This window comes from Candidatus Pantoea floridensis, from assembly GCF_900215435.1.
In the GTDB taxonomy this organism is placed as follows: Bacteria; Pseudomonadota; Gammaproteobacteria; order Enterobacterales; family Enterobacteriaceae; genus Pantoea; species Pantoea floridensis.
This window is the reverse complement of sequence record NZ_OCMY01000001.1, coordinates 4,081,961-4,196,619: the sequence shown is the minus strand read 5'-3', so window position 1 is coordinate 4,196,619 and position 114,659 is coordinate 4,081,961. Positions and strand designations below refer to the sequence as shown.

General features: G+C 55.1%; 104 protein-coding genes and 2 pseudogenes (2 of these 106 running past the window's edge). 43 read left to right on the top strand and 63 right to left on the bottom strand.

All coding sequences use genetic code 11. The features are described 5' to 3' along the window. From CRO19_RS19620 to CRO19_RS19585, 8 genes are all read right to left on the bottom strand, one after another. Nucleotides 1-95, bottom strand: the 5' end (the start) of a protein-coding gene (locus tag CRO19_RS19620; RefSeq protein ID WP_097097351.1) for a DHCW motif cupin fold protein. 235 nt of this gene lie to the left of the window's left edge; only the first 95 of its 330 coding nucleotides appear in the window; its start codon is at nucleotides 93-95; its stop codon lies off the left edge, out of view. Nucleotides 96-160: 65 nt separating this feature from the next. Continuing rightward, nucleotides 161-1,645 carry an FGGY-family carbohydrate kinase gene (locus CRO19_RS19615; RefSeq protein WP_097097350.1) on the bottom strand — a complete coding sequence of 495 codons (1,485 nt, stop codon included), beginning with the start codon at nucleotides 1,643-1,645 and terminating at the stop codon, nucleotides 161-163. Nucleotides 1,646-1,705: 60 nt separating this feature from the next. Continuing rightward, nucleotides 1,706-2,545, bottom strand: a complete 840-nt coding sequence (locus tag CRO19_RS19610) for a class I fructose-bisphosphate aldolase (protein WP_097097349.1) — start codon at nucleotides 2,543-2,545, stop codon at nucleotides 1,706-1,708. Beyond that, nucleotides 2,529-4,283, bottom strand: coding sequence for a glycerol-3-phosphate dehydrogenase/oxidase (locus CRO19_RS19605; protein WP_097097348.1), 1,755 nt, complete (start codon nucleotides 4,281-4,283; stop codon nucleotides 2,529-2,531). Before CRO19_RS19605 ends, CRO19_RS19610 begins: the two co-directional genes overlap by 17 nt. After that, entirely contained in the window at nucleotides 4,276-5,265 is a 990-nt protein-coding gene (locus CRO19_RS19600) for a sugar-binding transcriptional regulator (RefSeq protein WP_097097347.1), read from the bottom strand. Before CRO19_RS19600 ends, CRO19_RS19605 begins: the two co-directional genes overlap by 8 nt. Before the next feature lie 13 nt (nucleotides 5,266-5,278). Further along, on the bottom strand, nucleotides 5,279-6,274 hold the full coding sequence (locus CRO19_RS19595; protein WP_097097346.1) for an ABC transporter permease: 996 nt from the start codon (nucleotides 6,272-6,274) through the stop codon (nucleotides 5,279-5,281). Then, entirely contained in the window at nucleotides 6,271-7,779 is a 1,509-nt protein-coding gene (locus tag CRO19_RS19590) for a sugar ABC transporter ATP-binding protein (protein WP_097097345.1), read from the bottom strand. The genes CRO19_RS19595 and CRO19_RS19590 overlap by 4 nt, the downstream gene beginning before the upstream one ends. Before the next feature lie 10 nt (nucleotides 7,780-7,789). Beyond that, complete coding sequence (locus tag CRO19_RS19585; RefSeq protein WP_097097344.1) at nucleotides 7,790-8,818, bottom strand: substrate-binding domain-containing protein; 1,029 nt, start codon at nucleotides 8,816-8,818, stop codon at nucleotides 7,790-7,792. A 391-nt stretch (nucleotides 8,819-9,209) separates the two neighbouring features. Between CRO19_RS19585 and CRO19_RS19580 the strand changes: the two genes are divergently transcribed. Together CRO19_RS19580 and CRO19_RS19575 are read left to right on the top strand one after the other, a co-directional pair. After that, nucleotides 9,210-10,472 carry a DUF1479 domain-containing protein gene (locus tag CRO19_RS19580; protein ID WP_097097343.1) on the top strand — a complete coding sequence of 421 codons (1,263 nt, stop codon included), beginning with the start codon at nucleotides 9,210-9,212 and terminating at the stop codon, nucleotides 10,470-10,472. A gap of 42 nt (nucleotides 10,473-10,514) precedes the next feature. Next, a complete protein-coding gene (locus CRO19_RS19575; protein WP_097097342.1) occupies nucleotides 10,515-11,255 on the top strand; it encodes a DeoR/GlpR family DNA-binding transcription regulator in 741 nt (246 codons plus the stop codon). A 24-nt stretch (nucleotides 11,256-11,279) separates the two neighbouring features. Here the strand turns inward: CRO19_RS19575 and CRO19_RS19570 are convergent, their stop codons facing one another. From CRO19_RS19570 to CRO19_RS19545, 6 genes are all read right to left on the bottom strand, one after another. After that, entirely contained in the window at nucleotides 11,280-12,527 is a 1,248-nt protein-coding gene (locus CRO19_RS19570; protein ID WP_097097341.1) for a type II toxin-antitoxin system HipA family toxin, read from the bottom strand. Then, entirely contained in the window at nucleotides 12,517-12,864 is a 348-nt protein-coding gene (locus tag CRO19_RS19565; protein WP_097097340.1) for a helix-turn-helix domain-containing protein, read from the bottom strand. Before CRO19_RS19565 ends, CRO19_RS19570 begins: the two co-directional genes overlap by 11 nt. A 163-nt stretch (nucleotides 12,865-13,027) precedes the next feature. Then, nucleotides 13,028-13,981, bottom strand: a complete 954-nt coding sequence (locus tag CRO19_RS19560) for a sugar-binding transcriptional regulator (RefSeq protein ID WP_097097339.1) — start codon at nucleotides 13,979-13,981, stop codon at nucleotides 13,028-13,030. Nucleotides 13,982-13,994: 13 nt separating this feature from the next. Further along, complete coding sequence (locus CRO19_RS19555) at nucleotides 13,995-14,933, bottom strand: sugar phosphate isomerase/epimerase family protein (RefSeq protein WP_097097338.1); 939 nt, start codon at nucleotides 14,931-14,933, stop codon at nucleotides 13,995-13,997. A gap of 10 nt (nucleotides 14,934-14,943) precedes the next feature. After that, nucleotides 14,944-16,470, bottom strand: a complete 1,527-nt coding sequence (locus CRO19_RS19550; protein ID WP_097097337.1) for a glycerol-3-phosphate dehydrogenase — start codon at nucleotides 16,468-16,470, stop codon at nucleotides 14,944-14,946. Nucleotides 16,471-16,480: 10 nt separating this feature from the next. Then, nucleotides 16,481-18,028 carry an FGGY-family carbohydrate kinase gene (locus tag CRO19_RS19545; RefSeq protein WP_097097336.1) on the bottom strand — a complete coding sequence of 516 codons (1,548 nt, stop codon included), beginning with the start codon at nucleotides 18,026-18,028 and terminating at the stop codon, nucleotides 16,481-16,483. Between the two features lie 424 nt (nucleotides 18,029-18,452). Here CRO19_RS19545 and CRO19_RS19540 point away from each other — a divergent pair, with 424 nt between their 5' ends. From CRO19_RS19540 to CRO19_RS19510, 7 genes are all read left to right on the top strand, one after another. Next, nucleotides 18,453-19,106 (top strand): DUF2291 domain-containing protein, encoded by a 654-nt coding sequence (locus CRO19_RS19540; RefSeq protein WP_097097335.1) that lies wholly within the window; start codon nucleotides 18,453-18,455, stop codon nucleotides 19,104-19,106. Continuing rightward, on the top strand, nucleotides 19,103-20,641 hold the full coding sequence (locus tag CRO19_RS19535) for a sugar ABC transporter ATP-binding protein (protein ID WP_097097334.1): 1,539 nt from the start codon (nucleotides 19,103-19,105) through the stop codon (nucleotides 20,639-20,641). The genes CRO19_RS19540 and CRO19_RS19535 overlap by 4 nt, the downstream gene beginning before the upstream one ends. A gap of 22 nt (nucleotides 20,642-20,663) precedes the next feature. Continuing rightward, nucleotides 20,664-21,719 carry an ABC transporter permease gene (locus CRO19_RS19530; RefSeq protein ID WP_176519175.1) on the top strand — a complete coding sequence of 352 codons (1,056 nt, stop codon included), beginning with the start codon at nucleotides 20,664-20,666 and terminating at the stop codon, nucleotides 21,717-21,719. Between the two features lie 72 nt (nucleotides 21,720-21,791). After that, a complete protein-coding gene (locus CRO19_RS19525; RefSeq protein ID WP_007888383.1) occupies nucleotides 21,792-22,739 on the top strand; it encodes a D-ribose ABC transporter substrate-binding protein in 948 nt (315 codons plus the stop codon). A 138-nt stretch (nucleotides 22,740-22,877) separates the two neighbouring features. Beyond that, nucleotides 22,878-23,738: a DeoR/GlpR family DNA-binding transcription regulator gene (locus CRO19_RS19520; RefSeq protein WP_097097332.1), complete on the top strand. Its 861-nt coding sequence runs from the start codon at nucleotides 22,878-22,880 to the stop codon at nucleotides 23,736-23,738. A gap of 173 nt (nucleotides 23,739-23,911) precedes the next feature. Then, nucleotides 23,912-24,643: a DUF1275 family protein gene (locus CRO19_RS19515; RefSeq protein ID WP_097097331.1), complete on the top strand. Its 732-nt coding sequence runs from the start codon at nucleotides 23,912-23,914 to the stop codon at nucleotides 24,641-24,643. Between the two features lie 203 nt (nucleotides 24,644-24,846). Then, nucleotides 24,847-25,056 (top strand): YMGG-like glycine zipper-containing protein, encoded by a 210-nt coding sequence (locus tag CRO19_RS19510; RefSeq protein WP_064738688.1) that lies wholly within the window; start codon nucleotides 24,847-24,849, stop codon nucleotides 25,054-25,056. Between the two features lie 80 nt (nucleotides 25,057-25,136). On the opposite strand, the gene CRO19_RS19505 is transcribed toward CRO19_RS19510, so the two are convergent. Beyond that, entirely contained in the window at nucleotides 25,137-26,066 is a 930-nt protein-coding gene (locus tag CRO19_RS19505; protein WP_097097330.1) for an aromatic alcohol reductase, read from the bottom strand. A gap of 83 nt (nucleotides 26,067-26,149) precedes the next feature. Here CRO19_RS19505 and CRO19_RS19500 point away from each other — a divergent pair, with 83 nt between their 5' ends. From CRO19_RS19500 to CRO19_RS19480, 6 genes and pseudogenes are all read left to right on the top strand, one after another. After that, the gene (locus CRO19_RS19500; RefSeq protein ID WP_097097329.1) at nucleotides 26,150-26,572 is read left to right on the top strand and encodes a winged helix-turn-helix transcriptional regulator; all 423 of its coding nucleotides are present in this window, start codon (nucleotides 26,150-26,152) and stop codon (nucleotides 26,570-26,572) included. A 49-nt stretch (nucleotides 26,573-26,621) separates the two neighbouring features. Continuing rightward, nucleotides 26,622-27,047, top strand: a complete 426-nt coding sequence (locus CRO19_RS19495) for a tetratricopeptide repeat protein (RefSeq protein ID WP_097097328.1) — start codon at nucleotides 26,622-26,624, stop codon at nucleotides 27,045-27,047. A gap of 143 nt (nucleotides 27,048-27,190) precedes the next feature. Then, nucleotides 27,191-27,337: pseudogene (locus CRO19_RS26485) on the top strand (ESPR domain-containing protein); the annotation flags it as partial. A gap of 24 nt (nucleotides 27,338-27,361) precedes the next feature. Next, a complete protein-coding gene (locus CRO19_RS19490; RefSeq protein ID WP_320204498.1) occupies nucleotides 27,362-30,253 on the top strand; it encodes an autotransporter outer membrane beta-barrel domain-containing protein in 2,892 nt (963 codons plus the stop codon). A 133-nt stretch (nucleotides 30,254-30,386) separates the two neighbouring features. Next, the gene (locus tag CRO19_RS19485; protein WP_097097326.1) at nucleotides 30,387-31,034 is read left to right on the top strand and encodes a response regulator transcription factor; all 648 of its coding nucleotides are present in this window, start codon (nucleotides 30,387-30,389) and stop codon (nucleotides 31,032-31,034) included. A 9-nt stretch (nucleotides 31,035-31,043) separates the two neighbouring features. Continuing rightward, nucleotides 31,044-34,688: a transporter substrate-binding domain-containing protein gene (locus tag CRO19_RS19480; RefSeq protein WP_097097325.1), complete on the top strand. Its 3,645-nt coding sequence runs from the start codon at nucleotides 31,044-31,046 to the stop codon at nucleotides 34,686-34,688. A gap of 58 nt (nucleotides 34,689-34,746) precedes the next feature. Here the strand turns inward: CRO19_RS19480 and CRO19_RS19475 are convergent, their stop codons facing one another. Both CRO19_RS19475 and CRO19_RS26140 read right to left on the bottom strand, forming a co-directional pair. Then, nucleotides 34,747-35,031: a YmdA family protein gene (locus tag CRO19_RS19475; RefSeq protein WP_097097324.1), complete on the bottom strand. Its 285-nt coding sequence runs from the start codon at nucleotides 35,029-35,031 to the stop codon at nucleotides 34,747-34,749. Between the two features lie 117 nt (nucleotides 35,032-35,148). Next, nucleotides 35,149-36,105 carry a MurR/RpiR family transcriptional regulator gene (locus CRO19_RS26140; RefSeq protein ID WP_097097323.1) on the bottom strand — a complete coding sequence of 319 codons (957 nt, stop codon included), beginning with the start codon at nucleotides 36,103-36,105 and terminating at the stop codon, nucleotides 35,149-35,151. Between the two features lie 288 nt (nucleotides 36,106-36,393). Here CRO19_RS26140 and CRO19_RS19465 point away from each other — a divergent pair, with 288 nt between their 5' ends. Genes CRO19_RS19465 through celB form a run of 4 tightly spaced genes read left to right on the top strand, consistent with a single transcriptional unit; the run spans nucleotide 36,394 to nucleotide 39,793 of the window. After that, nucleotides 36,394-36,702 (top strand): PTS sugar transporter subunit IIB, encoded by a 309-nt coding sequence (locus CRO19_RS19465; RefSeq protein ID WP_097097322.1) that lies wholly within the window; start codon nucleotides 36,394-36,396, stop codon nucleotides 36,700-36,702. Nucleotides 36,703-36,761: 59 nt separating this feature from the next. After that, nucleotides 36,762-37,103, top strand: coding sequence for a PTS lactose/cellobiose transporter subunit IIA (locus CRO19_RS19460; protein WP_097097321.1), 342 nt, complete (start codon nucleotides 36,762-36,764; stop codon nucleotides 37,101-37,103). After that, the gene (locus CRO19_RS19455) at nucleotides 37,096-38,409 is read left to right on the top strand and encodes a 6-phospho-beta-glucosidase (protein WP_097097320.1); all 1,314 of its coding nucleotides are present in this window, start codon (nucleotides 37,096-37,098) and stop codon (nucleotides 38,407-38,409) included. Before CRO19_RS19460 ends, CRO19_RS19455 begins: the two co-directional genes overlap by 8 nt. Before the next feature lie 31 nt (nucleotides 38,410-38,440). Continuing rightward, nucleotides 38,441-39,793, top strand: coding sequence for a PTS cellobiose transporter subunit IIC (celB, locus tag CRO19_RS19450; protein WP_097097319.1), 1,353 nt, complete (start codon nucleotides 38,441-38,443; stop codon nucleotides 39,791-39,793). A 40-nt stretch (nucleotides 39,794-39,833) separates the two neighbouring features. Here celB and CRO19_RS19445 read toward each other — a convergent pair whose 3' ends face one another. The 4 genes from CRO19_RS19445 to CRO19_RS19430 all read right to left on the bottom strand — a co-directional run bounded on the left by CRO19_RS19445 (nucleotide 39,834) and on the right by CRO19_RS19430 (nucleotide 43,356). Further along, nucleotides 39,834-40,403: a YceI family protein gene (locus CRO19_RS19445; RefSeq protein WP_097097318.1), complete on the bottom strand. Its 570-nt coding sequence runs from the start codon at nucleotides 40,401-40,403 to the stop codon at nucleotides 39,834-39,836. Nucleotides 40,404-40,514: 111 nt separating this feature from the next. Beyond that, nucleotides 40,515-41,780, bottom strand: coding sequence for a type II toxin-antitoxin system HipA family toxin (locus tag CRO19_RS19440; protein ID WP_097097317.1), 1,266 nt, complete (start codon nucleotides 41,778-41,780; stop codon nucleotides 40,515-40,517). Further along, the gene (locus CRO19_RS19435; protein WP_097097710.1) at nucleotides 41,770-42,087 is read right to left on the bottom strand and encodes a helix-turn-helix domain-containing protein; all 318 of its coding nucleotides are present in this window, start codon (nucleotides 42,085-42,087) and stop codon (nucleotides 41,770-41,772) included. The genes CRO19_RS19440 and CRO19_RS19435 overlap by 11 nt, the downstream gene beginning before the upstream one ends. A gap of 573 nt (nucleotides 42,088-42,660) precedes the next feature. After that, nucleotides 42,661-43,356 carry a class I SAM-dependent methyltransferase gene (locus tag CRO19_RS19430; RefSeq protein ID WP_320204497.1) on the bottom strand — a complete coding sequence of 232 codons (696 nt, stop codon included), beginning with the start codon at nucleotides 43,354-43,356 and terminating at the stop codon, nucleotides 42,661-42,663. A gap of 251 nt (nucleotides 43,357-43,607) precedes the next feature. Between CRO19_RS19430 and CRO19_RS19425 the strand changes: the two genes are divergently transcribed. Then, nucleotides 43,608-44,267, top strand: a complete 660-nt coding sequence (locus tag CRO19_RS19425; protein ID WP_097097316.1) for a DUF1345 domain-containing protein — start codon at nucleotides 43,608-43,610, stop codon at nucleotides 44,265-44,267. Between the two features lie 19 nt (nucleotides 44,268-44,286). On the opposite strand, the gene CRO19_RS19420 is transcribed toward CRO19_RS19425, so the two are convergent. Next, a complete protein-coding gene (locus CRO19_RS19420) occupies nucleotides 44,287-44,595 on the bottom strand; it encodes a hypothetical protein (protein WP_097097315.1) in 309 nt (102 codons plus the stop codon). A 135-nt stretch (nucleotides 44,596-44,730) separates the two neighbouring features. Here CRO19_RS19420 and CRO19_RS19415 point away from each other — a divergent pair, with 135 nt between their 5' ends. From CRO19_RS19415 to CRO19_RS19405, 3 genes and pseudogenes are all read left to right on the top strand, one after another. Then, on the top strand, nucleotides 44,731-45,012 hold the full coding sequence (locus tag CRO19_RS19415; protein ID WP_097097314.1) for a VF530 family protein: 282 nt from the start codon (nucleotides 44,731-44,733) through the stop codon (nucleotides 45,010-45,012). A gap of 354 nt (nucleotides 45,013-45,366) precedes the next feature. Beyond that, nucleotides 45,367-46,745, top strand: a pseudogene (locus CRO19_RS19410) (purine-cytosine permease family protein). A gap of 117 nt (nucleotides 46,746-46,862) precedes the next feature. Next, nucleotides 46,863-47,270, top strand: coding sequence for a cupin domain-containing protein (locus CRO19_RS19405; protein ID WP_097097313.1), 408 nt, complete (start codon nucleotides 46,863-46,865; stop codon nucleotides 47,268-47,270). Nucleotides 47,271-47,317: 47 nt separating this feature from the next. Here CRO19_RS19405 and CRO19_RS19400 read toward each other — a convergent pair whose 3' ends face one another. Next, nucleotides 47,318-48,436 (bottom strand): lactonase family protein, encoded by a 1,119-nt coding sequence (locus CRO19_RS19400; protein WP_097097312.1) that lies wholly within the window; start codon nucleotides 48,434-48,436, stop codon nucleotides 47,318-47,320. Nucleotides 48,437-48,769: 333 nt separating this feature from the next. Between CRO19_RS19400 and curA the strand changes: the two genes are divergently transcribed. Together curA and CRO19_RS19390 are read left to right on the top strand one after the other, a co-directional pair. Further along, nucleotides 48,770-49,798 (top strand): NADPH-dependent curcumin/dihydrocurcumin reductase, encoded by a 1,029-nt coding sequence (gene curA, locus CRO19_RS19395; RefSeq protein WP_097097311.1) that lies wholly within the window; start codon nucleotides 48,770-48,772, stop codon nucleotides 49,796-49,798. A gap of 110 nt (nucleotides 49,799-49,908) precedes the next feature. Then, entirely contained in the window at nucleotides 49,909-51,162 is a 1,254-nt protein-coding gene (locus CRO19_RS19390) for an SfnB family sulfur acquisition oxidoreductase (RefSeq protein WP_097097310.1), read from the top strand. A gap of 49 nt (nucleotides 51,163-51,211) precedes the next feature. Here CRO19_RS19390 and CRO19_RS19385 read toward each other — a convergent pair whose 3' ends face one another. The 4 genes from CRO19_RS19385 to CRO19_RS19370 are packed head-to-tail and all read right to left on the bottom strand — an operon-like array spanning nucleotide 51,212 to nucleotide 55,691. After that, the gene (locus tag CRO19_RS19385) at nucleotides 51,212-52,198 is read right to left on the bottom strand and encodes an ABC transporter permease (RefSeq protein ID WP_097097309.1); all 987 of its coding nucleotides are present in this window, start codon (nucleotides 52,196-52,198) and stop codon (nucleotides 51,212-51,214) included. Continuing rightward, nucleotides 52,191-53,204 carry an ABC transporter permease gene (locus CRO19_RS19380; RefSeq protein ID WP_097097308.1) on the bottom strand — a complete coding sequence of 338 codons (1,014 nt, stop codon included), beginning with the start codon at nucleotides 53,202-53,204 and terminating at the stop codon, nucleotides 52,191-52,193. The genes CRO19_RS19385 and CRO19_RS19380 overlap by 8 nt, the downstream gene beginning before the upstream one ends. Continuing rightward, nucleotides 53,201-54,724 (bottom strand): sugar ABC transporter ATP-binding protein, encoded by a 1,524-nt coding sequence (locus CRO19_RS19375; RefSeq protein WP_097097307.1) that lies wholly within the window; start codon nucleotides 54,722-54,724, stop codon nucleotides 53,201-53,203. Before CRO19_RS19375 ends, CRO19_RS19380 begins: the two co-directional genes overlap by 4 nt. Next, nucleotides 54,714-55,691, bottom strand: coding sequence for a sugar ABC transporter substrate-binding protein (locus CRO19_RS19370; RefSeq protein ID WP_097097306.1), 978 nt, complete (start codon nucleotides 55,689-55,691; stop codon nucleotides 54,714-54,716). The genes CRO19_RS19375 and CRO19_RS19370 overlap by 11 nt, the downstream gene beginning before the upstream one ends. A 298-nt stretch (nucleotides 55,692-55,989) precedes the next feature. Here CRO19_RS19370 and CRO19_RS19365 point away from each other — a divergent pair, with 298 nt between their 5' ends. Then, the gene (locus CRO19_RS19365) at nucleotides 55,990-56,754 is read left to right on the top strand and encodes a hypothetical protein (protein WP_097097305.1); all 765 of its coding nucleotides are present in this window, start codon (nucleotides 55,990-55,992) and stop codon (nucleotides 56,752-56,754) included. Between the two features lie 62 nt (nucleotides 56,755-56,816). On the opposite strand, the gene rluF is transcribed toward CRO19_RS19365, so the two are convergent. From rluF to CRO19_RS19275, 19 genes are all read right to left on the bottom strand, one after another. Continuing rightward, nucleotides 56,817-57,698 (bottom strand): 23S rRNA pseudouridine(2604) synthase RluF, encoded by an 882-nt coding sequence (gene rluF / locus CRO19_RS19360; RefSeq protein WP_097097304.1) that lies wholly within the window; start codon nucleotides 57,696-57,698, stop codon nucleotides 56,817-56,819. Between the two features lie 96 nt (nucleotides 57,699-57,794). Beyond that, on the bottom strand, nucleotides 57,795-58,715 hold the full coding sequence (locus tag CRO19_RS19355) for a metallophosphoesterase (protein ID WP_097097303.1): 921 nt from the start codon (nucleotides 58,713-58,715) through the stop codon (nucleotides 57,795-57,797). Nucleotides 58,716-58,727: 12 nt separating this feature from the next. Continuing rightward, a complete protein-coding gene (locus CRO19_RS19350) occupies nucleotides 58,728-59,534 on the bottom strand; it encodes a carbohydrate ABC transporter permease (RefSeq protein WP_370659802.1) in 807 nt (268 codons plus the stop codon). A gap of 8 nt (nucleotides 59,535-59,542) precedes the next feature. Further along, entirely contained in the window at nucleotides 59,543-60,454 is a 912-nt protein-coding gene (locus tag CRO19_RS19345; protein ID WP_097097301.1) for a carbohydrate ABC transporter permease, read from the bottom strand. A gap of 2 nt (nucleotides 60,455-60,456) precedes the next feature. Beyond that, the gene (locus tag CRO19_RS19340) at nucleotides 60,457-61,734 is read right to left on the bottom strand and encodes an ABC transporter substrate-binding protein (protein WP_097097300.1); all 1,278 of its coding nucleotides are present in this window, start codon (nucleotides 61,732-61,734) and stop codon (nucleotides 60,457-60,459) included. 27 nt (nucleotides 61,735-61,761) lie between these two features. After that, nucleotides 61,762-62,862, bottom strand: a complete 1,101-nt coding sequence (locus CRO19_RS19335) for an ABC transporter ATP-binding protein (protein WP_097097299.1) — start codon at nucleotides 62,860-62,862, stop codon at nucleotides 61,762-61,764. Between the two features lie 96 nt (nucleotides 62,863-62,958). After that, on the bottom strand, nucleotides 62,959-63,963 hold the full coding sequence (locus CRO19_RS19330) for an ABC transporter permease (protein ID WP_097097298.1): 1,005 nt from the start codon (nucleotides 63,961-63,963) through the stop codon (nucleotides 62,959-62,961). Then, nucleotides 63,956-64,900, bottom strand: a complete 945-nt coding sequence (locus CRO19_RS19325) for an ABC transporter permease (protein WP_097097297.1) — start codon at nucleotides 64,898-64,900, stop codon at nucleotides 63,956-63,958. The genes CRO19_RS19330 and CRO19_RS19325 overlap by 8 nt, the downstream gene beginning before the upstream one ends. A gap of 1 nt (nucleotide 64,901) precedes the next feature. Further along, nucleotides 64,902-66,530: a dipeptide ABC transporter ATP-binding protein gene (locus tag CRO19_RS19320; RefSeq protein ID WP_097097296.1), complete on the bottom strand. Its 1,629-nt coding sequence runs from the start codon at nucleotides 66,528-66,530 to the stop codon at nucleotides 64,902-64,904. A gap of 9 nt (nucleotides 66,531-66,539) precedes the next feature. Next, nucleotides 66,540-67,571, bottom strand: coding sequence for an ABC transporter substrate-binding protein (locus CRO19_RS26275; RefSeq protein ID WP_320204496.1), 1,032 nt, complete (start codon nucleotides 67,569-67,571; stop codon nucleotides 66,540-66,542). Beyond that, nucleotides 67,535-68,290, bottom strand: a complete 756-nt coding sequence (locus tag CRO19_RS26270; RefSeq protein ID WP_320204495.1) for an ABC transporter substrate-binding protein — start codon at nucleotides 68,288-68,290, stop codon at nucleotides 67,535-67,537. The genes CRO19_RS26275 and CRO19_RS26270 overlap by 37 nt, the downstream gene beginning before the upstream one ends. A gap of 20 nt (nucleotides 68,291-68,310) precedes the next feature. Next, nucleotides 68,311-69,519 (bottom strand): GNAT family N-acetyltransferase, encoded by a 1,209-nt coding sequence (locus tag CRO19_RS19310; RefSeq protein WP_097097295.1) that lies wholly within the window; start codon nucleotides 69,517-69,519, stop codon nucleotides 68,311-68,313. A 10-nt stretch (nucleotides 69,520-69,529) separates the two neighbouring features. Further along, nucleotides 69,530-70,753, bottom strand: a complete 1,224-nt coding sequence (locus CRO19_RS19305) for an acyl-CoA dehydrogenase family protein (protein WP_097097294.1) — start codon at nucleotides 70,751-70,753, stop codon at nucleotides 69,530-69,532. An 18-nt stretch (nucleotides 70,754-70,771) separates the two neighbouring features. Next, nucleotides 70,772-71,920 (bottom strand): LLM class flavin-dependent oxidoreductase, encoded by a 1,149-nt coding sequence (locus tag CRO19_RS19300; RefSeq protein ID WP_097097293.1) that lies wholly within the window; start codon nucleotides 71,918-71,920, stop codon nucleotides 70,772-70,774. Then, on the bottom strand, nucleotides 71,917-73,332 hold the full coding sequence (locus CRO19_RS19295; RefSeq protein ID WP_097097292.1) for an LLM class flavin-dependent oxidoreductase: 1,416 nt from the start codon (nucleotides 73,330-73,332) through the stop codon (nucleotides 71,917-71,919). Before CRO19_RS19295 ends, CRO19_RS19300 begins: the two co-directional genes overlap by 4 nt. 18 nt (nucleotides 73,333-73,350) lie before the next feature. Further along, nucleotides 73,351-74,970 (bottom strand): dipeptide ABC transporter ATP-binding protein, encoded by a 1,620-nt coding sequence (locus CRO19_RS19290; protein WP_097097291.1) that lies wholly within the window; start codon nucleotides 74,968-74,970, stop codon nucleotides 73,351-73,353. Further along, a complete protein-coding gene (locus CRO19_RS19285) occupies nucleotides 74,970-75,797 on the bottom strand; it encodes an ABC transporter permease (RefSeq protein WP_097097290.1) in 828 nt (275 codons plus the stop codon). The genes CRO19_RS19290 and CRO19_RS19285 overlap by 1 nt, the downstream gene beginning before the upstream one ends. Beyond that, nucleotides 75,794-76,747 carry an ABC transporter permease gene (locus CRO19_RS19280; protein ID WP_097097289.1) on the bottom strand — a complete coding sequence of 318 codons (954 nt, stop codon included), beginning with the start codon at nucleotides 76,745-76,747 and terminating at the stop codon, nucleotides 75,794-75,796. The genes CRO19_RS19285 and CRO19_RS19280 overlap by 4 nt, the downstream gene beginning before the upstream one ends. Next, nucleotides 76,744-78,363, bottom strand: a complete 1,620-nt coding sequence (locus tag CRO19_RS19275) for an ABC transporter substrate-binding protein (protein ID WP_097097288.1) — start codon at nucleotides 78,361-78,363, stop codon at nucleotides 76,744-76,746. The genes CRO19_RS19280 and CRO19_RS19275 overlap by 4 nt, the downstream gene beginning before the upstream one ends. 250 nt (nucleotides 78,364-78,613) lie before the next feature. Between CRO19_RS19275 and CRO19_RS19270 the strand changes: the two genes are divergently transcribed. After that, nucleotides 78,614-79,990, top strand: coding sequence for an LLM class flavin-dependent oxidoreductase (locus CRO19_RS19270; protein ID WP_097097287.1), 1,377 nt, complete (start codon nucleotides 78,614-78,616; stop codon nucleotides 79,988-79,990). Here the strand turns inward: CRO19_RS19270 and CRO19_RS19265 are convergent. Then, a complete protein-coding gene (locus tag CRO19_RS19265) occupies nucleotides 79,968-80,642 on the bottom strand; it encodes a GntR family transcriptional regulator (protein WP_097097286.1) in 675 nt (224 codons plus the stop codon). The genes CRO19_RS19270 and CRO19_RS19265 overlap by 23 nt on opposite strands. 168 nt (nucleotides 80,643-80,810) lie before the next feature. On the opposite strand from CRO19_RS19265, the gene CRO19_RS19260 reads away from it, so the two are divergent. Genes CRO19_RS19260 through CRO19_RS19230 form a run of 7 tightly spaced genes read left to right on the top strand, consistent with a single transcriptional unit; the run spans nucleotide 80,811 to nucleotide 88,262 of the window. Beyond that, nucleotides 80,811-82,301, top strand: coding sequence for an ABC transporter substrate-binding protein (locus CRO19_RS19260; RefSeq protein WP_097097285.1), 1,491 nt, complete (start codon nucleotides 80,811-80,813; stop codon nucleotides 82,299-82,301). Then, nucleotides 82,298-83,158: an ABC transporter permease gene (locus CRO19_RS19255; protein WP_097097284.1), complete on the top strand. Its 861-nt coding sequence runs from the start codon at nucleotides 82,298-82,300 to the stop codon at nucleotides 83,156-83,158. The genes CRO19_RS19260 and CRO19_RS19255 overlap by 4 nt, the downstream gene beginning before the upstream one ends. Nucleotide 83,159: 1 nt before the next feature. Continuing rightward, a complete protein-coding gene (locus tag CRO19_RS19250) occupies nucleotides 83,160-84,074 on the top strand; it encodes an ABC transporter permease (RefSeq protein ID WP_097097283.1) in 915 nt (304 codons plus the stop codon). Continuing rightward, nucleotides 84,071-85,471 (top strand): M20 family metallopeptidase, encoded by a 1,401-nt coding sequence (locus CRO19_RS19245; protein ID WP_097097282.1) that lies wholly within the window; start codon nucleotides 84,071-84,073, stop codon nucleotides 85,469-85,471. The genes CRO19_RS19250 and CRO19_RS19245 overlap by 4 nt, the downstream gene beginning before the upstream one ends. Nucleotide 85,472: 1 nt before the next feature. After that, nucleotides 85,473-86,471 carry a 1-aminocyclopropane-1-carboxylate deaminase/D-cysteine desulfhydrase gene (locus tag CRO19_RS19240; RefSeq protein WP_097097281.1) on the top strand — a complete coding sequence of 333 codons (999 nt, stop codon included), beginning with the start codon at nucleotides 85,473-85,475 and terminating at the stop codon, nucleotides 86,469-86,471. Continuing rightward, nucleotides 86,471-87,454: an ornithine cyclodeaminase gene (locus CRO19_RS19235; protein ID WP_097097280.1), complete on the top strand. Its 984-nt coding sequence runs from the start codon at nucleotides 86,471-86,473 to the stop codon at nucleotides 87,452-87,454. The genes CRO19_RS19240 and CRO19_RS19235 overlap by 1 nt, the downstream gene beginning before the upstream one ends. Beyond that, complete coding sequence (locus CRO19_RS19230; RefSeq protein ID WP_097097279.1) at nucleotides 87,444-88,262, top strand: rhodanese-like domain-containing protein; 819 nt, start codon at nucleotides 87,444-87,446, stop codon at nucleotides 88,260-88,262. The genes CRO19_RS19235 and CRO19_RS19230 overlap by 11 nt, the downstream gene beginning before the upstream one ends. Here the strand turns inward: CRO19_RS19230 and CRO19_RS19225 are convergent. Beyond that, complete coding sequence (locus CRO19_RS19225; protein WP_097097278.1) at nucleotides 88,248-89,855, bottom strand: dipeptide ABC transporter ATP-binding protein; 1,608 nt, start codon at nucleotides 89,853-89,855, stop codon at nucleotides 88,248-88,250. The genes CRO19_RS19230 and CRO19_RS19225 overlap by 15 nt on opposite strands. Nucleotides 89,856-89,970: 115 nt before the next feature. Next, nucleotides 89,971-90,861, bottom strand: a complete 891-nt coding sequence (locus CRO19_RS19220; protein WP_097097277.1) for a LysR substrate-binding domain-containing protein — start codon at nucleotides 90,859-90,861, stop codon at nucleotides 89,971-89,973. A 108-nt stretch (nucleotides 90,862-90,969) separates the two neighbouring features. On the opposite strand from CRO19_RS19220, the gene CRO19_RS19215 reads away from it, so the two are divergent. Continuing rightward, complete coding sequence (locus tag CRO19_RS19215; protein ID WP_097097276.1) at nucleotides 90,970-91,551, top strand: nuclear transport factor 2 family protein; 582 nt, start codon at nucleotides 90,970-90,972, stop codon at nucleotides 91,549-91,551. 6 nt (nucleotides 91,552-91,557) lie between these two features. On the opposite strand, the gene CRO19_RS19210 is transcribed toward CRO19_RS19215, so the two are convergent. The 6 genes from CRO19_RS19210 to CRO19_RS19185 all read right to left on the bottom strand — a co-directional run bounded on the left by CRO19_RS19210 (nucleotide 91,558) and on the right by CRO19_RS19185 (nucleotide 98,252). Beyond that, entirely contained in the window at nucleotides 91,558-92,526 is a 969-nt protein-coding gene (locus CRO19_RS19210; RefSeq protein WP_097097275.1) for a sugar-binding transcriptional regulator, read from the bottom strand. 196 nt (nucleotides 92,527-92,722) lie between these two features. Continuing rightward, entirely contained in the window at nucleotides 92,723-93,580 is an 858-nt protein-coding gene (locus CRO19_RS19205; RefSeq protein ID WP_097097274.1) for a phosphogluconate dehydrogenase C-terminal domain-containing protein, read from the bottom strand. Between the two features lie 4 nt (nucleotides 93,581-93,584). Continuing rightward, on the bottom strand, nucleotides 93,585-94,394 hold the full coding sequence (locus CRO19_RS19200; RefSeq protein WP_097097273.1) for a sugar phosphate isomerase/epimerase family protein: 810 nt from the start codon (nucleotides 94,392-94,394) through the stop codon (nucleotides 93,585-93,587). Next, nucleotides 94,394-95,167 (bottom strand): triose-phosphate isomerase family protein, encoded by a 774-nt coding sequence (locus CRO19_RS19195; RefSeq protein ID WP_097097272.1) that lies wholly within the window; start codon nucleotides 95,165-95,167, stop codon nucleotides 94,394-94,396. The genes CRO19_RS19200 and CRO19_RS19195 overlap by 1 nt, the downstream gene beginning before the upstream one ends. 3 nt (nucleotides 95,168-95,170) lie before the next feature. Beyond that, complete coding sequence (locus tag CRO19_RS19190) at nucleotides 95,171-96,916, bottom strand: dihydroxyacetone kinase family protein (RefSeq protein ID WP_097097271.1); 1,746 nt, start codon at nucleotides 96,914-96,916, stop codon at nucleotides 95,171-95,173. A gap of 1 nt (nucleotide 96,917) precedes the next feature. Beyond that, complete coding sequence (locus CRO19_RS19185; protein ID WP_097097270.1) at nucleotides 96,918-98,252, bottom strand: MFS transporter; 1,335 nt, start codon at nucleotides 98,250-98,252, stop codon at nucleotides 96,918-96,920. Nucleotides 98,253-98,698: 446 nt separating this feature from the next. On the opposite strand from CRO19_RS19185, the gene CRO19_RS19180 reads away from it, so the two are divergent. After that, entirely contained in the window at nucleotides 98,699-99,157 is a 459-nt protein-coding gene (locus CRO19_RS19180; protein WP_097097269.1) for an RpiB/LacA/LacB family sugar-phosphate isomerase, read from the top strand. Between the two features lie 119 nt (nucleotides 99,158-99,276). Here the strand turns inward: CRO19_RS19180 and CRO19_RS19175 are convergent, their stop codons facing one another. After that, a complete protein-coding gene (locus tag CRO19_RS19175) occupies nucleotides 99,277-99,885 on the bottom strand; it encodes a TetR/AcrR family transcriptional regulator (protein ID WP_097097268.1) in 609 nt (202 codons plus the stop codon). Between the two features lie 87 nt (nucleotides 99,886-99,972). Then, complete coding sequence (locus CRO19_RS19170) at nucleotides 99,973-100,653, bottom strand: type 1 glutamine amidotransferase domain-containing protein (protein ID WP_097097267.1); 681 nt, start codon at nucleotides 100,651-100,653, stop codon at nucleotides 99,973-99,975. Nucleotides 100,654-100,855: 202 nt separating this feature from the next. Here CRO19_RS19170 and lplA point away from each other — a divergent pair, with 202 nt between their 5' ends. Next, nucleotides 100,856-101,872 carry a lipoate--protein ligase gene (lplA, locus tag CRO19_RS19165; protein ID WP_097097266.1) on the top strand — a complete coding sequence of 339 codons (1,017 nt, stop codon included), beginning with the start codon at nucleotides 100,856-100,858 and terminating at the stop codon, nucleotides 101,870-101,872. A gap of 77 nt (nucleotides 101,873-101,949) precedes the next feature. Here lplA and CRO19_RS19160 read toward each other — a convergent pair whose 3' ends face one another. Further along, nucleotides 101,950-103,317: a PTS transporter subunit EIIC gene (locus CRO19_RS19160; protein ID WP_097097265.1), complete on the bottom strand. Its 1,368-nt coding sequence runs from the start codon at nucleotides 103,315-103,317 to the stop codon at nucleotides 101,950-101,952. Nucleotides 103,318-103,619: 302 nt separating this feature from the next. On the opposite strand from CRO19_RS19160, the gene CRO19_RS19155 reads away from it, so the two are divergent. Continuing rightward, entirely contained in the window at nucleotides 103,620-104,819 is a 1,200-nt protein-coding gene (locus CRO19_RS19155; protein WP_097097264.1) for an enolase C-terminal domain-like protein, read from the top strand. Between the two features lies 1 nt (nucleotide 104,820). On the opposite strand, the gene CRO19_RS19150 is transcribed toward CRO19_RS19155, so the two are convergent. Genes CRO19_RS19150 through CRO19_RS19145 form a run of 3 tightly spaced genes read right to left on the bottom strand, consistent with a single transcriptional unit; the run spans nucleotide 104,821 to nucleotide 106,518 of the window. Continuing rightward, a complete protein-coding gene (locus tag CRO19_RS19150; protein ID WP_097097263.1) occupies nucleotides 104,821-105,537 on the bottom strand; it encodes a GntR family transcriptional regulator in 717 nt (238 codons plus the stop codon). Nucleotides 105,538-105,586: 49 nt separating this feature from the next. After that, nucleotides 105,587-105,733: a glucose uptake inhibitor SgrT gene (gene sgrT, locus CRO19_RS26570; RefSeq protein WP_505543739.1), complete on the bottom strand. Its 147-nt coding sequence runs from the start codon at nucleotides 105,731-105,733 to the stop codon at nucleotides 105,587-105,589. 14 nt (nucleotides 105,734-105,747) lie between these two features. Next, complete coding sequence (locus CRO19_RS19145) at nucleotides 105,748-106,518, bottom strand: DeoR/GlpR family DNA-binding transcription regulator (protein WP_097097262.1); 771 nt, start codon at nucleotides 106,516-106,518, stop codon at nucleotides 105,748-105,750. A gap of 140 nt (nucleotides 106,519-106,658) precedes the next feature. Between CRO19_RS19145 and CRO19_RS19140 the strand changes: the two genes are divergently transcribed. Both CRO19_RS19140 and CRO19_RS19135 read left to right on the top strand, forming a co-directional pair. Next, nucleotides 106,659-107,822: an MFS transporter gene (locus CRO19_RS19140; RefSeq protein WP_097097261.1), complete on the top strand. Its 1,164-nt coding sequence runs from the start codon at nucleotides 106,659-106,661 to the stop codon at nucleotides 107,820-107,822. Continuing rightward, the gene (locus CRO19_RS19135) at nucleotides 107,819-108,211 is read left to right on the top strand and encodes a VOC family protein (RefSeq protein WP_097097260.1); all 393 of its coding nucleotides are present in this window, start codon (nucleotides 107,819-107,821) and stop codon (nucleotides 108,209-108,211) included. Before CRO19_RS19140 ends, CRO19_RS19135 begins: the two co-directional genes overlap by 4 nt. 80 nt (nucleotides 108,212-108,291) lie before the next feature. Here CRO19_RS19135 and CRO19_RS19130 read toward each other — a convergent pair whose 3' ends face one another. Then, nucleotides 108,292-110,652, bottom strand: coding sequence for a membrane-bound PQQ-dependent dehydrogenase, glucose/quinate/shikimate family (locus tag CRO19_RS19130; RefSeq protein WP_097097259.1), 2,361 nt, complete (start codon nucleotides 110,650-110,652; stop codon nucleotides 108,292-108,294). 763 nt (nucleotides 110,653-111,415) lie between these two features. On the opposite strand from CRO19_RS19130, the gene CRO19_RS19125 reads away from it, so the two are divergent. Beyond that, nucleotides 111,416-112,384 carry a GT-D fold domain-containing glycosyltransferase gene (locus CRO19_RS19125; RefSeq protein WP_097097258.1) on the top strand — a complete coding sequence of 323 codons (969 nt, stop codon included), beginning with the start codon at nucleotides 111,416-111,418 and terminating at the stop codon, nucleotides 112,382-112,384. 82 nt (nucleotides 112,385-112,466) lie between these two features. Here the strand turns inward: CRO19_RS19125 and CRO19_RS19120 are convergent, their stop codons facing one another. Further along, nucleotides 112,467-113,099 carry a DapH/DapD/GlmU-related protein gene (locus CRO19_RS19120; RefSeq protein ID WP_097097257.1) on the bottom strand — a complete coding sequence of 211 codons (633 nt, stop codon included), beginning with the start codon at nucleotides 113,097-113,099 and terminating at the stop codon, nucleotides 112,467-112,469. 133 nt (nucleotides 113,100-113,232) lie between these two features. Between CRO19_RS19120 and CRO19_RS19115 the strand changes: the two genes are divergently transcribed. After that, nucleotides 113,233-114,135 (top strand): ParB/Srx family N-terminal domain-containing protein, encoded by a 903-nt coding sequence (locus tag CRO19_RS19115; protein WP_097097256.1) that lies wholly within the window; start codon nucleotides 113,233-113,235, stop codon nucleotides 114,133-114,135. 56 nt (nucleotides 114,136-114,191) lie between these two features. Then, a protein-coding gene (locus CRO19_RS19110; RefSeq protein ID WP_097097708.1) for an NUDIX hydrolase crosses the window boundary here: on the top strand, nucleotides 114,192-114,659 show its 5' portion. It continues 78 nt past the right edge of the window; 468 of the gene's 546 nt are visible here — the first part of the coding sequence; it begins with the start codon at nucleotides 114,192-114,194; its stop codon lies off the right edge, out of view.

The window sequence follows — 114,659 nt, the reverse complement described above, 5'->3', positions numbered from 1 at the left end:
GTGCGCCACAGCGCAAAACCCTGTTCGCCGGGATGCGTTTCAGGCGCGATGTGGTCCCATGTAGTGATGCCAAAAGGAAGCTGATTGATTTGCATGCGGATACCCTGATGAGGTTGAGGCATCCATGATTAGCAGCCAGCGGGCCCATTAGCCAGTAAAATCAACTGGCTTCCTGCCACATCTCGCGCATCGCCAGTTCGAGTTTTTTAAACACCCGGTAACGCGAGTCATGGAACGCAAAACGCTCCGCACGCGGCAGCAGTTCGCCTGGATTGATCTGCACCGCCTGCTGCACCGCCTCGGAGAGGTTACGCCACGCGCCAACGCCCACACCGGCACACAATGCCGCGCCTAGCGCACCGGTCTCTTTACACTCGGCCACGCGAATAGGAATGCCTAATACATCAGCAAACATCTGCGGCCAGACGCAGCTGCGCGCTGCGCCGCCGGACAAAATCGCCTGGGTAAAGGGAATACCGGCCGCGCGTAACCGATCGATATGCGCGCGATGCGCAAAGGTCACGCCTTCAAATAGCGCAAACAGCATATCGGCACGCGTGTGCCAGCCGCCAAGACCGTAAAATCCGGCTTTCGCCGGTTCCGATTTGCGCCCGGAGTAGAGATAAGGATGATAGAGCGGCAGCTGTGCATTAGGTTGTACATGGGCTACCGTGTCGCTGCTGCGCGCCGCGCCCTGGCCGCCGCGGCCATCGTCAAATTCGCGCAGGAACCAGTCGAGGTTAGCCGCCGAGGTGGCGCTGGCTTCAATCGCCATATAGCGATCGGTTTCGATGATCGAGTTCATAAACACCGGGCGCAGATAATCAGGTTTATCCACCACCACTTGATTGATGCTCCAGGTCCCCGCGACAATCGAGGCTTCGCCGCTGTTAACCACGCCGGAGCCAATGGCGCTGGCCACCACATCAAAAATCCCGGCAACCACCGGAATGCCCGCAGGTAAGCCGGTGAGCTGAGCCGCTCGTGGGGTAACATGGCCGACCACCTCGCAGGATTCCCGCAGCACGGGTAACAGGGTGAGGGCGTCTTCAATGCCGTACAGCGCCAGTAACTCCTGGCTGTAACCCCGTTGGCGATAATCAATCAGGCCGGCACCGGCGGCATCCGAATAATCTGCGCTGATGGCGCCACTGAGAAAATGGGCGATAACGTCCTTGGCGCAGAGTAAATGTCCCACCTGCGCCCAGCGTTCGGGCTGGTGCTGCTTAATCCAGCTGATTAACACCGGCGTCGCCGCAGGCCAGGGTTTTTGCAGTGAAATTTGGTAAATGCGCCGATCCGCGCCGCTCGCCTCCAGCGCCTGCACCGTTTCACTGGCGCGATGATCGATGGACTGAATGCCAAACAGCGGCTGCTGCTGTTTATCCAGTGCGTACAAGCCGTTGCCGTGGCCGGCCGCGCCCACCGCAATCACATCACTCGCCGGCGTGCCCGCCTGTTGCAAACAGCGGCTTACGGCATCGCTGACGCCGTGCCAGATATCCGCCACCGGCCGTTCGGCGTAACCTTCCTGCGGGCGCTGGGTTTCTCCTGCGCACTCGGCCACCGACAATACGCGACCGCTGAGATCAAACAGCACCGCTTTGATCATGGTGTTTCCGGCATCAATACCCACTATCTTCATATCCGACTCCGTTCTACAAGCGAAGACGGCGCACCGCTTAAGCGCCGGTGCAGGTAAGGCTTAACCCTGCTGATAAATTTCCAATGCGTCGGGGCCGCTGGCGCCCTGATGAATGATCGCCATCAGCGCTTTCACCACGCGCGACGGATTATCGTGCTGGTAAACGTTGCGGCCATACACCATGCCGCTAGCCCCCTGCGCCATTAGCGCGGCGCTTTTTGCCAGCACGCCCGCCAGCTCGCCTTTGCCGCCACCGCGTACCAGCGTGGGGCAGCGCGCCGCTTCGACCACGCGATGAAAATCTTCCACGTGCTCGGTGGGATCGGCTTTGATGATATCTGCACCTAACTCACGCGCCAGCCGCACCAGCGGCACAATCTTCTCCACATCGCCAAGGGATCCATACGCCGCGCCTTGCCCGGCGGGCGCCATCACCAGCGGTTCAATCATCAGCGGCATGCCATAGCGATCGCACGCCTGGCGCAGACGACCAATATTCTCGACACACATGCGGAAAATGCCCGGCTCATCGGGGATCAGATAGAGATTCACCACCACCGCAGCGGCGTCCAGCTGCAGCGCGGCGAGAATCGGTTCATCGGGATTGTGCAGCACCGCCCACATTTCACGATGGCGCGCGGCGTTGTAGGCGTTGCCGACATCGGTGCGCATTACCAGCGCCGGTTTGCGCCCGGCGACGCGCTGTAGCAGATCGGCCTGACCGTAATTCACCTGAATCGCATCCGGCTGCGCGGTAATCAGGTTATCCATTACCGCTGCGATGTTCTCCAGCCCAATGAGAAAATCCGGCTCGTTGGCGATGCCGTGATCGATCGCCACATCCAGACATTTACCGTGCTGGAACAGGCGATGCATGCGCACTTTATTGGTTACTAACATGTCGTGTTTCCTCCTGAAAAACCGTGGGATAAAGACCGGTGAGGCCGTGTAAACGCGCCAGATTGTCACAGCCACGTTGCAGCTGCTGCGCGCGTTCGGTGTCGCTCCAGCCCAGCGTGGTCGCCATGATCTGGGCAATCTCCTGCACCAGCGGCGCGGTCAGTTCACCGCAGATCGCCAGTGAGGTGCGGCGCACCAGCAGATCTTCCAGCTGGCACACCTGTTCATGCTCAATCAGATAGCGCAGTTCGATATCGCTGTACGCCGCGTGATGCTGCAGCGGGTGTTCGCCTTGCTGCTGAATCAGCGCCAGCAGCGGCACGGCGCGGCTGCCGTAACGTTTTGCCAGCTGCATTACGCGCGGCAGCGGCGCAGCATAACGCTGCGCCAGCTGCGCCAGCCACGCGGTTTGCCCTGAAGGCGGAGGGAAATCGCGTCCGCCGCCAATCGGCACATCGCCGCTGGAAAGATGGCGTTTTTCGCCGAGCAGGCGCAGCACGCGATCGGCTGCCTCTTCACCAAACTGACGAAATGTGGTCCATTTGCCGCCGACTAAACACAGTGTGCTCCACGCCCGATTGGCATCGGGTGGCAGCATCACCAATGAGTGGTTACGTGAAATCTGGCCGTTGAGTTTGGCATCGCTGGCCGGCAGCGGACGCACGCCGCAGAAGGTATAGACGATAGCGGCATCGGGCACGTCGATGTGGGGAAAGACGAAGCGCAGGGATTCCAGGATATACACTTTTTCATCCGCTTCGCACACCACCGCATCGGGATCGTCAACGCGAATATCGGTGGAACCCACCAGCACCTTGCCGAACCACGGGAACATGATGCAGACGCGGCCTTCCTGATTTTCGAAGTAGACCATTTCGCCATCCAGCATATGCAGCAGTTCGGGATGATCGAGGATCAGATGCGATCCTTTGGTACCGCCAATCATTTTTGGCAGGTCGTCGCGAGAAGAGATGCGCTGGTTGAGCTGGTCGATCCACGCCCCCCCGGCATTCACCAGCACGTGCGGTTGCAGGCTAAAGCGCTCGCCACTTAACGCATCCTGCAGAATAACGGTTTCGCCCTCGGCGCTCACCAGCTGCAGATAGTTGAGCGCCAGCGCTTCCGGACACGCCTGTTGCGCGTCGTCTATAAGTTCAAACCCCAGCCGTTCCGGCGCGCTGATCCACGCATCATAGTAGCTGGCGCTGTACTTCACCCAGGGCGCAAATCCCGGCCAGCGATCGCGCGTGGCCGCTTCACTGCGCACCTGATGCTTCGGCATTGAGCCATACTGGCGGGTGTAGATATCGTAGAGGCTGAGGCCTGTTTTAATCAGCAGCGCGCCGCGCCGCGTGGGCTTATCGCTCAGGCGTAGAAAGCGCCGCGTCGCATTGACCAGCCCGCCAGCGAGATTGTCGATTGGCACCGTCGTACGTAAGGGGAATACATAATGCGAGGCATTTTTTAACAGGCGATCGCGCTCGGTGACCGACTCTTTCACTAACGTGAACTCACCGGTTTCCAGATATCGCAATCCACCGTGGATCATGCGTGAGAGCGCGCCGCTGGCGGCCTGGCACCAGTCGCCTTTCTCCACCAGAATCGCCGGAATACCTTGCAAGGCCAGTTCACGAAAGGTGCTGATGCCGTTGATGCCACCGCCGACGATCAACACCGGGGTGGACGAGCGCTGGCGTAAGAGGTTCAGGCGCTGCTCGCGCGTTTGAATATTATCCATGAGTGACTCCTCGACTCAGGTCCAGTTCCAGTACGCCTGCCGCAGTGGATTCATCCGTGACCATGCTTTTCAGCCACTGACCATGCAGCGCGCAGCGGATGGGATCCACTTTGTCCCGTCCGGCGACTACCGCCATTGAGAATGGAATACGCTGCAGCTCGGGCAAGGTAAGCGCGACCAGCCGACGGTTGGCGTCAAACGGCGCAGGCTGACCGCGAGCATCCAGCAGCCAGGCTAACAGTTCACTGCGCGCGCCGCTGGTTTCAATACTCGCCGAGGCATGACGCGCCGCCAGGTTGAGGTCATAGTAGCTGGAGCTGTCGCTATGAATCGATCCAAGGCCAACCACGGCCAACGTGGCGTTGCGTGCTTTATCCAGCACATTCTCGACGGCGCTGATGCCCATCAGCATGTCGCGTTCTTCGGCGGAATCGGTAAACAGCGGGGCATGGATCTGCCAGGCGTGTCCGCCGAGGCGCGCCGCCATTTCCGATGCCACGTGATTAACATCGGTGTAATGCTTGCCTTGTACGCAGCCCAGGGCGGGCACCACCTGCACATCGTATTTACGCGTGGGCTGTAAGGCATCAACCAACGCGCTAACGCCTTTCCCGCCGGTAATAGCAATCACATCGCCATCTTTGAGGCGCGAGAGCAGATATTCTGCCGCCGCAGCGCCAACCATTTGCAGACTTTGATCCTCGCTGCGCGCCACATTCGGTGCGACCACCACCTGTTGCAGCTGGCCGAGAGCGGCCAGATCGCTCTCCAGCTGGTGCGCTGACAGCCACGGCGATTTGATGGTGATCTCCACCATGCCGCTCTCTTTACCCTGGCGAATCAGCCGATTGACGCTAGCCACAGACAGGCCAGTCTCAACCGCAATATCCGACTGCTTTTTGCCGTCGAGGTAATACATCACCAGTACCTGGTAAATCTGACGTGCGCTGTGAAACGCGGGATGTTCGCTAGTGAATTCCATGGGCGATAATTCCTTATGCAGCTCGGTATTTATTCAGCAAATGGTCAATAGACACCGCGGCCAGCAGGATCAAGCCTTTAATCAACTCCTGCCAGTAAACGGAGACGTTAATCAAAATCAGCGAGCTGGTAACAATCGACAACAGCGCCACACCGAGCACCGCGCCAAGAATCGAACCGGTGCCGCCTTTCAGACTCGCACCGCCAATCACCGCCGCCGCAATCACATTCAGCTCCATACCCACGCCAAACGTCGGGGTAGCAGAGCCGAGACGCGCCATGTAGATAATGCCCGCCAGCCCAGCCAGCGTTGAGGTCAGCACCGTGACCCACAGTTTGATGCGATTGATGTTAATGCCGGAGTAGGCGGCGGCACGTTCGTTGCTGCCGGTATAAAACACTTTGCGGAACAGGGTTGCTTTACGCAGCAGCACGTCGAACAGCGCCACCAGGACAAAAAACAGCACGATGACAAAGGGAATGCCCCAGATAGCGCCCTGGCCGATAAACTTGAAATTCACCGGCAGAGTAAACAGCGACAGCGGTGTGCCCTGGGTGACGATCATGCACAGGCCGCGCACAATCACCATCGCTGCCAGCGAGGCGATAAAATGGCTGAGGCCGATTTTGGTTACCGTAAGTCCCATGAGTAAGCCCACCAACGCCGCCGCGCCAATGCCTGCCAAACTCGCCAGCCAGGGATCCATGCCGCTCAGGAACAGCTGCCCGGCCACCACCATGGAAAGACAAACCACCGCGCCAACTGAAAGATCGATACCGCCGACAATCAGTAAAATGGTCATGCCGATCACCACGATGCCTTCAATCGAAAACGACAGCAGCATCGCCTTCATGTTGGCCCAGGTGAGGAAGTAGGGCGAGGTAAAGCTCATCACCACGAAGATCAGCGCGATGATCACGATCAGCCCCACTTCGCGCTGCTTGTGTATGCCGCCGAACAGCGACCAGCGCGATTTTTGCAAGGTGGGCAGGGTGGTATTCATGGTCATACGGCCTCCGCTTCAGGATTGATGCCGGCGGCGAGCCGCATCAGATTTTCTTCTGTCATGGCATCACCGGTGACTTCACCGCTAATACGCCCTTCATGAATCACAATGATGCGATCGCACAGGCCAATTAACTCGGGCAACTCCGACGAAATCACCACTAAACCCACGCCGTTTGCCGCCAGTTTGGCGAGAATGCTGTAGATTTCCGCCTTGGCGCTGACGTCCACGCCGCGCGTGGGTTCGTCAAGAAAGACAATTTCCGGCTGTACCGACAGCACGCGGGCTAGCGCGACTTTTTGCTGATTGCCGCCCGACAGCGATGACACCGGATCGCTCAATTTGCCATGCTTCAGTTTCACCTGCTGTGCCAGCGCTTCTGCTTGCTGGCGCTCGCGGCCCGGGCTCAGCAGCAGGCGATGATGACTCACGGCGTGGAGATCCAGTGCCGAAATATTCCAGTCGATTGGCATCGAGAGAAACAACCCGGCGTCTTTGCGATCCTCAGATAAATAAACCATGCGCTGTGCAATGCTGGCCGCGTAATTGCGCAGCGTCACCGCCTCGCCTTTAATGCGGATCGCGCCGCGTTTAATCGGCAATAAACCGCAAATCCCTTGCGCGATTTCACTGCGTCCCGCGCCCATTAAACCGCCGATACCGAGGATTTCACCGGGTCGCAGATCAAAATGAATAGCGTGGAAGTGTTTGCCATCACCGAGATCGCGCACCTGCAACAGCGGCGACACGGCGCTAACCGGGCGTTTATTGGGGTAAAGCTGTGAAAGCTCACGTCCTACCAGGCGCGTAATCACTTCATCGGGCGTCATGCTGCGCAGCGGCGCGCTGTGCACGGTGCGGCCATCACGCAAAATAGTGATGTGCTGACACAGCGCAAAAATTTCCGCCATACGATGGCTGATATACACCACCGCAATCCCTTGCGCCTGTAGCTGACGCACAATGGCAAACAGCGTCTGGGCTTCCGGTTCGGTCAGTGCGGCAGTCGGTTCATCCAGAATCAGCAGGCGACAATCCAGCGTCAGCGCCTTGGCAATCTCCACCAGCTGCTGCTGAGACAGTGAGAGTTCGCCCACCTTGCGGGTCACGGCGATCGGCGCCAAGCGGTTCATCACCGTCTGTGCTTTCTCACGCAGCGCTTTATGTGGCATCAGCACGCCACGCTGGCTGGCGGCGTGCGCCATCCAGATGTTTTCATACACGCTGATATCCGGGCACAGCGCAATTTCCTGATGCACTAAACCTATACCGAGCTGCTGTGCCTCGCGCGGCGAGCGCAGGGTGATAGGCTTGCCATCAAGTAACACCTCACCGCTATCCGGGCGCAGAATGCCATCGATAATATTCATCAACGTCGATTTGCCTGCGCCGTTTTCGCCTGCCAGCGCATGGATTTCACCGGCGCGCAGAGTGAGATCTACGCCCTGTAACGCCCGCACCGCGCCAAAGCTTTTACTGATGCCTCGCAATTCAAGAAGTGCCGTCATGATTGTCACCTTACTCGTTGATGCCTTTGGTACCACGGCGTTTCAGATAGGCATCCCAGCGGAAATCGTCGGCATTGTCTTTTGTCACCACCGCATAGCCGTTATCGAGGATGGGGAAGGCGAAAGGATTGGTGCCGTTGCGTTTGGCATCGTTCATGGGATCGATCAGTTCCGGATGAGCGGCGAGGAATAAGGTCATAAAGCCCATATAACCCTGGATGCCCTGATTCGGATTGATGGCGCCAAACACCTGGCCGCTTTTAATCATATCCAGCACCTTGGCGTTAACATCGACGGTCATCACTTTTACTTTGCCGCCATTTTCCGCCACCGCCTGCGCGGCACCGATCGCCGAGCTGGCTTCCGGCATGAAGATGCCTTTGAGGTTAGGGTTGGCCTGCAGCATTGAGAGCACGGCGTTATACGCCTTTGAAGGATCCTGATTGGTGGCGGCGCGCGCCACCAGTTTGCTATCCGGGAAGGCGGCTTTCATTTCGTTGATAAAAGCGGTGACGCGACGATCGTGATTATCCTGCCCCGGGTTTTCCAGTACGGCAAACTCTGCGCCTTTACCCATCGCTTTGCCAAGCTCATCGGCAGCGGCTTTGCCTTCACGGAAGTTGTCCGAGGTGATGTAAGCGACGCGTTTGCTGTTGGGAGAATCGGCGGCGAAGGTCACTACCGGAATGCCCATTTCAGCGGCGCGATTAATCGGTTCAATAAACGGATCGGGATTCATCGGATGAAGAAAGATACCGGCGGGTTTTTGCGCCAGGATTTGCTCAAAGCTGGAGAGCTGTTGGTTAACATCATAGGCTGGCGTGCCGCCGTAAACGGTTTTGCAGCCCAGCTGGTGCGCCGCCTGTTTGAACATTTCATAGACCGGGAACCAGTATTCCACGCCGGTTACCATCACGTTCATATAATAGGTTTCGCCGGGCTTACAGCGAAATTGCGGCGCGTCATCGGCGGCGCTTACGGTGCTGGTGAAACTGCCCGCCAGCAATAAACTCGCGAGAAGTGCGGTGATTTTTTTCATGTTTTTTCCCCGGAACTGACGCTGAATGTGTATGGCTCAGCCGTGACAACAAAACGCGGAAAAACGAGCCGGCGTTAATCGTGAAAATTATTTCTTATGCATGAAATAATTTTCACAAGGTATAAAAGCTGGCGCGAAAAAGATCAATTTATGGTTAACGAATTGTTTCGTAGTTGTGAGTGCGTTCACTAATTGCACTCTTAGGCTGGGTGCAAGCGGCGTTGATCGTCGTTGGTGTGCCCATGCTTTCATATGAAACCTGTCATCAGCTTTATGCGTGATAAAGATCCCAATTATAAGGTTGCGTGATTGTTAATTGTTCTTTATTGGTTATGAATGAAGTGTAATTTATTTCGAATGAAGATTTTAGGCAATCAAATCGGAGCACCTCATGAACACAACCTTCACGTCTTTACAGCAACCTGATGATTTCAAACAGAACGTCCGCCTGATGAAAAAAGCGCTGAGAGAGCAGATTGGCGATGTCGAAGGGCTGTTTGAACAAGTCAGAAGCAAAATCGTTAACGAAATTGCCGCCGCCCGCGCCGAAGAAGCCCAAAACGGATCGGCATGGCCGCAAGTCACTCAGCAGGACATCGCTGCCGGACGCGTCAGCGAGGCAGTGAAGGATCATATTCGTCGTCGCGGCTGCGTGGTGGTGAAACAAACTTTCGCGCGCGATCAGGCATTGGCGTGGGATGAATCAATGCTCAAGTACCTCGATGACAATGATTTCGATAATGTCTACACAGGGCCAGGCGATAACTTCTTCGGAAATCTTGAGGCCTCACGCCCGGAAATCTATCCGATTTACTGGAGCGATGCGCAAATGTCAGCGCGCCAAAGTGAAGCCATGGCGCAGACGCAGTCCTTCCTCAATCGCCTATGGAAGTTTGAGTCGCGCGGTATGCGCTGGTTTGAGCCGGACGTCAGCATTATCTATCCCGACCGCATTCGCCGCCGTTTACCGGGCACCACCTCAAAAGGGCTCGGCGCGCATACCGATTCCGGCGCGCTGGAGCGGTGGTTGCTGCCGGCTTATCAGCAGGTGTTCAGTAAAATCTTCACCAACCAGTTTGATCAATACGATCCGTGGGATGCGGCGCACCGCACGGAAGTGAATGAATATCAATCTGGCACCACCACCAAGTGCTCGGCATTCCGTACCTTCCAGGGCTGGACGGCGCTATCGGATATGCAACTTGGGCAAGGTTTGCTGCATGTGGTGCCGGTGCCGGAAGCAATGGCCTATTTGCTGTTGCGTCCGCTGCTGAATGATGTACCAGAAGATGAGCTGTGCGGCGTCGCGCCGGGCAAGGTGCTGCCGGTATCTGCGCAGTGGCATCCCGAGCTGATTGAGGGTTTATGTTCGATTCCGGCGCTGCAGGCGGGCGATTCGGTGTGGTGGCACTGTGATGTGATCCATTCGGTTGCTCCGGTTGAAAACCAGCAAGGTTGGGGCAATGTGATGTACATTCCTGCCGCGCCGCTGTGTGAGAAAAATGCGGCTTATGCCAGCAAAGTCGCGCAGGCGCTGGCCAGCGGTGCGTCGCCGGGCGATTTCCCGCCAGAAGATTACGAAACACACTGGCGCAACCGTTTCACGCCTGAGGCGCTGAATGCCAACGGTCGCCGCAGTCTGGGATTGGACTGAATTTCTGGTAAGCTTGGCAAAAATCTTTCGGCAGCGGGTGTTATGAACGCACGTCATCAGCAAATTATTCAATTGGTTAGCGAGCGCGGTAGCGTCAGCGTAACTGAACTGGCGCAAACCACCGGCGTTTCGGAAGTGACCGTGCGTCAGGATCTCAATCTATTGGAGAAAGGCGGCTTTTTGCGCCGCGTGCACGGCTCTGCCGTGGCGCCAGAGAGCGATGACATTGGTGCGCGCATGCAAACCCGCTTTGCCGTGAAAAAACGGCTGGCGGAATATGCGGCGTCGTTGGTGAACAGCGGGGAAACGGTGTTTATCGAAGGGGGTAGCACCAATGCGTTGCTGGCACGCGAACTGAGCGATCGCAGCGATATCACAATCATTACCGTGAGTCATTACATCGCCGGATTGCTGCGCGAAAAGGGCGGCGATGTGATTATCCTCGGCGGTCTTTTTCAAAAAAGCAGCGAATCGGTGGTGGGGCCGCTGACGCGCTTATGCATTCAGCATCTTAATTTTCATAAAGCCTTTATCGGCATTGATGGCTGGGATGCGGTGACCGGTTTTACCAGTCGCGACATGCTGCGCTGTGACGTGGTGAATGCCATTATGGAAAAACCCACCCACACCATCGCGCTGACCGATTCATCGAAGTTTGGCCAGATTCATTCGTTTGCGCTGGCCCCCACACAGCCGTTTCAAACGCTTATCACCGATGACGGACTGGATACCGCCTATCAAAAGACGCTGCGTGCGCAGGGTGTAGCGCTAAATTTGGTTTAACTGACGAACCCATCACTGCGTGTGTCATTCAAGTGAAAATGGATTGATAAATTGCCTGCCCCATAGACTTGCGCGGTCAACCTGGTTCAGTTCTGCTTCATCACATACGTTGCGCCAGTGGCTTTCGATCGACGTTTTCATCATCATGAACTGCTCATGCGCATCAGTGCGACTCAACGCAAAATGATGGGCCGCGTTCAGACAACTGGTCATGCGGCTTAAATTATTATTGCCGCTGATGAGCATAGCCTGAGAAGCTTCATTACCCGCTCGCCCCTGCGGGCAAATGTCATAAGCTGGCGTCAGACTAAAGGTATTACCATCCCAAAATGCGGCGTGATTTCGCGCATGATCATCGGTATTGCCGCAAAGAATATTGAAACAGAGCCGCTTATACAGTTCCAACAATGTCTGATTGGGTGATGCGAAGCGCTGACGAATTATTTCAGCTAACGTCTCATAACTGGCATAGCGTGCGAGCATATCGTCGAGTTCAAACAAAGTCAGAGCGGAGAGCATAACTTTGCGTGTCCATCCATTGGATTGGTATTCACGGTCAAAGCGCTCAATCATGATCACATCGCGCCCTCCAGCCTTAACAAGCTGCACGGGTGCGACATTTAAGCCTGCGAAATATGCAAGCCGCATTGCAAGAAATTCGCCCTTTACCACATTCCATATATCGGCACTGGCTGAAAATTTAGCGATATATTTTTTTCCATCAAATTCGATTAACGCTTTTGGACGTGCGCCGCCAATCGATGTGCCATGAAACAACGCTTGATCCAGTTCTGCTGTCAACGGCACACCTTTTTCAACCCGATCGGCTGACTCGAGTAATTCAGGAAGACTCACATTTTCAGCGGCTCTGGGAATATAGTCCGTTGCGGAATGTTGGAAATCCAAAGCACCAATGCGATCTGAACCGGACTCCATCAGGTAGGTCAGTTCATCAAGCATTCCGGTATCAACATTGGCACCTTTTCGTCCCATACGACGGTTAATGATGACACGACGGCCCCAAGCATCAGGCGCGCTATCTCGAATACAACCCGCAATTTTCAGGCCATTCAAAGGAGGAATAATACCCGTACGCAAAGGAAGTTCGTTCGGATTAAGCGGAATACGATTTTCTCGTTGTAGGTAACTGCGACCATAGTTGAAAAAGAGAGTGTCTCCCTCAGTTTCCAGTCTTCCCGCTACCACCGGGTGAGTTTCACCCGGCAACCATATCCATACGTAAGCTTCTCTAACATGCTGTTCAGAAGTCATCTTTCACCTTCCTGGTGCTCTTTATTTTACTGGTGTGTTTTGGTAATAGCTTTAGCTTTTCCTCCACACGATTACGATGACTGACCAATGATGGCAAACTCACCTCTGTATCAAAAAGAGGAATACCCAAAATGGCCGCAATCTCAAAATAGGTGCCAATCTGGCATTTAACATCGCCTTGCTCAACGCGATATAACGTTCCCCGAGAAATTCCGGCTCTTTCTGCCAATTCTGCGGCGGGGATCTGTTTCTCAATACGTTCAGCACGAATCAGAGAAGCCAATAACGTAATGGCTTCCTGAGCATATCGAGAGGGGGGGGATCCAACAAAAGTCATGATTTGCTCCATACACAATACAAATAGCCGTTATATGTACTACATATAGAACACTATAAACCGAGGAGAAATTCTAATCCATCTTGGGAAAATGAAGGTGGGTGTTCTCTATACAGCACATATAGGCCTTATATGTACTGTACAGAGAACATTGAGGTTGAAATTACGATACCAGCGCCTGCGCCGTTACTTCATCGGTAATCAAACCGGTTACCAGCCCGCTGGCGAGCACCGCGCGGATCGCTTCAACTTTGCTGACGCCGCCTGCCAGCGCCACAATCTCTGCGCGATGCGCCAGATCCAGTTCCACCGACAAGGTGCGCGACGTCAGATTGGTGTTAATCATCTGCCCGTTAGCGTCAAAGAAATGCCCGAGTAATTCACCGACCGCGCCCGATGAGGAGATGTCGTTGATCTCTGCTTCATCAATCATACCGGCCTCAACCAGCTGCGCCGCCGGTTCCACCGTGCCAATCCCCACCAGTTTAATTTCGCTCTGCGCCGCCATGGCAAACACCTCACTCACGCCACGCTGCGCCAGCAGGACGTCACGATCTTCCTGGGTATTAGCAAAAAACGGTACCGGCATCATGTAGGCTTGTGCACCGGTTTTCTCCGCGATGCGATGCATAACATCGTGCGGATTCAGCGCGTAGTTGCGCGTCAAACAGCCAAGCAGCGAGACAAAACGCATGTGCGGCGCATCGATGCGTGGCAGCTGGTGGATGGCAGCGGAAAGGGTGCGACCATGCCCAAGGCCTAGCGTGGTGGAGGGCGATGAAGCCAGGAGATTGCGCAGATAGTCCGCGCCCGCCATACCCAATGCGCGCACCGGCAATCCCTCTTCACCGAGATCGGGCGCGACCTGGCAAAAGTTCAAGCCGAACTTTGCGCGCAGTCGATCTTCTAACGCCACGCAGGCCACGATATCGCCATCAATGGATACCTTTACCGCGCCTTCCGCCACCACGCGCGCAATCATACGGTGCGTTTTAACCGACGGCAGCCCAAGCCGTTTCGCGACTTCGGCCTGCGTCAAGCCGCCAACGTAGTGCAGCCAGGCGGCGCGCAGCGCCAGAGATTCGTCGCGTTCAGTAGAGGTTGGAGCCGGTTTCATGGTTTACGTCCTGTTAGTTAGACAAATGCAGATCCTGCACGCCGGTATCGATATGCCCGGCCCAGAAGGCGACGCTCTCGGCAATCTCATTGACCACGTTGCTATCTGTCGGCTCGCGTTCTTTAAAGCTCAGCTCCAGACAGATCTCATTATCCTGCGCTCCCCCACGCGCCAGCGCGTCCAGCAGTGGCTGGGGCTGAATGCGGCCGCCGGCATTGTACTGCAATGTAAACGGTCTGTGGCCGCCTTTATCCAGCATGCTCTGCTTGATGTGGATAATCGGCGAGTAGCGCGGCACCGCTTCCGCCCACGCGTAAGGATCGAAGTCGCGCGGATCGGCAGAGGTAACATCACCGTGATCGATATCTGCCATCATCCACATCGGTACGGCCATTGCTGCCTGGCTCAGCCGCTGCTGCAGGGCTAAACAGGCCGGGATGGTTTCACCGAATTCGCGGCCCACGCTCATCGGTTCCCAGAACAGGTATGTTAACCCGGCGGATTTTGCGTGTTCGGCCACCTCAGCCCAGCAATCAATGGCAATGTCGATTAACGCGGCGCGGCGCGTCGTATCGTTGAAATCTTGCTGGGTAAAAATGGCAAACTGCGAACCCACTGCAGCACCGCCCAGTTCCGCGGTAATGTCGGCAAAGGTTTTGAACCAGTCTACGTAGTAACGGCGTACCGCAACGTCAGGATGGCCAAAATGGTTGAGGCGGCCATAAGGTCCGGTCATACCCGACGTGATGCGCACGCCCGTTGCGCCCAGCGCCTGCTGCATGCGCCGCGTCATGCGGTTTATGGTGGCAGCGGGCCAGCTGGGATTGATAAATTCGTGGGTCAGCTGCACGTCACGAATGCGAATCTGCTGCGCCACGGTGTGAATCAAATCCTGGGGATCGGCAAAGCGGTTCACCAGCGGGTTGGTATTGAGTGACAGCGTTAACGGCATGGTTCACCTCTTATCCGGCGTGCGCACGCAGCGGTGCGGGGGCAGCATAGGTGGCGTTGAACCACTGCGTGAAAGCCTGCTGCTGCGCCTCATCGAGATGCAGCTTATGCTTGGTGCGGCGCCAGAGCACATCCTCTGCCTGCTGCGCCCATTCGTATTCCACCAGATAGCGCACCTCAGCTTCATACAGCTGCCCACCGAAATGACGTCCCAGATCGCCCAACGCATTGGCGTGATCGATAAGCTTGTCCATACGTGTGCCGTACAGACGCGCGTAGTGTTTCCGCAGCGGCTGAGGCAGCCACGGCCAGCGTGATTTAACCTGCTCTAAAAACGTCTCGAAATCGGCGTGCGGCATATCGCCGCCCGGTAAGGTGGCGGCGCGCGTCCAGTCGGCACCCATGTTCGGGAAGTAGGGCGCCAGTTTTTGCATGGCGTGCTCAGCGAGCTTACGGAAGGTGGTGATTTTACCGCCAAATACGTGCAGCAGCGGGGCGTTTTGCCGATCGTCGAGGTCGAAAACATAGTCTCGCGTGACGGCAGAGGGATTGCCTTTGCCGTCATCAAACAGCGGACGCACGCCGGAAAAGCGCGTTATCACGTCGTTGGCGCGCAGTTTCACCTTAAAATAGCGATTAACCACATCGATCAAGTATTGCTGCTCGCTATCATCGACCGTGACCGCTTCCGCTTTGCCTTCCCACGCAATATCGGTGGTGCCGATCAGCGCGTTATCGCCTTCATACGGGTTAATAAAGATCACGCGCTTATCCGTGTTTTGCACCAGATAAGCCTGCTGACCTTCCCAGAATTTCGGCACAATAATGTGCGAGCCTTTTACCAGGCGCACGTTGCGATTGCTTTTGGTGTGCGTCACCTGATTGACGATATCCAGCACCCACGGGCCTGCCGCATTTACCAGCACTTTGGCAAACACAGTGCGTGACGCACCGCTGGCATCCTGCAAGGTGATTTCCCATTTGCCGCTATGGCGCGTGGCTGCCACGCAGCGGGTGCGCGGCAGAATGGTGGCTCCCCGTTCGGCGGCATCCAGCGCATTCAGCGTCACCAGTCGCGCGTCATCGACCCAGCAATCGGAGTATTCGAATCCTTTGTGATAGCTATCCAGCAGCGCCGCGCCCTCAGGATCGCGGCTTAAATCCAGTGAACGGGTGCCCGGTAATTTTTTGCGGCCCCCAAGGTGGTCATAGAGAAACAGCCCCAATCGCACCAGCCACGCCGGGCGATCGCTCGGGCTGTGGGGCAGAACAAAACGCATCGGCCAGATAATGTGCGGTGCCGCGTTAAGCAACACTTCACGCTCGATAAGCGCTTCACGCACCAGACGAAACTCATAATATTCCAGATAGCGCAAACCGCCGTGCACCAGCTTGCCGGAGCGCGATGACGTGCCCTGGGCGAGGTCATCTTTTTCACACATCATCACCGATAACCCGCGCCCGGCGGCGTCGCGCGCAATGCCTGCGCCGTTAATGCCGCCGCCAATCACAAACAGATCCAGCATGTGTTCACTCATGATTTACTCCTTAAAACTGTTTAAGCGCATGCCAGGCGGCAGGAAGATCGTTACGCATCTGTTGATAGGTGGCGAAAAGCGGGTGATAGCGCTGCATCAGATCGGTAGATGGCGCTTCGGGTGCATCCAGCAGCGGCATGACCCAGGTTTTAACGCAGCTCTCCATTGATGGATAAGCACCAATCGCGACCGCCGCCATCATCGCGGCACCGGCCGCACCGGCTTCATCGCGCTGGCTGATACGCACTGGCGCACCAAGGCAGGCTGAGAGAATCTGGCGTAACGGCTGCGAGCGCACGGCCCCGCCGGTTAAACGAATTTCGCCCGGCAGGCTGCCCATCGCCAGATAGCAATCGCGCGCCGCCATGCCGATGCCTTCGATCACCGCACGCACCAAATCGCCAAAATTGTGGGTGTAGCTCAGGCCGGTAAAGCTGGCGCGCGCCTCGGCATTGACAAACGGCCCGCGTTCACCGGCGATGGAGATGTAAGGGTGATAGAGCAGGGTGCCGGGCTTCGCGTCGTTGAGCCAGCGATCGATATGGCCGACCAAACGGGCATGATCGATTTCACAACCAAAGCTGCTGAGCAGGTCATTGGCGAGGTTTAACAGCCAGTCGAGATTGAGCGTGGATGCCATATTGGTTTGCACCTGCGTGACATAGCCCGGCCACGGCAGCGGAATAACGTAACCGGTTTGCGCCGGATTCAGCCACACCTCATCAATGGTCACGCTGCGCAGGTGCACGCCGGTTGAGCCAACAATCGAGCAGGCGGTATTAGCTTCTCCGGTATGCACGCCAGCACCCAGCGCGGTCATCGCCATATCGACATAGCCGAGGCAGATAGGCGTGCCAGCGCGCAAACCGGTAGCCTGCGCGGCGTCGGCGGTGAGAGGATGAGTCGTTTGCGTACCCTCAATGATCTCGGGCAGCAGATGGCGACGATGCTCAAGGCCCAGTGCGGCAATGACCCGATCGTCGTAGCGCTGATGGCGGAAGTTGCCGAAGGTAAAACTCGCTTCTGAGGGGTCGGTGGCGCGTATGCCGGTGAGGTTCAGGTAGAGCCAATCTTTGCAGTGCAGCGCGACTTCGCTTTGCGCCAGCAGTTCGGGATAGAACTGGTCCATGTGCGCGAGCTGCGCGCCCTGCTGGCAGGTGTTGAGTCCGGTGCCCGTGGCGTTGAAGCGCTGAGCCGCTAAGGGATGCTGATTGAGTTTTTCTACTGTGGGAGCCGCACGGGCATCCAGCCAGATCCACGCATCGCCGACCGGCTGATTATTCGCCCCCACCAGCCAGCTACCGTCTCCCTGGGCAGTGACGGCCACTGCCACTACGCGCGCGGCCAGATTGTCGACGCGCTCGCCTAATTTACGTATCGCCGTCACCGCATCTTGCCAGGTTTGCGTCATCGATTGCTGCGCCGCGCCGCCTTCACTGCGGTAATAACTGTTACGCACTGATGCGCATGCCAGCTGCGTGCCTTCCAGATCAAATGCCACCGCTTTAACCACCGAGGTGCCGGAATCCAGACCCAGAATGATATCGCCACTATCCACGTACACCTCCGAGAGAAGAAGAGTGATCACCCGACGCATTACAGTCGCCCGCTGTGTTAACAGCCTGTGATGATTTTGCTAAATAATGTCTTACACCACTTCTCACTGAGATAACATATCTTCTGTATTATTTTTCTTTAAAACAAATAAATTTCAGTAGGGATAGCGAAGTCGATCACGAAAATGATGCTAAAACCGCTGGCAAAGCGATGAGCAACCTTGGGATAAATGCTTGTATTGCGTTGTTAATGCGGTTTGTGACGCGTCCGACATCAATTAAGCGATCCAGATCGCTCTCCTGAAAAAATTGCGGCGTACCTGTTGACAATTTAGTCACATCAGCTCAATTCTCATCACACAAGTTATCACACTTATAACATTATCGGCGCGATTATCGCAGCTGATAACCGTGAGAGGTCACGTTATGTCCGATGTCTCAATACTTGCGAAACAGATCTCCCGTAAGCGTACCAGGCGCTATGCGGCGATTGCGCTGGTGGTCGTCGCCGTCATCGCCGCGATGGCGCTGGATAATAAAGTGGTCAAAATCGGCTCCGCGGATGATGCGCAGGAACAAGGGTTCGCAGCGGATAGCTACGGCCAGAAAACCTTCCCGACCATCCAGCACGACGTCGAATCTCGTGCGGTTGAGGCCAAAACGCTGGCGGACGCGCTGCAGGTAAATCAGCAGGACGCGGTGCAGAAATATGGCGTGGGCACGCCGCTGCCGGTGTTCGCGGTGAAACTGGAAGGCGTGGTGCAAGCGGGTCAGATGGGCATCTTCCCGCTACAGGTTGCCGGATTGCCGGAAGGAACGCAGGTGCGACTGCAAACCGGCCCGGCGATAACCGGCACCGATCTGCGTGACGCCAACGGCAAAATTCAGTTCGGCGATTTTACCAACCAGATTGAGTACCAAAACGCCGGTTCGGCGATCAATCGCGCGATGAAAACGGCGGTACTCGACAAGCTGGACCGCGATGCGCTACCGGGCAAAACCGTGCAGGTAGTCGGCGTATTCCGCCTGCTGAACGCGAAGAACTGGATGGTGACGCCGGTTAGCATGGAGGTGAAATGAAACCGTTCAACGTTAATCCTGCCTTGCTGAAAGGTGAAGTGATCCTACAGGCGCGCAATATCAGCAAAGTCTACGGATCAACGCACGCGCTGAAGGGCGTCAATTTCGAAATTCGTCGTGGCGAAGTGACCACGCTATTTGGTGAAAACGGCGCGGGTAAATCGACGCTGATGAAAATTTTGTCGGGCGTAGTGACGCCAACTACCGGGGAAATTCTGTTAAACGGCGAGGAGAAAGTATTTCGATCCGCTACGGAAGCGCGAGACTGCGGCATCTCAATTATCCATCAGGAACTGAATCTCGCACCGAATATGAACGTGCGCGACAACATCTTTATGGGGCGCGAAATCATGAAGCCGGGCGGCGTGGATTACGCCGAAGAGGCGCGCGTCACGGCGCACCTGATGGCCGCGCTGGAAGAGGAGATTGATCCCCTGACGCCGGTAGAGAACCTGCGTCTCGGCCAGCAGCAGATCGTCGAAATCGCTCGTGCTCTATCGGTAAATTCACAGATTCTAATCATGGATGAGCCCACCTCAGCGCTCAGCGCGGCAGAAGTCGCCGTGTTATTTCAGGTGATACGCGATTTAACCAGTCAGGGCGTGGCGATTGTTTATATCTCCCATCATCTGGAAGAGGCGCTGGAGATTACCGATCGCGCGGTGGTATTGCGTGACGGCGTAATGACGGCCTACGCCAAACGCGATGAGATCGATCTCGAATGGATCGTGCGCAATATGGTGGGCGATCACTTTGATCTGGGATCGCCGCCCACAGGCTATGAGTTCGGTCTGCCAGCATTAACCGTTAACGATCTCACGCTGAAAAGCAAAACCGGCATTCGGCTGGTGGATAACCTGTCGCTGGCGGTGAAAGCCGGGGAGATCGTCTGTATTTACGGCCTGATGGGCGCCGGACGCACCGAGCTGCTGGAGTGTATCGCCGGGCGACTGCATCAAAACAGCGGCCACATTCTGCTGCAGGACACCGATGTCTCTGCGCTGACCATTTCACAACGCATTCAAATTGGGCTGGCGCTGGTGCCGGAAGACAGGCAGCGCGATGGCCTGGTGCAAACCATGTCGGTGGGCGAAAACCTGTCACTCGCCAGTATCAGTGAGTTTGTACGCGGCCTGATGCTCTCCAGAAGCCGTGAAAAACAGCTGGTTAACGACAGTATTCGTAACGTGACGGTGAAAACATCCGGTGGCGAAGCGGCGATTGGCTCGCTCTCTGGCGGCAATCAACAAAAAGTGGTGATTGGCAAAATGCTCGCCACGCGTCCCAAAGTGATTTTGCTGGATGAACCGAGTCGCGGCATCGATATCGGCGCCAAAGCCGAGGTGTTTCGCCTGCTGGCCGAGAGTGCCAAAAAGGGGCTGGCGGTGGTGTATACCACGTCGGAAGTGGGTGAGTGTTTGAGTATTGCGCATCGGATCGTGGTGATGAGCAAAGGGCGCATTTCCGCCATCTTCGACGCAAACGTGAGCAAAGAACGCATTATGGCCGCTTCAGGCGAGTCTCTGGTGGCATGACATGAAAAACGGAGCAAAACAGATGACTGACAGAACACAAACGCTGGCAACGCCGCCGATCGCCACCAAAAAAAACAGCGATAAACAGCTCCATCTGGCGCGTTTGCTGCTGGAAGGTCGCGCATTCATCGCGCTATTGGTGATTATCGCCACCTTCTCCTTCCTGTCGCCTAACTACTTTACCGGTGCCAATTTTCTCACCATGGCGTCGCATGTGGCGATTTTCGGATTACCGGCGATCGGCATGCTGCTGGTGATCCTCAACGGTGGCATTGATTTGTCGGTGGGCTCAACGCTCGGTCTGGCGGGCGTGATGGCCGGCTTTATGATGCAGGGGATCAATCTAGAAGCGTTCGGCGTGGTGCTGTATCTGCCGGTTTGGGCGGTAGCGATTTTGACGCTGGTGGTCGGCGCGCTGGTGGGCTTAGTCAACGGTATCCTCATCGCCTGGTTCCGCGTACCGGCGTTCGTTGCCACCCTCGGCACGATGTATGTGGCGCGCGGTATTGCGCTGCTGATCACTAACGGTCTGACCTACAACAAGCTCTCGGGTAGCGAAGCGCTGGGCAACAGTGGGTTTGACTGGCTCGGCTTTAATCGCCTCTTCAACATACCGGTTGGCGTGCTGGTGCTTGGCGTTGTGGCGCTGGCCTGTGGTTTTCTGCTTAGCCGCTCGGCCTTTGGTCGCTGGCTTTATGCTTCGGGCGGCAACGAACGCGCGGCCGATCTCTCTGGCGTGCCGGTGAAACGCATCAAAATCAGCGTTTATGTGTTGTCGGGTATCTGCGCCGCGCTGGCGGGGCTGGTGCTCTCTTCACAGCTCACCTCGGCAGGCCCAACGGCGGGTACCACTTATGAGCTGACGGCAATTGCTGCGGTGGTGATTGGTGGCGCGGCCCTGACCGGCGGACGCGGTAACGTGCGCGGTACGCTGCTCGGCGCGTTCGTGATTGGATTTCTCTCTGATGGCCTGGTGATTATCGGCGTCTCTGCTTACTGGCAGACGGTGTTCACTGGTGCCGTGATCGTGTTGGCGGTATTGCTTAACACCCTGCAATACGGGCGGCGCGCTCGCTAACCCGCGCGTGCTGTATGAGCAGCGCGCGGATATCCGTAAAACCTGTACCCCTATAATAACGGAGCACCTACTATGTTCACCAAACGTCTCTTCATCGCGGCCGCGGCCATGGCCATCACCACCTTTGCTGCGCCAACCTGGGCGGATAACGGGCTAATGACCATCATCGTTAACGATCCTTCTAACCCTTACTGGCTGACGGAAGGCCAGGTCGCGCAAAAAGCCGCCGAGAAGCTGGGCTATAGCGCTAAAGTCAGCGCCCACAAAGGCGACACGAATACCGAAAGCCAGCTGATTGATACGGCGATTACCAATAAATCCAAAGCAATCATTCTTGACCCAGCCAATGCCGACGGCTCGGTTGGGTCGGTGAAAAAGGCCATTGCCGCCAATATTCCCGTGTTTATCATCAATGCTGAGCTCAACCAGAGCGGGCTCGCCAAAGCGCAGCTGGTTTCAAACAACGCGCAGGGCGCGGCTGTCGGCGCAATGGAGTGGGTGAAGCAGGTGGGTGATACTGCCAACTATGTTGAGCTGGTTGGCCCGCCGTCCGATAACAACGCCGCAACGCGCGCGAACGGCTTTGATACCGTGCTGACGCAATATCCCACGCTGAAGAAAGTGGGCCAGGAAGTGGCTAACTGGGATCGCACCCAGGGCTTCAATAAGATGCAGTCGCTGCTGCAGGCCAATCCCAACATCAAAGGCGTGATCAGCGGCAACGATGAAATGGCGCTGGGCGCGATTGCGGCGCTGAAAGAGGCGGGCAAACTGAACCAGATTAAAGTGGGCGGTTTTGATGGTTCGCCGGATGCGGTTGACGCGGTAAAAGCCGGTACCCTGGCGTATACCGTGATGCAGCCGGTAGCGCAGTTCGCGCAAAAAGCGGTAGAGCAGGCGGACAGCTTCCTGAAAACCGGTAAAACGGGCGCAGCCTCTGAGAAGCAGCTGTTTGACTGCATTCTGATCACCAAAGAGAACGCCGGCAATTTCGCCTCGCCGTTTGTGTTGAAGCAGTAAGTAAAATCGGGTCGCCATAAATGGCGACCCTACAACTGACCTGTGCGGATTTTGGCGCACCAGGACAATTTGCCAAAACCGTGTTTAAACGCTGTAATGAGTGCCGAACCCGCTTTTGCTTCTTTTCCCGGATGAAATATGGCGCACAACCCGCAGGACTCTTCCCTTGGCGTATTCATGGCCGAAACCTTACCCAGCGATAGCCGCCAGGCACGCCAGCTGGCACGTCGGCAGCTGATTGCCGAAGCCGTGATGGCAGAAGGGGCAATCCGCATTGAAGATATCACCGATCGCTTCGGGATCAGTTTGATGACCGCACACCGTGATATTGATGAGATGGTAGAGCGGGGGTTGCTGCATAAATCGCGCGGTGTGGTCTCAGCTACGCCAACCAGCCTGGTTGAATCCAGCGATATCTACCGCGCCACGCGCCAGCTGGAAGAGAAGCAGGCGATTGCTGACGTCGCCGCCACCTATCTGGAGCCGGGACAGGCCATTTTCCTCGATGACTCCACCACGGTGTTGCAGATGGCGCGGCTATTATCAGCGCGTGCGCCGCTGACGGTGATCACCAATTCACTTACGTTAATGAACGAGCTGCGCAACGGCCGGGATATCACCTTAATGGGGTTAGGCGGCCAGTTTTACCACTGGTGCAATGCCTTTATGGGGCGCATGACGCGCGAAGAGATTGCCAGTCTGCGCGCCGACGTGTTTTTCGTCAGCATGTCGGCGATTATCGACGATGCCGTCTTTCATCAATCGGCCGAAACGGTAGAGACCAAACGCGCGATGTTTGATGCGGCACAGAAACGCATCCTGATGATGGACAACACCAAATTTGAGCGGCGTGCGCTGCACCGTTTTGCCCACCTGCGTGAATTTGATGTGGTGATAGTCAATCAGGGAACACCGATCCCTATTTTACGTCGCATGCAGGATCTGGGCGTGAATGTGGTCGTTGCTCCGATGAAAATATCCAGCAGCGTGTCATCATAAGACGCGCGTTATTGCGTCCAACGCTTTACGTTTATTTAAATATATTGAGACTTCATTGCTTTTTTTAGTTTCTTTAACCCAGGCGTTAATTATTCAGGGATTTCCTGGCAATTAAATGTCCAAATTGCTCTACGTTTACTATTCGGCCAAATTTCAGAATAATGGGGTATCTGATGCTGATTAAACTTAAACGTACGCGTACGCATGATGAGGACAGAAATCTGGCAATGTGGTTAGCCACGGCAGCCGGCGTGCTCAATGCTATTGCCCTGGGCGCATTTGGTTTTTTTCCCTCGCATATGTCAGGTAATACCTCACAATTATCCAGTGAAGTGTCGAACGTTAATTTTCGCGATATCACCTTTCTGGCCACCATTCTCGTTGCATTTGTTTGCGGCGCGGTTACCGCCAGAATGGTGGTGATTGGCGGATTAGCGAATGGCAATCGCATTATCTTTTGCCAAATTCTGTGGGTTGAAGGATTGGCGTTGATAGCGTTATCGCTGTTTGAGTTGTTCTTCTTTTCATCCGCTAATAACCGGGAAGTTATTGTCATTCTGGGCTTTCTGATGGGCGTGCATAATTCCACCTCAACACAGTTATCGAATGGTCGGGTACGTTCCACCCATATCACCGGTACGCTGACGGATGCCGGGATCTCACTGGCGTCGGTGCTGGCGGCACTGTTTCGTCGCGATCCGTCGAAAAATGTTTCGGGGCAAAAGCGGCAGTTGTGGACGCATCTGACCACGATTTTCTCTTTCCTGATCGGCGGGATTGTCGGTTTAATGATGTTTAAACACCTGGGTTTTAAAGCCATGGCAATGGTAGGCGCCATTTTAGTGCTGGTGGCCACGCTGGCGATGGTCAGAACATTAATACGCGCGAAGCGTACGGCGGCATAAACGGAGGTAACGGCTGGCAAAGCGACCACGTTTTAACCGCTTTGCTAGTACCATCCTCAAATAGGAATTTTTACCTTTCACAAAAGCGTAAAACCCCTTAAATTCACGCCGACGAGCAGTGCCAGTCGCAACAGATTGGGTATTTTAACAACAATCAAATAAACACTATTGCATGCCATAAAATAATGGCAGTGAGGCTTTGTATGCTTTTAAAACGCAGCTGTAAGATTGCTATTGTTATGTTGGTTATGTTTTCTGTTACCGCCTGCGGCATGTCGCATCGCGGGAGAAATACCGCCATCGGTGCCGGTGTGGGTGCCGTAGGTGGCGCGGTATTAACCGGCGGTAGTACGTTCGGCACGCTGGGTGGTGCAGCAATTGGCGGCTTGATCGGACACGAAGTGAGCCGTTAATTGTTTGCAATTTGATTCGCTGCCTCGTTCAGCGGCAGCGAATCAGACCAGCAGCAATTAACTCTTTTCTGACATTCCGTTTATTTCATCCTCTCCTGAACTAACCATTGTTTCACACTGGTTAACTCAATACCTTCACGGTAATTATAGGTATTTACCATTGGCCATGAAACGCCATCTTCCCGCGCAAACGCCAAACGATATGCAGCGTACCGATCGTGGGGTGCGTTAATGTTCGCGGCCTTTAGCGCGGCAATACGCTCCACCTGACAGGTAAAATCTGTGGCGAAATGCTGGGCAAGTAATGCCGTGAGCTGCGTATAGGTGAGGGTGTCGCCGGCAATATAAATAACTTCATTACTTATCGCCGGCGTATGGAAAAACAGGCTCGCCGTTAATCGGCCAATATCTTCTGGCGTGGTCAGGGTTAATGCAAATTCAGCATCGCCCAGTGCATGCACCGTGCGTGATGCAAGATTAACCACGCCAAAATCGGCTTCAAACAAAAAGCTGGTAAACATACCCGTCGAAACAATGACCCATTGCGTTTGCTGCTGGGCACGTAATAGCGATCTCACCGCGAGCTGTTCATCCCATACTGGTTGCCCGCTATTTTCGCCAATACGATCGTAATCGACACCAAACTGCCAGGGGAAATAACGTGCCACCTTGGCCAACAGCACTGCCTCGGTTATTTTTATCTGTGTACCCATACCGCCCACGAAGCCGCTGCAGTTAATAATGGCATCATAGGGCGTAAACAGCTGGGCCAATTCCCCGATGGATACTGTATTAAAATCAGCCGTTAGGATGCCAATATCCCACTGAGCGAGTTGTTCTGCGCGTTGTTGGGCGTTTTGTGAGGCACTTTGTGGCCGTAATAATACGGTTAACCGGATTTCAGGATGGGATTCCCGCTGCGCATAAAACCCCTTAATTACCGCCATTCCCAATTCTCCGGCACCGATGATCAATATATTGCGCCAATGATTATTCACGTAATTGTTCATACTTTTCTCCTTAGGTTGCTGCTAAGGTTGCCCAGAAGAACGTGGCGCTGCAATCAGGCACATTAATGATACCGGGGAAGAGCATGAAATTAAGCGATGAGCAAATAACGGTGTTTGCCACCATTTGCGCGGCCCTTAACGATGAGGACGATATGCTTAAACGCGAAATTCTCACGCACGCAGGAAATCGCTGGTCGCTAAATGTTATTTATACGCTGGGCGTAAACGGCACCTTGCGACATGCCGAACTGGCCAAGGCGATGCCCGGCGTTACGCAAAGAATGTTAACGCGCACGCTGCGATCGCTTGAACGAGAGGGATTAATTAGCCGCTACGATCATCAACGTAAACAGCCTCATCCGCGGGTTGATTACAGCCTGACGGAATTAGGTAAGGGGATGTTAACCAACATGTTACCACTGTGGCATTGGGTCATCGATAATGCGGCATTAATACGTGATTCCCGCACCCGATTCGACACTAAGGAGGGTCGCTCTGGCATCTAAGAAATAGCGTAATTTTCATAAGTTAATCAACATGGATAGGAGTCAATATATGGAGTTTCATCATAAAAGTTGGGAAGAAAAAGCATTCGACTTAGCCAATCAAGGTATCTCCCTTGAAAGTGATGACCAAAACATCGCGGCGACATTCTCATGGGCTGCTTCTGCGGAATTAGCAAAGACACATCTGCGGGATAAAGAAATTTATTACTGGATTTTAAGCGGGTATGGTTCTTCATTAGTTAAGTGTCAACGCTATCAGGAGGCCATTGAAGCCGCTAATGAAGCGCTTGAATGGGAAGCAACGAAAGGCCAGGTACTTGCAAGAATGACCCTCGCACGTGCGCTCTATGGAATGGGGGCAATTGACGGCGCGATAGCTTATTTCCAGCAAATATATGCGATGAAAGGCGAAGCTGTTTTTGATGCGTTTCCGGAATTCGATAAAAAAATGCTGGCAGATTTGATGGGTCTATAAAAACGTATTGCAGGCTGCAGAGTGAAAAGAGCCTAAGTTAGGGCTCTTTTCCTACGCCATCGGAAACGTCCTACACGCCTGTGGGAACGGTATGATTTAACCCTGAGACACGCATCCTTACTCTTGCGGCATATAAATCGCATATGTTGCTGAGTGAGAGTCTGATGAATATTGTTTACCGCATTATCTGGAATAAAGTTACCGGGCAGTTTGTTGTTGCCTCTGAATTCGCGAGGGGAAAATGTAAATCAAGCCGTTCCCGCAATAGCGCCTTAATTAACGGCGTTTCGGCGGCCTTATTATTTGCAAGCGGTATGAGCACGGCACATGCCGGTTTGGTGGCGAGTGGCGTAAGCCAGAGCTATTCCGACCAGGATATCGTGACCAGCGCCAGTAATGACTATGGCATTCAGGCTGTTTTAGCCGGCGGTGAGATGAATTTCACCGGCGGTACGATCAACACCAGTGGCATTTCGGGCTACGGTGTGGTTGCTTCGGATCAAGGCATGGTTAATATCAGCGGCACCCAAGTGACCACCACCCGTGCTGACGTTCAGGCCCTGTATGCCACACGCAACGGCACAATAAATGCTGATGGTTTAACCGTGAATAGCAACGGCTATGGTGCGTATGTGACAACCAACAGCGCTATGGATTTCCTTAACGGCAGCATAACCAGCAGCGGCGATGGCGTGTATGTGGTCGGCACCAGCACGGTGAATTTTCTCAATAGCAGTGTCACCAGCAACAACCGTGGGCTGGTAGCGGGTGGACTGTCAACACTGACCGCCAGCGATGCCACGATTAATTCGGTAAATCAGGGCCTGTATGCGAACGGCGCAACCATTAACGGCGAACGTTTAATCGTCAATACCAGCGCTCGTAACGGTTACGGCGTGTTTGCCAATGGCACATCGGGCATTATCAGCCTGAAGAACAGTCGGGTGAATACTTTAGGCGATTATGCCAACGGCTTGTATACGGTCAATGGCACCTTTACTGCAGAACAGAACGATGTAGCGACCTCAGGTATCAATGCTCACGCGGTCTATGCCACTGGCTCAATGGCTAATCTGAATGTCACAGGCGGCTCGCTTAGTACCACCGGTGCAGGCGCTGCTGGCGTTCTTTCGAGCGGCGGTGCGCGTGTTAACGCAGATAATCTCTTCATTAACAGCAGCGGTGTGGCTCTTTCGGCCAGCGGCGCAACGCTGGATGCCAGCAATATTACCCTAAACACCGCAGCAGGATCGTCAGCGATCGCTGCCGCTGCCGGTGCGACAATTACCGGAACCGCCATTCAGGGGCAGGTGGGCGATGCGGGTAATCTGGTCACCTTTGATGGCGCTGTCGGTGCCGCCAACAGCGTTACGCTGACGAATTCTACCCTCAGCGTAACGGGAAATAGCGCAATGGGTATCAACAGCATCAACGGCAACAATCAGCTTGCGCTGACCAATACACAACTGAGCGCGGCTGAGGGGATTGCCATCACACTGCAGAATGGCTCTTCGCTCACTCTCTCGTTGGAGGGATCCACATTAGGCGGAGCAACACTGCTTGATGCATTGGCCAGCGATACCCGCGCGCAGATCACCGCCAGCAATGGCTCGGTGATGGCGGGTAATATCACCGTTGATCCTGCTGCTACCGCTGCGAGCAGCCTGGCGCTGAATGATTCACAGTGGAGCGGCAGTGCGGCGAACCTGCAGGCGCTGACGCTGGAAAACGGCAGCCTGTGGAATATGACCGACAACTCAACTCTGCATACGCTGGCGCTGAATGACAGCACGCTGAATTTCGATCACAGCAATGGACGTTCAACAACCTTGACGGTGAAGGGTGACTTTACCGGCACGGGCGGCACGCTGATCATGAACACGGTGCTGGCTGGCGATGATTCAGACACCGATAAATTGCATGTAACGGGCAACACCAGCGGCACCACGCATGTCGTGATCAATAATGCCGGCGGTAGCGGGGCGCAGACGTTGAACGGGATTGAGTTAATTACCGTAGACGGCACGTCTGCCGGTGAGTTTAGCCAGCAAGGGCGTATTGCAGCAGGTGCTTATGACTATACCTTGTCGCGGGGCGCGGACACTAAAAACTGGTATCTGACCAGCGATGTCAATGCCGTGGACCCTGTTATCGATCCGGTGGTGGATCCGGTCGTTGACCCTGGCGTTGATCCCATCGAAAAGCCAGTGGTGCAGCCGGGTGCCGGCAAGCCTGCGCAGATGATTGTGCGTCCTGAGGTGGGCAACTATAACGCCAATATCGCGGCGGCTAACACCTTATTCACTTTGCGCCTGAGCGATCGTGGCGGCGAAACACACTATGTGGACGTGCTGACCGGCGAAAAGAAAACAACCAGTCTGTGGATGCGCAACCTCGGCGGCCATCAGCAGATGCGTGACAGCAGCGGACAGATCAAGACAGAAACCAATCGCTACGTGCTGCAGTTGGGCGGCGACCTTGCAACCGGGAGTTTCACCGGCAGCGATCGCCTGCATTTCGGTGCGATGGCCGGTTACGGCAACGCTCGCAGTAATAGCGATTCATCGGTTACCGGTTATCGTTCGCAGGGTCATACCAACGGTTATAACGTGGGCGTATACGGCACCTGGTATCAGCAGCCGGAACAGCACACTGGCGCCTATGTGGATAGCTGGTTGCAATATAGCTGGTTTAACAACAGCGTGAATGGCGATCATCTCGCCGCCGAGCGCTATAAATCAAACGGCTTTACTTACTCGCTGGAGAGTGGATACAGCTGGAAAGTGGGCGAAGATCGGGCGAAAAACAGCTACTTCATTGAGCCTAACGCGCAGTTCATCTGGATGGATGTGAAAGCAGACGATCATACCGAAGCCAATGGCACTCGCGTCAGCAGCCAGGGCGATGGCAACCTGCAATCACGTGTCGGTTTGCGTGCTTCACTGAAAACGGCGGGTGAACCGAATCAGGCGGTTTATCAGCCGTTCCTCGAAGCCAACTGGATTAATAACAGTAAGGACTTTGGTAGCACCCTGAACGGTGTCAGCATGACCAGCGAAGGGCAAAAAAACATCGCGGAAGTGCGCGTCGGCGTGGAGAGCAAACTTCCTTCAAGGGTTAACCTGTGGGGCAGCGTCGGTCAGCAAATGGGTAGCAATGATTACCGCGACACCAGCGCAATGATCGGGGTAAAAGTCAGCTTCTGATCACCATTGTCCACGTTTAGCGATGCCGGGCCGTTTAGCCCGGCATTTTTACAGCTCATTGATGGGCATAACAAAATAGCGCTATGCTTAAAAAAATCAGTTATTGATTGCTCATTTCAATCACAGGACGGATATGCACAACTCTTCACCCTACAGCGCAGTTATCGTCGACGATCATCCGGTGGTTCGCATGGCAATTGAAATGCTGCTACTGCGGGAAAACATTGCCGTGACCGGTAAAGCTCACGATGGCGCCGAAGCGCTGCAGTTGGTGAAAAATCTGACGCCGAATTTGATGATTCTGGATATTGCGATTCCGGTGCTTAACGGGCTGGAAGTTATTTCACGCGTTCACGCGATGGGGTATCCCGTAAAAATCCTCGTTTTCACCTCACAAACGGCGGCATCATTTGTTTCACGCTGCCGTCTCGGCGGTGCTTCCGGTTTCGTCGAGAAAACGGAAGAGATGGATGATTTACTGGATGCTATCCGCGCCATCCGGTCAGGCTATACGTTTTTTCCGGCGGAAAAGATGCCTGCGGACTATCCTGCGGGTTCAGCCACGGGTGAAGAGTCGGCCAAACTCGCGCAGCTCTCTGACCGGGAGATGATGGTGCTGATTTATCTTGCTAAGGGCTACAGCAACATCGAAATTGCCGAGGTGCTGACCCTCAGTAACAAAACCATTAGCACCTATAAGACGCGCTTGCTGCAAAAGCTGGGTGTCAAAACGCTGGTGGATTTAATCGGTATTGCCCATCGCAATCATCTTACCGACTAAGGAATATCCGTGAAGTCTCTGCTGTATAAAGTGGCTCTGCCCGTCATGGTATTTCTGGCGCTTTTAATTCTGCATGATGAGGCGATACCTGCTGCTGAACGCCCCATGGATCTGACCTTACTCAGCCGCTCACCTCAGCTGAAGCATCCGCCCACGCAAAGTTTGAACGCCGTACAGCAACAGTGGCTGGCCAGCAAAACGCAGCTGGTAGTAGGCATCGCGTTGCCGCAATATCCGCCATTTACCGTCATTAATAACAAATCTGAATTTGAGGGTATCACCGCTGACTATATTGGTTTGATGGCCACCCTCATCGGTAAGCCGATCAAGGTTAAAGTGTATGCCAATCAAAATGCGGCCTATGAAGCGTTAGAAAACGGTAACGTTGATTTGCTGGGCGGCATGACGCAGTTCGAAAAGCCGAATGAACATCTTACCCTTACGCAGCCTTATGCTACCGAACAGGCGATTATGGCGATGCGCAGTAACGCCAGCCGCACCCTCAGCAGCGATCTGGCCGGGGAAAATATTGCGATGGCGGCAGGCTATCTGCCGTTGGCATGGGTGCAGCAGCAGTTTCCCCATGCCAGCATCCAAACGTATCCCAGCTACCAACAGGCGATTGGCGCCGTGGCCTTCGGTGATGCGGATGTCTTTCTCGGCGATCTTTATCCGATTAGCCGCAATTTCCTCAACAATATCCGCGTCGTGGGTTTAGCCGACTTCCCGGCAAAAACGCTGGCGTTTGCCACACGCCCGGATAATGTGCTGCTCAAACAGATTCTGGATATTGCACTGGCCGAGGTTAGCAATGAAGAGCGCCTCAACATTCTGCAGCGCTGGCATGTTGGCCGAAGCGCTAGCGTGCTTAATCAACAGATTTTCGAACTCACCGAGAGCGAAAGGCAGTGGATCCGGCAGCACCGCAAGGTCAGGGTAGCAGCCATTGACGGCTTTGCCCCGCTGACGTTTACCGATGATGACGGCAATTATCGTGGCATCACCATCGATGTGCTGTCGCAAATTCGCTTGCGCACCGGTCTGGATTTTGAAATCAAAAGCGCGGGCAGCGTGGATGAAATGCAAAGCCTGCTTCAGCAGGGCGATGTTGATATGATTGGCGCGTTAACACCCAGCCCGCAGCGCAAAAACGGTCTTAACTTCAGCCGTGCCTACTTTACCAGCGCCTTTGTAATGGTGGTGCGACAGCAGGCGAATGCACCGCGCAATCTCAGCGATTTGGGGCGAAAAAAACTGGCGGTAATTAACGGAACGCGCATGGCTGATACCCTGCGCAGCCAATATCCCGACATTCAGATCGTCAATGCCAGTAACGCCAACGATGCATTAGCCATGCTGAGTCGTGGTCAGGTAGATGCCGCAATCAATACGCTGGCCAATACCGAATATCAAATAGCCCGTTATTACCGTAATCGCATGCGCATTAGCGCCACGCTCGGTGAATCTCCGGCGTTTATTTCATTTGGTATTCCGCCCCAGTCACATGAGCTGCAGCAGATTATCGACAAGGTCATGCTGAGCATTCCACCCGATGAGATGGATGTAATTGGCAATCTCTGGCGCCCCAACAACATGGTGGCGTCGGAAAATTTCTGGCGCGAGAACCGCGTCGCCATTCTCACCGGCAGTGCATTTGCGGCGGCACTGATCATGGTTTCATTGCTATGGGCCATCTGGCTGCGTCGCCAGATTCGCATCAAATCGCGCATTCAGCGTGAGCTCAACGATCAGCTCGAGTTCATGCATGACATGATCAACGGCACACCGAATGCGACTTACATTCGTGATGCCAGCGGGCGGTTAACCCAGTGTAACGACAGCTTTTTACAGGACCTGGGCGCCACGCGCGAACAGGTGATCAATCAATCGCTGCTGTCGAGCAATCTTTTCGCAGATGAACAGCAAACGCAGCGTTATATCCACGATTTCTACCAGGTGTTGAGTAGCGGACAGCCGCTATTCAAGGACCGCACGTTTCAGCATCTGGGTTCAGGCCAACTGAAAACTATTTTCCACTGGATTCTGCCTTACCGTGATGCGGAAGGCCGGGTAAAGGGCGTGATTGGCGGCTGGCTTGATATCAGCGAACGGCGGCAGTTACTGGAGGCGTTAAATCTGGCGAAAGAGGAAGCCGAAGCCGCCAGTCGTGCCAAAACCCAGTTCCTCTCCACCATGAGCCACGAGATTCGTACGCCTCTCAATGCCGTACTCGGCATGCTGGAGCTGGCGCGCAAATCGGCCGATAAGAATCGTGTCGATCATCAGGCGCTGGACGTTGCCTCGGATGCGGCTAACGAACTGGTGGAGCTGCTGGGGGATATTCTTGATGTGGCACGCATCGAAGCCGGTAAGCTGACGCTTCAGCCCGAGCGCGCCAACCTGCAGCAGCTGTGCAAATCCGTGGTGCGTATTTTCCAGGGAATGGCGGAACAAAAATCCCTGAGCTTAACGCTGGAGATGCAACCCGATTGCGGCGAGGATGTTTTGATTGACCCGCTCCGCTTTAAGCAGATCCTCTCTAATCTGATCGGTAATGCCCTTAAATTTACCGCTCAGGGTGGCGTCAGTGTTGCCGTGCGCATTGAGCAGCAGGCGCGCTGGCACATCGCGCTCAGCGTGAGTGATAGCGGTAAAGGCATTTCACGAGAAGATCAGGCCAGGCTCTTCGCACCGTTTAGCCAGGTGGGATCTCACGGTGAGCAAACGCAGCGTGGCACCGGGCTGGGGTTGATTATCTGTAAAACCTTGTGCGAGAAAATGGACGGTTCTATTTCGCTGGAGAGCCAGCCGGGAATGGGTACGCGTATTGACGTGCAGCTGTTTGCTGACAGGCTGCCACAGGAAGAGCCGCAGCAGGAGCCGGTTTCTGTCGCCAGCGCGCAGCGCCATTCGAGCTTGCGCATTCTTATTGCGGATGATTTCAGGGCTAACCGTTTACTCCTCACGCGACAGCTCCAGTTTCTGGGCCATCAGGTACTTGAAGCCAGCGATGGTCGCCAGGCGCTGCACCTCTGGCGTCAGCAGCCGCTTGATGTGGTCATTACGGATTGCTGTATGCCGGAGATGGATGGCTATGCGCTGGCGCAGGCGATTCGTGCGGAAGAGGCGTTGCGCAACGGTTCTGCCTGTACCATTTTAGGGTTTACTGCGAACGCGTTGCCGGAAGAAATTATCCGTTGTCGCGAGGCGGGCATGGATGGCTGCATGTTCAAGCCGAGTACGCTAGAGGATCTCCAGCGCTGGCTGGATCCGGTGACACGTCAGCCTGTGCCCGAAGCGTTACCGGGAAACGATGACGTTTCGGATGCGATGCGTAAACTCGCGGGGGGCGATGCCACGCTGGTGAGCGAGCTGATGCAGGAGATGTTGGCGAGTTATCAGCAAGATATGCTGGCCTTGACCGCGGCGTTAGCTGACGACGATCGTGACGCATTGCTGGAGCTGGCTCATAAAGTGAAGGGTAGCGCGTGGTTGACGGGTTCCGCTGAGCTGGTTGCACGGTGCGTCGAACTGGAAATTAGCTGTCATGCACCGTCGCCACTGCGCAAAGAGATTGCGGAAGCGGGGCGGGCGTTGCTGGCGGAGATTCGGCGCGCTTTAAACACACTTTCATCAGCACCTCCTTCCAATTGATGAAAGGCCTTAGTCTTGCGACTAAGGCCTTTTGCTCATCAGTAGAGTCAGCAACGGTTTACTTATAAGTCACTTCTACGATTTTCAGATTAGCGTGATTTTTTACTGTTTCAATGCTGACCGTGCCCAGCTGATAGGGCATAGCCTGCTTGTGCTGGGACATAGCAATCGTTTGTACCTGATTGACACCGTTGCGGTAGCAGTTGATTGAAGCCTGCTGCAGCTGTGTGCTGGTGTCGCAAACGGATTCAACCACTGAGCCATTAAAGGTGATGGTGCCATCTGCCGCTATCGCTGTGGGTAGCATAATCAGACCTGACAATAAAACTAATAGGTTGCGCATTCGAAATCCCCTGGGTTGCCTAAGAGAATTATCGGGCACGCAGGGGAAAAACTTAAGCGAATACGGCAGCTAAATTAAGTAAATACTGCAATTAGCCTCAGAAAAGTCTTGGTTGCATCAGGGGTTCGGCTGACACAACAGCGTGGTTTCCAGCTGATCGAGTGCGAATAAAATACCGTAACGCCGCGTATTTTTCGCCACCGGCAGCGGCAGCCAAATATCGGCCTGGCTGGCGAGGTCCAGCGTGCTTGGGCAGAGCGCAATCACCGGGGTTTTTTGGATAGTTGCGTGATGTACGGCGCTGAGGACGTGGCTGTTTACGGCATCCGGCGCGAGAATAAACAACACATCATCTGGCTGCAAACGACTCAGCGTCATGCTTAATAGATTGTCATCCTGAATCCAGGCGATGGCTAATCCGAGACGATGCAAACGCTGGTGGACCTCAGCAACCAGCGGCGTTTGTGGGCCTGATGCGCCAATCAGCAGCACGCTTCTTGCCTTGCGTAACGTCTCTGCTGCTCGCGTCCAGGTTGCGCGTTCTGCCAGCGCGAATTGCTGCGTCAACGCCTGGCTGATTGCCTCTAAGGGCGCAATAGCAGGGGAATGACGTACCTGTGGCGCGCGCGCTAAACGCATGCGCAAATCGCGAATATCTTCGCAGCCCATTGAACGAGCGAAGCGGGTGATGGTCGCCGCACTGACTTCAGCACGTCCGGCAAGTTGCTCGATGGTGGCGGAAGCAGCAAACGTTGTGTCACTCAAAATAGCCTCCGCGACGCGCTTTTCCTGCTGGCTCAGTGATGCCTGCCGCTGGCGGATGACATCGATAAAGGCCACGTCCTGCTGCTGGCCGGCTTTCCGCACCTGATGCAAAAAGTCATCAAGATCGCGGCAACCTGCCGAAGCGGCAAAGCGGCGTAGCACCTCCTGGCTTACGCCCGCCTGCGCGGCCAGTCCTTCCATGGTGGTGTGCACATTGGCGTCCAGGTTCGCCAGAATAAAGCGCGCCAGCCTCGACTCTTGCGCATCTGCGCGCTCACTCTGCTGTCGCAATTGCCAGACAATATCCATTAGCTCATCACATCCTCAATAGCGAAGGTACATCATGCATGAAATTAATTTTCATGTTGAGTTTTTTTTCAGCGTTTTTTATGCGTTTTTTGCGATAAGTGATGATTAAGACAAAATAATTACGCGTAAGATCACACTGATGAAAAATATTTTCATACAAAATATTCACATAATTATCTGATTATTAACAAATAAATAATTATTCATCAGAAAATCGTCTGCCCATAGCCACTTTACAGCTTCCCTGAGACAGGTCTTAAATGCCCAAGTCAAATCACACGAGGAAAAATCATGCGCATCGTACTTTGTTGTGCTGCGGGGATGTCAACCAGCATGCTGGTTGAAAGAATGCAGAGTGCTGCGCTGGGGCGCGGACTGAAGATCGACATCAAAGCGGTTCCGGTGGCGGAGTTCGAACGCATACTGCCGGATGCCGACGTGGTACTGCTTGGACCGCAAGTTCAGTTTGAAGCCGCTCGGCTTACCGCCATTGCCGCTCCGCAGGGCAAAACCGTCGCCGTTATCGACATGATGGATTACGGCATGATGCGTGGCGATCGGGTGCTTGAAAAAGCGATGGCGTTACACACCGCGTAATACTCCGAACACCCTCATTTAACCGACATGACACAGCCCGATGCTGTGGGGGATTCTGCATGCCTGAAAACGTGGTTCTCGAGTTTGAAGAGCAAATTATGCTGCTGCTGGTGCAAGCCGGAGCAGCACGCAGCGCAGCGATCGGTGCGTTACGTCTGGCGCGTGACGGGCAGTTTACCGAAGCGCAGCAGCAGCTGGCCGCGGCTAAAGAGTGCATCAGTGCGGCACATCAGCAGCAAACGGCATTGATCAGCCTCGATGAGGGCAGCGGCAAGCTGCCGGTCACGCTGATCCTGGTGCATGCCCAGGATCACCTGATGAACGCCATGCTGATTCAGGATCTGGCAGGCGAAATTATTGAACTCTATCGCCGCACTGCGGCAGGAGCAACCGATGCTTAAAATGGCGATTATTGGTGGTGGCAGCAGCTATTCACCCGAACTGGTAGAAGGGATCATCAACCGCTATGCACAGCTGCCGGTCACCGAACTGGCGCTGGTAGATGTTGAACAGGGCCGTGAAAAGGTGAATGTTATCGCCGATCTGACCCGGCGTATGCTGCAGCAGAATGGATTAGAGCAGGTCAAAGTGAGCGTACATTTTGCGCTGGATGAGGCGATCAGCGGTGCCCGTTTCGTACTGACGCAGCTACGCGTGGGACAATTAGCCGCGCGAGCGGCAGATGAACGGCTCGGGTTGAAGTATGGACGTCTCGGCCAGGAAACCACCGGCGTCGGCGGGTTCGCCAAAGCGCTGCGCACCATCCCGGTGATGCTGAATATCGCGCGCAAAGTGGAAGAGCTGGCGCCGGACGCCTTCATCATCAATTTCACTAACCCGGCCGGAATTGTCACTGAAGCCGTGTCGCGCTATAGCAAAGCGAAAATCATTGGGCTGTGCAACGTGCCGGTTAACATGCATCACATGATTGCCGGCATGCTTGATGCGCCGTGGGATGATGTGCAGCTGCGCTTCGCCGGGCTGAATCATCTGGTGTGGGTACATCAGGTGACATGTCGCGGCAAAGACGTTACTGAACAGGTGATTGAGCAGCTGTGCGATGGGCAATCACTGACCATGAATAACATCAAGGATATGCCCTGGTCGCCGTCGTTCCTGCGCGCGCTGAAGGCCATTCCATGCCCGTACCACCGTTATTACTGGCAAACGCCACAAATGCTGGCGGAAGAGCAGGAAAAAGCGCAGAGCGGCCATGAAGGGACGCGCGCCGAGCAGGTGATGAAAGTCGAGGCTGAGCTCTTTGCGTTATATGCCGATCCGCATCTGGCACACAAGCCGGAGCAGCTTAGCTTCCGCGGCGGCGCGTACTACTCGGAAGTGGCCGTCGAGCTGATCAGCGCTATCCATAACAATAGCGGCAAAAATTTGGTGGTGAACTGCCGTAATCAAGGCGCAATCCACGGCCTGCCGGATGATGCGGTGGTGGAAGTGAACTGCCTCGTTGACGCGCAAGGCGCGCATCCGCTGGTGTTTGGTGCGTTGCCGCCGCTGATGAATGGGCTGACGCAGCAGATCAAAGCCTTTGAACGCCTGACCATCGAAGCCGCAGTGCATGGCGATCGACAGCAGGCGCTGCTGGCGCTGGTTGGCAATCCGTTGGTTGGTGACGTTACCACTGCTGAAGCGCTGCTTGACGAAGTCCTCACCCTGAATCAGCCGTGGCTGCCGCAGTTTGCCACTCCTTAATCTGTTGCGCCATTGAGCCTGAGGAGGCCCTATGTCCAACCGTACTTTTATTGATCGTTATGTCTTGCCCGCTGCACTGAAAGTCGCCGGTCAGAAGCACGTGCTCTCGGTGCGTGACGGCATCATTCTCAACATGCCGTTTATGCTGATTGGCAGTTTCTTCCTGATCTTTGCCTATCTGCCGATTCCGGCATGGGGCCATTTGATGGCGGATCTGTTTGGCGATACGTGGCGCAACAAATTGCTTTATCCGGTACGCGCTACCTACGACATCATGGCGTTGATCTCCAGTTTCGGCATCGCTTATCGACTGGCGGAGAAGTATCGCACGCTCGATCCGCTGACCAGCGGCGCCATGGCCTTAGTGGCGTTTGTGATGACGATTCCGCAGCAGACGCTATTTGCCCCGGTGGAAGGCGCGCCGACGCAGCTGGTCACTGGCGTACTGCCGATTTCGCTGATCGGGAGCCAGGGATTGTTCGTGGCGATTGTGATTGCGCTGCTCTCAACGGAGATTTACCGCTTTGTTCATAACCGTAATCTGGTGATCAAAATGCCTGAAGGCGTACCGCCGGCGGTGGCAAAGTCCTTCCTCGCGTTGGTGCCGGGCTTTTGCGTGCTGGCGGTGGTCCTGGTCATTCGCCTCGCGGTAGAAGCCTCGCCGTTCGGGGATATAAACAACCTGATCGCCACTGTGATTGGCTTACCGATGCACCACGTCGGCGGCACATTACCCGGCATGATCTTCTCGGTGTTATTGATTGGCATTTTGTGGACGCTCGGGCTGCATGGCGATGCGATTGTGTTGGTGTTTATTCAGCCCGTTTGGCTATCGAACATGAGTGAAAATCTCGAGGCATTCCAGCATAACCAACCCATTCCGCACATCTTCACCCAGCAGTTTTATGATTTGTGGATTGCGCCCGGTGGAACCGGTGCTTTACTGGGGCTGGTGATCTTTATGCTGATTCGTTCGCGCAGCCGTCAGATGAAGCAGCTTGGCAAGATTGCCGCGCCTGCTGCGCTGTTCAATATCAGCGAACCATTAGTGTTTGGTATTCCACTGGTGATGAATCCGTATCTTTTCCTGCCTTTTATCCTGACACCCGTGGTATTGGTGATTGTGTCGTGGGCCGCGATGAGCACCGGTTTAGTGGCGCCACCGGCTGGGATTGCACTGCCGTTCACCACACCGATTTTCGTGAGCGGCTATCTGGCAACGGGCGGGCACATCTCCGGCACCGTGCTGCAAGTGGTTAATTTAACGCTTTCACTGGTTATCTATTATCCATTCTTCCGCGTATGGGATCGGCTCAAATTCCGTGAGGAAGAAGAAAGTAAACAGCAAGCCCAGGTTGCCACGGGCGAGGCGATAACACCGTAGTGACTTTGCGCCTGCCACCTATTAGCGGTGGCAGGCTTGGTTAATTGCGCTGGGCACGAATACTGAGTTCAATATCTACCCGGTCATCAACAATACCTACCAAGCGATCAACGCGAAAAGCGGTGCGGGAGATCGCTGTGGAGGCGTGCAAAGCCATGGTGTTTGAGGTTGGCGCTACTATTTCGCCGTTATCCAGCTTAGCGATGAGAATCACAGGGCGACTAACATCTTTCACAGACAACGTGCCGATAATTTGAAATTTTCCTTCACCCAGTGACGAAACACGACTGCTGCTGAAAGCAATATTGGGGTAGTGCGGGGCGTCAAAAAAAAGATCGCTCTTGAGTTGATAGGTTAATAAGGCATTCGAAGCCACAAGCGTTTTCACGGGAATCTTCACTTCTATATGATCCTGCCACTCTTGGCTGGGATTGAGGGTGATATAACCCGTCACACCATTCAGGTGCGCCTGCGAAAAATTGTGCCCAAAAGCGCGCCAGGAGAGCCCAATGGATGATTGCTGCGTGTTGATGGCATACGTTTTTGTCTCGGCGTGCGCTACCGGAGATATCAGTAATATAACGGCAGCGAGACAGGCGGTGCGAATCATGGGTTTTACTCCAGTGTGGCAGATAGAGAGTAAACACCTTAAGGGGCAGATTTATTCATCGCGTTTTTATTAATGAAGAAAGTAGGGCGGCGATGGTTTATCAGCGGCGGGCTAATAACGTAACCGCTTGATATTGTCATCCATGCGCGTCTGAATGGTACGCAATGTTTCTGCGGTGATTTGCCCAGGGAACATATCGGCAGCCTTAGCCGCAAAGCGAGCCGCCACGTCACAGCACTTCGCGATAACATTATTGGCCTGTTCTGAACTCAGCTCGGCTTCCTGCTCGGCCAACGCGAAAAGATGTTCACGACCAATTTGCAACGCTTCGCCCATCACATCCATTTGATGATAGCCACCGGGTCCTTCGCACCAGGTCACATCGTAGAAAGGAGCCAGCTGCCATTGTCCATTTTGCGTCATGATGTAAGCAAAGTTTTTCGGGTGATCGTCGCGGTTGTTGAACACGACATTGAAAACCACGCGCTCAAACGCCAATGCTTTCTGGCGGACATCATTGGTACAGATCTGCGTTGCGCGCAGGAAACTGGTGTAATCCAGCGCACCCGGTATCTGATAGTTTGCGTCGGTAAAGGCCGCAAGACTCTGCATCGGTATCCGCACTCCGTTGTGACGATCAAACCGCTTAGAGGCGAACGCCGCCTGTCCATTTGGCAGAGAGAAGTAGGCGGTATCGGGCGTTGCGATCTGGCATTCGCGCAGGCACTCTGCATACACCGCTTCAATCGCGCAGACTTCGGGATGTTCCTGGCTGGCGGGGAATTTAATCAGCCACGCATCCATTTCCGCGGCGGCGGCAGTGGTAAAATGACCGCTAAGCGGATCGCGGTACAGCAGCGCTTTTGGCCTTGCTCCCTGAGGTGAGCCGCCCATCTGTAACAGCCGCTGCAGGAATTCACCGCCTTCGCCATCCAGCACTTCCTGAACTTCTGCCGCCAGTTTTGTCAGTGAAATATCTTCCGCCAGCGAAGTCGCTTCAGGCTGGGAGGGTACAAACGACATTGCGCCCATCGCATTGCTGCCGATATAGGTGAGACGTTCTAACGGTCCGATTCGCGCTGCATTCAGACCGCGCTGGCGGAATAGGCGATCCATCAGCAGCATGCCCCAACCATCGGGTAACGCATCGTAAACCGGGCCGGGTAGAGCAAGCTGATGCGCGGGGAAATCCCTGCGCAGCCGCGGTCCTTTTAGCGGCAGGCTAAGCGACGAGAGTTCTAGCCCGCGCCGCGCTGCTTCTGCGCTGTATTCAAACATGATCAGCGGACGACCGGTGAGCGCGGTAGAAGAGACCAGCGTTCCCCAAAGCCATCGTTCACCCCAGCCTTCGTAGTAAACATCGACTTTACTGACCATCGTTAGCACTCCTTTTTACGCGCTGACGATCGGTGTTCTTTTCGTAGCGCAGCAGATCGTCGAGACTGTCGATCTGCGGCATAAACAGCGCCTCCAGTTCTTTACCGCGTCCCAGCACCATCGCCACCCGCACCAGATTTTCAAATCCCACGTTACGTCCGGATTCGAGATTAGAAACGGTATTGACGCCAATTCCCGCCCGCGCGGCGATATCAGCCTGCGTCATCTGCTGCGTCAGGCGCTCTTTACGCAGTCGCTCACACAGTAGCTTGACAATTTCGCTGGGTTTTCTAAGTGTTAAATCCATCATATTGTGTCTTATCATCCAAATATGCGGTTAATACCCAATATTATAGAATTAAAAACAATGCGGGTAAATTTCTTAAATCCATCATTCCAGGTGTTAAGGGAAAAAGTAGGGATAAACCACGAAATTATGGAGTTAATGAGCCTGATGGGTAAGATTTAGGTGCTCAGTCTCAAAGTAACATTTACGCAGGTGCGCATGAATGCGCACTCTACAAAAACGCGGCTATATCGACGTAGGGTCACCATTCATGGTGACCGATTCACTAGCACCGGACTCACGTTAGCGGTTTATCAACCGCGTAGCAGACATATCAATATAATCAGTCCAACAAAATATCCGCATCTCCAAAGCGGACATTACTACTTTGCCTCCTTAATTAAAGTGCACATAATGTATATTATGTTAAATTGAATGGCGCAATCTTTATCTCACACGCCCAGGTGCTGGCCAACAAGCCCTGCACCGCTAAATAAGCTAAGCCATCATTTGGCTTCATATTCTTTCACTGCCCGTTTCGTAGCGACGAAAGTTATCGCGCAATAAAGTGCGTCAAGCTACTCTCACGAGAAACTAGCCGGCTATAGCTACCCAACCGCGAAATGAGAAAGCGGCATAAAAAAGCGATGGTTCGAGAAAACCAGCCTCCCGCAAAAGCGCTTCTTCCTCGGATGCAGATAAAAGCACAAGACGCTCAGCCATCGTTTTAGCTGACGAGGCAGCATTTACCGGGTTGGCAGCAAAGCTGGTAGAACGCGTCAACCATTGGAGCGAGTTGGAGTCAGGTGCCGCATGGTGAGCGATGACGATTTGACTGCCCTGCTTCATGCGGCGACGAATCTGCCTCAGTGTGTGCAGCCGTTCGCTTCTATTAAGAAAATGTAGCGTGAGTAAACATGTCGCGCCGTCAAAAAGAATGTGTGGCGCGTTGTCTACTTTGCCGGTCACGAGCTCAATTCGATCGGCATAAGATGCGGTTGTCTGACGTGCAATATCAAGCATAGCCGGCGACGGATCTACGCCGGTAAACCGCCAGTCGGGCTGTGCCTGTGCCATGGCCAGCAGCTCCAAACCGCCACCGGCACCCACAACAAGGATATGCGCTGCTTCTGTCGCACCTTCACCCAGCAGAATGGTTGTCATCCGATGGAGATCGGACAGTCCGGGTACCTTTTTCGGCGTGTCCTGCACATAAGCCGCAACGGTACTTGATTGCATAAACGGTGTGATATTGGCATTCAGGCCGATGGTTATCTTATCGTCATTCAAGGCGAAACCTCGCTGGATCAGATGTTGGATGTCACGACAGGAATGCTCCCAGGCGATGAGAGATCTTTGATGATATATAACACGCTGCATTTCATGCATCAATAACAGTTACATGAATTGGTTCAATAACGCCCGCTATGAACGGCCTCAAACGGGCGGAATAATTGCTAAGCCTGGCGCTAAAAACAAGACCTTAGCAGCGCCTTCGTCTACATTTAAACCCATCTACCTCACGCAGAACAACTTATCTCATGGGCTCTTCGCTAACGACTCACCTCTTCGCTCGGCTGCGATTACTGATCTCAATTATTGCCGGCTTCATTTGCTATTACGTTCTTCCCGCTCAGCTTGGCACTTTGCAACGCCTGTTGATTGGCTGGAATGTTTTGGCGTGGTTGTACCTGATTTTTATCTGGTTTCGCATGTTGCGTACTGAAGTGAAGGATATTCAGCATATCGCCAAAATGCAGGATCAAAGCGCTGCGCTGGTGCTGGGCATGGTTATCATTGCCTGTATGGTCAGCATTGTGGCGATTCTGAGTGAGCTCTCATCGTTGCACCATCTCACTGGAACGCCGCGCGTGCTTCATTTATTACTGACAGCAATGACGCTCGTCGTTTCATGGGCACTGCTGCCCAGCTCCTTCGCGATGCATTATGCGCATCATCACTATCTGCATCGCAGCAAAGATGTCACACCGATGATCTTCCCGGAAAAGCCCGACGATCCTGATTATTGGGACTTTCTCTATTTCGCCTTCACCATCGCCGTCGCGTCACAAACGGCTGATGTTGCAACGGGAACCACTGAAATGCGCAAGATTACGCTGCTGCAATCCGTCATCTCGTTTATCTTCAATCTGGCGATTTTGGGATTATCGGTTAACGTGGGTGCCGGATTGCTCAGTTAACGGTGCAGCAGCAATAGCGCTATCTGCGCCCTTTTATGACGGATGCCTTCCAGTTGAAATCACTGACTTCGCTCTCTTTGAGCGATTCAGGTTTCTTCCTGCGCGTTGGCGTTTTCTTTGCTTTATCAGCCAGTGCTTTCTCTTTTGCTAACTTTGCCGTCATGATCTGTTGTCTGGCTTCCGCCGTGAACTCTTTTTCTTTCTTCGCGTCCGGCTCTTTGCCCGTGCGCTGGCGATACTTTTCGAGCAAACCTTTAAAGGCTTCTTCTACCGCCACACGTTCAGAAAGAGTGAACTGATCGATGGAAATCATTTTCTTGTCGTTCATAGCGTATCGTCCATTAGTAAAATCACAGCGACAAGTGTACAGCATTGAAGTGGATTTACCGGTAATGAAGATCGTAGGATTGCCGCTTGCCCGGCTTTCTTGTAACCTTCCCCGTCAACTTTTTAAGGATTTTCCATGAACGATCATCGCTCCAAAGATCCCTTGCACGGCGTAACGCTTGAGATGCAAATTAACGCGCTGGTCGCACATTATGGCTGGGATAAGCTGGGCAAGCTTATCAATATCAACTGTTTCAAAAGCGATCCTAGCGTCAAATCAAGCCTGAAATTTTTACGACGGACGCCCTGGGCGCGCGCGGAAGTTGAAGCGCTTTATCTGGACTCATTGGATGATTTCAGATCGGAGAATGAGGGTGACATCGCCCCCAATCCCTGGACAACAGGTCGTAACAGTTAATTTTTGCCGATGTAGTCGGCAGCGCTACGTGAAATCTCAGCCACAATCCCCCTGCTTTTTTCACAGAATTCACGTAGCGACGTCATCTCAACATGGACATTTCCGCCCTCTTATTCCGCACAACCTTGCCTGCTTAACAACTTATTAACCTTGCCCGCGTCATCACATTTTCCAATGGTTGATGGTGTTGTATGTTTCCAATCCTCATGACAATATCGCTACATGTATATACATGTAGTGCCAGGATAATTCACACCATACCAACAATTAATGACCCCATTTTGACGCTTCAGCGAGGAAACTATGTCAGCCGAATCACCTGCAGCAGATTACCGCGGCGCGGACAAACAGCGCCTGTCAGAAACACGCTCTATCGATTACATTCCCGCGAGCGAACGCCACGGACATCCGTTTAGCCAGTTCACGTTATGGTTCGGCGGCAACTTGCAAATCACCGCTATCGTGACGGGTGCGCTGGCGGTGGTTTTGGGGGCGATGTTGTGTGGTCGATTATTGGCTTACTGGTTGGCCAGGTTGTCGGCGCCGCGATCATGTCATTGCATGCCATTCAGGGACCGCGCCTGGGATTGCCGCAGATGATCACCAGCCGCATGCAGTTTGGGGTATATGGCGCGGTCATTCCCCTGGTGCTGGTTTGTATTATGTACGTCGGCTTTTCTGCCAGCGGCACGGTGTTAGCGGGTCAGGCACTCGCCAAACTCATCAATACCAGCAATGCGACCGGGATGATCTTGTTCAGCGCGATCATCGTTGTCATTGCGGTGCTGGGTTATCGTGTGATTCACAAGCTGGGAAAAGTGGCCAGCGTTATCGGCGTGCTGGCCTTTGTATATCTGTTTATCACCCTGCTTTCCACACATGACCTTAGCGCCGTGTGGCAAAACCAGCACTTCACGATTGCTAATTTCCTGCTTGCCGTTTCGCTATCATCATCGTGGCAAATTGCGTTCTGTCCTTATGTCTCTGACTATTCTCGCTATTTACCCACCAATGTCTCGGCGAAAAAACTCTTCAGCTCGGTGTTCTTTGGTACCGTATTGGGCACTCAGGCATCCATGACATTGGGCGTCATCGTCGCGGCCATTGCCGGCAAAGCGTTTCCAGGGAATGAGGTCGGCTATATCGTGAGTTTAGGCAGTAGCGCGACGATGGCGATGGTGATCTATTTTGCCATCTGCTTCGGCAAAATCACCTTCACCACGCTGAATGCTTACGGCAGTTTTATGTCGTTGACGACTATCGTTTCGGGGTTCCGTCAGAAGACATCGCTCAGTCGTGGCGGCCGTATACTCTTTGTGGTGCTGATGGTAGCGGTTTCCTGCGTTATTGCCCTCATCAGCGAACCGGCATTCCTCAAATCCTTCACGCATTTTCTGCTGTTTTTACTGGCCTTTTTCGTGCCGTGGAGTGCCATAAGCCTGACCGATTTCTATCTTATTACCAAAGGCAAAGTGGATGTACCGGCGCTGTCGCAACCGCATGGCCGTTACGCTCGCTGGAATTGGGCAGGCATTATTGTCTACTTCTGCGGCGTGCTGGTACAGTTGCCGTTCATTGATAGCCCGCTCCATCATGGCTCATTAACCTGGATTTTTGCGGGTAATGACGTGTCCTGGATTATCGGTTGGTTTGTGACAGCCCTGCTGTGGCTAAGCGCGAAAAAGTTTGATCGTCGTGGCACCCTAAAACAATCAATTTATCCCATTGCGTGACATTGTCACATCGAGGAATTAATGAATCGCGCTCACAAGTGTATTCGGCTTTGAGCGCATTATCATTTAATCAGCCAACCTCTACACTTTATCCACGCTGCACAAATGGAGATAAAGATGAACGAACAATTTGATGGCAATGGCATATTCCCGAAAGGGCCGAAAAATGAAGCGCTTGCGCAATATTTTACCGGCACAAGTTACCTGAACATGCTGACAACGGAAGGCGTTACCATTGGTAATGTGGTATTTGAACCCGCCTGCCGTAATAACTGGCATATTCATCACGGTGGTGGCCAGATCTTATTGGTCACGGGGGGACGCGGGTGGTATCAGGCGTGGAATCAGCCAGCCCGTCAGCTGGTTGCGGGCGATGTGGTTAACATTCCTGCAGGATTAAAGCATTGGCATGGTGCGGCGGCAGATAGCTGGTTTGCTCACATTGCTATCGCTGTTCCGGCCGAGGGCGCCTCCAACGAATGGCTGGAGCCTGTTGCGGATGATGAATATCAACAGTTGTCCTGAAGTGGCTGTCGGGTGCGCATTTCTGCGCACCTGCAGCGTTCACGAGGCTAGTTATACGTTACCGTCGTCACCCAATTAGCATCGCCGCCAGCGGCTGCTTCACTCACTCGCTTAAGCTCCCCGCTTCCTGCTTCAATGGCATAGCTGCCGATAACCGCACTCTTCTCACCACTGGCGATTAGCCAGCGACCATCGGATGTAATCGCTATCCCGCGCGGCTGTTTCTCTACCTGCCAGCTATCAATCAGCGACAATTTCCCATCGGCTTTACTCACCCGATAACCGCTAATGGTGCTGCTGGTGCGTTCGCTGACATACAGAAAACGTCCATCTGGCGTAAGACGAATATCGGCAGACCAGATGCGTGGCGTGGTATCGCTATAGCCCGGTGGACGCTCACGTCCATGCGCAAGTCTGTATTGCGCGGCAACGGCGTTAGGCATTTCTGCCACCTTAACCAGCTCACCGCCTGGCTCCCGGCGGAATTGCGTGATGATGCCGCCCATTTCGCCAATGTTATAGATATAGCGATTATCCGGTGATAGCACTGAATGGCGTGGCCCGTTATCAACAGCCGTTTTGACGTAGCCGTTGCCGAGCGCCGTCAGTTCACCCTCTTTGCTCAGTTTCAGCTGTAACACGCGATCGGTGCCGAGATTGCCGACATACGCGTTTTCGCCGCTTGCATCCACAATCACCGAATGCGCCGCGTGCCCGGTTTTATAGCTGCCGACCGGCGGCGCAGTGAGTTTGCCATCGCTTGTCAGACGATAAACGTGCACTACGTCACCATCATAGGATGCCCCAAGCAGAAAGCGCCCCTGTCGGTCAGTACTAATATAGGGATAACTGGCCGCAGCCGTCACCGAGATAGATTGATGTAGATCGCCGCTATTGCGGTCAATGTCCCAGCTCACCAGTTGCAGCGGTTTACTGCGAATTGCCGCATACAGATGTTTATGATCGGCGCTCAGCGTCATCGGCATCACTTTGCCACCGGCGTGGGTGTGGCCCAGCAGTTGCAGCGCGCCGGTTTGCTCGTTGAGGGCGTAGCGCGCAATGGTGCCATCATCGGCTTCTGAAACATAAACGAAAGTGTGCGCCAGCAAGGGCACACTTGCGGTCATGGTGGCTAAGAGCGTCGCCGCGCGGAATAGGTTTTTCATGCTGCTCGCTGCGCCTCTTGATCGGGGGTGGGTTTTTCTTGATGTCGTGTCATAGCGTCACCTGTAGGGATAAAAGCACCGCTATAGGTATAGGTAGTTGAATAGCGTCTCCGGTATAGGAGATTGCCTGATACCGATTGGGCAAATGCCCTGCGCATCACAAAAATCATGTTGTTACGTTAACTCGCAACACAAAATTTTAGCGCAGGTTTGTGCGCTGGCTCACTCGATAAATCCTCTGCACGGCTGTTAGCGCGGCATCAATACACAACCTACGAAAGGTATCCTCGTCTACACTTGCCTGACGTGAAAAACGCTGATAGAGGTAAATCAATGTCGCAATCCAATCAACGCAACCAGGCTTGGCTGCTCGCTTCACGTCCTGAAGGCGAACCGGTAAAAGAGAATTTTCGCTTGGTTGAACAGCCCATTCCTGAACTGAAGGACGGTGAGATCCTGCTGCGCACGCTGTACTTATCGCTCGATCCCTACATGCGCGGGCGCATGGATGACAGCAAATCTTATGCCGCACCGGCGCAGATCGATCAGCCCATGGTCGGCGGCACCGTGAGCGAAGTCGCTGAGTCTAAACATGCCGATTTTAAGCAAGGTGACGTGGTGCTGGCGCAAAGCGGCTGGCAAAGCTATGCGGTCTCTGACGGCAGCGGCGTGGCGAAGCTGGGCGATTTGCCCCATCCCTCTTGGGCACTGGGCATTCTCGGTATGCCAGGATTTACTGCCTATATGGGATTGATGGATATCGGCCAGCCTAAAGCGGGTGAAACGCTGGTGGTTGCAGCGGCAACCGGCCCGGTTGGGGCTACGGTTGGTCAGCTTGGTAAACTGAAGGGCTGTCACGTGGTGGGTGTGGCTGGTGGCGAGGAGAAATGTCGCTACGCCATTGAGAAACTGGGTTTCTCCGCCTGCATCGATCATCACCGCGACGACTTTGCTGAGCAATTGGCAGCGGCCTGCCCGGATGGCATCGATATCTATTTCGAGAATGTCGGAGGCAAGGTCTTTGATGCGGTATTCCCCCTGCTAAACACCGCAGCACGCGTGCCGGTATGCGGGTTGGTTTCCGGTTACAGCAGCCGTGAATTACCGCCAGGGCCGGATCGCACACCACAGATCATGGGCGGCATCCTCAAGCGGCGCATTCGTATGCAGGGCTTTATCATCTTCCAGGATTACGGCGATCATTATCCTGAATTCCTCAAAGCGATGACGCCGCTGGTAGAGCAGCAAAAAATTCACTACCGCGAGCACATGATTGAAGGTTTAGAAAATGCGCCACAGGCCTTTTTCGATATGCTGAAGGGCAAAAATTTCGGCAAAACCGTGGTTAAAGTTGCGCAGTAACCCGTTGTGTTAACGCCATTTTTCACTTTGCATAGCTGCAATTGAGATATGGCGTGAACTGAGCGCATGAGAAGATATTTTTCCCTATAGCGTAATTACCGGGAGTTCTCATGTCGCTCAGTCCCACCCCTAACCTCAAGGTTAATTCTCAACAGGCCGAAGCGCCCGTCCCCTTACCTAACGAGCCGGCTCACCGCATTCGTGATGATGCCGAGGCGATTGAGATTGCTCAGCGGCTGGCCAGCGAGTTTGCCCGTGAAGCCGCGCGGCGTGACCGCGAAGGTATTCTGCCGCTTAAAGAGTTAGACGCATTCTCTCAAAGTGGTTTGTGGGCGATGGCGATCCCGAAAAACCTGGGCGGCGCAGGTGTATCCTGGGTGACGGTAGCGAAAGTGATCGCCATCATTTCGGCGGCGGATTCTGCGCTGGGGCAGCTGCCACAAAACCATCTGGCGGGTGTCGCGCACCTCATTGCCGATGGCACGGAAGCGCAGAAACACGAGCTGCTGAGCGAAGTGCTGGCCGGGTTGCGCTGGGGTAATGCTTTCTCTGAGAAAAACTCGCGTACCGTTGCCGATTTTCAGACGCGCTTTAAGCAGGATGGCGATGAAGTGGTGATCAACGGTGAAAAATTCTACGCCACCGGCGCGCTACTCGCGCATCGCATTCACGCGGTAGCGCTTGATGAACAGGATCGCGCCCATCTTATCGTCCTCGACCGCAGCTCGCCCGGCATCACCATCATCAATAACTGGTCGAGCTTTGGCCAGCGCACCACGGCATCCGGCACGGTATTGTTGCATAATGTGCGTGCCCCGCTTTCACGCGTGATCCCTGTATTTCAAGCCTTTGAGCGCCCAACTGCAGCCGGTCCGATTTCGCAGATTATTCAGGCAGCCGTTGATGTCGGCATTGCGCGCGGCACCATTGAAGACACGCTGCATTTTATCCGCGAGCGTTCACGGCCCTGGATTGATAGTGGTCAAGATCGCGCATCCGATGATCACTTTACGCTGGCTGCGGTGGGTGATTTAAAAATCCGCCTACACGCAGCTGAAGCTCTGCTGTGGCGCGCCGGTCAAGCGATCGATCTGGCACTGCAGCAGCCCGACGAATCCACGGTCGCTGAGGCGACAGTCGCCACCGCAGAAGCCAAAGTGCTGACCACCGAAATCGCCATTTTGGCCGGCAACAAGCTGTTCGAACTGGCGGGAACCCGTTCTACGTTGCAGGAGTTCAACCTTGACCGGCACTGGCGCAACGCGCGCACGCACACGCTACACGATCCGGTGCGTTGGAAGTATTACCATGTAGGAAATTATTACCTTAACGGCACCCCGCCGCCGCGGCATGCCTGGAGCTAAAGGTAGCAACAGGATCAGCCGAAATTCCGGCTGTTCCTGTTTGCCGCTATCACGCATGACGTCGCGCGCGTAACGCGCCGACCGCCAACACAATAAAAATCAATCCACCGGTGGCAACCTGCTGCCAGTAAAAATTCCAGCCGACCAGCAGTAATCCATTGGCAATAAAGCTCAGCAGCACGACGCCAAGCAGCGTCCCTACGACATTGGGCCGACGGGATGGCGCGAACGTGGCACCAATAAAACTGGCGCCGATAGCGTTGAGCAGGTACGCATTACCCGACAGCGGCACCCAGGCTTTGACATTGGCCGCCAGAATCAAGCCGACGATCCCCGCAATCAACGCGGCTAAAATAAAGGCCATTGCCGTCAGCCGTTTCACCGCGACGCCAGAGTGCTGCGCCACGCTGTATTGTTCACCCATCACCCGCAGCGATCGGCCGGTAGCGCTGCGGTGTAGCAGTTGATAAAGCGCCAGCGCAACCAGAAATAACAGCCAAAGCGGCAACGGAATGGCGAGGAATGCACCGTGCCCCATCGCGGAAAAGCCCTCGGGCAGCTTTTGGCTCAGCAGATAGATCGGTTGCCCGCCGTTTGATGACAGCTGCTGCACGCTTTGTCCAATAAACAGCGTGCCCAGCGTGGCGAGAAACGGCTCCACGCCCAGCTGCGTGACTAAAAAGGCGTTAAACACACCAACCAACAGCGCGGCAACCATCGCGGCAATCAGCGCCACGGGCAAACTGACCTGATGCAGCATCAGTGTCACCAATACCAGACAAGCAATATCGATGGCCGTGCCAACCGACAGATCAATCGCGCCAATACGCGTGACCAGCGTCATCGCCAGCGCGACAATCGCGAGCGGCGCGACGTTATTCAGCAACACGCTGCGCAGGTTAGAGGCCGTGGCGAAAGCGGGCGCGGCAATAACAAAGAACAGCAGCAGCGCTATAAAGGGCAGCACGATAGCGACGCGCAGCAAAGCGGCCTGACGCGGGCGTTGAGTGACAGGCGATATGAGAGAGTCAGACACCTTGTGTTCTCCGGGATTGGCGACGACGCATTAGCGCGGTTAACGCCACTACTAATAGAATCAATACGCCTTCGACGCCGTTGATCCAGTAACTTGAGACGTTGATAAGCTGGAAGCCGTTGGCGATTAAACTCAGGAACAGCGCGCTGATCAACGCACCGCCCAGTGTCGGCACCAGACGACGGGAAAACACCACGCCTAATAATGCAGCGGCGATCACCATTAGCAGGTTGTCGTTTGCGCCGGGTGAGCTACCGCTGAGCAGCGACACCGATGCAATCGCGGCAATGGCCGCACTCACACCGCACAACACATAGCTCAGCCCCTGATAGCGTTTGACGCCAATCCCCGCCGCATTAGCCGCCTGTGGATGGCTGCCCACGGCCTGCAAACGCAGGCCAAATGAGGTCAATCGGCTCAAGGCAATGGCGATAAAGGCCAGAATGAGAAATGACCAGCCGAGCCACGACACCGCTAAGGGCCCGTTACTTAGCAACAGATTTTGCAGCTCGCTGCTGGCTGGCACCGATGCATTGCCGGTTAGCACCATCTCCAGCCCAATGGCGATGTTCATACTGGTGAGCGTTGCCAGCAGCGGTAAGATCCCCAGCCAGACAATCGCCAACGCATTAAACAGGCCCACCGCAGCGCCAGTGAAAAGCGTCAACAGCAGCGCAATAGCGATGGGCTGCCCGGCATTGAGCTGGCTGGCGAATACCGCCGCGCTCAGGCCAAGATTGGCGGCGATCGACAAATCGATGCCGCCGGTGATGCCTTGTAAACCACCGCCGCTTAACACCAGGGTTAACCCCAGCGCCAGAGTACCGACCACCGCGGTTTGTTGCAGCACATTGCCCAGATTCATCACCGTCAGGAATATCGGTGACAGCCAGGCAAACACCGCCAAAACCAGCACAATAATCAGTAAAGAAACGTGCTGCAGCCACTGCTGACCGTATGCACGTTGCGGAGATTCAAGAGGACCAGATTGGGTAACATCACTCATGAAGCATGCTCCGTTAACGCGCCTGTGCCAGAAGCCCAGGAGAGAATCTCCTGATGGCTGGTATGCTGTGCCGCCAGGGTAGCGACATGTTCGCCGCGCGCCAGTACCATAATGCGGTCAGCAAGCGTTTGCAGTTCCAGCAGATCGGTGGAAAACACCAGAATGAGTGCGCCATCATTGGCCAGCTGCTGCAGCGTATGATAAATCGCGGCCTTCGCGGCAATGTCGACGCCCACCGTCGGTTCATCCAGCAGATATAATCGCGCGCCAGTGTTAAGCCATTTGGCCAGCACCGCTTTCTGCTGATTGCCGCCCGAGAGCTGGCGTAACGACGCCAGCTGCCCAGGCGTGCGAATCGCCAGCTGCTGAATATTCTTTGCCACCAGTTCGCTTTCGGCCCGACGCGATACACCACCCCAGCGCAGCAAACGCTGTACCGTGGTTAAGGTGACATTGTCACGCAAGCTAAGATCCAGTGCGATACCGTTGGCTCGGCGATCTTCCGGCACAAAAGCGATACCGCGCTTCACGGCCGCATAGGGTGATGAGGGAATGCCAGCCACATTAGCCAGTTTTACCGAGCCGCTCACTGCGGTTTCCAGGCCGAAGAGTGCTCGGATCAGCGCCTTACCGCCCGATCCTAACAGGCCGGTAATGCCAATGATCTCGCCCTGTCGGCCGGTAAAGGAGACATTATGGAAACGACCAGGCGCACTAAGCGCGGCAACCTGCAGCACCTCCTGTCCGGCACGACGTGTCTGACGCGGCGTAAGTTCATGCTGCGTATCCCCTACCATTGCACCGATTAGCGCGCTGGGCGATATCTGCTCAGCCGTGAAATGCGCCACATCTTTGCCATCGCGCAGTACGGTAACGCGCTGGCACAACGTCTGTATTTCATCGAGATAGTGCGACACATAGATCAGCGCGATGCCCTGCTGCCGCATACGTTCAATCACGCGAAACAGCGCGTGCACTTCGTGACGTGCCAGTGCGGCGGTAGGCTCATCCAGCACCACCACGCGTGGCTGATGTTGCAACACGCGGCAGATTTGGACTAACTGCTGCTCTGCCACACTTAACGTGGCAATCAAGGCATTGGGATCGAGCTGCAAACCAAAGTGCTGCTGTAGCTGCTGCTGTGCCTGCTGGCGCATACGGCGCCGCTGGATAAACGGCGTGGCGAGCAAACGCGGTTCGTTGCCGAGCCATAGCGCCTCCGCCACCGTCAACGAACCGGGCAGTAACCGCTCCTGATGCACGATGGCAATCCCCTGCCGCTGCGCCTGTGCGGGTGAGGCCAACGTGAGCGGCTGACCATCCAGCGTAATGCTGCCGCGATCGGCGGCATGAATACCGCCTAACACCTTGATTAATGTCGATTTGCCGGCACCGTTGTGACCAATCAAGCCATGCACTTCACCGGCATGTACGCTGAGCGACACCGATTGCAGCGCGGGCACGCCATCAAATGCTTTGCTGATGTCCTGCAGGTGTAATAGCGGCGCGTTATTTGCCATCCGTTTGGCCCAGCGTTTTCTGCGCGTCAGCGGCGTTCTCTTTGGTCACCAGAATCGCTGGAACATAGGTGGCTGGCGGCAGCGAGCGATCGCCCGCCAGATATTTCGCCACATTTTGCACTGCCGTTTGACCAATCACGTACGGCTGCTGCGCGACAACCGCCGCCGCACTGGATTTTGCATCTTTAACCAGCGATACCACATCCGGGCTACCGTCAACGGCATAGGTTTTGATTTCGTTACGTCCGGCGGCATCGACAGCCTGAGTGGCGCCAATTTGCGGTACATCCCATGCCGCCCAAATCGCCTGCACCGAACCTTTTGGATATTTATTCAGTAACTGGCTGATTTGCGCATAGGCATCCTGGACCGTATTCGGGATAACATCGCGCAGTTCCGGCTGAATAATTTTAATTTTTGGATACCATTTCAGCACGGCCTTTAACTGGTCATAACGCATCGCAACCACCGGTACGCCATAGAAACCGTTAAATACCAAAATATTGCCTTCGCCGCGCAAATCATTTACCAGCTTTAAGGCTAGCTGCTCGCCAATATAAAAGTTATCTGAGGTGGTGACGTTAATACTGGATGGGCTGGCGGTATCCACGGTAAATAACGGAATACCCGCATCGCGGATTTTTTTCAGCCAGGGTTCAAGTACTGAGGCGGTACCAAGCGTTTCAATGATTGCATCGGGCTTTTGTGCAATAAGCGTCTGAATTTGAGCAATTTGCTGCGACTCCTTGCGACCGCCGTCTAAGGCAATCGGCGTACCGCCAAGGCGTTTAACCTCGTCAATTTGTCCCTGATACGCTTTAAGATCCCAGTAGTGGTCGGTACCGGCTACGGTGATACCAATGCGTTTTCCGGCGAGTGATGGGATTGGTTTATCTTCGGCGTGCGCGACGCCTAATAACAATGATGCCGAAGCCAACAGCAGGCCAGCCAGACGGTGCTTTTTCATTCTTAATATCCCTGGAAAAATAATAAAATGTTGTGTTGCACCTGTTTGCTGGCGCGTGAAATAAAAATTATCACAGCCATTTTTTATCCATAATGCTATTTTCAACTTAAGCTAGTCGGCAATTGATAATAGTCGGGAAGCGAATAGAGGGAGCAGCCTGCAAATTTAGCGCTTCGCTTATCAATCTATTTTAGCGAAATCGCATTCATTACTGGTAATCCATACAGATAAGGTTCAGGATGGTTGCTCATCCTGGACTAACGTCCACGGCAATTCACCCTCTATCTGAGGGCTCTTTATGAATTTTTACTCAACTGAAACCGTCTGCGCCTTAACCGGTGCCAACCGCGCAAATCTGCGTCGCTGGTTGCGCGGTGGATTGATATCAGAAAACAGTATCAGCAAGGATTGGAGCAGGCATCAGGTTGATGAAGTGCTGGCCATGATGTCATTAACCGCCGGTGGCGCGACGCTGTGGCAAATCCATCAGGAAAAAAAGGGCGAAGCGGATTATTCATCGTCCGGCTGGCTTGCCCGACGTGGTGATATGTTGCGCCAGCTGGAATTGGGTTCCGATCGCGAACTGGCGCGTACCGTACGTAATCTGGCGGGCGATTACAGTAGCGATGACTTTATTAATATCCTGATGAAACCTCTCAATCGCTGGCTGAGAGACGATACTCGTCGCGGCGCAGCGCGTCGCCTGGCACGTTTTCACCAGGCCATTACTCACCATAGCAATTGCGTAACACGCGCATCAACGCGCCAAAAAAGCATGCCGCTGTTGCTCGAAGTGGTCAGCGTGAGCGATGAAACGGAGATTTGGCTCGAGGCGATTCGTCTTTCCGGTCAGGGATTTTGCGTTGAAATTGACCGCACATCACAGCCGATGCGGTATGGCTCGGAAAGCCGTCACGATCACCATCTATTATGGTGCGGTGCGGGGATCAGTGAAGAGCGGATGGCACAGTTCCAGCGCGGGTTGCGTGCCGGTAAAGCTGTCATGCTGAGTGGACCGGATCGCTCGGTACATCATGCTGTTACTGAGGCTCGGGTTGCCTAGCCGGTGCGTTCAGCACCGGCCATTTCTACTTTGTGTTTTCAGCACACGGCTTGGCAAAAACATCAGCGCCCTTTCTTCTTCCGGCCCGGCTGGGAAAAACGCTGACGATTGGCCGGCTTTGCACCCGCTTTTTCGCCCGTCTTCGCTCCACCTGCCGCAGGTTTTTTCGCGCCAGTGACCGGCTTCTTCTTCGCCTGCGTTTTTTGCGTTTTCTGATCTTCTGAAGATGAATCTTCAATCAGTTTGAATAGATCGATCAGTTCGTCATCGGTCAAATCACGCCACTCGCCCAGCGGAATGCCTTTCAGGCTGACGTTCATAATACGCGTACGCTCAAGCCTGGTGACTTCAAAACCGAAGTGCTTGGTCATGCGGCGAATCTGCCGGTTCAGCCCCTGAACGAGGATGATGCGGAACACAAAGGTCGATTCTTTCTTAACTTTGCATTTCTTCGTGACGGTGCCCAGCATTGGCACGCCCGCCGCCATTCCAGCAATAAATTCGTCGGTGATCGGTTTATCAACGGTGACCACGTACTCTTTTTCGTGATTGTTACCGGCGCGCAGGATCTTATTCACCAATTCGCCATGGTTGGTGAGGAAGATCAGCCCTTGAGAATCTTTATCCAGGCGACCAATCGGGAACACGCGTTTACTGTGATTAACAAAATCACCGATGTTATCGCGCTCGCCTTCTTCCATGGTGGTGATGATGCCTACCGGCTTGTTCAGCGCAATCAGCACCAGATCCTCTTCATCACGCGGCTCAATCAACTGGCCATTAACTTTGACTTCATCCCCAGCAAACACCTGTGCACCGACGGCGGCACGTTTGCCGTTAATGAAAACGTTGCCTTGTTCGATATAACGATCGGCATCCCGGCGCGAGCAGATTCCGCTCTCGCTGATGTATTTATTCAGGCGTGTGGATGAAGTAGGCAGCATGGTTCCTCCGAAAAAAAACGGACTATACAGCAACCTGGGGCGTTATGGGGAGTGTTGATTGCTTGTCAATTAACGCCAGGCACCACAACCTGCAATTTATGTGCAGCGGAAATGATGATGGCTGATTTCACCGCCATAACCCAAGACGCGCACTTCCTCGCCGGTGATTTCCACTACCGCAAAGGGGATTGATTCCGCTCCATCCAGCATCCCTTTTAGGGTATAAAAGCCTGTTTGATCGATGCGCGCATAGCTGCCGCGATGATCGTGTCCGGTAAAACACCCATGTATGTTGTAACTAGAAAGCAGTTCTGCCACTTCACTACCGTTTAATAAGTTGTGGCTGTTATGCGGTGCCAGCGGATAATGCCCAAACACCACCACGTTCTCTCCCTGCTGCTGCGCCTGCTGTAGCTGTTGTTCGATCCATACCCTTTGCGCGGTTCCAACCGCGCCATTCCACGGCCTGGCCTGCGGTTGCTGCTGCTCCGCCAATGCCACCAGCATCGCTTCTGCTGTTGCACGATCGTCGCCGTTCATCGCGTTACAGTACAGACTGATATCGTTACCGTCATACACAATAAAGCGCCACCCTTTCAGCGAGAAGGCGTAATAGCTTTTTGGCAGCGCGGCGGCGTCATTAAGATGCTGCGTAATGGTCTGGGCATCGTGATTGCCCAACACCACCGCATGCGGATGTTCCAGACGCTGATAAAGCGGCAGCACCGCTGCATAACTCTCCCAATGACGATCCACCAAATCGCCGAGCGTCACGACAAAATCCAGCGGCTGCTGGTTGAGTGCATCAATCGCCTGCGGCAGCTTGTGCAACGCATGACGATAGTAGAGATGTTTATCGCGGTCGGGGTCGATATCCGCATATTGCGGATCGGCAATCAGTCCAAAACGCAGCGTGTCGCTCAGCGGCGCTGAACGTACGTTTGGCAATGCATACAGCTCAGCGACATCACCCAGTAATTCACGCTGTAGTGCGGTTAGCGGATGCGGATAAGACACGGAAAGCACTCCTTAGCGAATACCGGCACGCATAAATGATTGAATAAACTGACGCTGGAAAATCAGGAACAGCACCAGCAGCGGCAATGTGGTCATCAACGTCGCTGCGCCAATCAGCGCCCACTGCACGCCCTGCTCTGGCGCAGAAAACAGCTGCAGGCCGACGGTGAGCGGCCGCACGTTGACGGAATCGGTAATCACCAGCGGCCAAAGGAAATCATTCCAGTGGAAACTGATCGACACCAGCGCAAACGCGACATAAATCGGCTTCGCCAGCGGGATATAAATCTTGCGCAGAATGTAGAATCGACTGGCCCCTTCGACAATCGCCGCCTCTTCCAGCACCAGTGGAATACTTTTAAAGGTTTGCCGCAGCAGAAAGATAGCAAACGCCGAGGAGAAATACGGCAGCGCAATGCCGGTCAGCGTATCGCGAAGCCCTAAGGCGCCGATGGTCTGGTAGTTATTCAGAATCAGTACGTCGGGGCTAATCATCAGCTGCAGCAGAATCAGCGCAAAGATCACTCCTGAGAATTTCAGCTGGAAACGCACCAGCGCATAGGCGGCCATCGTTGCCAGAATCAGCTGTACCACCACAATCATCAGCACCAGCAGGCTGGTATTGAGAAAGTAGCGAGCAAACGGCGCGGCGTGCCAGGCATGAATGAAGTTTTGCAGCGTAAGCGGCGACCAGAGCGCGAAGCTGGCCTGATCCGATGCTGAGTGAATTGCCACCCACAGCGCCACCAGAATAGGCAGAAACCACAGCAGCGCCGCCAAACCAATGGCGCTATTCAGACACAGGCGGCCAAACGTCATCTTTGGCGTCATTGGTAATGGGCTCGCTTATCCAGCAGGTTAAATTTGAACAGCGCAAGCGCGGCGAGGATCGCCAGCAGCACCACCGTCATGGCAGCCGCAGCCGGCATATTCCAAAAGCTGAAGGCGGTGCGATAAATATAAAACAGCAGCAGGCTACTGCTGTTATTCGGCCCGCCATTGGTCATGGCAATCACCTGATCGACAATACGAAACGCGTTCATCGACGCATTGATCAGCACAAATAGCGTGGTCGGCATCAGCAGCGGCCACTGCACGCGACGGAAGAAATAGCGGCGCGACGCGCCCTCTATCGCAGCGGCCTCGCTGAGTCGTGGGTCGATCTGCTGCAGCGCGGCAAGATAGAAGATCATAAAAAAGCCCGCTTCGCGCCACACGGATACCGCCATCAGGCAATAGAGCGCGCTCCCTGGTTCGCCAAGCCAGTTAATCGCCGGCAGGGAAAACAGCGCCAGCAGCTTATTCAGCAAACCGAGCTGCGGCGTATAGAAGAACAGCCAAAGGTTAGCGATGGCGATCATCGGCAACAGCGAAGGGATAAAGAACGCGGTGCGCACCAGCGCATTGGCGCGCATATGACGATTGACCGCCAGCGCCATCAACAGCGCCAGCGTCACCGCCAGCGGAATGGTGATCGCCGCATACAGCAGATTATTCCACAGCGACTGAATGAAGATATCGTCATCCAGTAGCGCAACATAGTTATCCACCCCAATAAAACGGGCGGGATGACCATTACGTGCCGCACTGAACAGGCTCTGCCACACCGTCGCCACTGCCGGATAGTGCGTAAACAGCAGTAAAAAGCTCAGCGCCGGTAAAATCAGCAGATAGCCATACAGCTGCATTGACCCTAAGCGGGGACGACGAACCGGCGCGACGGCGAGAGGCGTACTCATGGTTATTGATACGCCTTTAACAGACGATCGGCCTGCTGCTGCGCATCTTTCAGCGCTTCGGCGGGGGTTTTCGCCTGAGTCACCGCTGCTTCAACCGCGTGGTTCAGTGCATCCTGAATCTGCACGCTGTTGTAGGTGGAGAGTTCCGGCTGCGCGTACTTCAACTGCTCACGCGCCACCAATGCCTGCGGCACCTGTTTCACGTAATCCTTCATCACCGGGGTTTCCCAGGCCGCTGGAGAAGTGGCGACATAACCGGTCGCGATACTCCAGCGCGCCGCCTGCTCGGGCGACGTTACCCAGCGGATAAATTCCATCGCGGCTTTCTGCTGTTCTGGCGAGGCATTTTTGAATACATACAGGTTGCCGCCGCCGGTTGGGCTGCCGCGCTGGGTCTTCTCTGGCAGCATCGCCACGCCGAACGGGAATGTCGCGTTGTCGCGTACGTTAGTCAGATTACCGGTGGTGGTGATCATCATCGCGGTTTTACCGCTGATAAAATCCTGCGGCGTGGTGCCCCATGCAATCGCCCCCTTCGGCGACACCTGCTCTTTTTGCCCCAGATCGGTCAACCACTGCAGGGTTTCTACGTTGCCCGGAGTGTTGAAGTTAACGGCGGTGCCTTTACCGTTATCCAGACGACCGCCGTTGGTGGCGGACAAGCCCTGGAAGTTCCAGTAGCCGTTTGGCGTGGAGGGAATTTCGATGCCCCACTGGCTGACGCCGTTGGCATCGTTAATCGTCAGTTTCTTACTGAACGCCACCACCTGCTGCCAGTTAGCCGGCGGCGTATCGGCGTTCAAGCCGGCTTTCTCAAACGCCTGTTTGTTCCAGTACATCACCACGGTAGAACGCTGGAACGGCACGCCCCACACTTTGCCGTCAATGTGACGCAGAAACGCCGGATAGAAACCGTCAATCCACTTTTTACCTTCGTCGCCGGTTGCCAGATCGCTGGCCGCCACGATGGCCCCGGCATCGATCAGCGAATAGGCTTCGATATCCCCGATAACCGCCAGCTGTGGCGCATTGCCACCGCGAAACGCCGTCAAGGCTTTGGTGACGGTGGTGGCATAGTCACCAGTATACACCGGCTGAATGCTCACTTCCGGGTGCTGTTTTTGGAAATCAGCGACCAGCGCATCCACGGTGTGGCTCACTTTGCCCCCTACCGCGATCGGATAATACATTTGCAGCTTGACCGGATCGGCGGCGAAGGCAGAAGCCGCACTACAGAGCATGAAAACAGAGGCCAGACGTGAATAACGAATCGCAGACATGATATTCCCTTAAGCAAATGACAACGGTTAAACGGCGTATTTTTTCTGTGAGGCAAACATGTTGGGTTCTGCATGGGCGCAGCGCTTGCCGCTCGCGCTATAAAACAGATACTGGCGCGCGGCAGACCACTGCAATCCCACTTCACAGCCGTCGGCGAAATGGTGCATTCCCGGTACTTTGACCGTCAGCGGTTCTGCCATTCCCGCAAGCATGCACACCAACAGCGTGTCGGCGCCCATATATTCCGCGCCGATCGCTGTTGCGGTCAGTGCAGCGTGCTCCGGCGCAATCAATTGGATATCTTCAGCCCGTAATCCCAGACTGAGCGCCTCCGCGCGATATTCCACCACCGGCGTCGAGAGATGACTTAGGTAGTGATGATTATCCCGCTGCTGCAGCGGCAGAATGTTCATTGGCGGCGCACCAATAAACTGCGCGGCGAAGATGCTGGCAGGATTGTTATAGAGGTCGTCCGGCGTGCCGTGCTGTTCAATGCGGCCATCGTTGAGCAGAATAATGCTGTCGGCCATGCTCATCGCCTCGGTCTGATCGTGCGTCACGTAAAGCAGCGTCAACGCCAGCTTTTTCTGCAGGGCGCGGATTTCACGGCGCATGCTTTGCCGCAGTTTGGCATCCAGATTCGACAGTGGCTCATCCATCAAGCACAGCGTGTTATTGGCGATAACCGCTCTGCCCAGCGCCACGCGCTGCTGCTGTCCGCCAGAGAGCTGCGAAGGCAAACGGGCGAGCAGTGTATCGAGCTCCAGCAATTGACTGACGTTATCGAGCCGGGCGGCATAGGTGTGCTTATCTTCGCCGCGCGCTTTCAGGCCAAACAGCAGGTTCTCGCGCACGTTAAGGTGCGGGAACAGCGCGTAGGATTGAAACACCATTGAAAGCTTGCGCTGCGACGGCGGCAGATGGGTGATATCGCTATGTTTGAAGTGGATCGTGCCGCCATCCGCCGTTTCCAGTCCGGCAATGGTGCGCAGCAGCGTGGATTTGCCACAGCCCGATGGGCCAAGCAGCGCGACAAAACTCCCTTCTGCGGCGTCAAAGCTGATGTCATTCAGGGCGATTTTCTCGCCCCAGGCCTTGGTAATATGATGAAGCGACAGGTGGCTCATGCATCGGCAATCCAAAAATCAGAATGGCGGTAAGCTAGCGGAAGGAAATGAAGGATTTATGTCGTTGAGATGACGCTACGGTGATGCCCCCTGACATCACCCTTCACGCACATGGCTACTGAACACCGCCTTTTGGATAATATCCACCAGGGTATTGCACAGAATAAAGGCGCAGGCGGCGAAAATGGTGGTGCCAATCACCACCGGAAAATCCCCGTCCAGCGCCGCATCAATCGCCAACCGGCCTACGCCATCCAGCCCGAACATCTTCTCCGTGACGATCGCGCCGCCCATGATCGCCGCCAGTTCCATGCCGGTTAATACCAGCACCGGACTCATCGCCGGCTTAAGTGCGTGATCAAAATAGACGCGCCATTCGCTAACGCCTTTGGCGCGCGCGGTACGAATATAATCGTGATTCAGCACTTCGAGCATGCTGGCACGAATAACGCGCTGAAAAATACCGATCTCGGCCAGCGCCAGCGTCAGCCACGGCAACAGCAAATGCCGTAACCATTGCCAGACATCCTCGCTAAACGCGACATAGCCGCCCGCCGGAAAGAGGTCGATCCCGTGCAGTGAGAGCTGATAGAAGAGAAAAAAGATAATCAGCATACCGCTCAGAAAGGTCGGCAGCGACAGCGCCGCATAGGAAAACAGCGCTAAGACGCGATCGATAAACCCCTCGCGATAGCGTGCCGCGAGCACGCCCGTTACCATAGAAATGGCCATCCATATCACTAACGCACCGCATGCCAGTGACAACGTCACCGGAGCTTTAGACAGAATCAGCTCGGTTACCGGCATCTGGAATCGAAATGAGTAGCCCAGCGCCGGTGGCCAGTGCATTAATCCCACGGCTGTCCCCTGAATTTCCGGGCCACGCCACAGGAAATAGCCAAGCTGCTGATACCAGGGATCGTTCAGATGCAGCGCGCGCGCCACCGCCGCAATGGTTTCAGGCGTGGCGTTACGCGGTGCCAGCATCACCGCCGGATCCTGATAGGCAATGCGTGTCAGCATAAAGGCGGCAATCAGCACCAGCAGCAACGTCAGAGCCGCACGCAAAATTGGTGAAACAATAGCGAAAAATTTAGCCATGAGCGCGGTCCAGATGAGGATCAAACACGTTGCGTAAGCCACTGCTTAACGAATTAAAGCCGAGTACGGTAAAAAATAGCGCCAGCGCAGGCGCCGCCAAAAACCACGGTTGTACCTGATACATCGCTGAACGTTGCACATCGGCAATCATATTGCCCAGACTGGCGGCCGGTGCCGGTACACCGACGCCAAGAAATGACAGCGTGGCTTCGGCAATAATATTGGTCGGCAGCTGAATCGCCCAGTAGACGCCCACGGTCGGCAATACCGCTGGCAAAATTTCACGCCACAAAATGTGCCAGCGCGTCATACCCATCAGCTGCGCGGCGGCAACAAACTCCTGATGACGCAGATGTAGCACCAGTCCGCGCGTAAGACGCGCGAAATAGCCCCATGAGAAAAAGGTAATCACCGCCACCACCACCCAGCCAGGATCGACCTTGGCCCCGCCGTCGCTACTGTGATTGAGCGCCAGCAAACTTAACGCAGTGACGACAAACGGAAACGACAGCACCAGATTAATCACCTGCTGGCACAGCAGATCAATACGTCCACCGCGATAGCCGCCAATCAGTCCCACCAGCAAGCCGATGATCATCGCTAACGTGGTGGCAGGAATCGCCACCAGCAGCGACACCCGCGTGCCGTACAGCGTACGGACCAACACATCGCGGCCATTATCATCCGCCCCCAGCGGAAACGCGCGCGTGGGGCCAAGCGGAATCCCCATGTCGTTTAGCGCCGTATCACGAAACTGTTCGGTTTCACCATGCCCCAATTCGTGCGCCACCCAGGGCGCACTCAGCGCGGCAAGCACCACCAGCACCACGATAATCAGGCCACGACGGGCACTGCCTTCTTGTACGATCCGCCGCCATATCCTCGCCGGATGCGCGGCGGGCACGCTCGGGCTATCGATAAGTGATTGCTCCGTCATGTCACTGCTCCTCTGCCATCGCTATTCCACGCGCTTGTCCCGGAATAGCCGCCAGTAACTGTTGCGTCCACGGCTGCTGTGGACGTGAGAAGATCTGTTCACTGCTGCCCTGCTCAATAATCTCACCGTCCCTGAGTACCAACACGCGGTCGCACAACGCGGCCACGGCGGAGAGATCGTGTGAGATAAACAGCAGCGACAGCGATTGCTCGCGGCGCAAACGCATCAGCAGTTGAATAATGCGATGCTGGGTGGTGACATCCAGCGCCGACACCGCTTCATCAGCCACAATCAGCTGCGGCTTCATCGCCAGCGCCCGGGCGATGGCCACGCGTTGACGCTGTCCACCCGAAAGCTGCGCGGGATAGCGCGTGGCCAGTTCAGCGGCTAACTCAACGGTGTGCAGCAGCTGATTCACTGCCGTATGGAGTGCGCTTGCCGTCAGGGGCTGGCCGGTTTCACGCCGCGCGGTAAGCTGCAGCGGATCGCGCAGGATATCCGCTACGCGTCGCCGGGCATTAAGACTGTTGTAGGGATCCTGAAACACCATCTGCACCGCGTAACGCAGAGGATGCTGATGCAGCCCGCGCGCGTCCCCTGCCCGCTGCCAGATCTCGCCGTTCAACACTATCTCGCCCTGATCCGGCCGATCGAGCCCCACGATAATCCGTCCCAGCGTGGTTTTACCGGAGCCGGATTCGCCAACCAGACCAAGAATTTCGCCTTTGCGCAGGGAAAAAGCGATGTTATGCAGCACCTGCTGCTGCCGTGACACCCACAGCGAGCGTCGGACAAACGATCGGGCTAGCGCTTTAACCTGCAACAGCACTTCACCCGGTACATGCGCGGGCTGCGGTGGAAACTGATGCCAACCCGCCGCCAGCAGCGCGCGGGTATACGGATGCTGCGGCGCGGCGAACAGGACGTTTTTCTCCGCTGACTCGACGATGCGGCCCTGCTGCATCACTACCACGCGATCGGCGATATCCGCCACCACGCGTAAATCGTGGCTGATAAAGATCAGGGCACAGCCGTGCTGCTGCTGCAGACGTTTTAACAGCCGCAGGATGCTGGCCTGTACCGTGACGTCCAGCGCCGTGGTCGGCTCATCGGCCACGATCAGCTTAGGGTTCAGCGCAATGGCCATGGCGATCATCACGCGTTGCCGCATCCCGCCAGAAAACTGCGCAGGACGATCGTGATAGCGCTGAGCAGCATCACGTATGCCCACCTCCTCCAGCAGCGCCAGCACGCGCGTGCGCAATGCTTTACGACGCAGCCGCTGATGCGCGCTAATCGCCTCTTCAATTTGTTGGCCGATGCTTTTCAACGGATGCAGATTACTCAGCGGATCTTGCGAAATGTAGCCAATCTGCGCCCCACGTAGCCGCCGGTAGTGCGCCGCGCTGAGATCGTTAAGCCGTATCCCATCAAACAGCCGTTCACCCTGCACCTCAGCACTGGCCGGCAACAGGCCCAACACTGCCAGCAGGCTCAGGCTCTTGCCTGAGCCGGATTCCCCGACGATCGCCAGCGTTTCCCCTGGCGCCACGGCAAAGCTCACCTGTTGAACACGTGGTGATTGCTGATGAAAGCCAATCGTTAACTGGTCAACGCACAGCAGCGGCATAGATTCCCCTTATGGCTTCACGGCGATGTTGGTGATATCAGCCTGCGTTGCCAGTGATGACCACGTCCAATGGGTGACGCGATCGGAGGTGATGGCAACGCGGCGTTTCTCAAACAGCGGAATCCACGGCAGATCGGCGGACACTAAACGATCGGCCTGCGCCCAAATTGGCCCTGGGTTATCTGAGCCGTAGGCCTGCTTCGCTAACGCGTTTAGCTGCGGATTGCTATAGCAAATGGCATAGACATTGCCACGGCCGCACGGCGCGGCATCAGAGTTCAGCCAGCCGCCCAGCAACATGCGCGTCGCCGGACCTTGCCAATCAGGCGAGGTCTGCGCCAGTGCCAGATCCCAGCGATTAGCGGGACTTTGCAGATAGGCCATAAACTGCGGTGGCGGAACCGGATTGAGGTTGAGGGTGATCCCCGCTTTCGCCAGGTCTTCCTTCAAAATAACCGCCAGGGTGCTGAACTGATTGTTGGCGCGATACACCAGATCAAAACTCAGCCCATTGGGGAAGCCCGCCTCCTGCAACAGCGCTTTGGCTTTCGCCGGGTCGCCTTTGTTATCGGCGGTGGGATAGAGATCGAGGTTCTCATGCCCTAACAGCGTGCTGGTAATAATCTGCCCCAGCGGTAGCGCCGCAATTTTCCCGCCCTGCGCCTGCACCAGGTGTGCACGATTCACCGCATAGGTCAGCGCCTGACGCACTTTCAGATTTCGCAGTGCGGTAGCGCCTGCGCTTTTCGCTTCCGGCTGGGCGTTAATGGCGATGAAGTTGGCGGCCCCGCTGTTGGCAGCGTGCAGATACGGGCTGTTTTTGATCGCGTACTGGCGGATCACCGCCTGCGGTGGCACATCCAGATAGAGCGACAAATCGGCATCACCGGCCTGAATGCGTTGCGTGACGCTGTCTTCATTGTTACCGGTGAAGCTAATCTCAATGTTATCGACATAGGCCTTGCGCGCCGGATCCTGCGCATGATTGTAATCTGCCACTTTTTTCAGCAATAGCTTCTGCCCACTTTGATACTCCGCCACGCTATAAGGCCCGCTGGGGGGAAATGCTTACGCAGCTCCGGCGAGTCCGGATAGTATTTCGCCACAATCTCTTCCGGCAGCGGCGTGACGAAGTTCATCGACAGGATATTGAGGAAATCGTAGTTTTTGCTGTCGGAGCGCAGCACCAGCGTTTTATCATCCGGCGCGCTGACGCCGGCGATCTCGTGGGAATCAATAAAGGCCTGGGTGGCCGCTAAATCGCCGGTCGGCACCCTGGAAAAATCTTTGCAGTAGGCAGCAAAACCGGAGAAGGCGAGGTTGAAATAGTTCACGGCGGCCACCGGCTTATTGGGATCGCAGAAGCGTTTGATGGTGTAGACAAAGTCCTTCGCTACAATCGGTCGGGTGGTCGGTCCCGCGAAGTGAATGCCGTCGCGCAGATGGAAGGTATAGGTTTTGCCATCGGCGCTGACGTCCCAGGATTTGGCTAAATCCGGCACCAGCGCCGTATCGTCTTTCAGGCTTTGCGGCGATCCTGCATAGGTCACCAGCTGGCGGGTTACCGCGCGCATAATTTCCCATGAATCCACCGAGTAGCCGGTTTGCGGATCAAAGGCATCGATATCGGACTGCAGCGAGGCAATCCGCAGCGTCCCACCCGACTGCGGCACCTCTGCCGCCGTGGCATTCAGTGCGGCCGTCGCCATCAACGCCAACAGCATACTCTGGCCCGCGAGGGGCCAACGTGCTTTACGCATGACATTTCTCCTGGTTTCAATCAAAAAAACAGCCCGGACCATGGCTGCTCAGCCACGGCAAACAGCCGTTCAAGGTGTTCCGCAACGTGCGGACGATGAATGTGAATGTTTTGGCTATAAATCAACTGCCACACGCGACTGCCGCCCAATATTAAGCTGGCCAGCGCATCAACGCTTAAGGTGGCATCGGGTTGCGCTTCACTGCGCGTGATGCCCTGCGCTGCGATGCGCCAGCGCCCCTGATTGTGCGGCAGCAGCGGATCGCGAATGTCGAGGATCACCGCGTCATCCGTGGCAAAAGTACGTGCCTGTAATACGGCCTGCACATCAACAATGCGCAGCCAGCTTTCATCGCGCTGCGCACTGACGGTGACGGCGCGCGGGTTATCCACCAGCAGCGGCAACGGATCATCGACAGGACGTGAAGGAAAATGCAGGTGCCGGGTGATATCCAGCTGCAACAGAAAAGCGATTAAGCGGCGATAGCTGTCGCCATCCGGCGCATGCAGATCGTCTACCACCAACGTGCGATCGCGGCTGTAAAGCCAGTTGTCATCCGGTTGCGCGTGATAGCGGACAAACGCTTGCGCTTCACCGTGCTGCACGTCGAACGCCACATAATGGTTAAGATTGCTGTGCGTCAGACGATGCTGCTGCATCGCCCACCACTGCGGCCAGCGGCTTAACGTCCCTGCTCGCCATGACGGAAAACGTTGCACCACGGCGATTTGCTGCGCCCAGGCATCCGCCGCCGGTCGCAGCTGTATCTGCCCCGGCACGGCGGGCAGCTGCAGCAGCTCCCGCTTATCCAGGTGATAGCTGCTTAACCAACTGGCGATGCCGTAGCCCAGACGACGATACAGCGTGCCCTGCGAGGCGCGCAGCGTCGCCACCGCCACGCCGCGCTGGTGAAATTCGTGCAGCTGAGCGCTCAGCAGCGCACGCATCACGCCGCGCCGGGTAAAATGCGGCAGCACGCCAACATGAGTGACGGCACTGTGTGAAACGCGCTGGCCGCCCGGCAGCGTCAGTTCACCGCTAAAACTGTTGGTGGTGCCCACCAGTTCACCCTCCAGCCAGGCGCCCCATACGCGCTGGGGTTCCAGATAGCGTTCAACCCACTGCTCCTGCGGCGTGACACCGCCCGGCAGGCCAAACATCGCCTGACGAAACGTCTGCGCGGCGGCCAGTAAGGTGGGCGCGTCATCAATTAAACGGACTTGCGGCATGATCGACGCTCTACGCTTTTTTCGGTGGCGCGTAGACGCGCGGGGTTGGCAGTTTGCCCGTCAGCACATAATCCCCCACCTCACGAATGCGGTAGCTCACCGGATCGTGCAGCGTGTGCGTGCGCACGTTACGCCAGTAAACATCCAGTCCGTAGCGATTGTCGGTTGAGCGGCCACCGGTGAGTTCAAACAGCTCATGACTGATTTTCAGCGCCACGTTATTCGCAATCACTTTGGCCTGATCGGTTAACAGCGCCAGTTCGCCCCACTGTGCTTCCGTTAACGCATTGCCAGCATGGAAAGCGGCCTGGTAGGTGCGCGCCGTCTTCTCCGCCAGCGCAATACCCGCCGCAAGTTCCGAGGCGAGTTCACCGGCCTTCAGGCGGTGATAAGGATCATCCAGCGCCTGTTCTACGCCCGACTCTGGCCACGGTCTTACGCTGGTCCGGAAATAGTGGGCGGCTTGCTTCAGCGCGCCTTCAGCGATGCCCAGATAGAAGTGCACGAAAATCAGCTGGCTGAACTGATTACGTAACGCATTACGCAGTACCGCGCTGGCGGGGTTCTGTTCCAGCCCGGTGAGACGATCCTGTGGACGTAGACGAACACGGTCAAAATCCAGCGTGCCGCTGGCGGTGAGGCGTTGTCCCAGGTTATCCCAGTCATCATTAAAGCGGATGCCGGGCTGATCGGCCGTCACCTGATACTGCACCAGCTGGTCATCAATCCAGACGGCGATCGTCATCACTTGCGACACCGCCGCGCCGGTGGCAAAGGTGCGGCGGCCGCTGACTAAGACATCGTCGCCATCCCACTCCAGCTTCAGGCGTGGATCGCGCGGATTACTAATGCTGGACTGGAACCAGCCGTGCTCAACAATGCCGCGCGCAATGAATTCCCACTGCATACGATTGCCCAGGATGTAGCTCCAGACGCCGTTCGAATAGTGATAGGCGATGAGCTGCCCCAGCGAACCGTCGGCGGCCGAGATAATGCGGCTGATCTCCAGCGCCTGCACCAGATCGACGCCGCCGCCACCCAGCGATTTCGGCACCGCCAGTTTTAACAGCCCGCTTTGGCGCAGCCAGTCGATCTCTTCAAACGGATGCTGATTAGCCCGGTCGCGCGTCTGTAAGGTGCTGGCCAGACGATCGGCCACCTGCTGTGCTACCTGCTTCCAGTGCGCGAATTCTTGCTCGCTGACGCCCTGATAAATGTCGTTGGCGTGACTCATAATATGCCTCTGGTGATGTTATGAAGTGGAAGAAACAACGAAACCTTCGCGACGCAAAATTGCGCCGGCGCCCTCGCCAAACCACCAGGCTTCTTCCAGGTGCGGCTGGCCGGACAAAATAAAGTGGTCGATACCTAACGCGTGATAGGCTTTAATCTGGTCGGCAACCTGCTGATGGCTGCCCACCAGCGCGGTGCCAACGCCGCCGCGTACCAGCCCGTAACCGCTCCAGATATGCGGCGCGATTTCCAGCGCCCGCACGTTCTCCGGCGTGACCTGTTCGGCCTGAATAGTGTTGAGCAACGCAATCATGCGCTGCTGCCCCACCGATTCCGTGCGGCTGAGCAGCGTTTGCGCGCTATGAATGCGCTGCGGCGTGACGTTTTGCAGCAGGCGCGCGGCTTCACGCCAGGCGTCCTCTTCGCTGTCGCGACTGATGACATGAAAACGAATACCCATTGACAACGTGCGGCCCTGTACCGCCGCCGCCGCGCGGACCTCGGCCAGCCGCGGTGCGACCTGCTCCAACGGTTCTCCCCATGTCAGCCAGGTATCGGCATGGGTGGCCGCAACCTGCTGCGCCGCAGCACTGGCGCCGCCAAAAAAGACCGGCGGCACCGCCCAGGGTGACGGCAGCAGCGTCGCCTGATCCAGCTGATAATGTTCACCGTGAAAATCGAAGGGTTGCCCGTTGGCGCGCGCGGCGCTGACGCCCTTAAACGCCGCAATAAATTCGCCGCTGCGCGCGTAGCGCTGATCGTGATTGAGGCGATCGCCATAGCGCCGCTGTTCAACCGGATCGCCGCCGGTCACCACGTTGATCAGTAACCGACCCTGTGTGAGCCGCTGGAACGTGGCCGCCTGATGCGCTGCCAGCGTCGGCGAGATAAAACCAGGGCGAAAGGCAACAATAAATTTAAGACGCTCGGTGTGCTGGCTAATCGCCATGGTGCTCAGCCAGGCATCTTCGCACCAGCTGCCGGTCGGCGTTAGCACACCTTCGAAGCCCAGACGTTCAGCGCTGCGCGCGATATCAATCAGATAGTCGAGCGTGGCGGCGCGGTAATCCTGGCCAATACCGGCAATGTGCTGCGAGTCATCACCGGCACCGACGATTTCGCGGCTGTCGCCGTTGGTGGGTAAATACCAGTGCAGATGAAGGCTCATGCCTCGCTCTCCGGGTAGCGATGCGCACGCAAATCACTAAAACGCAAACCGGGGTGGTCGGCGCGCAGGCGGCGCTGACCTTCGCCCTGCAATCTTTCGCGCAGCGTCAGTGCGCGCCCATCGGGACGACGCATGCGCCCGCGTGCCTGCAGCTCCGGCGCAACCCAGCGCGCAAAATCTTCAAAGCTGCCGGGGCTGATGGCATAGGCCAGATTGAAACCATCAATGCCGGATTCATCCGCCAGTTTCTCAAGCGCATCCGCCACGGTTTGCGCACTCCCGACCAGCGTAGGATGAATGCCGCCAATGCCGATGTAGTCACTGATGTCGCCTACCGTCCACACCCGCTCAGCATCAATACGCGTTAATCCCGCCAATGCCGAACGGCCCGCATTGGTTTCGATATATTGCAACGGGGCATCCAGCGGCCAGGCGGACCAATCCACGCCGGTCCAGGCAGAGAACAGCGCCAGCGCGGCTTCCTGGCTGGTGTAACTGAGATAATCCTGGAATTTGGCGTGCGCCTTCTCATCGGTTTCATCGACCACGACGCTAACCGCCGTGATAAAGCGGATGGCCTCATCGGCGCGCCCTTCTTCTCGTGCCGCCGCGCGGATGCGATCGATATTGTTACGAATCGACTGCGCCGTGGTGCCGCCGAGAAACACCACTTCGGCATTTTGCGCGGCGAACTGACGGCCGCGATCGGAGGTGCCCGCCTGAAATAACACCGGCGTGCGCTGCGGGCTCGGTTCACTGAGATGCGCATCCGGCACGCTGAACCAGCGGCCTTTATGCCGGATAGGATGGACTTTGGCCGGATCGGTATAAACACGGGCTTGTTTGTCGCGCCGCACCGCATCCTCTTCCCACGATCCTTCCCACAGCTTGTAGGTCACCTCAAGAAACTCCTGCGCGCGCTCATAACGTTCGTCATGATCCATCTGGCGTTCGAGTCCAAGATTGCGGGCGGCTGATTCCAGTACCGAGGTGACGATATTCCATGCCACGCGCCCTTTGGTGAGATGATCGAGGGTGGTGAACTTGCGCGCCAGCAGATAGGGGTGTTCATAAGTAGTGGAAACGGTAATGCCGAACCCCAGCTGGGTGGTGACCGCGGCCATTGCCGAGACCAGCAGCAGCGGATCGTTAACCGGCGACTGGGCGGCGGTGCGCAGCGCAGCATCCGGTTTGCCTTGATAGACATCGATCTGCCCGAGCGCGTCAGCAATGAACATCGCATCAAAACCGGCGTCATCCAGCACGCGGGCAATGTGGGTCCAGTAGCCTAGCGACGTGTATTCACTGGCGCGGTCATCAGGATGGCGCCACAGTCCGGCCGAGACGTGGCCCACAACATTCATTATGAAGCCGTTAAACAGCAGAGTTTTTTTTGCGCTGACGTTACTCATCATCGGTCCTTATCAGGGTTAAGCACGTTGCCGGTCGCGATCGATAACCGCATCCGGTAACAAATTGGCCGCCAGCAAACGCTGCGTGACAGCGTGCCGCTGCGGGGCATACAGCGCATGACGCGGAAAATCATCCACCACCTTGCCGCCCTCCATCACCACAATGCGCTGGCAAAACTGGGTGACTAACGCGAGGTTATGGCTGACAAACAGGCAGCTGAGCTGACGCTGCTGATGCAGCTGCGTCAGCAGCCGCATTACCTGCGCCTGAATGGAGAGATCGAGCGCAGAGGTCGGCTCATCCAGCAGCAGGCAGCTCGGATTCACCACCAACGCGCGCGCAATATTGGCGCGCTGACGCTGACCACCGGAGAGCTGGTGCGGATAGCGTGCCAGCAGCGCCGGATTCAGCCCCACTTCACTAAAGACCTGCTGCGCGCGCAGCAAGGCTTCCGTTCGGTTGCTAGCGCTGCTGAGCCGCAGCTGCGGACGGATCAGCTGCTCGCGTAGCGTCAGGCGGGGATTAAAGGAAGCCAGGCTATCCTGAAAAACACACTGCACCTGACGGCGAAACGCCCGCTGTGCGTCGGCATCGGCTAGCGTAAGCGGCTGACCGGCAAAGCGCACCGAACCACGCGTGGGGGCGATTAACTGGGCAAGCAGGCGCAGCAGCGTCGATTTTCCCGAGCCGGATTCGCCAATTACGCCCACCACTTCGCCCTGCCCGATCTGCACATCAACGGCATCCACCGCGCTAAAGGCGCTTTTCTGGGGCCACCAGCGCGCGGGCTGCCGTCGCCAGTAGTCGCGACCGATACCGCTGGCCTGCAACAATATGGCGCTATCGGATGGGCTAACCGGCTGCAAATCCGGGCGCGGCACGGCCGCCAGTAACGTTTGCGTGTAGGGATGCTGCGGGCGCGCAATGATGTCGCGGGTAACGCCGGTTTCAACGATGACGCCCTGACGCATCACGGCAACCCGATCGGCCAGCGCGGCGACGACGCCAAAATCATGGGTAATCAGCAGCATCGCCATGTTGTGCTGGCCGCGCAGTTCGCGTAGCAGCGACAGCACCTCAAATTGCACGCTGGCATCCAGCGCGGTGGTCGGTTCATCGGCGATTAACAGCGACGGCTGGCACATCACTGCCAGCGCAATCAGCACGCGCTGGCGCATGCCGCCGCTCAGCTCATGCGGAAAGAGATCAAACACGTGCTGCGCCTCGCGAATATGCATGCGCTCCAGCCAGCGCAGCGCTTCCGCGCGTAAAGCCGCACCGCGCAGCGAGGGATTGAGCCGACGCAGGTTGTGTTGCAACTGTTTGCCCACGCGCCAGGAGGGATCGAGCGTGGAGAGTGAATTCTGAAACACCATCGCGATGTCGTGGCCGCGTAACCGATTCAATAGGCTTTCAGGCTGATTGAGCAGTGAACGCCCGCTAAAGTGGATCGCGCCGCTGGCCTGCGCCGTCGCGGGCAGCAATCCCAGAATCGCCGCTGCGGTCAGGCTTTTCCCCGATCCTGATTCCCCCGCCAGCGCCAGCACTTCACCCGGCGCCAGCGTCAACGAAACCTCCTTGACCGCAACCTGATCGCCAAATTGCACCTTGAGCTGCGAGACGGTTAATAGGTTCATCACAGCCCCTTACGATGTGGATCGAGCATGTCGCGCAGACCGTCGCCGAGCCAGTTAAAGGCCAGCGATACCACCACAATGGCGCACGCAGGAAGCGTGGCGATGTGCGGAGCGCCGAGGATCATCCATTGCGTCCCTTCGCCCACCATGCGCCCCCAATCCGCCTGCGGCGGCTGAACGCCAAGGCCAAGAAAGCTCAATCCCGCCAGGAATACCACCATGCCGCCCAGCAGCGAGGTGGTGTACACCAGCAGCGGCGTGGCCACATTGGGCAGCAGCTCACGAAACAGGATGTCGCTATGGCTCGCGCCCTGGGCATGCAGCGCCTCGACATACTCCTTCCTCACTTCTGCACGCGTGTCGCTGTACACCACCCGCGTCAGGTATGGCACCACGCTACAAATCAGGGTGATCGTCACCGTGAGATAGCCGCTGCCCAACACGGCGGAGAGACCAATCGCCAGCAGCACCATGGGAAAAGCAAACAGCATATCGGTGATGCGCATGATGAAAGCAGAGAACGCCGAGTCGCGATAACCGGCCAGCATGCCAAACGCCAGGCTGAGCAGCGCAGCAACAATAACCGGTAAGATCGATGCGCCTAGCGCGCTGCGGCCGCCCCAGATCAGGCGACTCAACATGTCGCGTCCCTGATTGTCCCCACCAAGCCAATGTCCCGGGGTGCCCGGCGGTGCAAGGCGTAAACCGGTAAACGACTGCAGGGGATCGTAAGGCGCCAGCCACGGTGCCAGCGCGGAAATCATCACGATCAGCAGCAGAATGAGTAAACTGCCCGTCGCCAGGCGTTGCTTGAAAAATGCCTTCATTGGTGACCTCGCTGACGCGGATTGAGCCAATCCTGCAGCAGATCGCTCAGCAAATTGACGGTGAGAAAGCAGATGGCGACCAGCATCACGCCGGTTTGAATGGTGGGATAATCCTGGCCAGCCGCCGCGTTATAGAGCTGTGAGCCAATGCCGGGCCAGGCGAAAATTTTTTCGATAAAAATTACCCCGCTCAGCAGATAGCCAATCTGTAAGCCGGTAATACCAACAATGGGCGCCAGCAGATTGCGGCCTACGTGGCGCCACAGCAGCACCGCTGGCGAATAACCCAGCGCGCGATAGGTGCGCAAATAATCTTCATTGAGAATGGTGATGACGCTGTTACGCACCTGACGGGCGAGGATCAGCATGGAGATCAGCGCGGTGGAGAATGCCGGTAGCCAAAGGTGATGCAGCAAATCCAGCAGGCCCCGGTCGCCACGCATGTCATACATGCTGGAAACCGGGAACCAGCGCAATTTGACGGCAAACAGCCAGATAACGAACACACCTAACCAGAAAATGGGGATATTGTGGCCGAGTTGGACCACCAGCATCACCACGCGATCGCGTCGCGTGCCGTGCCACAAACCGCACAGCACACCAATAATCACACCTGGGATCAGGCACAGCAGCACCGCTGCGCCGGTCAGAATCGCCGTATTGGCAAAGGCACCGCTCAGCACCTCAATCACTGGCGTACGCATGGTGAGCGAGATGCCCCAATTACCGGTAAACAGATTTTTAAGCCACAGCAGATATTGCAGCGCGGCCGGTTTATCCAGGCCATAAAGCTGGCGGATTTGCTCGATAGATTCCTGCGAAAGCTGCCCCGCTAAGGCGTTGGTAATCGGATCGCCAGGCGCCAGCTTGGCAATCAGAAAGACCAGCAGCGAGATCAAAAACACCAGCGGTATCGCCTGCAACAGGCGCATGGCGATCAATCGCATCATGCTTTTAACCACACGCGGGTTAAATCATAAAAGTTCTGCGCCGGCACGTTGAAGCCTTGTACCGCCGGCGAACTGCTGAAGACGCGATTAAGCTCCAGCAACGGAACAAAAGCCGCCTGCTCCTGAAACTTTTGATTAATCTGCTGCCACAGCACCAGCGCCTGTTGGCGATCAACCGTTACCGCAGCCCGATCGATGAGTGGTGCTACCCCGGTAATCACCGCCTCGCCTTTGCCGCGGCTCACCACATAGTTTTTCCACGCCACGCGCAGCCATTGCGGTGAGATCAGGCCCCACTCCATGGTAAATAAGCCGGTCTCATCGGCCAGGTTGGCGAGGTGCGAGCTGTAAGTGATCCACTCCTGCGAGATAACCTTCACATTGATGCCCACTTTACTGAGATCGCGCTGGATCCACTCGATCACCGCCTGATTCTGATCGTAGGTAATGATGGTGAAGCTGACCTCGCCAGGCTGGAAACCGGCGTCTGTCAGGAGCTTTTTTGCCCCGTCGGGGTCGTAGGGATAATCTTTCTGGCTGGCGAGAAACGCCTCATTGGAGCGATTAAGAATGTTGTAGCTCGCCACGGCATGGCCGTTAAGCAGGCTCTTTACCAGGCCTTCGCGATCGATGGCTTTTATCACGGCCTGGCGCACGGCCAGCTGGCGGGTAAATTTGTTGGCAAAATTCCAGCCGAGGAACAGTTGATTGGCTTCCACGCTGTCATGCACGGTGTATCCACTCTGTTCCAGCAGATCGACCGCATCCGTTGGGGTACGCGACAAGATATCAACCTGGCCAGACTGCAAGGCGCTGATACCGGTGCTGCCATCCAGAATCGGCCGGAAGATAATGCGCTGCATATAGGGCTTTTTACCCCACCAGCGTTCATTGCGCAGCAATTCGGTATGATCGTTACGTACGCGCGAGACAAACTGATACGGCCCGGTGCCAGTGGGATGTTCAGCTAAGCCATCTTGTCCCCATTTCTGCAGGGCGGCCGGACTGAAGATGCCTGAAACCCAGTTACCTTGCGGCAGGAAGCGCAGGAAATCCGGGAAGGGTTGATTGAAATGATAGGCCACCGTGTGGGCATCAATGACTTCGACAGTTTTCAGGTCGCTATAGACCTGTGCCATAGTGGCCTGCGATTGACGATCAAAATATTCAAATTGCGGATCGGTAAAACGGCGCACATTAAATCTTACCGCTTCAGCGTCAAACGCCGTGCCATCATGAAATACTACGTCGCTGCGCAGATGAAACGTGTAAATAGTGGCGTTTTCATTCACTTCCCAATGCGTTGCCAGCGCAGGAATAATCGGTGGCGTACCTTTAGCGGCAGGAACCGATAAATCTTCGGCAACCAACGATTCATAAATATGTTTATCTACGCGGTAGGTTTCATACGAATATTGACGATTCGGGTCATAAATAGTGGGTTCTAAAGCCTGCCCCACTACCAGGGTTTTACCATAGCGTTGACTCTCTTCATCAGCCGCCAGCAACGGGAGCGAGGTTCCCATGCCAATAAAAACGGCGGAGGATAATGCAGAAAGCTTAAGCAGCAAACGGCGCGCGTGATTAACCGTCTGATCGGATTGATTTTTTGACATGGTGTTTTCCACTGGTTGCAGGCAATTAAACAATAAATCATTAATAATCAATGCATTGATTAATTATCTCTTATAGTAAAATTACGGTAGCACGCAGATTTAAATTATTTAAATGCCTTTTAAGCAAATCATTATCCGCTTTAGCGGATTATTTAATCCCGTTTTGTGCATGTTGATGTGTGAATATTGTCATTGCTAACGTGTTTATTTTTATTACTCTCCTCACACTCTCTTCCGGCAGGAAAAAACAATGTCCACGTCGAATCGTATTATTTTAAGTGCTTTTACCATGGCCGCTGTTTCTCACATTAATTACGGTATGTGGCGTCATCCCGATGAACAAGGCTGGCGCTATACCGATATTGAATACTGGACGGCGCTAGCCACGCTGCTGGAAGAGAATCATTTTGATTGTTTATTTATTGCCGATGCGTTGGGCTTATTAGATACCTGGAATGGATCGCCCGCGGCATCGCTAAAAAACGGTATTCAGTCCCCGCTGATTGATCCCTTACTGCTGGTGTCAGCGATGGCTGGCGTGACCCAGCGTTTAGGATTTGGCGTCACCGTCTCTACCACCTACGAGCAGCCCTATTTGCTGGCGCGCAAATTCACCACGTTGGATCATCTCACTGACGGTCGTATTGCCTGGAATGTCGTCACTTCACAGCTCGATAGCGCAGCGCGCAATCTGGGACTGGATCAACAAATGGAACATGACCAGCGTTACGAACGCGCCGACGAGTTTTTGGCGGTGTGTTATCAGCTGTGGCAGCACTCCTGGCAACGCCATGCGCTGCAGCGCGATAAGCTGCGCGGCATCTATACCGACCCGGCACAGGTGAAAGCGATAAAGCATCATGGCCGCTTCTTCACCGTGCCCGATGCCCACTTAAGTGAGCCAAGCCCGCAGCGTACGCCGGTGCTGTTTCAGGCGGGAGGATCGCCGCGAGGTATTCACTTCGCGGCACAGCATGCGGAAGTGGTGTTTGTCGCCGGACTGGATGCCGCAGGGGTAAAAAAACAGGTTCAGGCGATTAAGCAGCAGGCTAAACGGGCTGGCCGTGCGCCTGATGCCATCAAATTTATCAGCGCGGTAACGGTGATCACCGGCGAAAATGCGGCGGAAGCCGAAGCTCACTATCAGCAATTACGCGAACTCTACGATCTGCAAGGCGCGCTGGTGCACTACTCCGCCAGCACCGGCGTGGATCTTGCCAAACATGATATTGATTCGCCACTCGACTGGCAGCACACCAACGCCAACCAATCCTTGCTAAAAATGATTACCGGTGCGCCGGGCGAACCGCGTAAGACCCTGCGAGAAGTGTTCAAACCGGAGATCGGCTTCGGCCGACAAAAGACCTTTGTTGGCAGTGGCGAACAGGTCGCCGATCAGATTGAAGCGTGGCTGAGCGCCAGCGAAACGGACGGGATTAATCTGGCGCAATGGCTGAGTCCGCGCAGCCTGGCCGATTTCGCACGTTGGGTGGTTCCGATGCTGCAGCAGCGCGGAAGGCTGACGCCGCAGCCGCAGAACAGCACGCTACGTCAGCGGCTCTTTGGCACAGCCTCGGCAGAACCGGCGGCAGATCACCCGGCTATCAATCCAGCGTTTCGCCGCTGAAGTAGTGGCGCACGAGGATTTCGGCACCATCATCAATGGCTTTCAGCAGAATCTTTTCGCTATTGATAGCGTCGCCTGCCTGTAACGCATCCAGCAGACGATCATAGTTATGATGCCCGTTCACCACCTCTGTGGGCTGCGGGTAGAGATAGTTAAAGCATGGACCAATTTGCACCCACAGCTGCTCAATCAAGGCTTCCAGCGTCGGCATTTGCGCATAGCCATACAGCGTAAAACGAAACGCGCGGTTAGCTTCCAGCGCGGCCTCCGCAACGCCACTCTGCTTCGCTTGCATGAAGCGCGCGCAGAGTTTTTTTAGCTCAGCAATTTGTTTTTTCCCCACAAACGGCGTGGCTGCCTTCACCGCTAAACCTTCAAGCTGCTTACGAATTAGGGTGATCTCCTCAAAGCGCTGACGCGACATTTCCGGCACCAGAAAGGCCGCTGCGGGCGTGGCATTCAGGGCTCCGGCAGAAACCAGACGCAATAATGCTTCACGCACCGGCGTAATGCTGGTGCCGAGCTGTGCGGCCAGATCGCGCGTCACTAGGCGCGCGCCGGGTTTCAACTTGCCAACAATCAGCGCGTTACGCAGCGATGATTCCACCTGCGCGGTTAAACTCAGTCGCTGCGCTTTGTCCATTTCGATCATAGGTTGCAGGCCCTTTACTGGAATTCGCAAATGGTAAGTTATTTTTAATGTTTTATTGCCAACATCACGAATTATAGGATATATCATGTATTACAAATAAGCACAGTCTTGATTCTGGCAGTATCCACTCTTTTCACTACCTTGCCGTTGGCAATTTTGGGAAACGTTATGAGACTACCTGCAGTGAAGTTTGCCACCACCGCGTTGCTATTTGCTCTGTTGCCATCCGTCCAGGCAGCGGAACTCACCATTGGCCAGCCCACGTCTGCTACGGCGATGGATCCCGGCTTCCTGAAAGAGTCTGCCACTCTGGTAGATAATATTTTCGATACCTTAGTGCGCCGTGCGGATGACATGTCACTGCAGCCGGGTTTAGCCACCGAGTGGAAAGCGATTAACGACACAACCTGGCAATTTACCCTGCGTCAGGGCGTAAACTTCACCGATGGTGAGCCAGTAAATGCCGAAGCGGTGAAATTCTCCCTCGATCGTATTTTAGATCCGGCAAATCACGCACCGACGATTTCTTATATTCGCACCATCAAATCGGTTGATGTGATCAACGATTATCAGGTGCAGATCCACACCAACGGTCCGGATCCGCTGCTGCCGACGCGTATGAGCCGCTATCCGGCCTATATTGTGCCGCCAGCCTATGTGAAAAAAGTGGGTGCCAGCGAATTCGCGCGGAAACCGGTCGGCAGCGGTGCGTATAAGCTCGATAGCTTCATCCCCGACGAAAAAGTGGTGATGGTCGCCAATGAAAGCTACTGGCGCGGCAAGCCTGCTATCGATCGTGTGACCTGGCGCCCGATTCCTGAAGCCACCGCGCGTCTCACCGCGCTGTTGACCGGCGAAGTGCAGCTGATTGAAAGCGTGCCGGCCGACATAGTGCCAGCGCTGAAAAATCGCCCGAATGTTGCGCTTGAGCAGGTTAAAGGTGGCGGGTTAACCATTTATCTCGGCCTGAAAGATGATGAGAAACCGCTGAACGATGTGCGCGTGCGTCAGGCGCTGTCGTTAGCGCTGAACCGTCAGGCTTATACCCAGCAGTTGCTGCACGGGTTCGGCACACCAACCGGCACCATGGCTGGCGCCAATGACTTTGGTTATCTGGCGGTTCCGGCCACCGCGCAGGATGTGGCTAAAGCCAAATCGCTGCTGGCAGAAGCCGGTTACGCCAAGGGCTTTACCCTGCGCTTTCAGGCACCGCGTCGCTACATCGCCAGCGCCGATGTAGCGCAAGCCATCGTGCAGGATTTAGCGACGATCGGCGTGAAGGCCGAACTGGAAGTGCCGGAGTGGTCGGTGTATACCCAACAGGTTGCCTCACAAAAACAGGCACCGATGTACATGCTGGCGTGGGGCTCAACCCAAACGCTGGATGCCGATGCCGCCCTGTTCCCCATCCTGCGCAGCGGCGAACCCTATTCCACCGTGCACGATGCAGAACTGGATAAGTTGCTCGATCGCAGCCGTCAGATTGTCGATCCTGCTGAACGCAAAAAAGTGTTAGCGCAGATTCAGCAGCGCGTGGCGGAACAACAGCCGCTGCTGCCGCTGTATCGGGAAGACACGCTGTACGCGCACAGCACCTCGCTCAACTTTACAGGCCGCGTCGATGCCCGCATCCCGCTGTTTGATCTGAGGCTGAAATGATCTCTCCGGGCACCGTGCTGCAGCGCCGTCCGCGTCGCCTGATATACGGCGATGCGCTGATCGGCTCGACTTTGCTGATCGTGGTGATTGCCGCGGCGCTGCTCTCCCCGTGGCTGCCGTTGCCCGATGCATTAAGTAATAACCTGAATGAGATGTTCCTGCCGCCGGGTACGCCCGGCGCGCAGGCAACACATTGGCTGGGTACCGACCAACTCGGCCGTGATTTGCTCTCGCGGATTCTGGCGGGCACCCGTTTGTCGCTGCTGGTAGTGCTGGTCGCCGCCGTGATTGGCGCGGTGATTGGCGTGGCGCTGGGGATGATTGCTGGCTATGCCGGTGGTTGGGTGGATGCGCTGATCATGCGCCTGATCGACATCCAGCTGGCGGTGCCGTTTATTCTGTTAATTCTGTTGGTGATTGCGCTGATGGGCGCGTCGCTCACCAACATCATTGTGATTATGGGCTGCACCAGCTGGGCGATTTATGCCCGCGTGGCGCGCGCCAAAACCTTAGAAATTCGCGAGCTGGAATATATTCAGGCGGTGCGCGCGATGGGCTTCTCGCCGCTGCGCGTGCTGCTGCGCCATATCCTGCCCAATCTGCTGACGCCGCTGGTGGTGTTGCTGACGCTGGATATTCCGCGTTTGATCGTGCTGGAAGCATCGGTAGGTTTTCTCGGCATGGGCATCCAGCCGCCGACGCCAACGCTGGGCAATCTGATCGGCGAAGGCCGCTCTTATATGCTGTTGTCGCAGTGGCTGGTGCTCTATCCCGGCCTGGTGATTGCGGCGCTGGTGATTGGCTGCAACCTTCTGGGCGATGCGCTGTTACGTCGCACGCATACAAGGCTGGATTAAGATGCTGAACATTCTGCTCAATCGCCTTGGTCAATCTGTGTTAGTGCTGCTCGGGGTGTCGCTGCTGATTTTCTTTAGCCTGCATATGACGGGCGATCCGGCGGCGCTGATGATGCCGCCGGGCTCCAGCCAGCAGGAGATTGATACCTTTCGCCACAGCATGGGCTTTGATCGTCCGCTGATGTGGCAATACGGCCACTATCTCAGCGGCGTGCTGCACGGCGATTTGGGTGAATCGCTGCGTTACAGTCAGCCGGTGCTGGCGCTGATAGCTGAGCGTCTGCCCGCGACCGCGCTATTGGCGGTCAGTGCGCTGGCATGGAGTTCACTGCTGGGCCTGCTGCTCGGCATTATCAGCGCCCTGCGCCCGCACAGCCTGTGGGATTTAATCTGCCGTCTGCTGGCATTTTCCGGCCAGGCGATTCCGGTGTTCTGGCTGGGATTACTGCTGATTCTACTGTTTAGTTTGAAATTACAGTGGCTGCCATCCAGCGGTTACGGCACCTTCGCCGCGCTGGTGATGCCCGCACTGAGCCTCGGCGCGTTTTACATGAGCGCCGTGGCCCGCCTGACGCGTGCCAGCCTGCTGGACGTATTGCAACAGGATTACATTCGCACTGCGCGCGCTAAAGGGCTGAGCGCCTGGCGCATCGTGGTGCGCCACGGTTTACGCAACGCGCTGATTCCGGTGATCACCGTGCAGGGCATGTATTTCGCCTCGCTGCTGGGCGGCGCGCTGGTCACCGAGATTATTTTTGCCTGGCCGGGCATTGGTCGTCTGGCGATTCAGGCGATTCAAAACCGCGACTTCCCGCTGGTGCAGGCGATTGTGCTACTCGCCGCGGTGGTGTTTGTGGCGATCAATTTGCTGATCGACCTGCTCTATCTGGTGCTAAACCCGAGGATTCGTTTATGAGTCGCCTTGCTGCCACCTTAGAACTACTGAGTGAACTGACGCGCTGGCCGAGCGTGGCCGGCCAGTTATCTGCGCAGCGTGGATTGGCAGCCTGGCTGGAACGCTGGATGGTGGAGCAGCTCAATGCTGCCGTTATCCATCCGGTGGCGACGCAACACGACGAGGCCCCGCCGCTGGTGCATGTGCGCATTGATAACGGCAGCGACAGAAGCGTGGTGTTGTACAACATGTATGACGTGATGCCTGCGGATGACGCCGGTTGGGACGTAGCGCCGTTTATCGGCGGCATCGTTGAGTGGCCTGAACTGGGCCAGGTATTTGTCGGGCGCGGTGCCGAGAACAATAAAGGACCGGTCGCTGCCCTGCTGATTCTGCTGCGCGAAATGCAGCACAGCCAACAGCTCAATTTTAATATCGAAATTCTGTTAGAAGGTGAAGAGGAAGTCGGCAGCGGCGCGCTGCGGCGTTATCTGGCGCAGCAGCCTTGCCCGATCGCTCCCGCCGAAGCGGTGTTGTTTCCCTCACTGTGCGAATACGGCGGTGGCGCACCGCGGGTTTACCTCGGCTTTACCGGACTGGCATCCGGGCGTCTGAACGTGACCGGCGGCGACTGGGGCGGACCGTCTTCAGCAATTCATGCCAGCAATGCCGGCTGGATCGCCAATCCCGCGTGGCGCCTGGTGCAGGCCTTGCATGCCATTGCGCCCGCCGAACACAGCGGCGTGCTGGCGCGCAGCATGCCCGATGATGAGGCGAATCAGCTGCTGGCGAGCTTAGCCGAGCAGTTCAGCATTCATGACGAACTGCGTTTTCGTCGCAGCCAGCGCCTGATGATTGCAGGCGACACCTTGAGCAGTCTGCAAACGTTGCTCGGCAGTGCGGTGTTGACGCTGGCCGAGCTGCACAGCGATCCGCCGGGCGGACGCGGCGTGATTCCTTTCCGCGCCAGCGCCGAGTTGGCGTTCCGCATTCCGCCAGGCTTCGATCAGGACGCGATGATTGCCGCCGCCCAGCAGCGCCTGGCGCAGCCGGATTTAGCCGGCTGCGAACTGCAGCTGTTCGATCGCTATCCCGGCGTACGCTTTAGCCGCCACGCCCCCGGCGTAGATGCACTGATCGCCAGCTATCAAACGCTGGGTGCCGCTCCGCAAATCTGGCCGTGGGCACCGGGCTGCGCGCCCGCCTATGCCTTTGCCGCCGTCGCGCCCGCCTTTCTGATTGGCGGATTAGGCCACGGCGGCAACGCCCATGCCGTCAACGAGTTTGTTACGCTGGCAGGACTCGAACGCTTCCAGCAATCCATGAGCCTGTGGCTCACCGCATTCAATGATTCGGCCATTGGCCGGGTCGCGCCACACCAGGGAAACACCGCAGTACATAAAAATACAAGGCTATAAAATGAAATCAGTTGAAGAGTTTGAACGCGTTCCGCTCGGCTTCTTCCCCACGCCTCACGAGCCGCTGCCGCGGCTCAGTGAGGCACTTGGGATTACGCTGACGATCAAACGCGATGACTACAGTGGCTTCGGCGGCGGCGGCAACAAAGTCCGCAAGCTGGAGTATCTGATGGCGGAGGCCTGCAAAACCGGCGTCAATGTGGTGATCACCACCGGCGGGCATCAATCGAACCACGCCCGCATGGTGGCCGCCGCGGCGCGCAAGTTTGGCATGCGTCCAGTGCTGGTGCTGCGGGGCAATCCGCCCGCGAGCTGGCAAGGGAATCTGCTGCTGGACAAGCTGTTCGGAGCCGAGGTGCAGTTCCTCGATCCCGACGGCTACTTCACGCAGATTGAAGGTGCGATGCAGGCGCACGCTGATGCGGCGATCGCCCAGGGTGAAACCCCAATGATTATTCCGCTGGGTGGCGCGACGCCACTCGGCGCGTTGGGTTATGTGCGCGCCGTGGAGGAGATGGCGGCGCAGCTGGCTCCCCACCACACGCCCGCGCCAGATTTTATCGTTGCGCCTACCGGCTCTGGCGGCACGCTGGCTGGATTGCATGTGGGAACGCGGCGCTATTGGCCGCAGACCAAGGTGATTGGCATCAGCGTCAGTGCCAAAGCCGATTGGTTTCAGCCGCGCATTGCCGGCATGGCGCAGGATTGTGCCGACCTGCTGCAATGGCCGCAGCGGTGGCAACCGGACGATATCTGGATTGAAGATGGCTATGTTGGCCAGGCTTATGGCGTGCCATCCGATGGCGGTATTGATGCCATCTACAAACTCGCCCAGCTGGAAGGCGTGCTGCTGGATCCGGTATACACCGGAAAAGCGATGCACGGCCTGTTTTCGCTGGTGGAGCTGGGGCGCATTCCGCAGGGTTCGCGCGTTACTTTCGTGCACTGCGGCGGTTCTCCGGCGCTCTATCCGTTCGCCGACCGTCTTTTGGAGCCGTGATGGACGCATTATTGCGGGTGCTGGATGAAGCCACCGTCGCGCAATTGGGGGGTAACGATATCGCCCTGGCGCTTGAGGATGTCAAAGCCGTAATCCGTCTGATGCGCCTCGGTGAGGCGCAGATGCCCGCCGAAAATCACATCGATCTCGGCACGCCGTTGGGTAAAGCTTATGCGTTACCGGCGCGCGTCGGCGGCAGTTATAACGTAGCGGGCGTGAAGTGGACGGCTCATCGTCCTCAGCGTCCGGACGCCCTGCCCGCCGCGTTAGCCTTAACGTTGATCAACGATGCGCAAAGCGGTCTTCCCCGTGGTCTGCTGGCCAGCGGTGCGTTAACTGCCGCCCGCACCGCCGCCGTGAGCGCGCTGGCGTTGCAGCTGGCTGCGCCACAACCCGTGAAACGCGTGCTGTTGCTAGGAGCAGGCCTGCATGCGCAGACGCATCTGCGCATGCTGCATCAGCTGTTTCCACAGCTGGAACAGATTGGCGTCTGGAATCGCTCTGGCGAAAAACTCACGGCGTTGCACGATGTGCAGATCGAATCCAATCTGCCGTTGGCGCTGGCGCAACCCTACGACGCCGTGCTGACCTGCACCAGCGCAGCGCAGCCGATTGTTGATGCAGCGGCGGTGCGTCCTGGCCGGATTATTGTACAGGTGGGCTACCACGAAGTGAGTTTTGCCGCCATCCATGCCAGCAGCAAAGTGGTGGTGGATGCCTGGGGTGATTTCGCCCAGCGTAGCGCAAAAAGCCTGTTTCAGATGTTCCGCGCCGGTGAGTTTCGAGAGCAAGATGTCGCTGCCGATCTCTGCGCGCTGCTCGTCGATGGCTGGCGTCCGGCGGCGGATGATAGCGTCTATTTCTCCTCGTTTGGCCTCAACGTGTTTGATATCGCCCTCGCCGCTCGCGTGTTACAGGCCGCAGAGTACAACGCACTCGGCACGTTGCAGTCGCTGTTTTCGGGAGTTCAGCATGATCATTGATGTGCAAACCCTTCACCAGCGTCAGGCGCAGGGCGAAGCTTTTTTGCTGATCGACGTGCGCGAATTTGCCGACTGGCAACGCGCCACCTTGCCCGACGCGCAGCACTGTAACGTCTATGACTATTTTATTGACGACAGCAGCGAGCCAGGTTTAGCGGTGATGGCGGCAGAAGCGGCCACCGCGCTGCAACCAATGTTTACTGGCTATCCTGGCGCCACGCCGGTTTTTTTTGAGCAGCAGGTGGGAATGCGTTCGCCGCGCGGCGCGTGGTTTGCGTGGCTGCTACAGCGCGATGATGCGCTAATTCTGGATGGCGGCGTGGAGGCCTGGCAGGCGGCGGGTTTTGACCTCACGCCAGGATTAGGTTTAAGTCGAACGGTGGCGCATCCGCCCGCCGCAAACGCCCGCGCGTGGAATCGCGATGTGGTGTGCATCCGTGAGCAGGTGTTAACGGCGGATGGCGTGACGGTAATCAATGTAGATGCCCGTCGTCCCAGCGAATTTGACGGCAGCTTTGCCCACGCCTGCTGTCAGCGCGCGGGACGTATTCCTCATTCTCAGCTGCTGTTTTGGGAAGACGTGGTCAGCGACGGTCATTTCCGCACGGCTGATGACATTGAGGCTCGCGCTACGGCCGCAGGGCTGAATAAAAGCGCGAAATTACAGGTTTATTGCCACCGCGGCGCGCGAGCTGCCACGGTATGGGCGGCATTAAAGCTGGCGGGGTTTGCGCATGTCGCAGTGTATGTCGGATCCTGGCACGAGTGGGCTGAACACCCTGAACTGCCGTTACTACACGGCAGCTGATCGTTGCGCCAGCGCCTGCTGGACATCCGGCGCTGCCGCCAGCAATTGCTGCGTGTAGTGGTTCTGCGGATGGTTGATCACGTTCGCCGTTATGCCCGACTCCACGATTTCACCGTGATACATCACCACGACCCGATCGCACAGCTGCCGTACCGCGCTGAGATCGTGGCTGATAAACAGCACCGATAATCCCAACTTGTGCCGTAGCGTATTAAACAGCGCCAGAATCTGCCCGCGTACCGATAAATCCAGCGCAGCAACCGCTTCATCCGCCACCAGCAGCTTCGGCTCCATTGCCAGCGCGCGTGCAATCGCAATACGCTGGCGCTGACCGCCGGAAAATGCCCCTGGTAAACGATGCGCATGTTCCGCTTTCAACCCCACTAACATCAGCAACTCTTTTACCCGCTCATCCACCGCAGCGCCTTGTCGCAAGTGCCATACGCGCAGCGGCTCGGCAATCTGTTCACCCACCGAAATTTTGGGGTTAAGACTCGCGTAAGGATCCTGGAAGATAATCTGGGCGTGACGGCGTAACGTATTTAGCTGGCGACCTTGCAGATGCTGGCCCTGGAAATGCACTTCGCCTGCATCTGCGGCAATCAAACCAATCGCCGCGCTGCCCAGCGTGGTTTTTCCGGAGCCGGATTCACCAATCAAGCCGACTATTTCGCCCTGCGCAATCGTTAGATTAGCCGGGTGTAAAACGGTTTGGCGTTTGGCTGGCCACAGCGGCATGCGACGCGGCAGCGGATAGCTTTTGCTGATATCACGTAGCACCAGCAGCGGCGGCTGATCGGCCATTATTATGGCTTCCGGCATCTGCACCGCCGAGGCGGCAATCAATTTACGCGTGTAAGGATGTTGTGGCGCGCTGAGCGTATTGAGTACTGCTCCCTGCTCAACCAGCTGCCCGTGCTGCATTACGCACACGCGATCGGCGTAACGTGCCACCACGGACAGATCGTGGGTGATCAATAAGATCCCCATCCCCATTTCTTGCTGCAGCTCTTGCAGCAGCGCCAGAATCTGCGCCTGAATGGTGACATCCAGGGCGGTGGTCGGCTCATCCGCAATCAGCAATTCCGGCTGTCCGCTGATAGCGCTGGCGATCATCACGCGTTGGCGCATACCGCCCGATAATTGATGAATATACTGGCGCGCTCGCTGTGCCGGATTAACGATACCGACGCGATCCAGCAGCGCAATCGCTTCCTGCTGGGCCTGCTTCCAGCTAAATTGCCGATGCCGCACCAGCACTTCGGCGATCTGTTCACCGATGCGCAGCGTGGGATTCATGCTGGTCATTGGCTCCTGAAACACCGTGGCAATGCGGCATCCGCGCAGTAATTGGGTTTTGCGTGCATCCAGCGGATCCCCATTGAAAACCACGCGACCGCCACTTTGCTGCACACCGGCAGGCAGCAAGTTCATCAGCGCCAGGGAGGTTAAGGTTTTGCCAGAACCCGACTCGCCAACCAGAGCCAGTATTTCCCGCTGGTCAAGATGAAACGAGACGTTCTGCACCAGCTGCCGCCGATCGTGAGTTTGTAGTGAAAGATTTTCAACCGACAGCAAGCGAGCGCTATTCATCTGGCAGGGATTCTCAATAGGGAAAAATACAGGATATATCCTGAAGATAGGGTGAACAAGACCATTAGGTTATGGTACTGCGCGTGACGGAATAAGCCTTAAAACACGTCAGACTTTATACTTCGGACGCGTTTGCACGGGCTGTGGCGAGGTAGGCTAAAACGGCCCCGCTACACTCATTTTTACGGCTGACTATCATTAAATTCGCTGTGAGCATGGGTGCATCCAGCTCACGATAAACCACGCCCGGGATCGCCACCTGCGTTAATGGCGCTGGCACCAATGCAATACCCAGACCCGCGCCAGCCATCGCGAGCACGCTCAGCGTACTGGAAATGCGATATGCAATGTTCAGCGCATCACCCAGTAGGCTAGCTAGAACAGCATCTAAATGTGAATCAACCTGATGAGCTGTGTACATGATCATAGGCTCATGCGCGAGCATCGCCACGGTCAGACGCTGTTTTCCAGCCAAAGGATGATCGCTAGACATCACGACAACGCGATTCCACTCTCCGATTAATTCATGCGCCAGCGCAGAATTCTGCTGCGGATGATAATCAGGCATGTAACCCACATCGAGCATGCCGCTGTTAATCGCCTCATTTTGCAGGTGTGGTGCCAATTCCTGACATTGCAGCTCAGCATGCGGATAGGCATGATGAAATGAGCGTATATCGCGCATCAATCTTCCGCTAAATACCGCATTGCCAGCAAAGCCAATGCGTACCCGCCCTATTTCCCCACGTATTGCCTGTTTAACCACGCGCTGAGCGTGTTCGGCTTGTTCCAGCGTGCGCACTGCCTCGGCCTGCAATAGCAATCCCGCCTCAGTCAGTTCAACGCGACGACTGGTACGCAGAAACAAAGGGCCGCCAAGCTCAGCCTCCAGTGCTTTGATTTGCATACTTAAAGCGGGTTGAACAATGTTCAACCGTTCCGCCGCACGGCCAAAATGTCCCTCTTCGGCAACCGTTAAAAAATAACGCAGATGACGTAACTCCATATTCACTTCCATCCATCACTAAAAATGATTGATACGTAAATTCTATATATTTGAGTTTATCGTTATCAGCGCACAAACTGAACCCCGTTAACCAATAGGAGCAACAACATGCAAGACCAACTTCAGGATCGTCAGCAACTCAATAACCTTATGAACGGTTGGATGCATCGCGATCTGGGCGAATGGGATCAATTACGCGAGCTGTTTCACCCTGATGGCACCATCGAAATTACCTGGTTTGAAGGGCTGGCAAGCGAGTTTGTCAGTGGTTCGATGCGGATGGGTAAATCCGATCTTCGCACCAAGCACCTGATCGCTACGCCGATGATCGCCTTCAACACCGGTGGCACCAAAGCTATCCTCGAAACCAATGCGATGATTATTGCGGAGAATGTAAAACTGAATGTCGGCTGTGAATGCCATAACCGTTTTTATGATATGGCTGAAAAACGCGATGGCGTATGGCGACTGGTTCATCGCCAAAGCATTTACGATATGGGGACATTTACCTTCCCGCAGGGTCTGGTGGAAATCGACCCAGCCAGAGTGGCGAAATACCCGCGAGAGTATGCAACGCTGGCTTATTTGCTGGAGCTGAGTGGCTTTCCATTACAGCGGGTATTTGCCACTCGTGGAAGTGAACTGGAGCAGAATATCAAACGCGACGCCCAGCAATGGTTGTCGGTTTAGCCAGTTCTATGATTGCGACAAACTCAAAATCGTGCGGATGTTCTGCGCCGTTGTCGCAATAATATCAATCGCCCCCGTGCGCAGTGCGCCGAGGATCGCCATCGCTTTGGTATTTTCAGCAGCGATGGCAATCACGCAGGGAATTTTGCGTAACTCTTCAATGCTGAGCCCAATAACCCGGTCGTTCATCACCGTATCAACGTGCTGGCCCTGCGAATTGAAGAAGTCATAGCCCGCCACATCACCGGTTACCCCCTGATTGACGCTGGCATCAATGATTTCGTGCGGCGTAAACCAGCCAAGTTTGACCATATAGCTGTTTTCGTTCATGTCGCCGATGCCCACCAGCGCCACATCCGCTTTGCGTGCACGATCCAGCGTTTCCTTGATGGTGCCGTTTTGCATAAAGGCATCACGCAGCGCCCGATTCTCAACATAGGCGGGCGCATACAGCGTTTCGCTGATGCCGCCAAATTTCTTCGCCATGCGACGGCTGATGTGATCTGCGTTGATGGCATCCCCCGGACGATGGGTGCCGCCAATGCCGCTGATGAACAGGCAATTGCGCGTCGGCACCTGGCCGGGATGATCGGCAACCGCAGCCACATTGCGCCCTTGCCCAACGGCGACAATGGCGTCGTCTTTCAGCGACTGCGCTAAATGTGACGACACCAGCGCGGCAACCTGACGACGCTGCTCTTCCTGGTCCGGCTGATCCAGCGCAATCAGCGCCCGTTGCAGTTGCGGGAAGCGATTTTGAAGCTGTTGTTCGAGACGGGTGCTGAACACCGGGTGATAACGCACATTAATTTCGACGATGCCCTCTTCACGTGCGCGTTTGAGTAAGCGGCCAACCTTGATACGGGAAATCCCAAACTTACGCGCAATCTCCTCCTGGGTGATTTCGTCCTGATAATAGGCGACGGCAATTTCCGTCAGCAGTTCGGAGTCCTGAGAGAGCGTGTTTTTTTCCATCCGTAACCTGTCTTGTTTGGGTGTTATGCGAAGATGCTGCAAGCGCGCCACGTAGGGTGCGCATTTATGCGCACCTGGTCGCCATGAATGGCGCCCCTACAAAATACCGGCTTGATGTGACTTAGGCAGGGAGTTATATCATTGATACGACTCGCTTCGCCAGATAACCGCGCCGCGAGTCGATCGGGCATCACGCTTAGCGCTTGATAGCGTCGATTTTCAGCATGCGGGCAATCACGATATCCAGCTCTTTCTGATCGAAAATTTGTTTCCAGTCAGGTTTAACGATCTTCTCACGCCCATATTCCATGGCGATCATGCAGGCATCGGAGAACGGGTTGGTGGCACGGAAGGCGACGGCCAGCGCAATCTGAATATGACCATACAACATCGCCTTGGCCGCTTCTTCCGGCACGCCGCTGTGTTTCACGGTTTCGTCCAACGCTTCTTTCATGAAGGCACCGACCATGCAGGCGACGGTTTCCACCAGCGTCGGTTCCAGATACGCCAGCTGCGTCACGGTTACCCAATGGACGTGCTCAACCGGACCGTACATCACGCTGATCACCTTGCTCAGCTCGGCTTTCTGCGCATCGGAACCGCTTTCGTACGAGGCCGCCACGTGCTGAACGGCTGCGATGCCGCCGAAAGCATCCGCATGCTCTTCTTTGGTATAACGCTCAAGGAATACCGACGGATGGCAAGGATGCGCCACCGCGTATTCAATGCCATCACGATGGGCGATCAAATTCGCGTACGCGGCAGCCGGATCCAGCGTCAGCAGGATCGCGCCCGGTTTCATCTGTGGCACCACGCCTTCAGAGACTTTTCCCAATACGATATCCGGTACCGCCAGAATCACCACGTCACTTAAAGGCACCACGGAGGCGGCATCAGAGAGTTCGCGGCCCTGCGCGCTAACCTGTTCTTGCGCTTTTGGTGAGTTCTCACAGTAAAACACCTGGTAATCGCTTTTCTGCAAGTTGGCAGAAATACGCATACCCATTTTACCGCCGGCACCTATCACGGTGATGGTTTTCAGTTGCACGCTCATGTTGTTACTCCTGATTTTGTTTACTGCGTAAGAATTCAACGGTGCGGCGAGTCCATTCGGCTTCTCGCTCGCAGGTCACGGCAGCATCCTCTTGCCACGGCAACCAGTGTTCGACGATTTGGTTAATGCCTTTATCCACCGGGCGCACGCTGGCGATCATCCGATCGTAATCCAGCAAACCTTCGCCCATCGGGCAGCCGGCAAAGGTAAAGCCAACCCAGCCATCACGACGCGTGAAGGCAAAGTCTTTAATGTGCAGATTGCCGACGCGCGCGGCGGTGTTGGCGATCACCTGCTCCGGCAGCTCCAGCCCAGCGACACAGTTGGCGGGATCGAGACACACGCCCAGCCACGGCGACAGGAACTTATTGATGACCGACATCATCACGCCGCTATTGACCTGCTCGTACGTCTCCAGGCAGAGACGCACCTGCTGGCGGGCGAAATCAGGTAACACGGCAGCAATCAGATTGGTGGCTTCATCCAGCGACGGGCGATGATCGGCGGTATAAAACATCGAGCGCACCACGTGAGCATCGAGAATTTCCGCCATATGCAGATAACGCAGCAAATGGGCGGTAGCCAGACCACGCGTGCCTAATTCCAGCGTAATACCCAGCGCATCGGCCTGCTGACGCAGCGTAAGCAGCTGCGCGTCGGACCAGCTTTCAATCGCCGGATAGTCGCAAATTTGAAACACCGAGATATCGAGGTCCGCGGTCTGCTGTAGCATCTGCTCCAACGTCAGCGGGTTGGCTACTTTTGACGACATGCGCCAGAAAAAAGCGTAGGTGCTGAGTCCTATCCGGCTCATTAACGGCGCTCCTGAGCCAACACGCTGGCTTCCTCAATAATTTGGGCCAACGCTTGCGGATCGTGAGCAAAACGTCCCAGGAACAGGCCATTCACGTCTGTACCAAGGCGTTGAATCAGCCCCGGACCGGCGCTGCCGCCATAAATGACTTTCAGCGTGATACCCGGCGGCGTGGAGAGCTGCTGCAGGCCGGCGCACACCGCGCGGATGTAGCTGTCCGGCGCGGGCTGCGGCGCGCCGATTGCCCATTGTGGTTCGTAGGCAAAGAACACTTCACCTTTTAATCGCTGCTGCGCGGCGTCAGACAAGGCTTCGGCCAGCTGCTGCTCGCACAGCGCGATCGCCTGCTGCGGATCCGCCTGCTGTTCTTCACCGATGCACAGCACGGGCGTGATGCCGTGGCGCAGCGACATCGCAACCTTGGCAGCGATTTGCGCTTTATCTTCATGGAAGTGACGACGGCGTTCCGCATGGCCAATTTCGGCTAGCGAACAGCCCAACTCTTGCAGCATGCTGGCGCTGACTTCACCGGTCCATGCACCGTTCTCCGCCTGGCAAACATCCTGACCGCCGAAGCGCACCGTCGTATTAGCAAAGATCTCAGCCACTGCCGGAATGGCGGGATAAGTCGGTAGGACAAATAAACCCACTTCACCGCTTTTCACGGCCGGATGCCCGGCAATGGCTGCCACATCGCGGCACCACTGCAGCGTTTGTTGATAACCGAAGTACATTTTTAAACTGACGCCAAGCCAGACTTTTGGCTGAGACATGCTTCAAACTCCTTGTTCAGACGTACTCTGTTCTTTTAGCAGATCGCCCACGGTATTCACGATTAAAGCGAGTGAAATTGCGCCTGCGTCGGGTGTGCCCAGGCTTTTTTCTGCCAGCGGACGTGCGCGGCCCATTTTTGGTACCAGCTGCGCGGTATCCTGCGCGGCTTTGTCTGCCACCTGCGCCGCCGCCAGCCAGGCATCGGTTAACGATGCGCCTTCTGCAACAGCCGCATTTAAGCTGTCGCTAAACGGCACCAGTACATCAACCATGGTTTTGTCACCCACGCGCGCTTTACCAAAGTGCATGATGCCTTCTTTGGCTGCACGCACACCCGCTGCCACGCGCTGCGCATCGGGTGTGAAACGATCGCCCAGCGCAGTGCCTAATGCGGTGAGTGCTACGCCCCACAATGCGCCAGACGTGCCGCCGGCGTTATCAGCCCAGGCATCTGCCGCCCGGCACAGTAAACTGCCAGCACCCGCACCGCGCGCGGCAACGTCACGCGCCTTTGCTACTGCGCCCAGCACGCCACGCTCCATACCAATACCGTGGTCGCCATCACCAGCGACCGCATCAATGTCGCCAAGCCGCTTTGCGTTACGTTGTAACATATCGGCCACTGATTCCAGCAGTTGCAGAACGCGTTTGGCGCTTTCCTGCGATTCAGCGGTCGCGGCAGGCAAGGCTTCTTCACGGCTTTCCTCTCGCTCCGTGGCGCTCAGGGGTTCTGCAACCAGCACGCTACCTTTGCGATAGGCTGGCGTATTGGTTGGCGCACGCCACAGGGTTTCCAGCGTTTCATCCAGCCACATCAACGTCAGTGACGCGCCAGCCATATTAAAACTGGTGACAAATTCGCCGACGTCAGGTTCGACAATCTGCACTTTTGCTGCGTCCAGCAGCTGCGCGACGCGGCGATAAACCACAAACAGCTCTTCATATTTCACCGAGCCCAAACCGTTGAGGATCACTGCCACGCGCTGACCTTCAGCTTGCTTTATATCAACGGGTAATTCATTGAGCAGGCGCTCAACGAAGATCTCCGCTAACTCATCTGCGCTCGGCATGTCGGTCTCTTTAATGCCCGGCTCGCCGTGAATACCTAATCCCAGCGCCATGCGCCCTTTTTCCACTTCAAACAGCGGATGCGATGCGCCTGGCAGAGTACAACCGGCAAACGCCACGCCAAAGGTCCGGGTGCGTTGATTCGCGTGCTGTGCCAGTTTTACCACGGCGGCCAAATCGTGCCCCGCTTCAGCAGCGGCGCAGGCGGCTTTAAAGACGCAAAGATCGCCTGCCACGCCGCGACGCTTTTCCAGCTCTTCTTTACCCGCGCTGGAGATATCGTCGGTGACCGCCAGCACGTCACAGGCGATGCCTTCCGCCCGTAAACGTTCGCAGGCTTGGCCAAAGTGCAAAACATCACCCGCATAGTTGCCGAACATCAGCAGCACGCCAGCACCGTTATGCGCCGCACGTGCAACGTTGTAGATTTGCTGCGCCGAGGGCGAAGCGAATAAATTGCCCATCGCCGCGCCGTGTGCCAGGCCTTGTCCAACCAATCCAGCAAACGCCGGATAGTGGCCCGATCCGCCGCCGACAATTACCGCCACAGTGTTCGGCTCGCTACGGGTACTGCGCACCACGCCGCCAGTAACCTGACGCACTTTATCGGCATTGGCGGCGATAAAGCCTTCAATCAGCTCAGCGGCGAAGGCTGAGGGTTGGTTAAACAGGTACGTCATATTAATGCTCCTGAGCTAAAGAGATCGGCTGAGACGGCGAGCGACGGCGGTTAAGTAACAGCATGAGGAAGGCTGACAGCAGCATGAATCCGCCGACCACAAACATCGGCAAGGCATAGCTGTTAGTCGCGTCATGCAGCGCGCCGGTGATGTAGCCCGCAGAGAAGCCCGCTACGTTTCCTAAGGTATTAATCAGTGCAATCGCGGCCGCCGCAGATGCACCGGTCAGGAATTGCGTCGGTAATGTCCAGAAGTTAGGTAACGCGGCGAAGATGGCGCTGGCGGTAATCGCAATCACCATGATGGTGGTGAACGGCGAATCCATATACAGCGCCAGCGGCACGCTGATGCCGCCTGCCAGCGCCGGAATAGCGATGTGCCAGGTTTTGCAGCCACGACGCGCAGCGTCTTTCGACCAGAAGAACATCACCACCGCTGCGATCAGGTACGGCACGCCGGTAATCAATCCTTTCTGCATGACATTAAAGGTGGTGCCGAACTGCTGTTGGAAGCCAGCAATAATGGTTGGCAGGAAGAACGCCAGCGCATACAGACCATAAATGAATCCGAAGTAAATCAGGCACAGCATCCATACGCGGCCGTTACCCATTACCGAGCGCAGGCTGTGTTTCTGATGGCCCTGCTTCTGCTGATGCTCGGCTTCCAGCTCAGCAGTAAGCCAGGTTTTCTCTTCGGAGGTCAGCCATTTAGCCTGGCGCGGCGAATCCACCAGCCAGAACAGTGCAGCAAACCCAATCAGAATTGCGGGAATTGAGACGCCCATAAACATCACGCGCCAGCCGGCCATGCCGAACAGGCCATGCTGCTCAATTAATGAAGCGGCTAACGGTGCGCCAAATACCACGGTTAGCGGTTGCGCAAGATAGAACAGCGACAGAATTTTGCTGCGATGCCGGCCAGGTACCCACATGCTGAGGTAGAGGATCGCGCCCGGGAAGAAGCCAGCCTCAGCGATGCCGAGCAGCAGACGCAGCGTATACAAACCTTCCACACTGCTTACCCATGTGAACAACAGCGAGACAATCCCCCAGCTGATCATGATGCGCGCCAGCCAGCGACGCGCGCCAAACTTATGCAGCGCCAGGTTGCTGGGCACCTCCAGCAGGATGTAACCAATAAAGAAGATGCCTGATGCTAAACCAAACTGCAGCGCCGTCAGGCCGAGGTCTTGCGTCATGCCGTTGGGGCCCGCAAACGAAATCGCGGTGCGATCGAGAAAGTTAATAAAGAACATCAGCGCCACGAACGGCACTAAACGCCAGGAGATTTTTCTGATGGTGGACTTTTCCACCGCCGTGACGGTTGGCTGGTTCATAACGCACCTCCAGGACATGCGGAGTTATTCATTTCGTTAAGCGGTGTTGGCCCAGCGCTAAGGGCGCGCTGGCGGCAGGCGAACTGAGAGGTAAGGTGTAAATGCAGCATGTTCGAGTCCTTAATGGGTCTTCTTGTACATTAGTAAAGCTATGCGAACAAATGAACAGTACACGGATAATTGCGCACACCTCAAGCGCAATACACGAAAGTGTGAGCGCGCTCATGAGATTCGATTTTGCAGTTATTATCGGACTTTTGCTCAATGCAGCGGCCAAAACCACACTGGTATGGTGATTTCAAGCGCATTAACGGGCGATATCTGGCACCTCTCATATGAACAACACTTGAACACATGATTAATTCTATGGCAGGCTGCTTATGAACATCTTCTCGCCTGCTGAACAAAAGTGCAGGCGACCATGCCAACCCTGCTGGAGAACGACGATGAAAACAATCGCTATTGGCGCCGATGATGCAGCTATCGAATTGAAAAACGTGATTAAAAAACTGCTGGAAGAGAAAGAGTTTGTGGTAACGGATTACACCAATGATGCGCAAAACGATCGTCCGATGTATCCGGATGTGGCATTTGCATTGGCTACCGCCATTCAGAAAAAAGAGTTTGAGCGCGGTATCCTGCTGTGCGGTACCGGCATCGGCGTGGCTATTGTCGCTAACAAGGTGGAAGGCGTGCGCGCCGCGCAGTGCCACGATACCTTCTCCGCCGAGCGTGCCCGTAAGAGCAACAACGCGCAGATCATGACCATGGGCGCGCGCGTCATTGGCCCTGAGCTGGCTAAGAATATTGTCAATGCCTGGCTAGCATCAGAGTTCGAAGGGGGCGGCTCTACCGCTAAAGTTGAGAAGATCGGTTACTACGAGCAAGTTTCCCACGCTAAATAAGCGCCGCGCTCGCGCCCTGCTGCGTACTTTTGCAGCACCAAGAATGGCGATCAAAACAAAGCGCATAGGGTTTCCCTGGCGAAAACCCACATAAGGGTGGCTGAGGCGGAAGGACCGTGTTATTGCGCGGTAATACGAATAATTTTCTGCGTCATGCTCATGGCTGAATCAAACGGGCCAGTATGACGCACGATTTTCACCATGATGCTGGCCCCCACCCACAGCTGATAAAGGCTTTCTGCCACGAGGGACGGTTTATCATCAATCACCAGGGATCCCTCTTTCACGCCCGCTTCTAACGCCTCCGCCAGACGTGCGATGATCCTTGAAGTACCGTTCTGCAGCGTAACGCGCATACTGTCCGAAAGATCGGCGACTTCCGCGCCCAGCTTCACCGCCAGGCACTTGCCCTGACAATCGGAGAACGATTGTGTCTCACGCCACAGTTGCCAATAGTTCATCAAACGTTGTGCCATGGTGAGATCCGGCTGGGCCAAGGTACTATCGAGCTCGGTAAGATAATCATCAAAATAGCGCGCCAACATCGCTACGCCAAACGCCTCTTTCGAACTGAAATAGTGATAGAACGAACCCTTCGGCACGCCAGCATCGGTGAGGATTTCATTCAATCCGACAGCCGAAAACCCCTTGCCTGCCATGATACGTTGGCCGGTAGCAAGGATGTGATCGCGGATTTCGTGGCTATGTAATTGGGATGCAGTAGTCATAGCCCAAGATTATCAAATACTAGACCAGTCGTCTATGCTCAGGAAAATGGAAGGCGGACGATACGTTCGCCTCCCGTTAATCGGCCTTTACTGAGCTAATTGCTTTATCAGCTGTTGTGCGGTCTCGGCTGAGGATGTTGGATTTTGTCCAGTGATCAGCAGGCCATCGCTAACCACGTAAGAACTCCAGTCGGCACCTTTAGAATACAGACCGCCCTTGGCAATCAGTTCGTCTTCCACCAGGAATGGCACCACCTTGGTCAGGCCAACGGCCTCCTCTTCGCTATTGGTAAAGCCGGTAACATTGCGCCCCTGCACGAGCGGCTTCCCTTCTGGCGTTTTGACATGGCGCAACACGCCCGGCGCATGGCATACCAGCGCGACGTGTTTGTTTGCCGCGAGGAAGCCTTCAATCAGCGCGATGGAATGCTTATCCTCGGCCAAATCCCACAACGGGCCGTGACCGCCAGGGTAAAACACGGCGTCGTAACCGGCAGGCGTTACGCTATCCAGACGTACGGTGGCCGCAAGTTGCTGAGTTGCTGCGGCATCGGCTTCAAAGCGATGGGTTTGTTCGGTCTGGAAATCAGGCTCGTTGCTTTTAGGATCTAACGGCGGCTTGCCGCCTTTCGGTGAAGCCAGCGTGATGTCGGCCCCGGCATCTTTGAACGCGTAGTAAGGCGCAGCCAGCTCTTCCAGCCAAAAGCCGGTTTTACGTCCGGTATCGCCTAATTGATCGTGCGAGGTGAGAACCATAAGAATCTTCATCGTCAATCTCCAGTTGCCAGGATTAAATGCTCAAACTAGACCAGTCGTCTAGCGCTTAAATTCACGTTAACACCTAATAGACCAGTCGTCTAGAGCTTGAGGCAATTTTAGTAAAATGTCATGCGCCCTCGTTTCTTACCTTTCAATCCACTTAAGCGTAACCTATCTTCCGCTTGCCCTTTCTCATGGAACTGGAGGAATGATGTCCACCTTACGTTTGCTTATCTCAGACTCGCACGATCCCTGGTTTAACCTTGCTGTGGAGGAGTGCATTTTTCGGCAAATGCCGACAACGCAGCGAGTGCTTTTTCTTTGGCAGAATGCCGAAACCGTGGTGATTGGGCGAGCCCAGAATCCGTGGAAAGAGTGCAACACTCGGCGTATGGCCGAGGACGGTATCAAGCTGGCGCGCCGCAGCAGCGGCGGTGGCGCGGTGTTTCACGATTTGGGTAACTGCTGCTTCACCTTTATGGCCGGAAAACCGGAATACGATAAAACGGTTTCTACGGCCATCATCCTGCGTGCTTTAGAACGGCTCGGTATTCCCGCCGAAGCCTCCGGCCGCAACGATATTGTGGTCAACGTGGCGGGCGAAATGCGCAAAATATCGGGCTCCGCCTATCGTGAAACGCCGGATCGCGGTTTTCATCACGGTACATTTCTGATGAATGCGGATTTGTCGCGTCTTGCCGAGTACCTCAACCCCGACATCAAAAAATTACAGGCGAAAGGCATCAGTTCTGTGCGCTCACGCGTGGCCAACATTGCCGAATTAGTGCCGGATATTCGCTTTGATACGATTTGTCGTGAGGTCGTTGCCGCTTACTTTAATTATTATCAGGAAGCCTGCGAACCAGAGCACATCTCCCCCGCCGTGCTACCGAAATTGCCCGGTTTCAAGGAGCAATTTGCCCGACAAAGTAGCTGGGAGTGGAATTTCGGCAGCGCACCCGATTTCTCGCATCTGCTTAATGAACGCTTTGTCTGGGGCGGCGTGGAGATTCACTTTGATGTTGAGCGTGGTGTGATTTCTCGCTGCCAAATATTCACTGACAGCCTTAATCCCTCCCCTTTAGAAGCGCTGGCGATGCGTCTGCAAGGGACATTGTACCGGCCGGACACGATATTGGCGCAATTGCAGCAGTTGAAAACAGACTATCCGGGTCAGATTAATGAATTGAGCCAGCTGGAAACCTGGCTGGTGAGCAACGTAAGCTAAATAGCTTCGGTCGCCACGTGTGGCGACCAACGCTCGATATGCCGTTTGCTTATTTATCCCTGCTCAGACTGCACAGCTTAATCAGTTTCTTTGCCTACCAGTATTATCGTCAGGCTAAAGGACAAGACCAGCGCAATCACCACGCCCGATACGGCCCAGATAAAGTACGGTCCGATGTAAGCCGGCAGACTAAATATGCTGGAAAGGATATAGCCATATAAACGTACGCCAAAGAAACCAATAAAGGAGGAAGCGAGCGCGCTGGATACGGTGGCGGCGATAAACGCTTTTTTATAGCGCGTTAATACCCCAAACAGCGCAGGTTCAGTGATGCCTAATAACGCTGAGATCGCAGCTGAAAGCGTTACGACTTTATCCTGACGATTTTTACTCAATTTCCAGATGGCAAAGGTCGCTCCTGCGATTGACATATTTGCCATAAACATCATCGGCATCAACATGTCATAACCGCGATCGCTGAAATTCTGCAGCGCGATGGGTGTCATTGCATGGTGCATACCGGTAAGTACCGCCAGCGGCCGAATGGCACCCACAATCAAACCGGCAAAGCTGGATGAAATACTGAACAAGCCTTCAATAAATAACGCTAATCCCTTTCCTAGCCAGATACCCATCGGGCCAATCACCACTAGCGCAGTGAGCGCGGCGAGAAACAGCGTTAACGTTGGCGTAAAGACCGTTTTCAACACTTCCGGCATAATACGATCAACCCAGCGGTGGATATAACTCAGTGCCAGAATTGAAAAGATGACCGGAATAACACTGGAGGCATAGTTGAATACCGAAACCGGAATCAGGCCCATAAACCAGAATGCGTTTACGGCACCTTCCTGATGTGCGGCCAGCGCTTTAGCTGCATCGATTAATGACGGATACATCAAACACGCGGCAACGGCTGCGGCCAGATATTCATTGGTCTTAAAGATTTTAGCCGCAGAGACCGCCAGGAAAAACGGTAAAAAATAGAACACGCCGCTGGCGATTAAATCAATCACCATTACCGTATCACTCTTTGCCGAGATCAGCTGTAATGCCACCAAACCAGCTAGTAATCCTTTGATCATCCCTGCGCCAGCAATGGCGGGAACAATGGGTCCAAATACACCGGAAACGGTATCCATAAACAGGGAAACGACGCTTTTACGCGTTTTTTCCCGCTGTATCTGCGGCTGATTATCGTTATTCAGCACGGGCACGAGTTGCTCATACCAACTATTTACCTTCGGCCCAATAATGATTTGAAACTGTTCGCTTTGCATTTGCGCCCCCAGAACACCGGGCAGCGCTTTAATTCCACTCTGATTAACTTTATTGTCATCAATTAGATCAAAGCGCAGCCGAGTCATACAGTGCCAGACTTTATTGATATTATTTTTTCCGCCCACTAACTGAATGATATTTCCTATGACGTCCTGCGTTCCCATACTTGCTCCTAAGGGAAAAAACTGCCCTGATGAAATCTGCTCTGGATGGTAATAAATGAACCCAGGCAAAACAAACCAATAAATCATGATGAGGATCACAAAACCACACTCAACAGGCTTTATGACACGAAAAATCGCAAATTGGTCTGTTTTTTAAAGAGAAATCACGCATTTTTTTAACCAATATTTATTACATAAAAAGGGTTTGCGTCTTAATAAAAACCCAGCAATCATAGGGTAAAAATTTCATATCATTCTGCCTTACTGTTAAACGCGGTGAGTGTGCCAGAGGAGTTTTCTTTGTGACCCCAACTATTATCGAAAGTATTCACTGCTTTATTACTCGTCCCGATCGCCATAATCTCATTACCGTACGCGTTACGACCAATAAAGGCATTACGGGACACGGCTGTGCCACTTTTCAACAGCGTCCATTGGCTGTAAAAACGATGGTCGATGAGTATCTGGTTCCCCTTTTGGTCGGGCGAGATGCCAATAATATTGAAGATCTGTGGCAAATGATGAACGTTAATGCCTATTGGCGAAACGGTCCGGTAACCAATAATGCTATTTCCGGTATTGATATGGCATTGTGGGATATTAAGGCGCAGCTGGCGGGTATGCCTTTGTATCAATTATGGGGGGGGAAATCACGCGATGCGATTGCAGCTTATACCCATGCCAGTGGTGAAACGCTGGAAGAACTTTATGCCTCAGTAGATCAAGCGCTAGAAATTGGCTACCGTCATATTCGCTGTCAGTTGGGGTTTTACGGCGGTACCGCCCAGGATCTCCATGCTCCAGAAAAGGGTACCGCCGGCGCTTATTATTCTCAGCAACAGTACATGGCAAATACGGTTGAGATGTTTCGTGCATTGAGAACCAAATATGGTCATCAGTTTGAAATTCTGCATGATGTTCACGAACGGTTATTTCCGCAGCAAGCGATTCAGTTGGTTAAACAACTGGAACCTTATATGCCCTATTTTCTCGAGGATGTTCTTCCTCCGGCGCAAACCGGTTGGCTGGCACAGTTACGCCAGCAGAGTGCCGTGCCGCTGGCATTAGGTGAATTATTTAATAATCCAGCCGAATGGCATGAGCTGATCATTCATCGCCGAATCGACTTCATTCGCTGCCACATTTCGCAAATTGGTGGCATCACGCCAGCGCTTAAACTGGCGGCGCTGTGTCAGGCATTCGGAATACGGTTAGCATGGCACGGCCCAGGTGATATGACGCCTATCGGTGTCGCCGTGAATACCCATCTAAATATTCATTTACACAATGCTGCCATTCAGGAATTTATCCCACGCTCATCGCTGACGGATGCGATTTTCCCGGGCGCACCTAACGTTAACAAGGGATATATTTATCCGTCACAAGCGGCGGGTATCGGCGTAACCTTTGATCAAGCGCTGGCGGAGAAATATCCGGTGGTCTACCGTCCGCATGAGTGGACACAAAGTCGCCTGCCGGACGGCACTATTCATACGCCATAATTTAACGCTGTTTCTGACGAAAGCGCAGATTGTCAGGATTATGAGGAATCAGGTAGGTGCAGGTGTAATCAATATCGACAATGTCGCTGATTTCGTATACCTGTCCTCCCTGAAGAATGCCGCGGTTAATGATATGCATCGCCGGGCTGCCTTTTTTACAGCCAAGAAGCGTAGCCTGATCGCGATTGACGCTAATAGCCCGGTAGCTGGTTAGCAAATGTGAAATGTGATAGCCCCTGGCTAAAACATATTGCTGAATAGAACGCTCGATTATTTCCCCCGTAAGATCGGAAAATAATTGCGCGGGCATGCGCGAGGTTTCAATCTGCACCGCGATATTATCAACATAGCGCAGGCGGGAAAATTCCCAGATAAATGCCTCATCGTTGATGGCAAATATTTGTTGCTCGTCGCTATCAGGACGTCGCTTACGCAGGCTAAGAGAGCGGTAATGTATCTGATCAAAACGTTTTTCAGTGATTGAATTATAGACGAGCGGGTTATTACGTACCGTCTCGTTTATCCAGATGCCTGAACCCTGCACGATACGCACGGCTCCAATACTGACCAGTTTTTCCAGCGCTTGCCGAATGGTAAAACGTGAAACGCCATACTCTTCCGCCAGCTGACGCTCAGGGGGCAATTTGCGGGGCGCGGATGTGTCTTCCTGATAAATTTTGCTCAGCAAATCCTGGGTAACGAACTCTTTCTTTTTCATTAGATTACCCTCCTCCTATCATTGACGGAAGGATAATACCACGTCAGCACTACATTTCATTTTTACCGTCATCGAACAAGTCCCATTGCATAATTTCATGCAAGAGTTTCATCCTTAGCGAGATCGAGATCCTTCTCATCCGTGAAGACTCCACCCTGCTGGTATTTTTATAATATTGAAGAAAAAAATCGCGCATCGAAACATCTCCTTCTAAACCGTTATTAACGTTATATTTTCTGCACGAAATGCATTGTAAAACGCCTTGTTAAGCTGCTCCTCCACCACTAGAACATGGATTTCGTCACAGCCAGCCACCGCGAACCTGGCAACGCCGGGGATTTTATCCGCCGTAAGACCAACAATCGTTTGGTTACTCTGTTTAATAGCCACTTTTTTAAATTCGCAATCGGCAAAATCAAATCCTGTCAGACCTGATTCAGGGCTCATGGCGCATCCGCCAATAAAGGCCTGGTCAAAATGGATGTTGCGCAGTTGCTCTATTGCTGTGTGACTTACGCAGCCACCGCTTTTTTTATCAATATGCCCACCCAGCATGATGACATCTATATTGGGGTGTTTTAAAAGCACGGCGGCGATATCCGGCGCGTTTGTTGCCACCGTTAATGACAACGCCTCTGGCAAAGCCAGGGCCATCGCCAAATTGGTTGTTCCCGCATCGATAAATACACAGCTATCGTTTTTAATAAGGCTGGCACAGGCCGTCGCGATCATCTCCTTTGCTGCGTGATTCTGCTCTTTTCGCAGCAGAAAAGTGCCCGCTTCAGGTAACTGTATTACAGCGCCACCGTATACTTTCTTGCAAATACCTTCCTTACTCAGTTCGTGCAGATCACGCCGGATAGTGTGTTCTGAAACGCCCAATTGTCTGGCGAGGTCAACACAGACGACCCGTCCCTGCTCTTGCAGGATCTGTTTGATCAGCGCTTGTCGCTGATCCGGAAAGGCAGCATAATCGAGCATAAACATTCCTTAATCCATCAAAATCGATCTACAATGAGCATAATCGCGCAAATGTTTGCAGATTGTCAATCTTGCATGCAGGCGCAATGAACCACCCCGTTGCTCCCAGGGATTATTATCCATCTAAAAAGAGGAATGAAATGATTCAGCATCTCAGCAGCATTACTCCCAGCCGCGCTACGCGTCTGACTTTTTTTATTGCCGGGTTTGTCACCGCCACCTGGGCCGTCATTGTGCCTTTCGCGCGCAATAACACAGGAGTCAACGAAGCGATGCTTGGCACCTTGCTGCTCTGTCTTGGCTTTGGTGCAATGATCGCTATGCCGGTAACGGGTCTACTGACCAGCCGTTTTGGCTGTCGACGCGTCATCGTTGTCGCCATCGCATTGATTATCCTGAGCACGCCGCTACTGGCGGTTATTGCCGATCCTCTGCTACTTGGCCTGGTTCTCCTGATTTTTGGCGTGGGTGTTGGCGTGACGGATTGCGCAATGAACATTCAGGCCATTCTCGTTGAGAAGCAATCGGCTGCGCCACTGATGTCCGGATTTCATGGCATGTACAGCTTCGGCGGCATCGCGGGCGCAGGGGTTATGACTGTGCTGCTGTCATTGGGCATGAGCGTGTTGGCCGCAACGCTGCTGGTGACGTTCACGGTGATGGTGTTGGCCATACTCAGTTTTCCGGGGCTTCTAACCTATGCCAATCCTAAAGAGGGGCCGGCATTCGCCGTGCCGCGCGGGCACGTATTATTGCTGGGCCTCATCTGTTTTGCCGTATTCCTAACGGAAGGAACGGTGCTGGACTGGAGTGCCGTTTATCTGACGCAGGTGCGGGATATTCCTGAAACCTTAGGTGGGCTGGGTTATACCTGTTTTGCTGTGGCGATGACGCTAGCAAGACTTACCGGAGACCGCATTATTTCTCTGCTAGGACGGCTGCCGGTGGTTCTGGTGGGCGCGCTCACTGCGGCAGCCGGACTGGCGCTGGTGACCTTTATTCCCTCATGGTCTCTCTCGCTGCTGGGATACGTTTTTGTGGGTGCCGGTTGCGCCAATATCGTACCGGTTATGTTCTCCGCGGTGGGACAACAGAAAGTAATGCCACAGGCAGTGGCGGTACCCGCAATGACAACGTTAGGCTACCTCGGGGTTTTAAGTGGTCCGGCGATAATTGGTTACATTGCCCACTACAGCTCTCTCGCGCTTTCATTCTCACTCATCATGGTGCTGATGCTTGTCGTCGCTGCACTGTCACTCACGCTCAATTTAGGCAATAAAACCCCTGCAGGAGAGAACGCATGAAAATTGCACACGTGGCGTTATGGACCAACAATTTGACTGCCCAGCAACATTTTTGGCAGGATTTTTTTGGCGGAACATCGAATGAACTTTATATCAGCAAAAATCGCCCTGGTTTTCGTTCTCACTTCATTCGTTTGCATGAAGGCGCCACCATCGAACTTATGGCTCTGGAAGCGTTAGCACAAGGAGCGAATGGCACAGAACTGACCGGATGGGCACATATCGCGATTAACGTTGGCACCAGGCAAGATGTGGACACGATGGTCAAACGGGCATCGGAGCAGAAGATTTTAGTCAGTCCGGCGCGGATCACCGGAGATGGTTTCTATGAAGCCCTTATTCGGGATCCTGACGGCAATCTGATTGAAATTGTCAGTGATGATGAGTAAACCGCGCGATAGCTTTTATTTAACGCGAAGCAGATAAAAAAAGGCGCCGCAATGGGCGCCTTAACTCGATGTTGTCGGGGTTATTTCAAACGGAATGCCACCACGCTGTCACCCGCCTGGGTGCCAAGCGAACCGTGGCCGCCAGCGGCAATCACCACGTACTGCTTGCCGTCTTTACCCATAAAGGTAGATGGCGTGGCCTGCGCACCGGCACTCAGTTCAGTCTGCCACAGCAGTTCACCGGTGGTGCTGTCGTAGGCACGGAAGAAGTTATCTGCCGTTGCCCCATGGAACACCAAATCACCCGCCGTCAGCAACGGACCACCGTGTGCCACCATGCCCATCGGGAAACCGATTGGGAAGCGGCCAGGCAGGAAGCTGGTTTTCAGGTTTTTGGTGACGCCGACGCGGCGCAGCCATTCGGTTTTACCGGTCTTCAGATCCACACCCACCATACGGCCCCAGGGTGGAGCAACACAAGGAATGCCAAGACCAGACGCCAGCTGCTGAATGTGAATGGCATAATCACCGTGGAAGTTTTCATTCCAGTACGGCTGACCATCTTTGGTGAACAGGCGCTCGGTGGCGGTCTGCTCGCTACGTTTGATCAGATTGTATTTGTAAGCCAGACGCACTGGCGCGGCAATCAGCATTTGACGCTGCGGATCGACGGCGACAGAACCCCAGTTGAACACGCCAATGTTACCCGGGAAGATCAGCGACCCCGCTTCGGTTGCTGGCGTCCACGGGTTACCGTCGTAGCGCAGGCTACGGAAATCCATGCGGCATGACATTTGGTCAAACGGCGTGATACCCCACATTGATTTCTCGGTCAACGGCTGCGGGATAAAGTTCAGGCTGGATACCGGCTGCGTCGCGGCAAATTTCTCGCCCGCTACGCCACCTTCGGTTGAAACCTTCACCTGATTCACCGGATAAACCGGCTGGCCAGTAAGACGATTCAGCACAAACAGGTTGCCGGTTTTGGTTGGCAAAATCACCACAGGCTGTTTCTGGCCCTGATAATCGATGTCCACCAGCGAAGGCTGTGACGGATTATCACGGTCCCACAGATCGTGGTTGGAGCTCTGATAGCGCCATTTGAAGGCACCTGTTTGCAGATCCAGCGCCACCAGCGCATCGCGGAACTTCTCGGTGTTGCTGTTTGGATCGCGTTCAATGCCCACTTCATCCGGTGAAGCGTTACCAAACGGCACGTAGACCACACCATTTTTCAGGTCAGCACTCAGCGTGCCCCACGCCACTGGCGTGTCCTGCGGATAGTTCTGGCCTGCGGCGATCGGTGCGGTGTTTTCCGGGTTAGCCGGATCGAAGTTCCACACCAGACGACCAGTTTGCACGTCATACGCGCGAATCACGCCTGACGGGTTACCGCTGTTGAAGCCGTTGTCCATCACCGAACCGCCAACGATCACCAGCTTGCCCGCCACCAGCGGTGCCGCGGTTTGCATCAGCGCGTGGGGACGCACTTCACCCATATTGGCATGCAGATCAACCACACCGTTCTCACCGAAATCGGCGCACGGTTTGCCGGTATCGGCATCCAGCGCGATCAGCTGCGCGTCAGTGGTGGCATTAAAGACACGCTTACGGCAGATCGCCGGGTTGGCGGCATTCTCCTGCGCGGCAACCGGTGCGTCTTCGTAATAGCTTACGCCGCGACAGGTTTGATGCTGCTGCAGGTAAGAGCGATCTTTATTTGGCGTGAACTTCCACTTCACTGCGCCCGTTTCGGGATCGAGCGCGTGGACTTCATTATGCGGCGTACAGAAGTAGAGCATGCCATTGGCTTTCAGCGGCGTCGCTTCGAAGGTGTATTCGGTCGCATCCGCATCCTGACGCAGATCGCCGGTGTGATAAGTCCATGCGACTTCGAGGTTTTTAACGTTCTCTTTGCTGATCTGGTTCAGCGCGGAGAAACGCAGGCCATCAGAGGATCCACCGTAAGCGGTCCAGTCGTTAGCCGCGCCCTGCTCGCTATTTTGCTCGCGCGCATTGCTGATGGTGCCTTCCTGCGGAATCGGATCGTAGAAGCACAGACCAATCACCACCACAATCATGATCATCACCGTGCCGCCCAGGAAGCTATGGAAACGGCGCTCACCGCGATAGAGCGGTTTCACTACCCACGGCATTGCCAGCCACAGCCCGATCACGCCGAACAGGTCGCCGCGCGGGATCCACTGCCACTTGTCAAAGCCCACTTCCCAGATAATCCAGGCCAGCGTAATCCACATCAGTACCGCATATAACGCCAGCGCGCTGCGCTGGTTACGGAACAGTAAAATGGCGGTGATCAGTAATCCCACCGCCATCAGTGCATAAAATGCACTGCCGCCCAACATCAGCAGCTTGCCGCCCATATACAACAAGGCAATCGCGAGGATCGCGAGCACGATGCTGGTTAGTTTGTTAACCATGCTAATCCCTCAACCTTTTTCATCAAAAAACCTCAAAAATCAACCCACATAGAATCAACAAAATTTTAACGTACGTTACCGTTAAGTAAAAACCCGTTGCCAAGTGTGTCGTTAGCTCCGCTTATGAATGTAGTTTGGCTTATCGCTGCCAGCCGCCGTTCCGCTCATAATGTGACTGAAATCACGTTTCATTTTCGTTGAGAGAATTAATCATTGATGCAAATAAACCGCATTTTTTGATAACGAAACTGCGCGTAAATGCACGGTACTGACGCATTTCCTCACCATTGATTGCGCTGCGAAACTGAGTTGTATCGCGCGCTGAAGCGATAAACTCATGCGGTTATGCATACCAGGGAAACGTTATGGAAATCACTTGATTAGCCCGCTCATTATTTTCTCGCTTTCCTTATCATGCAAAAGCGATGAACAGGTACAAAACCCGCCAGACGTACGCAGCGCGATCGTTTGGGCGAAACCATTGCGATCGGAGTTTGTATGCTTAAACATCAGATGAAATTGTTTTATTAATCAGGTTACAGTCATTGCGATTATTCCTGGCAATAATAAACGCGGTAGTATCCACAACCCCATTATTATTCATTTTCTGTTTTTTTAAACTTGCCCTGTGTTTATTGTCATTGATTAGCCTTCGGCTTGAAATATTATTTTGGGAGTTTCCTCAGCCTGCGCTGTTCGGGTAAGCGTGATATACATCACCTTACTGCTGTGCGGCTAAGCCGCTTAAAAAAAGAAGGTTATTATGATCAGCGCAGACTCCCTTTATCGTAAATTACGTTTTCCTTTTAAATTCACACATGCTGCTTTTAGGTTTCCCGTTGCTAACGCACACGCTCGTCAATATCAGGTGTTGTCACCCGAGCAAACCGTTGACCTGCTGCTCAGCAACGACAAGCTGTCCATTAGTCGCTATGGCGATGGAGAACTGGAGATGACGCTATTTAAAAATATTGGCTTCCAGGCCTTCGATGAACGTCTCTCAATTCGTCTAAAAGAGATTCTGCGTCGCGGAAGTCAGCTGAATAATCCGTGTTTATTATGTCTGCCCGATGCTTTTCGCGGCACCGGCAATATGCGTTTTGGTTCAGCCCTATTCTGGTTTTTTCATAAGGCCTTTTATTTTCGTCATTATGAAGCGTTATTAAAAAAGAATTATCTCTACGGCAATACTTCCGTGACGCGCCCATATCATGATTATAAAGATAAACAGCAAGCGACGCGCATTTTCACTAAGTTTAAGCAGCTATTTCACGACAAAAAGATATTGATAGTAGAAGGCAGCGGTACGCGCCTCGGTATCGGCAACGATTTGTTAGCCGGTGCCCGAGACATTAAGCGCATTACCACGCTTAATCGTAATGCCTTCTCGGTTTACAACGATCTTTACAGCTCGGTGCTGGCGCATGCGCGCGACTACGATATGGTGCTGATGTCGCTCGGACCTACTGCCACCGTGCTGGCTTACGATCTCAGCCAGCACGGTATTCGCTGTATTGATACGGGTCATATCGATATTGAGTACGAATGGATGCGCAGTGCGGCACGTGACAAAGTGCAAGTGGCCGGTAAGAACGTTAATGAGGTGGGCGTGTTGCTGAGCGATACGTCGCGCGACGCTGACGAACACTATCGCCAGCAAATTTTGCTGCATGTCGGGCTGCCACAGGATGCCGTGTTGTCTGCGATGACCACCCATCCCCCGATGGTCTGATGCACGTCACACGCCATCGCAACGACATCCATTTTGCGCTGGCGTGTGATGGCAGACGAAAACACGCTGCCGTTTTCTGCCTTCAGTTTGCATGTCGCTGGCAAAAAAGGGTGAGATCGGCAGACTGAAAGTCTGCCAGGTTGGCCATGATTTTCTCCAGCGGCCAGTGCCACCAGGCTATCGCCTGTAGCTGTGCGGCAATGTCAGCGGCGAAGCGCGCACGGATGACTTTAGCCGGAACGCCGCCGACAATGGTGTACGGCGCCACATCTTTGGTCACCACCGCTCCCGCCGCCAAAACGGCACCATCGCCCACCGTTACGCCCGGCAAGACAATCACACCGTGGCCAATCCACACGTCGTTGCCAATAATAACGCGGTCGGCACGACGATCGGCAAAGAAGCCCGCATCGCGCTGTGATTGTGCATCATAATATTCCGGACAGTAGGTGAAACGGTGCTGAGAGGCACGATCCATCGGGTGATTAGGCGCACCAATACGCACCTGATTAGCTATCGCAGTAAAGCGCCCAATCTGTGCATCAGCCACGCAGCAATGTTCGCCGAGGTAGGAGAAATCGCCCAATTCGCTATATTCGAGATAGCTTTGCGCCAGCACTTCACATTGCTGACCAATGCTGGTTTCGCGCATGCGCACGCTTGGATCGATAAAGGTCTGTTGCAGTTTTGCCGGTTGCACAGCAGCAAGTGCCATAATACATGCTCCGTTGTGGTCAGATGTCTGGATAACCGGTTGCCGCGGGGCAACCGCCAGCCACAACGCTACAGCGCAAAGATGACAGTAATGCTATTGTGCGCCTCTGTGACTGGCGATTTGAGGAAATGGAATGAGAACACCCTGGTCAATTCTGGCGTTATTGTGGTCAGCCGGACAGGCTTCTGCCGCACTGCCCGCCGACATTAAAGCCGGTGACATTGTGCAAGTTCAGTTGGCGCAGCTTCATCCTACGCAGGCGGCCATTGGCTATCGCCAGTTGGATTACAAGCAACATCGTTATGAAGCCGAACCCAAAAAGCTCTTTGATGATTACTGCGAAAGCATGGGGCAAAAGGGGGTCGCTAAGTTTGATCGTCAATCCCGCCTCACTCAACCCAGTAGCTTCAGCTGCAAGCTGCCGGTCGGTAGCGAACCAGGCCCGATGAAAACCGCCGTAATTGCACCCGATAACACGCTTTATCTCACCGATGGCCACCATACCTTCAGTAATTTTGCCGATATCGCCGGTCTCAACACGCCGGTTCAGGTGCGCATCACTGATGACTTCCGTAGCTTGCCGACCATGTCGGCATTCTGGCAAAAGATGGAGACGGCACATCTGGTGTGGCTGGATACGCCCTCTGGTAAGGTCCAACCCGATGCGTTACCCAAAGAGCTAGGACGCAAGCATATGCAAAATGATGAATATCGCTCGCTGGTCTATTTCGTGCGTGATATCGGCTTCGATAAAGAACAAAATCCGCCGCCTTTCCTTGAGTTTTACTGGGGAAAGTGGCTTGAAACCCAGCTGCCGCTTAAAACGTTTGATCTGAAAGATCGCAGCGGTTACGCCAATGCATTGAAAACAATCGCTGAGAAAATGATCAGCATCCCGAAAGAAACGGTGATTGCGCACAGCGATAGCGGACCGCTGACCGCTGAAAAGCTGGGCGCGCGTGAGAAAGTGAATGAGAAGAAGCTGGATAAGCTGGTTTCTGATAACGGCAAATTGACGTGGGCCTTTGCGCAGTAATCTCTCTTCAGGCGGAGGATCTTTCCGCCTTTTCTATTATTACGTTGGAGGATGATGTGAAAGCCGAAATCCATACGCTTGTATCTAAAGAGATTTACCGCAATCGCTGGTTAACGTTGAAAGAAGATAAAATTCAGCGGGCGGATGGCAGCGAAGGTATCTATTCGGTAATCGAAAAAGATGACTTTGTGGTCATTCTGCCCATCGAAGATGACAGCATTTATGTGGTTGAACAGTACCGTTATCCCATTGGTGAACGCACCATTGAGTTACCTCAAGGCAGCTGGGAACTGACGCCCAATGCCGCGCCGGAAGATCTTGCCGCGGGTGAACTCTTAGAAGAAACGGGCCTGGTGGCCGGGGAGTTAAGTTATGTGGGTTATCAGAAGCTAGCTCAGGGCTACTCCGCCCAGGGCTATCACATTTATCTGGCGCGGGATCTGACGTATCAGGGACAAAATCTCGATGCGGAAGAAGTGGGTTTGACGGCGAGTAGAATGAAAACTGCCGACTTTCTGGCGTTG

What these genes read in the sequence shown, in the direction of transcription:
- CRO19_RS19615 (WP_097097350.1), bottom strand. Translation starts at nt 1,645, where the DNA reads ATGAAGATAGTGGGTATTGATGCCGGAAACACCATGATCAAAGCGGTG.
- CRO19_RS19610 (WP_097097349.1), bottom strand. Translation starts at nt 2,545, where the DNA reads ATGTTAGTAACCAATAAAGTGCGCATGCATCGCCTGTTCCAGCACGGT.
- CRO19_RS19605 (WP_097097348.1), bottom strand. Translation starts at nt 4,283, where the DNA reads ATGGATAATATTCAAACGCGCGAGCAGCGCCTGAACCTCTTACGCCAG.
- CRO19_RS19600 (WP_097097347.1), bottom strand. Translation starts at nt 5,265, where the DNA reads ATGGAATTCACTAGCGAACATCCCGCGTTTCACAGCGCACGTCAGATT.
- CRO19_RS19595 (WP_097097346.1), bottom strand. Translation starts at nt 6,274, where the DNA reads ATGACCATGAATACCACCCTGCCCACCTTGCAAAAATCGCGCTGGTCG.
- CRO19_RS19590 (WP_097097345.1), bottom strand. Translation starts at nt 7,779, where the DNA reads ATGACGGCACTTCTTGAATTGCGAGGCATCAGTAAAAGCTTTGGCGCG.
- CRO19_RS19585 (WP_097097344.1), bottom strand. Translation starts at nt 8,818, where the DNA reads ATGAAAAAAATCACCGCACTTCTCGCGAGTTTATTGCTGGCGGGCAGT.
- CRO19_RS19580 (WP_097097343.1), top strand. Translation starts at nt 9,210, where the DNA reads ATGAACACAACCTTCACGTCTTTACAGCAACCTGATGATTTCAAACAG.
- CRO19_RS19575 (WP_097097342.1), top strand. Translation starts at nt 10,515, where the DNA reads ATGAACGCACGTCATCAGCAAATTATTCAATTGGTTAGCGAGCGCGGT.
- CRO19_RS19570 (WP_097097341.1), bottom strand. Translation starts at nt 12,527, where the DNA reads ATGACTTCTGAACAGCATGTTAGAGAAGCTTACGTATGGATATGGTTG.
- CRO19_RS19565 (WP_097097340.1), bottom strand. Translation starts at nt 12,864, where the DNA reads ATGACTTTTGTTGGATCCCCCCCCTCTCGATATGCTCAGGAAGCCATT.
- CRO19_RS19560 (WP_097097339.1), bottom strand. Translation starts at nt 13,981, where the DNA reads ATGAAACCGGCTCCAACCTCTACTGAACGCGACGAATCTCTGGCGCTG.
- CRO19_RS19555 (WP_097097338.1), bottom strand. Translation starts at nt 14,933, where the DNA reads ATGCCGTTAACGCTGTCACTCAATACCAACCCGCTGGTGAACCGCTTT.
- CRO19_RS19550 (WP_097097337.1), bottom strand. Translation starts at nt 16,470, where the DNA reads ATGAGTGAACACATGCTGGATCTGTTTGTGATTGGCGGCGGCATTAAC.
- CRO19_RS19540 (WP_097097335.1), top strand. Translation starts at nt 18,453, where the DNA reads ATGTCCGATGTCTCAATACTTGCGAAACAGATCTCCCGTAAGCGTACC.
- CRO19_RS19535 (WP_097097334.1), top strand. Translation starts at nt 19,103, where the DNA reads ATGAAACCGTTCAACGTTAATCCTGCCTTGCTGAAAGGTGAAGTGATC.
- CRO19_RS19530 (WP_176519175.1), top strand. Translation starts at nt 20,664, where the DNA reads ATGACTGACAGAACACAAACGCTGGCAACGCCGCCGATCGCCACCAAA.
- CRO19_RS19525 (WP_007888383.1), top strand. Translation starts at nt 21,792, where the DNA reads ATGTTCACCAAACGTCTCTTCATCGCGGCCGCGGCCATGGCCATCACC.
- CRO19_RS19520 (WP_097097332.1), top strand. Translation starts at nt 22,878, where the DNA reads ATGGCGCACAACCCGCAGGACTCTTCCCTTGGCGTATTCATGGCCGAA.
- CRO19_RS19515 (WP_097097331.1), top strand. Translation starts at nt 23,912, where the DNA reads ATGCTGATTAAACTTAAACGTACGCGTACGCATGATGAGGACAGAAAT.
- CRO19_RS19510 (WP_064738688.1), top strand. Translation starts at nt 24,847, where the DNA reads ATGCTTTTAAAACGCAGCTGTAAGATTGCTATTGTTATGTTGGTTATG.
- CRO19_RS19505 (WP_097097330.1), bottom strand. Translation starts at nt 26,066, where the DNA reads ATGAACAATTACGTGAATAATCATTGGCGCAATATATTGATCATCGGT.
- CRO19_RS19500 (WP_097097329.1), top strand. Translation starts at nt 26,150, where the DNA reads ATGAAATTAAGCGATGAGCAAATAACGGTGTTTGCCACCATTTGCGCG.
- CRO19_RS19495 (WP_097097328.1), top strand. Translation starts at nt 26,622, where the DNA reads ATGGAGTTTCATCATAAAAGTTGGGAAGAAAAAGCATTCGACTTAGCC.
- CRO19_RS19490 (WP_320204498.1), top strand. Translation starts at nt 27,362, where the DNA reads ATGAGCACGGCACATGCCGGTTTGGTGGCGAGTGGCGTAAGCCAGAGC.
- CRO19_RS19485 (WP_097097326.1), top strand. Translation starts at nt 30,387, where the DNA reads ATGCACAACTCTTCACCCTACAGCGCAGTTATCGTCGACGATCATCCG.
- CRO19_RS19475 (WP_097097324.1), bottom strand. Translation starts at nt 35,031, where the DNA reads ATGCGCAACCTATTAGTTTTATTGTCAGGTCTGATTATGCTACCCACA.
- CRO19_RS26140 (WP_097097323.1), bottom strand. Translation starts at nt 36,105, where the DNA reads ATGGATATTGTCTGGCAATTGCGACAGCAGAGTGAGCGCGCAGATGCG.
- CRO19_RS19460 (WP_097097321.1), top strand. Translation starts at nt 36,762, where the DNA reads ATGCCTGAAAACGTGGTTCTCGAGTTTGAAGAGCAAATTATGCTGCTG.
- CRO19_RS19455 (WP_097097320.1), top strand. Translation starts at nt 37,096, where the DNA reads ATGCTTAAAATGGCGATTATTGGTGGTGGCAGCAGCTATTCACCCGAA.
- celB (WP_097097319.1), top strand. Translation starts at nt 38,441, where the DNA reads ATGTCCAACCGTACTTTTATTGATCGTTATGTCTTGCCCGCTGCACTG.
- CRO19_RS19445 (WP_097097318.1), bottom strand. Translation starts at nt 40,403, where the DNA reads ATGATTCGCACCGCCTGTCTCGCTGCCGTTATATTACTGATATCTCCG.
- CRO19_RS19440 (WP_097097317.1), bottom strand. Translation starts at nt 41,780, where the DNA reads ATGGTCAGTAAAGTCGATGTTTACTACGAAGGCTGGGGTGAACGATGG.
- CRO19_RS19435 (WP_097097710.1), bottom strand. Translation starts at nt 42,087, where the DNA reads ATGGATTTAACACTTAGAAAACCCAGCGAAATTGTCAAGCTACTGTGT.
- CRO19_RS19425 (WP_097097316.1), top strand. Translation starts at nt 43,608, where the DNA reads ATGGGCTCTTCGCTAACGACTCACCTCTTCGCTCGGCTGCGATTACTG.
- CRO19_RS19420 (WP_097097315.1), bottom strand. Translation starts at nt 44,595, where the DNA reads ATGAACGACAAGAAAATGATTTCCATCGATCAGTTCACTCTTTCTGAA.
- CRO19_RS19415 (WP_097097314.1), top strand. Translation starts at nt 44,731, where the DNA reads ATGAACGATCATCGCTCCAAAGATCCCTTGCACGGCGTAACGCTTGAG.
- CRO19_RS19405 (WP_097097313.1), top strand. Translation starts at nt 46,863, where the DNA reads ATGAACGAACAATTTGATGGCAATGGCATATTCCCGAAAGGGCCGAAA.
- CRO19_RS19400 (WP_097097312.1), bottom strand. Translation starts at nt 48,436, where the DNA reads ATGAAAAACCTATTCCGCGCGGCGACGCTCTTAGCCACCATGACCGCA.
- curA (WP_097097311.1), top strand. Translation starts at nt 48,770, where the DNA reads ATGTCGCAATCCAATCAACGCAACCAGGCTTGGCTGCTCGCTTCACGT.
- CRO19_RS19390 (WP_097097310.1), top strand. Translation starts at nt 49,909, where the DNA reads ATGTCGCTCAGTCCCACCCCTAACCTCAAGGTTAATTCTCAACAGGCC.
- CRO19_RS19380 (WP_097097308.1), bottom strand. Translation starts at nt 53,204, where the DNA reads ATGAGTGATGTTACCCAATCTGGTCCTCTTGAATCTCCGCAACGTGCA.
- CRO19_RS19375 (WP_097097307.1), bottom strand. Translation starts at nt 54,724, where the DNA reads ATGGCAAATAACGCGCCGCTATTACACCTGCAGGACATCAGCAAAGCA.
- CRO19_RS19370 (WP_097097306.1), bottom strand. Translation starts at nt 55,691, where the DNA reads ATGAAAAAGCACCGTCTGGCTGGCCTGCTGTTGGCTTCGGCATCATTG.
- CRO19_RS19365 (WP_097097305.1), top strand. Translation starts at nt 55,990, where the DNA reads ATGAATTTTTACTCAACTGAAACCGTCTGCGCCTTAACCGGTGCCAAC.
- rluF (WP_097097304.1), bottom strand. Translation starts at nt 57,698, where the DNA reads ATGCTGCCTACTTCATCCACACGCCTGAATAAATACATCAGCGAGAGC.
- CRO19_RS19350 (WP_370659802.1), bottom strand. Translation starts at nt 59,534, where the DNA reads ATGACGTTTGGCCGCCTGTGTCTGAATAGCGCCATTGGTTTGGCGGCG.
- CRO19_RS19345 (WP_097097301.1), bottom strand. Translation starts at nt 60,454, where the DNA reads ATGAGTACGCCTCTCGCCGTCGCGCCGGTTCGTCGTCCCCGCTTAGGG.
- CRO19_RS19340 (WP_097097300.1), bottom strand. Translation starts at nt 61,734, where the DNA reads ATGTCTGCGATTCGTTATTCACGTCTGGCCTCTGTTTTCATGCTCTGT.
- CRO19_RS19335 (WP_097097299.1), bottom strand. Translation starts at nt 62,862, where the DNA reads ATGAGCCACCTGTCGCTTCATCATATTACCAAGGCCTGGGGCGAGAAA.
- CRO19_RS19330 (WP_097097298.1), bottom strand. Translation starts at nt 63,963, where the DNA reads ATGGCTAAATTTTTCGCTATTGTTTCACCAATTTTGCGTGCGGCTCTG.
- CRO19_RS19325 (WP_097097297.1), bottom strand. Translation starts at nt 64,900, where the DNA reads ATGACGGAGCAATCACTTATCGATAGCCCGAGCGTGCCCGCCGCGCAT.
- CRO19_RS19320 (WP_097097296.1), bottom strand. Translation starts at nt 66,530, where the DNA reads ATGCCGCTGCTGTGCGTTGACCAGTTAACGATTGGCTTTCATCAGCAA.
- CRO19_RS26270 (WP_320204495.1), bottom strand. Translation starts at nt 68,290, where the DNA reads ATGCGTAAAGCACGTTGGCCCCTCGCGGGCCAGAGTATGCTGTTGGCG.
- CRO19_RS19310 (WP_097097295.1), bottom strand. Translation starts at nt 69,519, where the DNA reads ATGCCGCAAGTCCGTTTAATTGATGACGCGCCCACCTTACTGGCCGCC.
- CRO19_RS19305 (WP_097097294.1), bottom strand. Translation starts at nt 70,753, where the DNA reads ATGAGTCACGCCAACGACATTTATCAGGGCGTCAGCGAGCAAGAATTC.
- CRO19_RS19300 (WP_097097293.1), bottom strand. Translation starts at nt 71,920, where the DNA reads ATGAGCCTTCATCTGCACTGGTATTTACCCACCAACGGCGACAGCCGC.
- CRO19_RS19295 (WP_097097292.1), bottom strand. Translation starts at nt 73,332, where the DNA reads ATGAGTAACGTCAGCGCAAAAAAAACTCTGCTGTTTAACGGCTTCATA.
- CRO19_RS19290 (WP_097097291.1), bottom strand. Translation starts at nt 74,970, where the DNA reads ATGAACCTATTAACCGTCTCGCAGCTCAAGGTGCAATTTGGCGATCAG.
- CRO19_RS19285 (WP_097097290.1), bottom strand. Translation starts at nt 75,797, where the DNA reads ATGAAGGCATTTTTCAAGCAACGCCTGGCGACGGGCAGTTTACTCATT.
- CRO19_RS19280 (WP_097097289.1), bottom strand. Translation starts at nt 76,747, where the DNA reads ATGATGCGATTGATCGCCATGCGCCTGTTGCAGGCGATACCGCTGGTG.
- CRO19_RS19275 (WP_097097288.1), bottom strand. Translation starts at nt 78,363, where the DNA reads ATGTCAAAAAATCAATCCGATCAGACGGTTAATCACGCGCGCCGTTTG.
- CRO19_RS19270 (WP_097097287.1), top strand. Translation starts at nt 78,614, where the DNA reads ATGTCCACGTCGAATCGTATTATTTTAAGTGCTTTTACCATGGCCGCT.
- CRO19_RS19265 (WP_097097286.1), bottom strand. Translation starts at nt 80,642, where the DNA reads ATGATCGAAATGGACAAAGCGCAGCGACTGAGTTTAACCGCGCAGGTG.
- CRO19_RS19260 (WP_097097285.1), top strand. Translation starts at nt 80,811, where the DNA reads ATGAGACTACCTGCAGTGAAGTTTGCCACCACCGCGTTGCTATTTGCT.
- CRO19_RS19255 (WP_097097284.1), top strand. Translation starts at nt 82,298, where the DNA reads ATGATCTCTCCGGGCACCGTGCTGCAGCGCCGTCCGCGTCGCCTGATA.
- CRO19_RS19250 (WP_097097283.1), top strand. Translation starts at nt 83,160, where the DNA reads ATGCTGAACATTCTGCTCAATCGCCTTGGTCAATCTGTGTTAGTGCTG.
- CRO19_RS19245 (WP_097097282.1), top strand. Translation starts at nt 84,071, where the DNA reads ATGAGTCGCCTTGCTGCCACCTTAGAACTACTGAGTGAACTGACGCGC.
- CRO19_RS19240 (WP_097097281.1), top strand. Translation starts at nt 85,473, where the DNA reads ATGAAATCAGTTGAAGAGTTTGAACGCGTTCCGCTCGGCTTCTTCCCC.
- CRO19_RS19235 (WP_097097280.1), top strand. Translation starts at nt 86,471, where the DNA reads ATGGACGCATTATTGCGGGTGCTGGATGAAGCCACCGTCGCGCAATTG.
- CRO19_RS19230 (WP_097097279.1), top strand. Translation starts at nt 87,444, where the DNA reads ATGATCATTGATGTGCAAACCCTTCACCAGCGTCAGGCGCAGGGCGAA.
- CRO19_RS19225 (WP_097097278.1), bottom strand. Translation starts at nt 89,855, where the DNA reads ATGAATAGCGCTCGCTTGCTGTCGGTTGAAAATCTTTCACTACAAACT.
- CRO19_RS19220 (WP_097097277.1), bottom strand. Translation starts at nt 90,861, where the DNA reads ATGGAGTTACGTCATCTGCGTTATTTTTTAACGGTTGCCGAAGAGGGA.
- CRO19_RS19215 (WP_097097276.1), top strand. Translation starts at nt 90,970, where the DNA reads ATGCAAGACCAACTTCAGGATCGTCAGCAACTCAATAACCTTATGAAC.
- CRO19_RS19210 (WP_097097275.1), bottom strand. Translation starts at nt 92,526, where the DNA reads ATGGAAAAAAACACGCTCTCTCAGGACTCCGAACTGCTGACGGAAATT.
- CRO19_RS19205 (WP_097097274.1), bottom strand. Translation starts at nt 93,580, where the DNA reads ATGAGCGTGCAACTGAAAACCATCACCGTGATAGGTGCCGGCGGTAAA.
- CRO19_RS19200 (WP_097097273.1), bottom strand. Translation starts at nt 94,394, where the DNA reads ATGAGCCGGATAGGACTCAGCACCTACGCTTTTTTCTGGCGCATGTCG.
- CRO19_RS19195 (WP_097097272.1), bottom strand. Translation starts at nt 95,167, where the DNA reads ATGTCTCAGCCAAAAGTCTGGCTTGGCGTCAGTTTAAAAATGTACTTC.
- CRO19_RS19190 (WP_097097271.1), bottom strand. Translation starts at nt 96,916, where the DNA reads ATGACGTACCTGTTTAACCAACCCTCAGCCTTCGCCGCTGAGCTGATT.
- CRO19_RS19185 (WP_097097270.1), bottom strand. Translation starts at nt 98,252, where the DNA reads ATGAACCAGCCAACCGTCACGGCGGTGGAAAAGTCCACCATCAGAAAA.
- CRO19_RS19180 (WP_097097269.1), top strand. Translation starts at nt 98,699, where the DNA reads ATGAAAACAATCGCTATTGGCGCCGATGATGCAGCTATCGAATTGAAA.
- CRO19_RS19175 (WP_097097268.1), bottom strand. Translation starts at nt 99,885, where the DNA reads ATGACTACTGCATCCCAATTACATAGCCACGAAATCCGCGATCACATC.
- CRO19_RS19170 (WP_097097267.1), bottom strand. Translation starts at nt 100,653, where the DNA reads ATGAAGATTCTTATGGTTCTCACCTCGCACGATCAATTAGGCGATACC.
- lplA (WP_097097266.1), top strand. Translation starts at nt 100,856, where the DNA reads ATGTCCACCTTACGTTTGCTTATCTCAGACTCGCACGATCCCTGGTTT.
- CRO19_RS19160 (WP_097097265.1), bottom strand. Translation starts at nt 103,317, where the DNA reads ATGGGAACGCAGGACGTCATAGGAAATATCATTCAGTTAGTGGGCGGA.
- CRO19_RS19150 (WP_097097263.1), bottom strand. Translation starts at nt 105,537, where the DNA reads ATGAAAAAGAAAGAGTTCGTTACCCAGGATTTGCTGAGCAAAATTTAT.
- sgrT (WP_505543739.1), bottom strand. Translation starts at nt 105,733, where the DNA reads ATGCGCGATTTTTTTCTTCAATATTATAAAAATACCAGCAGGGTGGAG.
- CRO19_RS19145 (WP_097097262.1), bottom strand. Translation starts at nt 106,518, where the DNA reads ATGCTCGATTATGCTGCCTTTCCGGATCAGCGACAAGCGCTGATCAAA.
- CRO19_RS19140 (WP_097097261.1), top strand. Translation starts at nt 106,659, where the DNA reads ATGATTCAGCATCTCAGCAGCATTACTCCCAGCCGCGCTACGCGTCTG.
- CRO19_RS19135 (WP_097097260.1), top strand. Translation starts at nt 107,819, where the DNA reads ATGAAAATTGCACACGTGGCGTTATGGACCAACAATTTGACTGCCCAG.
- CRO19_RS19130 (WP_097097259.1), bottom strand. Translation starts at nt 110,652, where the DNA reads ATGGTTAACAAACTAACCAGCATCGTGCTCGCGATCCTCGCGATTGCC.
- CRO19_RS19125 (WP_097097258.1), top strand. Translation starts at nt 111,416, where the DNA reads ATGATCAGCGCAGACTCCCTTTATCGTAAATTACGTTTTCCTTTTAAA.
- CRO19_RS19120 (WP_097097257.1), bottom strand. Translation starts at nt 113,099, where the DNA reads ATGGCACTTGCTGCTGTGCAACCGGCAAAACTGCAACAGACCTTTATC.
- CRO19_RS19115 (WP_097097256.1), top strand. Translation starts at nt 113,233, where the DNA reads ATGAGAACACCCTGGTCAATTCTGGCGTTATTGTGGTCAGCCGGACAG.